At 37.8% G+C, this 115,343-nt stretch carries 87 protein-coding genes, 3 tRNA genes and 1 pseudogene (1 of these 91 running past the window's edge); 64 read left to right on the top strand and 27 right to left on the bottom strand.

The features are described from left to right. The first annotated feature begins 210 nt into the window (after nucleotides 1-210). The 10 genes from P4L16_06105 to P4L16_06150 all read left to right on the top strand — a co-directional run bounded on the left by P4L16_06105 (nucleotide 211) and on the right by P4L16_06150 (nucleotide 12,583). Nucleotides 211-3,333 carry a hypothetical protein gene (locus P4L16_06105; protein MDR3624695.1) on the top strand — a complete coding sequence of 1,041 codons (3,123 nt, stop codon included), beginning with the start codon at nucleotides 211-213 and terminating at the stop codon, nucleotides 3,331-3,333. A gap of 11 nt (nucleotides 3,334-3,344) precedes the next feature. Next, nucleotides 3,345-3,701 carry a hypothetical protein gene (locus P4L16_06110; protein ID MDR3624696.1) on the top strand — a complete coding sequence of 119 codons (357 nt, stop codon included), beginning with the start codon at nucleotides 3,345-3,347 and terminating at the stop codon, nucleotides 3,699-3,701. 132 nt (nucleotides 3,702-3,833) lie between these two features. Next, entirely contained in the window at nucleotides 3,834-5,561 is a 1,728-nt protein-coding gene (locus P4L16_06115) for a hypothetical protein (GenBank protein MDR3624697.1), read from the top strand. Between the two features lie 135 nt (nucleotides 5,562-5,696). Further along, nucleotides 5,697-6,389: an HAD-IB family hydrolase gene (locus P4L16_06120; GenBank protein MDR3624698.1), complete on the top strand. Its 693-nt coding sequence runs from the start codon at nucleotides 5,697-5,699 to the stop codon at nucleotides 6,387-6,389. After that, complete coding sequence (locus P4L16_06125) at nucleotides 6,376-8,481, top strand: glutamine synthetase III (GenBank protein ID MDR3624699.1); 2,106 nt, start codon at nucleotides 6,376-6,378, stop codon at nucleotides 8,479-8,481. The genes P4L16_06120 and P4L16_06125 overlap by 14 nt, the downstream gene beginning before the upstream one ends. Then, complete coding sequence (gene nadD / locus P4L16_06130; GenBank protein ID MDR3624700.1) at nucleotides 8,478-9,086, top strand: nicotinate (nicotinamide) nucleotide adenylyltransferase; 609 nt, start codon at nucleotides 8,478-8,480, stop codon at nucleotides 9,084-9,086. The genes P4L16_06125 and nadD overlap by 4 nt, the downstream gene beginning before the upstream one ends. Next, nucleotides 9,076-9,447, top strand: a complete 372-nt coding sequence (rsfS, locus tag P4L16_06135) for a ribosome silencing factor (protein MDR3624701.1) — start codon at nucleotides 9,076-9,078, stop codon at nucleotides 9,445-9,447. Before nadD ends, rsfS begins: the two co-directional genes overlap by 11 nt. A 12-nt stretch (nucleotides 9,448-9,459) precedes the next feature. Continuing rightward, nucleotides 9,460-10,722 carry a beta-ketoacyl-ACP synthase II gene (gene fabF / locus P4L16_06140; protein ID MDR3624702.1) on the top strand — a complete coding sequence of 421 codons (1,263 nt, stop codon included), beginning with the start codon at nucleotides 9,460-9,462 and terminating at the stop codon, nucleotides 10,720-10,722. Nucleotides 10,723-10,776: 54 nt separating this feature from the next. Then, a complete protein-coding gene (locus P4L16_06145) occupies nucleotides 10,777-11,430 on the top strand; it encodes an inorganic pyrophosphatase (GenBank protein MDR3624703.1) in 654 nt (217 codons plus the stop codon). A 70-nt stretch (nucleotides 11,431-11,500) separates the two neighbouring features. Then, complete coding sequence (locus P4L16_06150) at nucleotides 11,501-12,583, top strand: Glu/Leu/Phe/Val dehydrogenase dimerization domain-containing protein (protein ID MDR3624704.1); 1,083 nt, start codon at nucleotides 11,501-11,503, stop codon at nucleotides 12,581-12,583. A 167-nt stretch (nucleotides 12,584-12,750) separates the two neighbouring features. On the opposite strand, the gene P4L16_06155 is transcribed toward P4L16_06150, so the two are convergent. The 3 genes from P4L16_06155 to P4L16_06165 all read right to left on the bottom strand — a co-directional run bounded on the left by P4L16_06155 (nucleotide 12,751) and on the right by P4L16_06165 (nucleotide 21,419). Beyond that, complete coding sequence (locus P4L16_06155; protein ID MDR3624705.1) at nucleotides 12,751-13,836, bottom strand: hypothetical protein; 1,086 nt, start codon at nucleotides 13,834-13,836, stop codon at nucleotides 12,751-12,753. A gap of 11 nt (nucleotides 13,837-13,847) precedes the next feature. Then, complete coding sequence (locus tag P4L16_06160) at nucleotides 13,848-18,485, bottom strand: glycogen/starch synthase (protein ID MDR3624706.1); 4,638 nt, start codon at nucleotides 18,483-18,485, stop codon at nucleotides 13,848-13,850. 177 nt (nucleotides 18,486-18,662) lie between these two features. Further along, entirely contained in the window at nucleotides 18,663-21,419 is a 2,757-nt protein-coding gene (locus P4L16_06165) for a hypothetical protein (GenBank protein MDR3624707.1), read from the bottom strand. Between the two features lie 289 nt (nucleotides 21,420-21,708). Here P4L16_06165 and P4L16_06170 point away from each other — a divergent pair, with 289 nt between their 5' ends. The 3 genes from P4L16_06170 to yidD are packed head-to-tail and all read left to right on the top strand — an operon-like array spanning nucleotide 21,709 to nucleotide 24,348. Continuing rightward, nucleotides 21,709-23,217, top strand: coding sequence for a hypothetical protein (locus tag P4L16_06170; GenBank protein ID MDR3624708.1), 1,509 nt, complete (start codon nucleotides 21,709-21,711; stop codon nucleotides 23,215-23,217). A 57-nt stretch (nucleotides 23,218-23,274) separates the two neighbouring features. Further along, nucleotides 23,275-24,132, top strand: coding sequence for an RMD1 family protein (locus P4L16_06175; protein ID MDR3624709.1), 858 nt, complete (start codon nucleotides 23,275-23,277; stop codon nucleotides 24,130-24,132). A 6-nt stretch (nucleotides 24,133-24,138) separates the two neighbouring features. Beyond that, nucleotides 24,139-24,348 (top strand): membrane protein insertion efficiency factor YidD, encoded by a 210-nt coding sequence (yidD, locus tag P4L16_06180; GenBank protein ID MDR3624710.1) that lies wholly within the window; start codon nucleotides 24,139-24,141, stop codon nucleotides 24,346-24,348. On the opposite strand, the gene P4L16_06185 is transcribed toward yidD, so the two are convergent. After that, entirely contained in the window at nucleotides 24,345-25,598 is a 1,254-nt protein-coding gene (locus tag P4L16_06185; protein MDR3624711.1) for a LysM peptidoglycan-binding domain-containing protein, read from the bottom strand. The genes yidD and P4L16_06185 overlap by 4 nt on opposite strands. A gap of 339 nt (nucleotides 25,599-25,937) precedes the next feature. Between P4L16_06185 and pheT the strand changes: the two genes are divergently transcribed. The 5 genes from pheT (at nucleotide 25,938) to P4L16_06210 (ending at nucleotide 30,294) form a co-directional block, all read left to right on the top strand. Continuing rightward, nucleotides 25,938-27,971 (top strand): phenylalanine--tRNA ligase subunit beta, encoded by a 2,034-nt coding sequence (gene pheT / locus P4L16_06190; protein ID MDR3624712.1) that lies wholly within the window; start codon nucleotides 25,938-25,940, stop codon nucleotides 27,969-27,971. Further along, nucleotides 27,968-28,939: a hypothetical protein gene (locus tag P4L16_06195; GenBank protein ID MDR3624713.1), complete on the top strand. Its 972-nt coding sequence runs from the start codon at nucleotides 27,968-27,970 to the stop codon at nucleotides 28,937-28,939. The genes pheT and P4L16_06195 overlap by 4 nt, the downstream gene beginning before the upstream one ends. Next, nucleotides 28,936-29,451, top strand: a complete 516-nt coding sequence (locus P4L16_06200) for an MGMT family protein (GenBank protein ID MDR3624714.1) — start codon at nucleotides 28,936-28,938, stop codon at nucleotides 29,449-29,451. Before P4L16_06195 ends, P4L16_06200 begins: the two co-directional genes overlap by 4 nt. A 52-nt stretch (nucleotides 29,452-29,503) precedes the next feature. Further along, nucleotides 29,504-29,674: a hypothetical protein gene (locus P4L16_06205; GenBank protein MDR3624715.1), complete on the top strand. Its 171-nt coding sequence runs from the start codon at nucleotides 29,504-29,506 to the stop codon at nucleotides 29,672-29,674. Nucleotides 29,675-30,093: 419 nt separating this feature from the next. After that, the gene (locus tag P4L16_06210) at nucleotides 30,094-30,294 is read left to right on the top strand and encodes a hypothetical protein (GenBank protein MDR3624716.1); all 201 of its coding nucleotides are present in this window, start codon (nucleotides 30,094-30,096) and stop codon (nucleotides 30,292-30,294) included. Here P4L16_06210 and P4L16_06215 read toward each other — a convergent pair. After that, the gene (locus P4L16_06215; protein ID MDR3624717.1) at nucleotides 30,284-32,950 is read right to left on the bottom strand and encodes a DEAD/DEAH box helicase; all 2,667 of its coding nucleotides are present in this window, start codon (nucleotides 32,948-32,950) and stop codon (nucleotides 30,284-30,286) included. The two genes, P4L16_06210 and P4L16_06215, sit on opposite strands and share 11 nt — an antisense overlap. A 444-nt stretch (nucleotides 32,951-33,394) precedes the next feature. Between P4L16_06215 and P4L16_06220 the strand changes: the two genes are divergently transcribed. Beyond that, nucleotides 33,395-35,230: an OmcB family cysteine-rich outer membrane protein gene (locus P4L16_06220; GenBank protein ID MDR3624718.1), complete on the top strand. Its 1,836-nt coding sequence runs from the start codon at nucleotides 33,395-33,397 to the stop codon at nucleotides 35,228-35,230. A gap of 132 nt (nucleotides 35,231-35,362) precedes the next feature. After that, complete coding sequence (locus tag P4L16_06225; GenBank protein MDR3624719.1) at nucleotides 35,363-36,169, top strand: hypothetical protein; 807 nt, start codon at nucleotides 35,363-35,365, stop codon at nucleotides 36,167-36,169. Here P4L16_06225 and P4L16_06230 read toward each other — a convergent pair. From P4L16_06230 to P4L16_06240, 3 genes are read right to left on the bottom strand one after another with little or no spacing between them, the layout of a single operon-like run. After that, on the bottom strand, nucleotides 36,152-37,351 hold the full coding sequence (locus P4L16_06230; protein ID MDR3624720.1) for a protein kinase: 1,200 nt from the start codon (nucleotides 37,349-37,351) through the stop codon (nucleotides 36,152-36,154). The two genes, P4L16_06225 and P4L16_06230, sit on opposite strands and share 18 nt — an antisense overlap. Continuing rightward, the gene (locus tag P4L16_06235; protein MDR3624721.1) at nucleotides 37,329-38,876 is read right to left on the bottom strand and encodes a protein kinase; all 1,548 of its coding nucleotides are present in this window, start codon (nucleotides 38,874-38,876) and stop codon (nucleotides 37,329-37,331) included. The genes P4L16_06230 and P4L16_06235 overlap by 23 nt, the downstream gene beginning before the upstream one ends. A 15-nt stretch (nucleotides 38,877-38,891) precedes the next feature. After that, nucleotides 38,892-39,851, bottom strand: a complete 960-nt coding sequence (locus P4L16_06240) for a rhodanese-related sulfurtransferase (protein ID MDR3624722.1) — start codon at nucleotides 39,849-39,851, stop codon at nucleotides 38,892-38,894. A gap of 149 nt (nucleotides 39,852-40,000) precedes the next feature. On the opposite strand from P4L16_06240, the gene rpsD reads away from it, so the two are divergent. Together rpsD and P4L16_06250 are read left to right on the top strand one after the other, a co-directional pair. Then, nucleotides 40,001-40,615 (top strand): 30S ribosomal protein S4, encoded by a 615-nt coding sequence (gene rpsD, locus P4L16_06245; GenBank protein MDR3624723.1) that lies wholly within the window; start codon nucleotides 40,001-40,003, stop codon nucleotides 40,613-40,615. A 94-nt stretch (nucleotides 40,616-40,709) separates the two neighbouring features. After that, the gene (locus tag P4L16_06250) at nucleotides 40,710-41,426 is read left to right on the top strand and encodes a hypothetical protein (GenBank protein MDR3624724.1); all 717 of its coding nucleotides are present in this window, start codon (nucleotides 40,710-40,712) and stop codon (nucleotides 41,424-41,426) included. 147 nt (nucleotides 41,427-41,573) lie between these two features. On the opposite strand, the gene murJ is transcribed toward P4L16_06250, so the two are convergent. Continuing rightward, nucleotides 41,574-43,181, bottom strand: a complete 1,608-nt coding sequence (gene murJ, locus P4L16_06255; protein MDR3624725.1) for a murein biosynthesis integral membrane protein MurJ — start codon at nucleotides 43,179-43,181, stop codon at nucleotides 41,574-41,576. A gap of 141 nt (nucleotides 43,182-43,322) precedes the next feature. On the opposite strand from murJ, the gene P4L16_06260 reads away from it, so the two are divergent. The 3 genes from P4L16_06260 (at nucleotide 43,323) to asnS (ending at nucleotide 46,212) form a co-directional block, all read left to right on the top strand. Then, complete coding sequence (locus P4L16_06260) at nucleotides 43,323-43,556, top strand: hypothetical protein (GenBank protein ID MDR3624726.1); 234 nt, start codon at nucleotides 43,323-43,325, stop codon at nucleotides 43,554-43,556. 4 nt (nucleotides 43,557-43,560) lie between these two features. Next, nucleotides 43,561-44,430: a deoxyribonuclease IV gene (locus P4L16_06265; protein MDR3624727.1), complete on the top strand. Its 870-nt coding sequence runs from the start codon at nucleotides 43,561-43,563 to the stop codon at nucleotides 44,428-44,430. Nucleotides 44,431-44,814: 384 nt separating this feature from the next. Beyond that, a complete protein-coding gene (gene asnS / locus P4L16_06270; GenBank protein ID MDR3624728.1) occupies nucleotides 44,815-46,212 on the top strand; it encodes an asparagine--tRNA ligase in 1,398 nt (465 codons plus the stop codon). Here asnS and P4L16_06275 read toward each other — a convergent pair. Further along, nucleotides 46,209-47,243: a hypothetical protein gene (locus P4L16_06275; protein MDR3624729.1), complete on the bottom strand. Its 1,035-nt coding sequence runs from the start codon at nucleotides 47,241-47,243 to the stop codon at nucleotides 46,209-46,211. The two genes, asnS and P4L16_06275, sit on opposite strands and share 4 nt — an antisense overlap. A gap of 87 nt (nucleotides 47,244-47,330) precedes the next feature. Here P4L16_06275 and P4L16_06280 point away from each other — a divergent pair. After that, nucleotides 47,331-49,127: pseudogene (locus tag P4L16_06280) on the top strand (DNA topoisomerase IV subunit B). Nucleotides 49,128-49,203: 76 nt separating this feature from the next. Next, nucleotides 49,204-51,126: a DNA topoisomerase IV subunit A gene (locus P4L16_06285; GenBank protein ID MDR3624730.1), complete on the top strand. Its 1,923-nt coding sequence runs from the start codon at nucleotides 49,204-49,206 to the stop codon at nucleotides 51,124-51,126. Here the strand turns inward: P4L16_06285 and P4L16_06290 are convergent. Further along, nucleotides 51,121-52,920, bottom strand: coding sequence for a hypothetical protein (locus tag P4L16_06290; protein MDR3624731.1), 1,800 nt, complete (start codon nucleotides 52,918-52,920; stop codon nucleotides 51,121-51,123). The two genes, P4L16_06285 and P4L16_06290, sit on opposite strands and share 6 nt — an antisense overlap. A 173-nt stretch (nucleotides 52,921-53,093) precedes the next feature. Here P4L16_06290 and P4L16_06295 point away from each other — a divergent pair, with 173 nt between their 5' ends. The 3 genes from P4L16_06295 to P4L16_06305 all read left to right on the top strand — a co-directional run bounded on the left by P4L16_06295 (nucleotide 53,094) and on the right by P4L16_06305 (nucleotide 54,817). Next, nucleotides 53,094-53,423, top strand: coding sequence for a hypothetical protein (locus P4L16_06295; protein ID MDR3624732.1), 330 nt, complete (start codon nucleotides 53,094-53,096; stop codon nucleotides 53,421-53,423). Nucleotides 53,424-53,438: 15 nt separating this feature from the next. Next, complete coding sequence (locus P4L16_06300; protein MDR3624733.1) at nucleotides 53,439-54,407, top strand: RluA family pseudouridine synthase; 969 nt, start codon at nucleotides 53,439-53,441, stop codon at nucleotides 54,405-54,407. A gap of 137 nt (nucleotides 54,408-54,544) precedes the next feature. Continuing rightward, complete coding sequence (locus P4L16_06305) at nucleotides 54,545-54,817, top strand: KH domain-containing protein (protein ID MDR3624734.1); 273 nt, start codon at nucleotides 54,545-54,547, stop codon at nucleotides 54,815-54,817. A 42-nt stretch (nucleotides 54,818-54,859) separates the two neighbouring features. Here the strand turns inward: P4L16_06305 and P4L16_06310 are convergent. After that, a tRNA-Arg gene (locus P4L16_06310) sits at nucleotides 54,860-54,932 on the bottom strand. Nucleotides 54,933-55,681: 749 nt separating this feature from the next. Here P4L16_06310 and P4L16_06315 point away from each other — a divergent pair. Both P4L16_06315 and P4L16_06320 read left to right on the top strand, forming a co-directional pair. Then, on the top strand, nucleotides 55,682-56,170 hold the full coding sequence (locus P4L16_06315; GenBank protein ID MDR3624735.1) for a hypothetical protein: 489 nt from the start codon (nucleotides 55,682-55,684) through the stop codon (nucleotides 56,168-56,170). Nucleotides 56,171-56,284: 114 nt separating this feature from the next. Beyond that, nucleotides 56,285-56,770, top strand: a complete 486-nt coding sequence (locus P4L16_06320) for a hypothetical protein (protein ID MDR3624736.1) — start codon at nucleotides 56,285-56,287, stop codon at nucleotides 56,768-56,770. On the opposite strand, the gene P4L16_06325 is transcribed toward P4L16_06320, so the two are convergent. Beyond that, on the bottom strand, nucleotides 56,753-59,494 hold the full coding sequence (locus tag P4L16_06325) for a hypothetical protein (protein MDR3624737.1): 2,742 nt from the start codon (nucleotides 59,492-59,494) through the stop codon (nucleotides 56,753-56,755). The two genes, P4L16_06320 and P4L16_06325, sit on opposite strands and share 18 nt — an antisense overlap. 60 nt (nucleotides 59,495-59,554) lie before the next feature. Then, nucleotides 59,555-60,280, bottom strand: a complete 726-nt coding sequence (locus P4L16_06330; GenBank protein ID MDR3624738.1) for a hypothetical protein — start codon at nucleotides 60,278-60,280, stop codon at nucleotides 59,555-59,557. A gap of 106 nt (nucleotides 60,281-60,386) precedes the next feature. On the opposite strand from P4L16_06330, the gene P4L16_06335 reads away from it, so the two are divergent. From P4L16_06335 to P4L16_06360, 6 genes are all read left to right on the top strand, one after another. Beyond that, nucleotides 60,387-60,884, top strand: a complete 498-nt coding sequence (locus P4L16_06335; protein MDR3624739.1) for a hypothetical protein — start codon at nucleotides 60,387-60,389, stop codon at nucleotides 60,882-60,884. A gap of 70 nt (nucleotides 60,885-60,954) precedes the next feature. After that, nucleotides 60,955-61,791, top strand: a complete 837-nt coding sequence (gene kdsA, locus P4L16_06340; GenBank protein MDR3624740.1) for a 3-deoxy-8-phosphooctulonate synthase — start codon at nucleotides 60,955-60,957, stop codon at nucleotides 61,789-61,791. Beyond that, the gene (locus P4L16_06345; GenBank protein ID MDR3624741.1) at nucleotides 61,788-62,474 is read left to right on the top strand and encodes a hypothetical protein; all 687 of its coding nucleotides are present in this window, start codon (nucleotides 61,788-61,790) and stop codon (nucleotides 62,472-62,474) included. The genes kdsA and P4L16_06345 overlap by 4 nt, the downstream gene beginning before the upstream one ends. After that, complete coding sequence (locus P4L16_06350) at nucleotides 62,471-63,841, top strand: hypothetical protein (GenBank protein ID MDR3624742.1); 1,371 nt, start codon at nucleotides 62,471-62,473, stop codon at nucleotides 63,839-63,841. Before P4L16_06345 ends, P4L16_06350 begins: the two co-directional genes overlap by 4 nt. After that, the gene (gene lptB / locus P4L16_06355; protein ID MDR3624743.1) at nucleotides 63,841-64,566 is read left to right on the top strand and encodes an LPS export ABC transporter ATP-binding protein; all 726 of its coding nucleotides are present in this window, start codon (nucleotides 63,841-63,843) and stop codon (nucleotides 64,564-64,566) included. Before P4L16_06350 ends, lptB begins: the two co-directional genes overlap by 1 nt. A gap of 61 nt (nucleotides 64,567-64,627) precedes the next feature. Further along, complete coding sequence (locus P4L16_06360) at nucleotides 64,628-65,617, top strand: macro domain-containing protein (GenBank protein ID MDR3624744.1); 990 nt, start codon at nucleotides 64,628-64,630, stop codon at nucleotides 65,615-65,617. 70 nt (nucleotides 65,618-65,687) lie between these two features. Here the strand turns inward: P4L16_06360 and ndk are convergent, their stop codons facing one another. The 5 genes from ndk to P4L16_06385 all read right to left on the bottom strand — a co-directional run bounded on the left by ndk (nucleotide 65,688) and on the right by P4L16_06385 (nucleotide 77,731). Continuing rightward, on the bottom strand, nucleotides 65,688-66,113 hold the full coding sequence (gene ndk / locus P4L16_06365; GenBank protein ID MDR3624745.1) for a nucleoside-diphosphate kinase: 426 nt from the start codon (nucleotides 66,111-66,113) through the stop codon (nucleotides 65,688-65,690). An 83-nt stretch (nucleotides 66,114-66,196) separates the two neighbouring features. Further along, nucleotides 66,197-69,466: a hypothetical protein gene (locus P4L16_06370; GenBank protein MDR3624746.1), complete on the bottom strand. Its 3,270-nt coding sequence runs from the start codon at nucleotides 69,464-69,466 to the stop codon at nucleotides 66,197-66,199. Between the two features lie 3 nt (nucleotides 69,467-69,469). Next, nucleotides 69,470-70,114, bottom strand: coding sequence for a hypothetical protein (locus P4L16_06375; protein ID MDR3624747.1), 645 nt, complete (start codon nucleotides 70,112-70,114; stop codon nucleotides 69,470-69,472). 10 nt (nucleotides 70,115-70,124) lie between these two features. After that, entirely contained in the window at nucleotides 70,125-70,847 is a 723-nt protein-coding gene (locus tag P4L16_06380) for a hypothetical protein (protein MDR3624748.1), read from the bottom strand. Further along, nucleotides 70,844-77,731, bottom strand: a complete 6,888-nt coding sequence (locus tag P4L16_06385; GenBank protein ID MDR3624749.1) for an ankyrin repeat domain-containing protein — start codon at nucleotides 77,729-77,731, stop codon at nucleotides 70,844-70,846. Before P4L16_06385 ends, P4L16_06380 begins: the two co-directional genes overlap by 4 nt. A gap of 73 nt (nucleotides 77,732-77,804) precedes the next feature. Between P4L16_06385 and P4L16_06390 the strand changes: the two genes are divergently transcribed. After that, nucleotides 77,805-78,317 carry a hypothetical protein gene (locus P4L16_06390; protein MDR3624750.1) on the top strand — a complete coding sequence of 171 codons (513 nt, stop codon included), beginning with the start codon at nucleotides 77,805-77,807 and terminating at the stop codon, nucleotides 78,315-78,317. Here the strand turns inward: P4L16_06390 and P4L16_06395 are convergent. Genes P4L16_06395 through P4L16_06405 form a run of 3 tightly spaced genes read right to left on the bottom strand, consistent with a single transcriptional unit; the run spans nucleotide 78,310 to nucleotide 84,683 of the window. Beyond that, nucleotides 78,310-80,100 carry a phosphoenolpyruvate carboxykinase (GTP) gene (locus P4L16_06395; protein MDR3624751.1) on the bottom strand — a complete coding sequence of 597 codons (1,791 nt, stop codon included), beginning with the start codon at nucleotides 80,098-80,100 and terminating at the stop codon, nucleotides 78,310-78,312. The two genes, P4L16_06390 and P4L16_06395, sit on opposite strands and share 8 nt — an antisense overlap. A gap of 2 nt (nucleotides 80,101-80,102) precedes the next feature. Next, nucleotides 80,103-81,191, bottom strand: a complete 1,089-nt coding sequence (locus P4L16_06400; protein MDR3624752.1) for a rod shape-determining protein — start codon at nucleotides 81,189-81,191, stop codon at nucleotides 80,103-80,105. A 21-nt stretch (nucleotides 81,192-81,212) separates the two neighbouring features. Beyond that, on the bottom strand, nucleotides 81,213-84,683 hold the full coding sequence (locus tag P4L16_06405; GenBank protein ID MDR3624753.1) for a DEAD/DEAH box helicase: 3,471 nt from the start codon (nucleotides 84,681-84,683) through the stop codon (nucleotides 81,213-81,215). 299 nt (nucleotides 84,684-84,982) lie between these two features. Here P4L16_06405 and P4L16_06410 point away from each other — a divergent pair. From P4L16_06410 to P4L16_06440, 7 genes are all read left to right on the top strand, one after another. Then, nucleotides 84,983-85,054: transfer RNA gene (locus tag P4L16_06410), tRNA-Gly, on the top strand. An 87-nt stretch (nucleotides 85,055-85,141) separates the two neighbouring features. Continuing rightward, nucleotides 85,142-85,213 (top strand) — tRNA-Gly (locus P4L16_06415). 23 nt (nucleotides 85,214-85,236) lie between these two features. Next, nucleotides 85,237-86,571, top strand: a complete 1,335-nt coding sequence (gene tig / locus P4L16_06420) for a trigger factor (protein ID MDR3624754.1) — start codon at nucleotides 85,237-85,239, stop codon at nucleotides 86,569-86,571. Nucleotides 86,572-86,653: 82 nt separating this feature from the next. Then, nucleotides 86,654-87,244: an ATP-dependent Clp protease proteolytic subunit gene (locus tag P4L16_06425; GenBank protein ID MDR3624755.1), complete on the top strand. Its 591-nt coding sequence runs from the start codon at nucleotides 86,654-86,656 to the stop codon at nucleotides 87,242-87,244. Nucleotides 87,245-87,262: 18 nt separating this feature from the next. Then, complete coding sequence (gene clpX / locus P4L16_06430) at nucleotides 87,263-88,504, top strand: ATP-dependent Clp protease ATP-binding subunit ClpX (GenBank protein MDR3624756.1); 1,242 nt, start codon at nucleotides 87,263-87,265, stop codon at nucleotides 88,502-88,504. A 12-nt stretch (nucleotides 88,505-88,516) separates the two neighbouring features. Beyond that, nucleotides 88,517-89,368 carry a hypothetical protein gene (locus tag P4L16_06435; protein MDR3624757.1) on the top strand — a complete coding sequence of 284 codons (852 nt, stop codon included), beginning with the start codon at nucleotides 88,517-88,519 and terminating at the stop codon, nucleotides 89,366-89,368. Nucleotides 89,369-89,630: 262 nt separating this feature from the next. Further along, nucleotides 89,631-91,391: a BTB/POZ domain-containing protein gene (locus P4L16_06440; protein ID MDR3624758.1), complete on the top strand. Its 1,761-nt coding sequence runs from the start codon at nucleotides 89,631-89,633 to the stop codon at nucleotides 91,389-91,391. A 62-nt stretch (nucleotides 91,392-91,453) separates the two neighbouring features. Here the strand turns inward: P4L16_06440 and P4L16_06445 are convergent, their stop codons facing one another. From P4L16_06445 to P4L16_06455, 3 genes are all read right to left on the bottom strand, one after another. Continuing rightward, nucleotides 91,454-91,903, bottom strand: coding sequence for a hypothetical protein (locus tag P4L16_06445; protein ID MDR3624759.1), 450 nt, complete (start codon nucleotides 91,901-91,903; stop codon nucleotides 91,454-91,456). Between the two features lie 438 nt (nucleotides 91,904-92,341). Then, nucleotides 92,342-93,631: a hypothetical protein gene (locus P4L16_06450; GenBank protein ID MDR3624760.1), complete on the bottom strand. Its 1,290-nt coding sequence runs from the start codon at nucleotides 93,629-93,631 to the stop codon at nucleotides 92,342-92,344. Continuing rightward, entirely contained in the window at nucleotides 93,628-94,929 is a 1,302-nt protein-coding gene (locus P4L16_06455; protein MDR3624761.1) for a hypothetical protein, read from the bottom strand. Before P4L16_06455 ends, P4L16_06450 begins: the two co-directional genes overlap by 4 nt. 115 nt (nucleotides 94,930-95,044) lie before the next feature. Here P4L16_06455 and P4L16_06460 point away from each other — a divergent pair, with 115 nt between their 5' ends. The 11 genes from P4L16_06460 (at nucleotide 95,045) to P4L16_06510 (ending at nucleotide 103,795) form a co-directional block, all read left to right on the top strand. Beyond that, a complete protein-coding gene (locus P4L16_06460) occupies nucleotides 95,045-96,262 on the top strand; it encodes a hypothetical protein (GenBank protein ID MDR3624762.1) in 1,218 nt (405 codons plus the stop codon). A gap of 1 nt (nucleotide 96,263) precedes the next feature. Further along, nucleotides 96,264-96,800, top strand: a complete 537-nt coding sequence (locus P4L16_06465) for a hypothetical protein (protein ID MDR3624763.1) — start codon at nucleotides 96,264-96,266, stop codon at nucleotides 96,798-96,800. 20 nt (nucleotides 96,801-96,820) lie between these two features. Continuing rightward, nucleotides 96,821-97,345: a SycD/LcrH family type III secretion system chaperone gene (locus P4L16_06470; GenBank protein ID MDR3624764.1), complete on the top strand. Its 525-nt coding sequence runs from the start codon at nucleotides 96,821-96,823 to the stop codon at nucleotides 97,343-97,345. A gap of 13 nt (nucleotides 97,346-97,358) precedes the next feature. After that, a complete protein-coding gene (locus P4L16_06475; GenBank protein ID MDR3624765.1) occupies nucleotides 97,359-98,657 on the top strand; it encodes a hypothetical protein in 1,299 nt (432 codons plus the stop codon). A 55-nt stretch (nucleotides 98,658-98,712) separates the two neighbouring features. Next, the gene (locus tag P4L16_06480) at nucleotides 98,713-99,120 is read left to right on the top strand and encodes a type III secretion system chaperone (protein ID MDR3624766.1); all 408 of its coding nucleotides are present in this window, start codon (nucleotides 98,713-98,715) and stop codon (nucleotides 99,118-99,120) included. A gap of 11 nt (nucleotides 99,121-99,131) precedes the next feature. Further along, nucleotides 99,132-100,985 (top strand): type III secretion system inner membrane ring subunit SctD, encoded by a 1,854-nt coding sequence (gene sctD, locus P4L16_06485; protein MDR3624767.1) that lies wholly within the window; start codon nucleotides 99,132-99,134, stop codon nucleotides 100,983-100,985. 36 nt (nucleotides 100,986-101,021) lie between these two features. Next, on the top strand, nucleotides 101,022-101,258 hold the full coding sequence (locus tag P4L16_06490) for a DUF5398 family protein (GenBank protein ID MDR3624768.1): 237 nt from the start codon (nucleotides 101,022-101,024) through the stop codon (nucleotides 101,256-101,258). A gap of 13 nt (nucleotides 101,259-101,271) precedes the next feature. Continuing rightward, the gene (locus P4L16_06495) at nucleotides 101,272-101,520 is read left to right on the top strand and encodes a hypothetical protein (GenBank protein MDR3624769.1); all 249 of its coding nucleotides are present in this window, start codon (nucleotides 101,272-101,274) and stop codon (nucleotides 101,518-101,520) included. A 29-nt stretch (nucleotides 101,521-101,549) separates the two neighbouring features. Beyond that, on the top strand, nucleotides 101,550-102,038 hold the full coding sequence (locus tag P4L16_06500) for a hypothetical protein (GenBank protein ID MDR3624770.1): 489 nt from the start codon (nucleotides 101,550-101,552) through the stop codon (nucleotides 102,036-102,038). A gap of 7 nt (nucleotides 102,039-102,045) precedes the next feature. After that, on the top strand, nucleotides 102,046-102,783 hold the full coding sequence (locus P4L16_06505; GenBank protein MDR3624771.1) for a hypothetical protein: 738 nt from the start codon (nucleotides 102,046-102,048) through the stop codon (nucleotides 102,781-102,783). A gap of 400 nt (nucleotides 102,784-103,183) precedes the next feature. Further along, nucleotides 103,184-103,795 (top strand): hypothetical protein, encoded by a 612-nt coding sequence (locus P4L16_06510; GenBank protein ID MDR3624772.1) that lies wholly within the window; start codon nucleotides 103,184-103,186, stop codon nucleotides 103,793-103,795. 369 nt (nucleotides 103,796-104,164) lie between these two features. Here P4L16_06510 and pgtP read toward each other — a convergent pair whose 3' ends face one another. Both pgtP and P4L16_06520 read right to left on the bottom strand, forming a co-directional pair. Further along, a complete protein-coding gene (pgtP, locus tag P4L16_06515) occupies nucleotides 104,165-105,508 on the bottom strand; it encodes a phosphoglycerate transporter protein PgtP (GenBank protein MDR3624773.1) in 1,344 nt (447 codons plus the stop codon). Between the two features lie 163 nt (nucleotides 105,509-105,671). Then, the gene (locus P4L16_06520) at nucleotides 105,672-105,821 is read right to left on the bottom strand and encodes a hypothetical protein (protein MDR3624774.1); all 150 of its coding nucleotides are present in this window, start codon (nucleotides 105,819-105,821) and stop codon (nucleotides 105,672-105,674) included. 199 nt (nucleotides 105,822-106,020) lie between these two features. On the opposite strand from P4L16_06520, the gene sctN reads away from it, so the two are divergent. From sctN to P4L16_06555, 7 genes are all read left to right on the top strand, one after another. Then, nucleotides 106,021-107,343, top strand: a complete 1,323-nt coding sequence (gene sctN, locus P4L16_06525; GenBank protein ID MDR3624775.1) for a type III secretion system ATPase SctN — start codon at nucleotides 106,021-106,023, stop codon at nucleotides 107,341-107,343. Beyond that, nucleotides 107,340-107,834 carry a YscO family type III secretion system apparatus protein gene (locus P4L16_06530; GenBank protein ID MDR3624776.1) on the top strand — a complete coding sequence of 165 codons (495 nt, stop codon included), beginning with the start codon at nucleotides 107,340-107,342 and terminating at the stop codon, nucleotides 107,832-107,834. Before sctN ends, P4L16_06530 begins: the two co-directional genes overlap by 4 nt. 8 nt (nucleotides 107,835-107,842) lie before the next feature. Then, entirely contained in the window at nucleotides 107,843-108,805 is a 963-nt protein-coding gene (locus P4L16_06535; protein MDR3624777.1) for a hypothetical protein, read from the top strand. Beyond that, nucleotides 108,806-110,122 carry a type III secretion system cytoplasmic ring protein SctQ gene (gene sctQ, locus P4L16_06540; protein MDR3624778.1) on the top strand — a complete coding sequence of 439 codons (1,317 nt, stop codon included), beginning with the start codon at nucleotides 108,806-108,808 and terminating at the stop codon, nucleotides 110,120-110,122. It abuts the gene before it with no gap. A gap of 5 nt (nucleotides 110,123-110,127) precedes the next feature. Then, on the top strand, nucleotides 110,128-111,735 hold the full coding sequence (locus P4L16_06545; GenBank protein MDR3624779.1) for a protein kinase: 1,608 nt from the start codon (nucleotides 110,128-110,130) through the stop codon (nucleotides 111,733-111,735). A gap of 13 nt (nucleotides 111,736-111,748) precedes the next feature. Continuing rightward, entirely contained in the window at nucleotides 111,749-113,464 is a 1,716-nt protein-coding gene (locus P4L16_06550) for a hypothetical protein (GenBank protein MDR3624780.1), read from the top strand. A gap of 93 nt (nucleotides 113,465-113,557) precedes the next feature. Beyond that, nucleotides 113,558-115,343, top strand: the 5' portion of a protein-coding gene (locus tag P4L16_06555) for a secretin N-terminal domain-containing protein (GenBank protein ID MDR3624781.1). It continues 635 nt past the right edge of the window; only the first 1,786 of its 2,421 coding nucleotides appear in the window; its start codon is at nucleotides 113,558-113,560; its stop codon lies beyond the right edge, outside the window.

The raw sequence follows: 115,343 nt of genomic DNA on the forward strand, positions 1-115,343 counted from the left end.
AACGTACTCGTTGAAAACGCTATCACAAAATATACATAATAATTTTTTGCATTTTACGTTAACATGTCATTTCTATGAGAAGAATTTTCTTATAATTTCCTATTTTCTTTCGTAAAACATCCCGCTCCTAATTGCTGTGTGCTGGCTTTGTGTATTGACCCATTAACAAATATTATATATAATTAGGCGACATGATATTTGTGGTGAATTATGAAAATTTCTAGCGAACAGATTATACACTTTTTTGACAATTATTTTTTTACTCCTTTTAATTGGCCACAAACTCATCAAAAAATCTTATCTCTTACAGCCACCATCTTTATAAGCATTGCTACAGTGGGAATAGCTCCATTAGTTGTTGGTGCTATTAAACTAATACAACGGTTTACAAAAATTTCGCTACACATCCCAACTTCTCATTTTTTCAAGACCCATGAAAAAATTATGAGTATTGTAAAGAATTTATTTCAATTCTCTCCTGCCGAAGTTGAAATTGGAGATTTAAGAAGATCAAATTTTTCTAAAACAATACAAACAAAAATATTAGTACCATTTTATAGAAAGCCTCTACCTCCAAAAGAGGAAGTTTTTGTTCCTGTTATTCCAGAACTCCATCTCACAGAAATACAAAAAAGCAAGCTTAGTAAGAAAGGAATGCTAGATGTCATTAAGCTTTTAGATTTAACTAAAGAACAAAAAATTATACTTAACAATCATTTTGGTCGTGCGCACAACCAAATCCATGAATCTGTAAACTCCATCTCTGATAAAAAATTAGAAGAGTATTTTTTTACACAACACGGCCAAAGTGTGTTTCTACCCAATGATCCTCGAGGTGGACATGGCTGTGACCATGCTGTAAGAACTACTCTTTGGGCTGCAGTATTTGGCTATCTTTATCAAAAATATCATCCCCAGGTTTTTTTGAGCGAAAAAACCCTCTTGGTTGCTGAAGTTGTTACAACTTGTCACGACTCTGGTAGATCTAGTGAAGGAACAGATGTCTACGATGATATTTCAGCAGAAAATACTGTCAATGTTTTAAGAGAATTGAACATACATGATGAGACAATTATAAATGACGCTAAAAATGCTATCGCGGAAAAAGATAATGATCCTTTAAACAAAGCGCATCCCAAATCCCTTATAGCAAGAATTGTTCAAAATGCAGATAGTGCTGATTTTACAAGAATAATGCTCACAACGCCCTCTCAAAATATGTTTGCCTTTGAAAGATCTTTAGAGTTTTTAGATATTTTTAAAGAGCTAAAACAAATATCTCAAGGTGATGAGAACTTTGTGTTAAAAGATGGATTAAAATATGGAGATTTTCTTGAAGAATTAAGAATTTTACTCAAAGAAAAGAATCAAATTGTCTTTGAGACACACCAAAAAAGTTTTAGAGAAATGGCTTCGGATCCATCTAGGAATTATTATCAAGAAATTCTTAAAAAAATCACTTTTGATGCTTATCCTAATTTAAATTATGTTTTGTCATGCCTTCATGTAAATTATAACAGCTCTAAATTAATGGAATATGCAGACCGAATACGATTTCATGGAAGAACTATAGCCACACAATGTTTACAAAAAAGCATAGAAGAACTAGAGTGCTTCCCTCATTCTTTGCTGAGAGATGAGATTATAAAAAAGTACAAGAAACAAATTCAGAAAAACCAATCTGAAAAACCTCAAGGATCAATAGCTTTTTTTACAAATCCATTAATAAGTGATATAATCCACAATGATAGCATACAATTTGACTACACAACTTTGTCTCTTGATAAAATTCATAAAATAAGAAAACAAACTGCTTTATTAGATACCTCTACGCTAGATGAATTAGAATTCACAGACTTAGCTTGTGTTTATGAAAAAATCATAAACTACTGCGCTTTTAATAAACTAGACCAAGAGCTTTCTGAAATTTTACTTGAATGCTCTCAAATGGTGTTACTTTCCAAAGAATCAAGAATTTATAAAACCTTAAAATCAACAATGCTTAATACAACTGTTTTCTTACATACAAGTAGTGACATAATTAGAAGGCGACAAATTCGCTTACAAAGAATGGATTATAATAACAATCAAAGTTTTATAGAAACTTCATTTGAATTTCGAAATCACTCAAGAGGACAATTTGAATCAGTCATCCAAAGACTAAAATATTGTTCTATTAGCGGTCTGACTATAAGAGAATCCAACATGAAATTTCATAAAATGAAAAATGATGGTGTATTCTTAATTGACACTTTGATGGAAGCTTCTCCATCTATCATAATTGAAAAGAATGGCTTTTCTCTAGAAATTGGTACGGATCAGAATAACTGGAACTGTTACAATCTTGCTATTCTCAAGTCTCCCGTAGGCAGTAGCCCCGATCTCATCCAAGAGTTCTTGTGTCAAATAGGCATGCCTCTTATTTTGTGTTCTTCGAGACCACGTGATATTGAAAAAGAGTTTTTTTATAAGGCCCTAAAGTTTAGATTCCCCAATAAAATTTTTGTCGAACAGCCTAATAAATCCTTAGAAGATATTTATGAATCTTTATCAGATGCAGAAAAGGCTATAATAGACAATGATTTAACACAGAAATCTTTAAAACAAGTCGGAAATAGTTATTTTGAATATGTTCAACCAGAATGCGCCAAAGAGCTATGGGAGGCTGGAGGAAGAGGCTTTCTTTCCAATATTATTGCACCTAATGCGCAAACAGCTGCCGAAATCATTATAAATATCTTAAAAATGGGCCTACTTTCCACTATAGAACGATCTCAACAAGGAATTATAGGACTAGGAACTTGTCCTACTTTTAATATGCATCATGGCTCTGCTAATCAAGCTTTTACAAGACTTTTAACTAAAAAACACCTAAATACTTTAAATCTTAGACAGTTTTCATATTCCACTTCGGCTATTTTCCTATTATTCGATGTTCAAGCCGCCGAAAGAATGCCTTATGCATACCCCTTTGACTGTGGAGGCATGCGAAACCCAAATTTTCAAGAGAAAAAATTTATAATTCATGGCTTTAAGACTTTAACAAATGTAAAAGGTTTAGATTTAATCATGCACAGAATACCATTACCACAACTTGCTCAAAAAATTGAGTCTACAGATATGTTTAGCCAGGGAAATGAAGTTATGTTCGAAAAAAGCTTATCTTCTAAATACCTTAAATCGATTCTGGTACCCGAACGAATGAGAGATGGCATGATAACTTTACTCAAAATACATGGAATTAAACAAATCAACGACAAGCCATTGGAAGATTTTATTTTAAATACAGATCGAGTAGATTTAAAAATTTTTGATAGAAAAAGCCCAGAATAAAAGGTAAATCCATGATGACCCCCATTTTTACTTCCGATAAAGCTTATTGCGTTATCGATAGCACTGATGATTCTTTTATAACTTTTTCACAAGGTATTCAACTTCTTAAAAGTGAAAATAGCTCTTTTGCTAGATGGTTTGATAAAGTTAGCTTTCAAGATAGATTTATCGAAGTTGATTCTTTTCAACAAAAAGAAGAAAATATATATCTAACTTATGGGGAACAAACACTAGTTTTTTATTTAATCACTAAATCCATAAACAAAAAAATTAAAGTAAAAAATTGGCTTAGAAAGGACCTAATCAGAGAATTTGATTCAGATCAAGATGCTCAAGATTATTTTACGGCACTAAATGCTTATTCCTAGCCTTATGATGCTGATAATTTTTAAGATCTCATTCATTCTTCAAGCCATTTGTGCACATATTGTCTTGATCTAGTTTGCGATCTTCTGTATGATCTGTCACATTAATGTTTTTTTGGACGATATGTAAAGACTATGAACGAAGATCTAATAGAAAATACACACAATGACTCTGAATTTCTAAGCACTCAAACTCTTTCTCATGATTCTTTTGAATCCTCTTTTCAGCAGGATACAGAAGATGAGCAAGCGTTAGAAAAACATCCAATAATCACAGCAAATCAACAAGAAGAATTGGATAAGCCCTCTGGTGATCCTCTATCCGTTGCAAACTTTCTAAAGCAACTTAGTACATTAACGAGTGCCGAAGAAAAGATTCAAGCCTGTATTGCCTACATGAAAAAAACTCTAGCCCAGGAAGGTGCTCCCTATTTCAAGGGGTTTTGGGAGGCTCGCAGTCAATGTACTGCCCTTTTTAAAGAGGGTCTAAATCCTCAATTGCGCTCAGAGCTTTGGAAAGAATATAGGGAGCTCTGCCAAGAGTTTCAAAAGCTTAAAGAGGTATTAGACGAGCAAGCGTTATTTGCTGCTGAACAGATTGAAATTGCCATTCAAGCAATGGAAAACGATTTGGATCATTTTTCAGAACTTCTTGCAAAGCTTGCAGAACCTACATTTTCCTTTAAGCCCAAATCCCTTCATAGAAACTTCAAGCTATATGTTGATCTTCAAAAAGAGCTCAATTTTCTAAATACCTATGCATCAAAAATCAACTCTTTACGAAAAGAACTGATCAAAACGGAGATGCGCATCCGTCAAAAAAATAAGTTTTTTCAAGCGCTCTCATCCCTTGGGGACAAGATCTTTCCAAAAAGAAAGGACCTCATCAAAAAACTTAGCGACCTCTTCTTACACGATACACATGCCTTCGTTGCCAATTACTTTGGAGAAGATAGCATTCAGGGCCCTCTTTTCTTTATAAGAGATGAAATTAAGGCTCTACAAGCAATTGCTAAAATACTTACCTTAAATACATACTCTTTTACTACTACGCGCAATGAGTTAAGTAAATGTTGGGACTCAATTAAACTTCTTGAAAAGGAAAAAAAGAAAGAGCAAGTAGAAAAACGTGCCATCTTTCAAAGCAATAAAGAACTTGTTTTGGCACAAATACAGCTCTTCCAAGAAAAGATCCAAAATGGCGAGATAACGGCCTCCGATTTACATGCAAAAAGCGATGAAATTTATGAGTTCATGCACACATTAGAACTAGGAAGAGAGGAAAAACAAGCTCTTCATGAGGCTATAAACCTTGCGAGCAAGCCCATACTAGACGAGCTTAAGCAACAAGAGCAAGAGCGTATCAACAAAGAGCGCGCACTCATCGAAGAAAAAGCTCAAAAAGTCATCTCCTTAAAAAGTCGAGTACAAGAACTCATCGATTCTGCAGCACACCACGATGCCGCCTTCCTTACTTCATCAAGAGATGCTCTTTTAGAAGAAATACACGTTCTATCCTGTTTAAAGAGTGAAAAGCAGCTTCTAGAAAAAGCTTTGAAGCATTTAAAGGATATCATCCATGATAAGATGGAAAAAGCTTTGCTTGCGCTCTCATCAGATGATCTTCATGCCCTGGACCAGCTAAAATCCGCCTTAAATGAGAGAAAAGAACAAAGAAAAGAGCTAAAAAGCCAACTTGAAGCCAATAGAAAAGCAAGTGGCAGCTCTTCTCTAAGCTTTGAAAAAGCTCTTTTGTTTCATGAAGCAATTCAAGAGGAGAGAGTGCAACTCGAGAAGATCGATGCCATCATTAAAGAAATAGAACTTAAAATTAAGGCATTTTCTCAAAAAGCTAAATCTTGAGCTAGCTGTGTATATACCAAAACGCATTGAAAATTTGATTTTTGGCAGATGTAAAAGCCCTAATCTTCAACAATCATAAGCAGCTTCATAATTATATGGAGTTGCTTATGATCGTTGAACAGTAAGGGCTTTCACATGGCCAAAAATCAAATTTTCAATGCGTTTCAGCATAACTACATTAGTGCATTTGACTTAGATAAAACTCTGTTAAACTGTAACAGCAGCTTATCATTTAGCCGTTTTCTTTATAAACAAGGTTTGTTTTCTCTAATCGACCAAATTTATGCTCTCTACATCTGCCTCAGCTATAAAATATTACATACCCCTTTGGACAGCCTTCATACTAAAGCCTTTAATCACCTCTTTAAAGGACGCAAGGAGACTATTTTTGAAGAAATGGCAATGCAATTTGTCACTAAAAGTATCTCTTCAATGATCTATGAGCCTGCTATGAGGCGCTTGCTCCAAGCAAAAAATCGAGGTCACTACATCCTTCTACTCTCTTCTTCTCCAGAATTTTTAGTAAAACCCATTGCAGAAGCACTGAGTATTACAAACTGGAAAGGAACATATTATGAAACGGATAAAACAGGCAACTTTCAATCTATTTCCCTTTTGATGAATGGACAAGAGAAGGCAAAACAGCTATCTTGTACCATGCAAACATTAAATATTTCTCAGGCTAATACTACAGCCTACTCTGATAGCGAAGACGACCTGCCCTTTTTACAAACGGCCGGAATTAGGGTAGGCGTTAACCCAACTAAAGAGCTGCGCCTACTGTGCAGTACACACAACTGGGAGATTCTTGAAAATGAACCCTATTAAAAAAACACCCTCTACACAATTTGCAAACCATGTTTTTTCCCATGCTGTCATGAAACAAATGCTTCCAAAACATATCTATGACAACATAGTAAGTGCCGCAAATGGCAGCGAAAACATAAATAGTACTTATCTTGATACAATTGCACATGCCATGAAAGAGTGGGCCATTAGCTTTGGCGCAACCCACTTTACACATTGGTTTCAGCCACTAACAGGCATGTCAGCAGAAAAACATGATGCCTTTATTAACTTAGAAACAAGCGATACGATTATTGAAAATTTTTCTGGAAAAGAACTCATCCAAGGAGAGCCTGATGCTTCTTCATTTCCATCTGGGGGGCTAAGAAATACTCATGAGGCAAGAGGTTATACTGCATGGTCTCCATCATCTCCTGTATTTTTGTGGAAACTTGGCAATAGCCTAACACTTACCATACCCTCTATCTTCTATTCTTGGACAGAACATGCTCTAGATAGTAAAATTCCTCTTCTTCGCTCCGACAAAAAACTCTCTTGTGCAGTTTTACGCCTGCTAAATCTTATAAACGTAAAAGCCTCCTCTGTATTTTCCACTCTTGGCATCGAACAAGAATACTTTATCATTGATAAATCTTTAAGGGACCTGCGCGCTGACCTTGTACTTCTTGGACGCACAGTATTTGGAGCATCCCCTGCAAAGGCACAAGAACTACAAGATCACTATTTTGGAGCCATCAAAGAGCGCGTTATGCTCTACATGCAAGAGTTCGAAGAGCGCGCATTAGAACTTGGTATTCCAGTAAGAACAAGGCACAATGAAGTAGCTCCAGCACAACATGAGATAGCACCCATTTTTGAAAAAACATCTCTTGCAATCGATCACAACCTGCTTCTTATGGAGCTCATGCGCCAAGTTGCAGAAAAGCACGATCTTTCTGTCTTACTGCATGAAAAGCCTTTTGCAAAAATTAATGGCTCTGGAAAACATTGCAATTGGTCATTATCTACCGATACAGGAATTAATCTCCTTGATCCAACAGAAACTCCTGAAAACAATTTAACATTTCTTATTCTAGTTACAGCCGTACTTCATGCTGTAGACAAACATGCAGAGCTTTTAAGAGCATCCATTGGCTCTCTTGGAAATGATTCTCGTTTAGGAGGGCATGAAGCGCCACCTGCTATTATCTCTGTTTATCTAGGATCTGCTATGGAAGCTTTTCTTGATAATATAGAAAAAGAGGGCACTCATACATCCAGTAAAAAAGCTCAATTCAACATAGACATCTCTGGAATACCAACGCTTTCAAAAGACCATGCAGATAGGAATAGGACATCTCCTTTCGCTTTTACTGGCAATAAATTTGAATTTCGAGCCGTTGGTGCATCTGCAAATCCTTCACTTGCAATTACAACCTTAAATGCTATCGTAGCTGAGAGTCTAAATGAAATTCTGGATAAAATAACCTGTTCATTGACGCAGGAAAAACAAGCCCACAATGAGCTTTCAAAATATGTCATACCCATTATTCAATCTTATCTAAAAAATTCCAAACGAGTGCGTTTCTCCGGTGACAATTACTCTTTACTCTGGCAAGAAGAGGCCAAAAGGCGAGGACTTGCTTGTCACAAAAATGCCCTTTCAGCCTTTGAAATTTTCCATCATCAAAAAACCCACCTCCTTTTTAAAGATATTTTCAGCAAGAACGAGCTTCTAAGTAGATACTCTATCTTAAAAGATACCTATATAAATGCTCTCAATATTCAAACGCGCCTAATGTTAGAACTTTTTAATACACAAATCCTTCCAGCTTGCTTAAACTATCAAAAAATGTTTGCAAAATCTTTGCTCTCATTAAAAGATTTGGGTCTATCCTCTTCTTTGCAAACCCAAAGACTTAAGGAGCTACTTCTTGCTATCGATGATGCCATAGAAAATGCAAATCTACTTATCTCTTACTTTCATAACAAAGAAAATGATTTGAATTTCATTATCAGTAAACTTATACCAAGCAGTGAACTCTTGCGAAAAAAAGTAGATTTACTAGAGCAAATTGTTGATGATAAAAAATGGCCGCTTCCCAAATATAGAGAGATGTTATTTATAATATGAATATTGGTATTTATGGAGGATCTTTTGATCCTATTCACTTTGGTCACATCAACTTAGCTATTCAACTAAAAGAATACCATCATCTTGACGAAGTGTGGTTTTGTCCTGCTTACTCTTCTCCTTTTAAACTATCCCACACTACTGAAAGTGCAACACATCGCTTAAACATGGTAGCTCTTGCAATTGAAACTATTCCTGGATTTTCTGTGACTGATATCGAAATTCTAAGAGAAGGACCATCTTACACCATCGATACAGTTCGCTCTTTCCATAAACATTATTTGGGATCCAACAAAAAATTCTTCTTAATGATTGGAAATGACGCTCTCTCTTCACTCCATCTTTGGAAAGAAATTGATGAGCTTATAGAGCTTGCACCTCTTCTTATTGGCAATCGAATCCTCTCTGCGCCTAGCTTCTCTGGAACACCCGCCCTACAAAGAGCCATTAAAAAAGGCATTACTCCCTCTTCAATCATGGAAATTAGCGCAAGCTTCATTCGTAAAAGACTTAAAAACTTTCAATATTGTGCTCACTTAGTTCCAGCAAAAGTGCTGGACTACATTTATAAAAACCAATTATACTCAATCGAACATGAATCTTGATCCTCAATTTATTCTTAATTCAGTAGCTCAAACTATTTTTGACAAAAAAGGATTTAATATTCTTGTTATAGATGTTAGAGACGTATCAACTCTTACAGATTATTTTGTCATTGCAGAAGGCTCTGCTGATCGGCATGTTCAAGCTATTGCCTCTTCAGTAGTTGACACGCTAAAAAATCTGGGAGCTGCCCCCACTCACGTAGAGGGAAAAAATTCAGGGGACTGGATTGTAATTGATGATTTCAATATTATAGTTCATCTATTTATGCCAGGAATAAGAGATCTCTATGGTCTTGAAGAGTTGTGGCGTGATGGAAAAATTGTGGACGTAGCAATACAAACTGGCAACACAAGCAAATAAAAGGAAATGAGCATGAATAGTAACAAAAAACGAGTTGTCGTAACAGGAATGGGCCTAGTTTCTTGTTTTGGTTCGGACGTTGACGTTTTCTATGATAAGCTACTTGCAGGTACTAGTGGAATCGTTCCTATAGAAGAATTCCCTTGCGCCGAATATCCTACCCGGTTTGCAGGAAGCGTTAAAAACTTTGATACAGAAAATTACCTCGATAAGAAACAAGCTCGAAGGGTAGACCCCTTTATTCGCTACGCTATTGTTGCAGGAAAAAGAGCCCTAGAACACGCAGGCTTTGCAAAAGAGTCCTTAGACAAGCTCAATAAAGAGCGCTGCGGTGTAATTATTGGATCGGGAATGGGAGGAATGAGCACATTTGCAGATGGTGTAAAAACGATCGAAGAAAAGGGGTGCAGACGCCTAACACCTTTTTTTGTTCCTTATATCATTACAAATATGGGAGGCGCACTCCTTGGAATTGAGCTCGGCTTTATGGGGCCAAACTATTCTATTTCAACAGCTTGTGCAACATCAAACTATTCTATTATTGCTGCTGCAAACCATATCATGCAAGGAGATGCCGATTTAATGATTTGTGGCGGCTCTGAAGCCCCCCTTTGCCCCATCGGTGTTTCTGGCTTTGTCGCCTGCAAAGCACTATCAGAGCGAAATGATGAGCCAACAAAAGCTTCAAGGCCTTGGGATAAGGACCGCGATGGATTTGTTATCGGAGAGGGCTCTGGCGTTCTTATTCTTGAAAGCTTAGAACACGCACTAGCAAGAAACGCAACCATTTATGCAGAATACCTCGGAGGAAACACCACGTGTGATGCCTACCACATGACGGATCCAAGACCAGATGGCCTAGGTGTAAGTCTGTGTATCGAGCAAGCTCTTCGAAAAGCAAATATCTCAAAAGAAGCTGTAAACTATATCAATGCTCATGCAACATCTACCATTGTAGGTGATATCACAGAAGTTACAGCAATAAAAAAAGTTTTTGGATCACACACTTCAAAAATTAAAATGAATGCAACAAAATCGATGATTGGTCACTGCCTAGGATCTGCAAGTAGCATAGAAGCCATCGCAACCATTAAAGCTATCAATACCAACATGTTACACCCAACAATTAATCTAGACAATCCAGATCCAGCCCTGGGTGATCTTGACCCTGTTGCAAACTGCGCCAAACCTCATAAAATAGAAGTTGCCCTTTCCAACTCTTTTGGCTTTGGTGGACATAACTCATGTATTTTACTTGCTCCTTTCAAATCTTAAAACTCGCAAACAATAAGGAACACTTAACCCGTGCAAAAAGAACAACCTCACATCATGAATTCTCTTTACAAAGCACACCCCTGGCATGGCATTGATATCGGAGAAGAAGCCCCTAAGGTAGTCTCTTGTTATATTGAAATCGTACCCTCTGACACTGTAAAATATGAACTTGATAAAGTTAGTGGTTTGTTAAAGGTGGATAGACCTCAAAAATATTCCAACTACTGCCCTGCGCTCTATGGTCTTATCCCTCAAACTTTTTGCGGTAAACTTTCTGGAGAGTACTGTGCAAAAAAAGCTGGCATCACAACCATTGTTGGAGATGATGATCCTCTCGATGTCTGTGTTCTTTCAGAAAAACCGATATTAAGGGGTGACATCCTTCTTCAAGCAATACCCATTGGCGGTTTTCGCACTATAGACAAGGGAGATGCTGATGACAAGATCATTGCTGTCCTTAAAGGCGATCTTGTGTATGGAAATATACAAGATATCTCCGAATGTCCAACGCATCTCATTGACCGCCTACACCATTACTTCTTAACCTATAAAGAACACCCAGGCTCCACAGCTCCATCCACATTAGAAGTTATAAAAATTTATGGAAAAGAAGAAGCTCACGAAGTGATTGAACTTGCAAGACGGGATTATCAAAATAGTTTTCCTCAAATTTACAAAAATTTCAAGACAATGCAAGAAAAATCTTAATAGATTTATAATATTGATTAGTTTATAATCAGTTTCAACCTTATAAAATTTAATACAAAAGGCTTGTTATATGGTACTAGAATTAAACGAAATTCCTTTAGCTGATTTTGAAAAAGTTATCGAAGTAATTAATAGACCAGCAGGCCTACACGCTTTCATTGCATTACATAATACGTCCATGGGGCCAACTCTTGGAGGTACCCGCATTTATCCTTACGCCAATAGAAACGACGCTCTTACGGATGTACTTCGCCTATCTGAGGGTATGACCTATAAATCAGCGCTTGCAGGAACAGGATTTGGCGGTGGAAAAAGCGTCATTATCGCAAACCCTTCCAAAGATAAAAATGCAGACCTATTGATGGCATTTGGCGAAGCAGTGCACGCCCTTGGAGGACAGTACATCTGTGCAGAAGATGTTGGCTCTACAAAAGAAGATATGCTCGAAATTCGCAAAAAAACGCCTTATGTTGTGGGACTTCCATTAAGCACAAGCAGCGGCGATCCAAGTCCATTTACTGCATGGGGTGTATTCATAGGAATACAAGCTACTGCAAAAAAATTATGGGGATCTATCAACCTACAAGGTCGCACAATTGTCATCCAAGGTCTTGGAAGTGTCGGAGCAAAAGTTGCAGACCTTCTCTTTTGGCAAGGAGCAAACCTCATTCTAAGCGATATTGATTTAGTAAAAGCAGAAGCTCTTGGTCGCCTCTATAATGCTGAAGTCGTCTCACCAGACGCCATTACCCAGGTTAAATGCGATATTTTTTGCCCTTGCGCACTTGGCGGCATTCTAAATGCAAAAAGCATACCTCTTCTACAATGTGAAGCCATAGCAGGAGCTGCCAATAATCAGCTTTTAACTCATGAAGATGGTGTACTCTTACACCAAAGAGGAATACTTTATGCACCCGACTTTATTATCAACTCAGGTGGTCTTATCAATGTTTCTTGCGAGCTAGAAAGGCTTTACAATCCTCGTAAATCCCTTCAAAGTACTAATGCCATTTATGATACTCTTCTGAGTATCTATAATACGTCAGAAAAAGAAAACCTCTCAACGAACGAAACTGCTATTGAGCTTGCAAAATACAAAATTCAGCATGGCATAGGCAGAAGAACAGAAGCTCCTTGTTTTAAAGCCTATTAACCTGAGTTTTGAGTTTAAATTAATCAAAATTAGAGGAGATTCTGGATGAATTTTCAATCATTTTCGCAAGGTTTATATTCAAAAACTATAAACGAGAGAAAATGATTGAAAAGTTGCCAGAAGATCCCTAAGATTGAGCGACTTAAACCCAAAACACAGGTTATTAATTAGGCTCTATAAGAATTAATGACTGCAGGGATTTTTGAGCGCACATCATGTCCTAGAAAATGCACCATGCTTCCTGGTATATGGGTGTGTATGCTAAACGTATCTGCATACGCCGAAGGAATAGAGTAGCGCTTTCCAAAATTTCCGGGGGTCTTAAATCCTAAAATCGTATTTACAAAATAGTCAACTGGCGCTAGTGCACGATTATCACTAACATAATCATTCTCTGCAGATATGTGTATAACATGATCAGTATCTTCAAGAGCACGCTCTCCCAAATCCCACTGTAAACCAGCACCAAGAGGTATAGAGTTAAAACAGACTGCCTGTACACGGCTCTTTAACCCAACATATTGCGCAAGAATTCCTCCAAAAGATTGGCCTACTAAAACAACCTTTTTCCCCTTACCTTCTAATTTACCTTTTAACTGTTCAACAACTTGGTAAGCCTTCTTAAAAATCTCTGGAGTGATCCCCACATAATTACCTGCAATAGCCAGGCTCTGTGCATTAATAGCCTCTTTTCGAGCTTTTTTATCCTCTAGTAATGCAGCACATGCATCATAAGCTCCAAATGCTATAAAAACTTCATTATTTTCTGACTCTAAAAGAACCAACTTAAGACCTAATTTTCTATCAAATAAAAAGTTATCTTTAATTTCTAAATCACAAGAAAAATTACTTACATCTACAACCGATAAAATGCCTTCAATCCACTCGTTTTTTCCCATATAACTATAACATGCACAAGCTAGATGTTTAAGGTATTCACGCCCCTCTAGCTGCATCAATGACTGAAGCTTAACTTTATAATTAGAATCAAAACAGGCATTAAACCATGACTTTTGACTTCTCAACACCTGGCCACTTATAAGTCGCCAGGTTAAGCCTAGTACAGACCAATTTTTCCCACCAAAATAACGAATAGGAAATAATAGACTATTTCCTAAAATGGATAACACGCCTTTTATAATTTCTCTAATCCTATTACAAAGACCATCCGTTGTACTATGAACATGCTTTGGCTGAAAGTTCTGAGGACATACTTTGCTATAATCTATCTTTTGATTTGAAATGTCATGCATTTATATATTTTCTACTTATGTTCTTGAATTACGACAGATGAAAAAGCTGGTATAGTAACAAGATATTTTAATCTTCCGCTCGACACTTCCCCAAGCTGAATATTAGTATTAAGCTTACCAGTACCACCAAACTTCTCATCATCTGTATTTGCAACTTCGATAAGACCAGCAGGACTTTCTATTTCAACTTCATATTGTACATCTGTATCTAAAAAGTTATGTAAACAGGCAAATGAAGAACCATCCGAAGATGTACGCCTATAAGCACACACTTGCTTATTTGGGTCGTTTTTTTCTATCCACTCTAAATTGAACGCATTGTCATCACTTTCATAAAATGCAGGGTTATTCTTATACAAAGCATTAAAATGAGCAACCATAGCCATAATCTTTTGACCATCGACTATATCCTTACCATCTAATAATCCTTTAGGCTGTCCAATCAAGGTATCCCAATCAACAGATGTTCCAAATTCAGACCCTGCAAACATAAGCTTTCTTCCAGGTAGGCACATCATGAAGCTAAGCATAGCTCTCACATTCGCGTATTTATTTTGTATACTCAGTCCATCTACCTTATTCAATAAGGAGTACTTACCTTTCCGCACTTCATCATGAGAGATTGCCAAAACCATTTTATGAGTGTTATCACCCATAATTGAATGAATTAATGTGTTATATATAGACTTGCGCTTATCTGGAGCAGTTGAAAAATATTTTAACATATTATTTACCCAGCACATATTCCATTCTCTATCAAAACCTAGGCCCTCCAAATGAGAAGCCTGCGTTGTTTTATCACTCCCAGATGTATCTTCAGCAATTGTCAAAACCCCCGGAAACTCTCTATGAATTACAGCATTGAGATCTTGTAAAAATAATCTACCCTTTCCACTCTCTAAAAATAATCTACCTATTCTATTATCACTTGTAAGAATGCAACGAATAGCATCAACTCTTAACGCGTCGACGTGTAGTTCTTCTATTAAATACGCTGCACTAGAAATCAGAAAATTTCTTACATGTTTTTTGGAATAGTTAAAAAAGTGTGTTCCCCAACGAAATGCTATATGACGAAGAAAAGACCAATAAGACTTATAATCATGCGTATTATTCAAGCTCAGAGCCCAAGAATCCTTTGCAAAGTGCGCAGGAATCCAATCTACAATAACACCTATATTATTCTGATGAAGGATGTCTATCAAATATTTTAAATCCTCTAATGATCCGAGTCTATTGTCCGGAGCAAAAAAACTTGATACTTGATATCCCCAAGAGTCCTCACAAGGATAATCTAATAGCCCCATAAACTCTATATGTGTAAATCCATTCTTTTGACAATGCCCTACAAGCTCACCTGTAAGTTTTCTTAAACTAGGAAGCTTACCGTCTTCTTCTCTTTTCCAAGTTGGAAGATAACACTCATAAGTACTCATAGGCTTATTATCAAAATTCTTTACTCGAACATCCATCCAAGCTTGATCTTGCCACTGATAAGCATTCCTATCTACTACAACAGAATAAGGAATACTTTCCCCCTCTACCACACTTGTAGATAAACCAACAGGATCTATACATGCTCTACCATCAACATGAAATTGATAATTCATTCCAACATATACTCCCGTTTCTACGTGACAAGACCAGATATTTTGAGAATCCTTTGTCATAGGCACAACGACCCTACTGCCATCTTCCTTACGAAGGTGTACATGGATAGATCTTGCACTAGGAGAATAAATAGAAAATGTGGCCTTCCCACTTTTGTCAACAATAACTCCCTGATGTTCATATAATTTATAATCTACACCCTTTCCATAAGGAGCTGGAACTTGAGTACGCATTCCAACTGGAAGTGACAAATAATAATATTCTAACGCCTCGCTATCTAATGTATTGCTGTAATAGAGTGTTAAATATTCTTCTTCATTTTGCACAGCTCTACTTGCCTTCTTTTTTCCCTCAAGCCACAATTCATTATAAAGTCTAAAATAAGAATCTAACGAGAAATGTTCTTCTACTGAACTTGTCCTATTTTCAGCATTTATTCTTGCAGATTCATAAAGCAACAAGTACTTGTCAACTGGAGAAAGACCATGAGGAGATTCTGTCCAACTAGATTTCCTTCCCTCATTCATAACTCGAGAAATAATTTTTTGTTTTTCCTCATCAGAAATACTCGTCCATAAATCAAGTGCTCTTCCAACGACATTTGAAACAGAGTGTTTTCGATCTTCTTTTCCAAGAAAATGAAAACCATTAAACTCATCTAAATTTCCATCGTAAGGAATGACAGTATCTGCAAGTCCACCTGTTTTTGATGCGATGGCTAACGAGCCAAATAACCATCCCTCAAATTGAACAAGGCCACAAGGCTCAAAACGAGAAGGTATTAAAATAAAATCAGAAGAAGCTCTAACAACAGAGCCAATACCCGCTACTGCATTCTCACTATTTGCATCTAAGCTACCTTGTTGATAATGATAGCGTCCATTTGGATCTTTATAATCACGTATAAAAAGCACACCCTTCTTATACTTAAGTTGAAGCCGATCTAATTCTTTTGTAGCATCTGGGTCTTCTAATGAGCCCATACAAATAAACTGCCCACCCTTTTTAAGAGTTGCCTCGATTGACTCATCTAATCGATCAATGCCTTTTTGGTAGGAATCAAAACGACCTACAAAAGTTACAATCGGCTTTGAAAAGTCCATAACAACTTCTGGAAAATATTTATTTACCCACCTACCTAAGCAAGACTTTGCTTGCCAGCGTTTTTCTAAAATATTCTCTGTCTTTGGCCCATAAGTAAGATCAACATTCTCTTGTGTTACTGAATCTATCCAATTTTTTAGTTGGTCATCTGTTTCTGGATTCCAGCGCTCTGGTATACTTCCATTAACAATGCCTACGAGCTTTCCTATCTTCGCACAATCCCTTGCAGCAAAGGCAACTCCCTCACCAAGCGCTAATGTCTGCGCTTCTAAAGCAAAAGATGGGGATACAGTCGATACAGCATCTGCCAGCCTTGTACTCTCCACAAATAAATTAATTGACTCATTTGCAATACCTGCTTCTTGCAGTCCACGAATTACAGGATCATAATTATAAGGACTTCCAGAACCTATTCTACCCTGTGCGCATCTACTATTATTATGAAAAGTATAAATTATACGCGGTGTTTCTCCTTTTTCCCACGCCTCTCTATTATCCTTTACCATCTTTAAAAGAACACCAACTACATGACTATCGTGCAAATGAATGATGCTATCTTTATTAATCTCTCCAGATTCTTGCATATCTCCTAACAAATCAGCTGCAAAAGATGTAAAAATTGTAAAACGCACTCTGTCGGTATCATTTGTTGCACTGTAGATGCTTGGCCTTTCACCTGTTAAAACAAATGAAGGATGATCGATAAATAAAAATTCTATACCAGCGTCCTTAATTCGATAAACCTCATACTTTTCTCCCAAACCATTCATATGTACTTCTGGCGTTGTTCTTTTGAATAGTTGCTGAAATTTTTCTGGAAGCGTACTATATTTGGGAAAGATCAAACGACAAGTGCTTTCTGGGTTTTTCTTTTTAACTGCTTTAATCAGTCCTTCAACTGCCTCAGCAAGACCGCCTTCTTTTAAAAGGCCTGAAAATTCAACACTAATCATTGTAACATCAACGGGCTTTGTTAAAACATCTACAGAAATGCCGTCTACAAGCTGTTCTGCAGGAGTGCTATCTGAAAGCTGTCTTGTAGAAGTACTATAGATGGCATGAGTTAAATTTTCACTCTGAATAATCTTTCTAAAAACACGGTCAACAGATCCGATGCGCTCTTCTCTAATTACTCGAATAACTGCATTTATACGCTCTTGCAATTCATTTAATGGCAAATTCTTACCCAACTGCAAAAGCTCAACCGTATTAACATGAAGCTTTGCTGCCTCTGCTAATACAGCCTCTTGTGTACTCAACCCTTTCATACCTTGAAGAGCTACTAGATCTCGATATAAATTATGTTTTTGCGCAAAAACAATTGCAAACTGTTCTAGTATGTTTTTGCCCGAACAATCTATTATTTTCTTTAAAGCCTCAACTTTTCTACTGCACGAACTCTTTGCTTGCTCTAACGCCCTTTCTAAAAGCATTCGAGTCTTTTTTGAAAACAGAGATACAAGTTCACTATCTATATTTGTAGAACTCTTATTTAAATTTAAGAGATTTTCACTGGTATTTTTATACTTTAAAGACTTTAAATTATGATAACTTGCAACAAGATCGATTTTACCATCTTGTAACAAATATATTTTCTCATCGTGTCCAACATTCCATTTTTTAGCCTTATAATGAACGGCCATCACCCTACAGCTACGTTCATTAGCTTGCAAAAGTTTTGTGATTGCATCTGTAAAAATAAATATGATGTAATTCAAGACCTGAAGAACTATACGAGAATAATGAGAAAGTATTACTTGCTTTAAATGCTCTATATTTTTTTGTACAGCAGGCGCACTGTCACAATGCAGCACAAAATTATCCTCTAGCTTTTCTAAATGCTCCTTTTTTTTAGTAAAACTCCAAAAATAGGGAACATTTTCTAGACATTTTGGAATACTTATGTCTTTTAGGGGAGTAACTCCTAAGCCCATGATTTCTCCATTATTTACATACTATTTTTAGTAATGCTGATTATAAGTGTTATATATTTTTATTTTATTAATCCAGCATAAATACATAAATTTAGTATATTACATAAATTAACTACTTTACCAAATTCACTTTCAAAAGCTCCGAAACATTACAGTTATTATACCAAACTCTTTACCCTAAAAGTCACTCCCCAAAAAATTATTAAGTGTTTTTTGAAGGCTCTGCCTAATTGCTTTATCTGTGCCTGTAATGTCCGTTTGATGTCTAATAATTCTTATAAGACCTTCAATTTCATGATGCTCGTCTTGAAGTATACTTTTAATTTCTTCTACCAATGCCTCTCTTGAAACGAGTGTTAATCCTGTATTTGTCATCTTATTAATTTCATAAAGAGGAACATCTTTACCAAAAGAAGCTTTTACATGTAACTTACAAGCAACACCCATAAGTCGCATATAGCGATCATAATCAATATCTTTTGTAAATTGCACAACACTCTCATGTTCAAGTGGTTCATAATGAAACTTTGATGGCTTATTAACTTTTGACCCAGGAATCATTGTTGGCAGTCCGCGAGAAAAACAAAAAATGCCTGCAATTGCTTCTGGATTTGTTGAAGCAAGAACTTCATTGTAATGAATAAACTCATTTCCAAAAAGCTGAAATTGACTATTTAGCTCATCCAAAGATATTTGATGAGCCATCGTCCGATTAAATCTTACTGCCTCTCTTGAATCCCTTGCAAGCCTTTCATTAAAATCTGGCGCCTGAACCTCTGCTATTGAATATTCTCGCTTCCACTTTGCCTCAATATCTACATTAGCATCCATGCTAAATACTTTATCAAGCTTATGTTGTATTTCATTACCATTAAACAAAAGACCTATCCTATTAAGGTGAGGCCAGTCAAAAGGCACATAAGGGACAATCTTTCCAGTTGGAGGAACAATTGAAACAGACACTTTCTTAGAACCCCTATAAAAAATCTCATAAGGCCTCTTATAGCGCTCATACATCTCTGTTTTAGGATTTAGCTTGTACAAAATTTTCTCTGTTTTTGGCTCTACCACTGTTCTTCGTCTTATCCTATTTGCAATAGCCTGATCTGTATACTTTAAATAATCTAACTCTCTTTTCCAACTTGCTTTTCCAAATAAATCAGTAAGCGAATACATGTGCCGATAAGCACGCAGTCCCTGCAAAATTAATTTACTACTAGACAATAAACCTTGAATATTTTCATTTAATTCTGCCTCTCTTGCATTTTTTTTTGCCTCCCACACTGCTTTTGCATGTTCATTTGATAGGTAATAATCAGGAAGTTTGTATCCACGACGGTCCTGAGCTATTTCAATCAACGCAGTAAGCCCTTGACATTTTGGATAAATTTGCCTGTAATAGTCTGCTGAAGGAGTATATTCAAGACCAAATGTTACTGTAGCCATCAAAATTTCATGTACTGTATGATCATTATGCCCTCCCATCCAAGGAATAAATATTGTTCTTAATGCCATTAATTCCTCTTTAGACTGCAAACCCACAATACCCGCTATTGTAAAAATCTGGTCTGTAGAACCTGAAATCCCTGCATATTGAGAAAGTCCAAGGGCATCAATTGCTGCAAAATAAGATGAATTACGGATAGCGCTGGAATGTACTTGAAAGGTATGTTCACCCGAAAACCAATCACAGCGTCTGCTTCTTTTTTGGTAATCCAAGAAAGAGTCCAAAAATGATGTATCGCAATTTGTCCTTAATAATGCTCTCGAATCACCTCGTATTTCAAACATCGCTCTCTTTCTTTGCATTTCTTGCTTTTCAATAGAGGAATTACTTCCTAAAAAAGCCATTTCTTCTGCCTCATGCAAAGAAATCCGAAATCTCTTCCTTAAATCTTCAGAAGAACAATCCTTACTCGCTGCAATCCTTTCCGCTTTGGCATATGTGTGATTAAGATCTCGCAAGCGAGCTTGCTGCATTTCCTCATGAGAACGCCAAGACCTTAGTTTCTCTGTATCATTAAGTTCTGCATACACACCCAATTTAAAAATAGGCTCAGCAGAAGAATGCGACTGCAATACAGAAATCAATGCTGCATTCAACTGCCAATTCTTTTGACTTTCTCTTAATTTAGTATTAATCTTATGTATCATTCGAGAATCTTTAGTAATCTCGTTAAAAAATCTTTTCGATCCGTAAGCCAAAAATAACTTAAAACGATAAAGCTGATCTTTCGACACATGGTCATACTTTCCACGACAAATGTTTAAAAATCTAAGAGGCGATCCTACAAATCCAGGTTCCTTTGACATTCCCTCAAAATTCTTTTCTAATTCTTGAAGTAATCTGAAGAGAGGATCTTTGGTTAGCCAAGTAGTGACTTTTGAAGATTCATCAAGCTTCAGATGAACATAGGCTTCATAAACATCCAAAATTCTCTCTGTAAATTTCTGAACCGTTTCTAGAACTTCAGGGCACGCATTGCTTCTTATTGCTTCATTAATCCCATCAACAATGGAAGATTCTAACACCTTCATCGAATCTTTCATCTCTAAAAGACAATGTTCCGTTAATTCTTGCTTCTCTCTTGCACCAAGCATCAACCCTGTTACATCCACTTCTGGCTTTCTATATGAGAGATCCACATCTGAAAACTTACTTGCGAATATTTTCCAATACTTTGGTGTACGTACGTGTAATGTTTTACCATCTTTTTCTATCAAATGAAAACACATTGATTTTTTACGATGTAGTATACAAAAATGCACAATTCCTAAAGTAAAAATTCCAATAGCAATACTTGTAATTAAATTAACAACCCGGTCATAAGTCCATTTTTCTAAAGTCCAAGGAGTAATAAGGCGCTTTTCTGTAAACAACACACCCACATTCTCAAGTATCCCTGTCATTTTAGCTAAGTTTACAACCGCCATTTTCTCTTCCCTTCTATTAACAAAAATTATTATATTGACTCAAATTCTATACACCACATATTTTTCTTTTATTAAGATTAACAATAATTTAAATAACAAAGGATACTAATGGTAAACCTCCTCTAGGAATAAATCAACTAAAAGCAATTGCCCTATGCGCTGTACAGCATGACAGGCCTTATTGCATAAATCATCTACAAGATGGTTTATGCAATAAGGCCTGTCTTAACACTATTTAAATAATTACCATCTATCATTCTGCCATATCTCAATAGTTTTAAGGAGCAAAATGACACAAGCAATTCACAATAGTGCAGAAAATTTTCAATGGGATGTTGTTAAGCTAAAATTACAAGGTCTCAAAGAAGCACGTAAAGATAACTGCTGGATTACCCATGATCTAACAACACGTTCTAATTCCTTGATGAGCAGGTTGTGTTGGCTACTTATAAAGCACTTTGATTTCTTACGGCGCTATTTTTATAACATTAATTTAGAAACATCTAGATATACTTTATTGGATATTGGAGCACATGTCCTAACACAAGATGCTGAAATAATTCAATTATTTTGTTCCGCGGTAAATAATTTTAATAGTATTGCACCAAAACATACAGTGTCATTAGCTCCTCTTTGCACAGCTATTTTAAATGATGATAAGAAATCTTTAAATCTTCCACATTTTTTTCAATCCAATAGAAAAATGGCTCAGATAATATACCCATTGTTACCTGATATAAGTAAAATTAGTTTTCAAAATTTGGAATGGCTTGCTGAATCATTCATAAAGTTAAAAGATGCCGAATCATTACAATCAATTTTTAAAGCAATAACTTTAAAGCAGGCATCGGAACTAGCTATATACATTTTAAACAAAAGAAAAAAAGAATTATGTAGACCATCACCATTAAGAGAACATTATGTATTTGCTCTTAAAAATTTAAAACAATGTCACCCCTTTTTAAAAAACTATTTTCTACTTAACCATTCCATGTTACTTCAAGGTGACGATGGTCTTGGATACGCAGCATTATCAACAGAAGGAATCCAACTAATTTTTTCAAAATTAAGAAACAAAGCATCTTTAGGAAATATGAACATACTACTTTCTAGCCACTTTGCAGAATTTCAAGAGCAATTAAGACTTATTTTCGAAGACTTTAAGAAAAATAATGACTTACAAAAATGCTGCTTTGTTATTAGAAATCGCTTAAGCACTGAACAAGAACGTCACATGACACCCATTTATCTGGAGAAGCGAGAAGGCATACTTAACATACTTATTCTCGATTGTCGGGGAGGTTTTAGTATTAGTAAATGGGACTTGAAAATAATAGAGATTATAAAAAAAGCATACATAGAAAGTGATTCTACTTCAAAATTAGAAATTTATACGCACACAGGAAGCGCTCGACAATCAGATTACTCAACTTGTAGCATATTTTCTATTCGTGATGTTGTGCACTTGGCACAAGAATCTGATGCGATTATGGCTCAGATAACTCAAAATAAAAGAGTACGAGTTAATGAACAAAATGTTTATGAAGTAGAATTTCTACCCCCAAGAATGATGGAAACTACCCAAAGCATAAAGACTATAAATCAATATACAAAACAAACTGGCACAGAAAACATGTTAATTTTTTCTAGATCAAAACCATTAGGAAAAACTCTTTCTCAGGTTCTGCAGAAACACACAGTTATGTTTAACAATGGTTTAAAAAATATGAAAATTGCTAATTTATTTCTTAAATATGAGACAATGGTTATTTCAGCAGCAATCTTACAAGGCCATTAAACCAATCCGAAGCGCTGACTTAAACGATCTAATTATACAAATTGTTTTTACAAAAGGTTGGCAAGAAATCAAGAAGATGGTAGGCTTTCTTTAGGAATAAATCAACTAAAAGTCATCTTTATGCGCTGCACGGCGTACTGTACTGCTAGTGCCTACTCTATCCAGTTTCTTTTTTCTGCTCTAAAGGCAAAAAGCAACCCAAGCATCTACAAGGATGTAGTTCATGTTCCCGTTGAGCGAAAAGATGGGATTTGTGGTGATGCTTTCTACTTTTCTTTCGGTGCTACTGTGTTTTGGGGCTTAAACGAGGAAGAAGAGCATGCTGTTTTAGAAGAGCTTAAGCCATTTGAAGAGGGAGCTCTTACTTTAAGAGAGTTTGATGAACTAACTTATGGCTACGGCCCTACTTTCAAAATACATCAAGATGAAATTACCCTTGCTGATTCATCTTCCCTTGCAAAGCTTGCTGTATCTTATGGAATTGCACAATCTGTCAAACTTGCTATCTTTGAACACTCGATTCGAGAAACGATTGAAAAAACACGCCCCCTGACTCAAAATCTGGTAAAAAAAGGCGCTATTGCGCTTTCTAGAAAAGATATCGCTAAAAAAATTGGAGAGCTTTTTATTGAGAGGAATTCCATTAATCTACATTGGGATGTTTTAGACACTCCCGAGTTCTTTTGGGAATATCCAGAGCTAGATCTGCTTTACCGTACCACTGCAAATTACCTTGACGTTATAACGAGAGTAGATGTTCTTAACAAACGACTAGATATTGTAAGAGAACTTCTTGAAATGCTTGGCAGTCAGCTCAATCATCAACACTCTTCCGCATTAGAGTGGATTATTATTATTTTAATTATCATGGAAGTGATACTTGCTCTTTCCAGAGACTTTTTACACATCTTCTAGCTTTTTATGAAATCACTTTTTATTGCACTCATTCGCTTATACCAGATTACTCTCTCACCATTTATTGGATGCAGCTGTAGATTCTTTCCAAGTTGCTCAGAATATGCTATCGAAGCCTTTCAAAAACATGGGATCTTAAAAGCTTTCTGGCTTACTCTTAAACGCCTTGCAAAATGCTTTCCTTGGAACAAAGGCGGCTGTGATTTTGTCCCCTAAGGGATTGTAAGAACCTTGCCTGTTCGAATGGAATCAGCTTTAAGTTGGTTTGCATTTTTAAGTGCCTCGACACTCACTTTATACTTCTTAGCAATGGTCCAAAGGCTTTCACCCTCTTTTATTGTGTGCGTACGAAGTTTTTTTTCAATAGTAGATGACTTTGCAGCCAAAGGCTTTGCTGGAAGCGATGATTTATTCACAACCGCTTTTGCAACCTTTGTCTTTTCTTGAATTACTTCTGCAGGAATAAAACGAGTGAGTGCTTTCATATGATCATAGGGCTCAATTAAAGCCTCTCCCATATATATGCAAAGCCTATCTGCTGCAACCTTCCAAACAGCTGTGCTTCTAGGGCTCAAGAGCAATGCCTTTGCAAAGGCTTCAGAGCGCACCGTTTTATTATCTAAAAGATTCAACATCGCAATTACGTGAGCATCGTCTAATTTTTTTACAGCAAAAGCGCCATGGGCTTGCAGCATAAATTCTGTAGCTTTTTTAGAACCCCTGCTAACATAGTCCAAGAGAAAACGCTGTTGATGCGCTACAGTTAAGTCCTGCGCTTCTTTTTGCTTTTTTGCAAAACTCTCTAGCATCTGCCAATCACCTTCTTGCAAGATCGCTAAAATTTGATGTTTGTCTATTTTAGCGTCTGCTGCCCTAAAAAGCGCCTCTGCAGAACAAAATTCGGATGATAAAAAAAATGCATCTGCAAGTGACTCAGGGAGCTCCTTAGTTTGTTTAATACGCAAAAACAATCCCTTACTTGTAAGGGGCCACTGCTCTGTTCTTGCGTAGTGCAAAATGGCTTTAAAATCTTCATCTAAAAGACCTGGGAACAAAACGATTTCAACAGAACTACCCTCTTGTTTTAAAACAGAAAAAGTACGCTGATCTACTGGCATTTTAGAAAGGGCTTTTGTAAGATTAAAATGAAAACAGGAAACAAGACAGCCAAGAGCTAAATCTCTTTCCGTAAACCCATCTTCAATTAATGTTTTACTATCAAGTTTTGCAATTAACTGCTCAAAAGAGAGCTTTTCAAACGAATGTATCACATCCGCATGAGAGCGGAAATCGGCTATAAGAGTTGCCTGCTCTACTGCGGGCTTACGCTCAAATGAATCTTCTGTATCCTTAACAAACAAGCAAAATATAGTCAGCGCTAAACCCACATTCAAGGCGACACTGAAAATCAATCCCTGTAAAAAAAAACGAGCCTGTCTAACTATACGCTTGTTACTATCGTGCATTACAATTCTCAATCGAAAAAACAGTTAGATAATAACGTTCTTATTAAGCACTTGTCAATAACATATTTGTAACATATTTATTTTAGGATACATAAAAAAAATGAATGGGATGAGACATATTTTTTCCTGTCGCCACGTTGTGGCTCTAATAGTTTTAGAATGGTTGTCCATGGGTTTCACCCGTGGCTAGCAACATGCCGCCACTTCGTGGCAAAGCTTCGCAGTTTAAAAATTATCGGCCATTTGATTAAATCACATGATCTTTTTTGCTGATTGATAACAAACTTATCTTGTTATACAATCCCTGTAATTTCACCCTCACTAACATTGAAAATAATTATGAGAATTCCCCTATCTTGGCTTAAAGAATTTATTAAAATCACACACTCTCCAGAAGACTTGAGCGAGCTTTTAACAATGGCAGGCCTGGAAGTTGATGCAATTGAGCGCACACCTGATGATGTTATCTTCGAAATTTCTTTAACACCCAACCTCATCCATACAGCAAGCATTTTAGGAGTTGCAAGAGAGCTTTCAGCGCTTACTAAAACCCCTTACCATGTTTCAAAAACAAAATTAGCTGAAAATAGTTCTATTTCAACTAATGACTTTGTTAGCGTATCTATTGACAATCAAGAAACATGCCCACGCTATGCTTGTAGATTAATTCAAAATGTCAAAGTAGGCCCATCTCCAGATTGGCTCAAGAAAAAATTAGAAGCATGCTCCATACGCCCTATCAACAATGTAGTAGACATTACAAACTATGTACTTCTCGAATATGGCCATCCTCTACATGCCTTTGACTACGATAAAATCAGTGGTCAACAAATTCATGTAAAGACCGCTATAAATGGCACTGAAATAACAACATTAGATGGTACTACAAGAACACTGTCTAACACTATGCTATGCATCTATGATAACAAAGAGCCCATTGCTCTAGCAGGTATCATGGGCTGCAAAAATAGCGAAGTCTCTGATAGCACTCAAAACATCCTTCTAGAGTCTGCTTTTTTTCAAGCCTCTTGCATCAGAAAAACGAGCAAACAACTCTTTTTAAGCACAGAAGCATCAAGACATTTTGAAAGAGGTGCAGATCCAGGGCAAGTTTTAGATTCTTTAGATAAAGCAGCTATGCTCATTCACGAAATTGCCGGAGGATCCGTTGCACAAAACCCCATCGACATTAAAAAGCAAAATTTCTTACCAAAAACAGTAACTTGCAGATTAAGCCGCATCAATGCTCTTCTTGGATCTTCTTTTAACTTAGGCGAAGTTGAAACCATTCTCAAGCGGCTAGAATGCATTCTCACATATGAAAGCCAAGATCTATTCCATGTTAAAGTGCCCACGTATAGAGGTGACATTCACTCTGAAATTGATATCGTAGAGGAAGTTGCGCGAATTTATGGTTATAACAACCTTCCAAAGCCCTCTGTCAAATATCAAAACTCAACACTTCCTCATACCCCCATCTTCCTATTCGAAAATAAAATACGTGAAAAGCTTCTCTCACATGGCTTACAAGAGTTTTTAACATGCGATCTTATCAGCCCAAAAGATATAGCTCTTATCCAAGCAGATGCGCTTTCTGTTGCAGTTCTCAACCCCACTTCCATGCAACAATCCGTGCTACGTACATCCTTGCTTCCTGGCTTATTACATGTTGTAAAGCACAATATAGACCATCAAGTGCACGACATTTTTGGCTTTGAAATAGGACGCACTCATTTCAAAGAAGAAGAGAGCTTTAAAGAAGTGTCTTCTGCAGGAATTATTTTGAGCGGGCATGTTGCACCTTTTCACTTTGATGCAAGCCCTCAAAATGTCGATTTTTTTGACTTAAAAGGTATTGTAGAAAACTTATTAGAAAGTCTTTATTTTGCAAAACCTACTTTTAAGCCTTCTCAAATAAGTAGTTTCCATCCAAAACGACAAGCTTCTTTATGGATAGAAAATTCTTGTGTTGGAATACTTGGTGAAGCTCATCCATCTCTACTAAGAACATTTGATATTGCCTCCAAAGTCCTGTTTGCAGAAATTAATTTACATGAACTACTCCTCTCTAAAAGACATGATCCCTTTATGCGTCCTCTACCGCAATTTCCTGCCTCTGAAAGGGATTGGACAGTAACACTTCATGAAAACATCCCCATTCAACATGTAATAAATCTTATCGAAAAGTACTCTTGCACTATTTTAGAAAAATTCGAATTAATAGGCCTTTATCAAAGTGAAAAACTTGGGGCTCATATAAAAAATGCAACTTTTCGCTTTTCCTACAGAAATCCTAAAAAAACCCTTTCTTTTGAAGAAGTAGAAAAAGGACATAACAATATTGTGCAATCTGCCCTCAAGGAGCTTTCATGAAAAATATTTTTTTCTTTTTATTTGCATCCACAGCAACCCTCACAAGCCCTCTTTTTTCAGCTGCACCTCCTAGTAGGGATGTAATCAAAGAGACTTATATTGCCAAATACCTGGGGCCTACATCCGAACAGGAGTGGGAAAAACGTGGCGGAAATGGACAGGTCATCAAAATACTCAGTGATGGCGTAACAGTGACATCTAGCTATACAAACCACCACCTGCAAGGTAAAACCACCTACACTTATCCACACACAAACATACCTCAATTTAGCGAAAATTATGAACAGGGAAGGCTCATAGGTAAAACGACATATTTTACTTCAGGATTACCTGAAAGCGAAGAAAATATTCTTTCAAATGGCCTTCTTAAAATCTCATCCTGGTATACAGATGGCGTACCATCCAGCGTAGAAGAATGGAAAGGCACACAGCTAGTTACAGGAAGCTATTTTGACAAATCTTCAGAAAAAGAGTCGTCTGTACAGGAAGGAAGGGGTATTCGCATTGCAAGAGATGCATACGGAACACTTATTTCAAGAGACACTTTTGCAAACGGACAAATTGTCAGAAAAGAAACATTTTATTCATCTGGAGAGCCAAAATCTTCTACTCCCTACATCAATGGCAAAATCCATGGATTAGTGCGCACCTATTTAATGGGAGGAGAGCCTCTATCTGTTGAAGAATGGTCTCAAGGCCAAAAGCAAGGTGCCTGTACTCAATTTGAAAATGGAGAGCCCCATATAACAGCTTATTTTGCTAACGATCAAAAGCATGGACTGGAACAACATTTTAAAAATGGCACACAAGTTGTAGAAGAAATTCACTGGAAGGAAGGCAAAAAACATGGGCTATCATGTGTATACATCAACGGAGAAGCGCATGAACAGTGGTACTACGAAGATAAGCGCGTAAATGCCTTTACTTACCAATTTTTAACGCCCGGTCAAGGCAATAGAAAAACGTGAATCGTCTTACAGAAAGCACTTTTATTGCGAAAAAACCCGCAATTACTGTTCTTGTAAAAACAGATGAAAACAATCTTATTATTCGAAGTGATTTATCTATTAATATTAATAATCAATTCGAATTAATATTCGAGTCATCCTATCTATCAAAAGAGTTGCTCGATGAATTGCTTAGTTCACTTTTTGTTTACGCAACACAAAAGAAAAGCCATTTTTCACAACACCTCTTTTTTCCGGCAAAGTTTGCCCCCTTCACAACAACTGTATATTCTCTGATGAAATCCCTTCCCTTTGGACAATCTCTCTCATACCAAGAGCTTGCAGAAATGGCCGGTAGCAAGCAAGCTCAGCGCGCCGTTGGATCTATATGCAAAAATAATCCCTTTCCCCTCTTTGTTCCTTGTCATAGAATCCTTGCGAATAAGCAACTACTAGGTGGCTTTTCTGCAGGAGGCTTAGATGTAAAAAAAGAGCTCCTTGCTTTTGAAAGTATACCCTTTATTGGCATGTAATTTGCTTAATACTCTATGAAGCCTTGAAATTCAAAGGGCAGGAGGTAAATGTATGCGCAAAACACGATTATTAAAAAAACTTGCTTACTTAGAATTTGTAAACGACCAATTGCTTACTGAAATTAAATATGTAGATCGTCTTTTAAAACTAGTTGGATTTCCAAATGGCTTAGAAACTGTAAAACAAGCATCCAAAGAGATTTTGAGCGATCGAAAGAAATAAATATGCTAAAAAAAACAAAACACAATAATCACCTAGAAAACCACGGTAAAAACACTTCCATAATATGTTTTAAAGGCAAAACTTTCAGAAAGCTCATAGGCTCTAAGAATAACGTTTTCAACTTTTTTTTAGAATTTTGAAAAAAAATGATAGCTCTTTATATAGAGGTTGTACTATAGATAAAAATATCGTTACATAGCAGACACTTGTGTGGTCGCAGTAGCGTTTGTGTCTACAATCCTATAGTGGGATGAACATTTGACACTTTAACGTTTAAAAAATCAACTTCCTACAAGGAGTTTTTCTAATGAAAAAGACTGCAAAACTATTTTCAGCTCTAGCTCTATTAACAGTAGCAACTCTTGCTCTAACTGGCTGCAACAGATGTTGCCAACCAAACAATTGCTACCCATCAAATTGTGATTGGAGCTGCAACCCATGTCCAGCACCTTGCGACACATATTGTGCGCCTGTTTGCAATCCTTGCCCAGCACCATGCCCAGCACCTTGCAATCCATGCCCACAACCATGCAATCCTTGCTGCTATTAATCAGCAGACTTGCTGGATAAGCATACAAGAACTGCCCTTTGAGGGTAGTTCTTGTAACGTTATAAACTAGTTAGTAAATCTAACCATTCTTCTTCAGTGAGCTTATCCTTTTCTGACCCATCTTCCAAGATTTCTTGGATAAGGCTTTTCTTATGAGCCTTTAGCTTCATTATTTTTTCTTCAACGCTCTCTACCGTAACGTATCGCTTAGCAATCACCTTTTCTTTTCTGCCAATGCGATGAGCTCTGTCGATTGCTTGATTTTCTACCGATTCATTCCACCAAGGATCATAAAGAAATACATAGTCCGCAGCAGTGAGGTTTAAGCCAACACCTCCTGCCTTCAAACTAATTAAGAACACCTGCATTTCAGGATCCTCTTGAAATCTTGTAACTAGCTCTTCACGGTTTTTTGTTGCACCGTCTAAGTAGAGTACACCTCTTTTCTGAACCTGCATCTCTTTTAAAAGGATTTTTAAAAAGGCTGTAAACTGGCTATACACCAATACTTTAGCTCCCTCATCGCATACAGTGGCAATATCTTCAAGTAATGCACTCCACTTACCTCCACCTACAATACCCCCTTCGTATTCATGCGATACAACAAGTGATGGATGAGAGCAAATTTGGCGAAGGCGCAAAATCGCTTCAAAAACTTCCATTCTATGCTCTTTTATCCCATCCACCGCGATCTTCTTTAAGAGGCCAGAGCGAATGTTTGCAAGAAATGTTTCGTACATCTCTTTTTGTAAAGGTTCCATCTCCACCCATACAACCTGTTCCTGTCTCTCTGGAAGATCTTTTGCAACTTCCATTTTTTTACGCCTCAAAAAAAATGGCTTTATCATCTGTTTTATGTGCTTGAGATGAGAAGGATCTAAAATTTCAAACTCTTTTCTATCTGGCAAAAGACCTGGCATCAAAAAATAAAACTGCGACCATAAATCTCGAAGGTGGTTTTCTACAGGCGTACCCGTAAGTGAAAGCTTACAATGAGCCTGCAAGGAAAATGCAGCTTTTGCAGTTTGCGTATCAGGATTTTTGATATTTTGAGCTTCATCCAAAATGACAATGTGAAAAAACACCTTAGAAAGTAGTAATTGATCGATCCTCAAAATAGCATACGTTGTAATGACAATAGAGCATGCATTAAAAGACTCTATGTCTGTAAAACGAGCATCTCCTTGGTGCAAGTAGATGGGAGTATTTTCTAAAAACCTCTCAATCTCACGCTTCCAATGGAACACAAGAGTTGTTGGCAAAACAATTAAAACAGGTCCTTTTATTCTAGATAAAAAAGCAAGCACTTGAACTGTCTTTCCAAGGCCCATATCATCTGCCAAAAGTCCACTGAAGCCAAACTCTTCTAAAAAACAAAGCCACTGAAAACCTAAACTTTGGTAGTGGCGCAATTCTGCTTTAAAATGCCCAGCTGGTAAAAGATCTGGTAATGGCTTGCCATCTTTAAGGCTCTCCTGACAGCTTCTTATTTTTTCAAGCAGAGGAGATTTCTTACATTCCTTCCAAAAATCCTCTAATAGACCAAAGTGCGCGCGCTTTATACGAACACTCATCGCAACCACTTCCATGCTCTCAAAAGCTTTACTATCACTCGCACTAAATTCAAGCAATCCCGTATAGCCCGGATTATTTAACTGTACAAAGTGCTCTCTTCGGTTGAATGCGCCTATAACATCTTGTACATCTGCATCAAATGCTTCATAAACGTATTTACCTTTCACTAAAATTTGTTGATTTTGAAGATCAAAGTCTAATGTTTTATCTGTTTGTCGTATAATTTTACGTCCCTTAACATCTAAAACTGTCCAGCCACATTCGAGCAAAAAAAGAATACTTTTAGATACTTTATCAAGCGGACAATAATAAGTAGATGTCCCTCTTGGACTATATATAAAGTCCGTTTCTAACAGATCTTTCTCATAGCCTTTCTCGCAAGTAGTATTGCGATATGCCAGAGGTTCTTCTAAAACGTCAATGACTCGTTGATCACCATAATCCATCCATAATGTTGCAAAAGAGCCCAAACGATCTGTTAGCTTAAGGACTGGAAGAGAATCTTGTGCTTGTAAAGAGCCCTGTGTGTGCAAGGAAAGTGCAAGCCTTGGAACTACAGAAAAATCCCCTTCATTACATTCATCCAAAAGTGTTTCTTGCTTTCTTGCATCGAGGGTGCATGGTCCTTTTATTACCTGTGAAATCCAACGAGGCGCCATCTCTCCTTTGATAAAACGCAATGTATTCTTAAAAATAAACCAGTGGGGAGGGCCTAAAAAAATAAGATCACATGCTATGATAGGCATAACCTCATTCTCTAAAGATAGGTGTCCAGAGATTTCAAATTGAGCATGAACGTTATTTTTTCCCTCATAAAAAAACTCAACCGGAGAAAAAAAATTACAATAGAGTTTTTTTTCCTCAAAATAGAGTTTGCCACTTGCTGCAAGTTCTTTGAGAAGAGATACTACTTTTGATCGCTCTATTCTTATCGTATTTAATACAATCGTTTCACTAGATTCCACTCTACCGCAGGATCTTGCGTACCTCATTTCTTCCTTAGCAAGAGCTTTGATCAGCTCTTTTTCATTTGCATCTACCATCTCTATCAATGCAGGAAAATAGAGGTTTTTCTTTTTTCCAGGCAGTATAATTTGAATTGTGAGGTATTCAAACGAAAGCGGTTGTTGTTTACCTATACAGTACATCATTTTTAACCTGAGTTTTGGACTTAAATTGGATATGCTACACTCTTTTTTCTATTTTTTGAATTTTTTTCTCAAAATGAAAATACTGAATTTCAAATAGATGCGTAGCAAAAACCCATCTAGAGGCCTATCTGAATAAAATTTTAGTGAGGAAAAATCATTTCTTTAAAAATGTGTAGCTTCTAAATGCAACTTGTAATATAGAAATGTTAACTACTACTGGTATACGCCTCTTTGGCACCATTAGTTGAGAAAAAGCTTCAGCTCTTCTTAACCTTCTTAGCAAAAACTAAGAAAAATTAAGAGTCCACTCCTTGCACAACATAGAGTGAACAAAAACAAAGAGGTGAATAAGAGAAAAAAGCTGCGATTATTACAAATGAGGTTTTTTTTACTTACTAAATCAGTAAATCAAATGACCAAAAAATTCCAATAAGGAGTTCATACATGCAAAGACCCCGAAAATTGTTATCATCCCTAGCCTTGTTTACTGTAACAGCAGTAGCTGGGCTTATTATCTCTGGATGCTGCCGCAATAGCTGTTATGACAGCTGTTACCCAGCACCTTGTGCACCAACATGTGCTCCTGTGTGCGCACCTAATTGTGCACCACAGAACGGCTGGGCCCCATCAGGGTATCAGAACAATAGCTATCGCTTAGATTACAATTCTAAGTTACAATTTGGCCAACAACAGTATTATAATAATAGCAACCAAGGTGGCTATTATCAAAATAACAACGCACCAGCGTATGCTCCAAGCACACCTGTAGGAAACTGTGGAGCAGGAAGCTGTTCTGTACCTACTCCAGTATGTGCACCAGCACCTGTTTGCGCCCCTGTTTGTGCACCAGCACCTGTATGCGCACCTGTTTGTGCACCAGCACCTGTTTGTGCACCTGTTTGCGCACCAACACCAGATTGTCCTAATACAGTAACAATCAACACAGACCTTATTCGCATTACAAAAAAATTCCCTCCAAAAGTTGACCTCAACCAAGAATTTATGGTTGAAATGACAGCAACTGCTTTGGATAATGCGTCTAATGTTGTGATCACAGAAACAGTTCCAGCAAGCTTGTCATTTGTTCGCAGTGAACCTGGAGCAACTGCAGGTGCTGATCACCTAGTATGGAACATTGATGCAATTAAAAAAGGCCAAACACAAACAATTAAAATTTTCTTCAAGCCAACAGCTTGCGGTGAAGTTTGTGGATGCACAACTGTTACAGCAGTGCCTTTCATTTGCGCACCTGTTTTTGTTGGATGCCCATGCATCACATGTAAAAAAACAGGACCTACAAGAGTTAATTGCAATGAGCCAATTGATTTCATGATCACTGTTACAAACACAGGTACAGCTGTTGCTAAGAATGTTCTTGTAACAGAAAACCTTCCACCAGAAGTAGAGCATGCAAGCGGACAGAGAGTTCTCAAGTTCCCACTTGGCGATCTTTGCCCAGGCGAAACAAAGCAAATTTGTGTACGTGTAAAAGCTTTAACACGCTGCATTCGCGTATGCAACCAAATCACAACAACATCTTCTAACTGCGAAGGCAGTGGTTGTGAGTGCTGCTTAGACATTTGTCAAAACATCGTTTCTATCAGAAAAACTGGTCCTTGCGAACAGTATATCTGCAAAAATGCTGATTACCAAATCGTCATTAAAAACGAGGGTGACAACGTTCTACATAACGTAGTTGTAACAGACTATGCACCTGCTGGAACATCTATTGTGATGGCTCCTGGTGCTAATGTTTCTTGCAACAACGCAACATGGTGTGTACCTTGCTTAGGTCCAAATGAAGAAAAAGTATTCAACCTAAAACTTACTTCTACTGTATGTGGAACTTATTGCAACAAAGCATCTGTTCGTGCATCTGATGGATGCGGTGCAGACACACAAATTTGCACTATATGGAAAGGTTGCGGCGGTATCTGCACAAATGTATGTGGCTGCGAAGGATCTATTTGCCTTGGCAACTTTGACACATACAAAATTACTGTAAGAAACCAAAGCGTTGTAGCTGACAAAAACGTTGCAATCGTTGCAACATTCAGCCCAGAACTTCAACCAGTTAGCGCAAATGGCTCTACTGCTTGCACAGTTTCTGGACAAACAGTTACATTCAAACCAATTCCTTCTCTTGGACCAAAACAAGTAGCTGAATATACAGTTAAAGTTAAAGGTGTAGCAGCTGGAGATGGACGTGTAAAAGTTTCTACAATGTCAGACTTCTTGACAAGACCACTTGTTGATGAAGAAAGCACACAAGTGTACTAGTAGAAAACAGCTCAATAAACCCTAAAGTTTACTTGAGATAAAAAGGGGCGGATTTACAAAATCCGCCCCTTTGCTTTTTTAAAGCTTATGTTATATCATAGCTCCTGTTATCAAAAACTTCGAAATATATTTATGAAAAAATTACCTTTATGGAAAGAAGCTTCTTCCTTTGGTGAAGCAGAAAAAAACTGGGATGAAGGAGCAAAAGCTGCAAGAAAGATCTGTCCCTTAAAAATTCCTAAATCTCTACCCTCCATGGTAGGCATCACTCCTGAGACTCAAAAAGGTCTCAAGTGGAAAAGCCTAAAATGGATGATAAAAGAAGATAAAAACAGAGCCATCCTTAAAAATATTTTACAGCACCCTTTCAAATACCCTTTATCTTTCTTAAAATCAGTTTTCAAAAAAAGCTCTTATATTAGAGATGATGATTTTTTTCTTTATGGGATCAAAAATGTAGATGAATTCAAAATTCTTTTAAAAAAACCCAATGTCCTTTTAGTTGCAGGCTTTTCTTATTGTCATAAGCCTCACGAATGCCCCTCTGGTCGTTTTACAACTAGTTGTATTCATGATAGCGAAAATCCCGTCTGCAGACAATGCTACATTGGTAAGTGCGTCAATGCCCTTCCAGAAAACAATGTAAAACCCCTCTTTATTACCACGATCCACTACATTGGTGAAGAAATTTTTAAACTTGTGCACGCAAATCCAAACAAACAGGTCATCTTTATCATCACAGCTTGTGAAATGACCCTTCAGATGTTTGGAGATTTTGGAAATATGGTAGGGATCAAAGGAATTGGTGTAAGACTCGACGGGCGCATCTGCAATACCATGAAAGCTTTTGAATTATCAGAGCAAGGCATCAAGCCAGGACTTACTGTTGTTCTTGACCATACACAAAAGCGTATTCTCGACTTACTCCGCTTGCTCTAAATCCTGAATTCTTTGAAGGATAAACTCCTCATATTTTGCAATAGCTACTTCTGGATCGCTAAGGCGCTCCTCTTTTGAAACCATCAACATCTCCTGAATCAGACATTGTAAAGGACTCTTTTTCATATGCTCTGGAGTAATCGTAACAATCTCTCCTTGTTGCAAATTTATTATTGCTCGCATCTGCTTTCTAATAGCCTTTTTCTCATCTCCAGATTCATTCCGCAAAATCCAATGGGGATGTTTTGCATAATACATCTCAAATAGTGCACAACCAAGAGCCCACATATCCTCAGAAACGCTTCTTAAAAAAGGACTTGATCCTCTTTCAAAGCTCTTAGCATATTCTGGAGAAAAGTATATAGGTGTTCCACTAGCTACTTGTAGACGCTCATGATTGCTACTTCTGCAAGATAGGCCAAAATCACCAAGATATCCAGAGCATTCTTCTTTGCCTGTATTTGCATCACGGGTAATGTCAACAAAAATATTATCTCGCTTAACATCTAAATGAAGGATCTCTCTTGCTTTACATCCTTTGAGCCCATAAAGCACGTCTAGCGTAATTCTTAACTGATCTTTTTCCAAATAGTCATATTCTAATCCCTCTTCGTTTTTTTCATCTAAAGCGCCAAGCCTATAATAAGGTTGCTCTAAAAAAGCTTTTTCGCATCCTTTTTTGCCTCCTATAAAGTTTAAGCTTAAAGCACTTGCAACCCCCCTTACGCCTTCTAGCTCCTTTAAAACCCCATACTCTCTTTCAATATCCGCTCTCAATTTGAGCGTATCTGCTTTAGAAATACCTACAACAATCATTTCCTCTAAATTACAACTTACGGCGGTGCGAACCTTGTATTTAAAAGTCCCTGGGCAAAACGTATAATCTCCAAGCCTCTTCTTATTAAAATGTACCCGAACATCGCCATCTCTCAATACTTCAATAGCCCTTGGAAGCTTATTTGCAGAGGCCCCTTTATAGACAAATCCATCAAGACTCTCATATGCCTCAGCTAGCAGTGCCTCATAGTTTGTTTTGATGTAATGATAAATATCTGCAACATCAAATAGGGAAAGACTTGGGTAGCATATCTTTGCAGCCCTCTGAAAACCTTTTGCTTTTTCAAGACTTGGAGAGTATTCCAAATCTAATGTTACAAAACTATGAGATGTGACAGTACTCACGATGGCTCCTATTTTTTTCTAAAAATTCAATTCTTTCAAGGAAAAGCCTTTCATATTTTGCAATAATGACTCCTGGATCTGTAAGACGCTTATCCTTAAACACTGCTAATAAATCACAAATCATATACACCAAAGGACATTCTTCCACTGGAACATCTGGGGGTATAAGTTGTAACATATTCTTCACCATTGTTCTTACCTGCTTCCATGAAGTCACTCGTGTTTGTGGAAACCAAGGAGGACTATAATTAAAACACAGTTTATATAAAGTGCAACCCAAGGCCCACATATCATCAGAAAATTCTCTTAAAGGCATCTCTAAATTCCTTCTACGGCATCTGGAAACTTCCTCAATGTATTCAGGAGAGAAAAACGCAGGTGTTCCAACCAACACTTCTTTTAAACGATCTATTTCATCTTTTCTACAATAAGAACCAAAATCACTTAAGTGAGCTGAATATTCTCTTTCACCTGTAATTGCATCTTCATTAGAAATACCAATAAGCACATTACCCGGCTTAATATCTCTGTGGATAATTCCATTTGCTTTACACTTTTTAAGCCCATAAAGCAAATCAAGCGTTATCTTCAATCGATCTACTTCTGAATATGCTTCAGGATTATTTAAAGAACCCATTTCATAACAAGGTTGCTTTAGAAAGGCCTTTTCTTGATTTTCTTTACCACAAATAAAATTCAAGCTCAATGCACTTGCAATACCCCTTGTTCCTTCTAATTCTTTTAAGATCACATATTCTCTTCCAATGCTCTCTCTTAAATCGGGATTATCCGCTTTAGCTACAGCTATACTAACTACTTTTCCTAAATCACAGCTTATGGCTGTACGAACTGTTTTATATGTTCCCTCACCAAGTAAACGGTCACCTAGCCTCAGCTTATTGAAGTGCACAAGCACATCACCTTCCTTTGAAACTTCAACAGCCCTTGGAAGGGACTCAGAAGCCCTCTGATAACCAGGTTTTCCATCTTCTTTGCTGGCCGCCACATGCAATTCCTCGAAATTTGTCTCAATGCAAGCAGAAATTGCTTTAATTTCATCAGGGAAAAAGGGATAACTATTAGGAGCTGCTTTTACAATGCTCTCAAAAGTTTTTGCTTTTTTTGAGCCAACAGAGCGCATCTGAACATCCTGCTCTTTAAATTGCATTAAATTGCCTTCTATACAAGCCTTATAAGCGTCGCTTTGCTCAATATTAAAGCATTTTGCTATATCTTTAATTTTTGCAAGAACAATATGTAATTCACCACTCTCCTCAGTAACCACACGCAAGGGTACTTCACGCATCTGAGGATTATAGGAAACTCCTTCATACAGCTCTAAAGTATCAGATGCTTCTTCTGAAGTAATAAATCTTACAGAAATCTTGTTTTCTACGGATTGGAAACAAGATAGAGTCAAATGCGAAGCGATAGGGCTTTCTTCATTTGGATCTTTAGTAAATGAACCCCTTACGCAAGCAAGAGAAGAGAGTGGTTCTAAAAAATTACATACAACAGCGCTCATAATCTATTTACTCTTCTATTTATAAAGGTGTTTTTTTCTAAATGGCTTATGCGTATCTTCTGCATGATAGGGTCTAAGTCTTTCCGAATGAACGCAACTTTCCTGGCAACACCCCTTGTGAGTATGTAAGCAGGTAAGACAACATAAGAAAAGCTCATTACAGTCCATATTAGCACAGTTATAATAGGTATCAGAAAGCGATTTACAATGACGACAAGAGCCAATAATCTCAGATCCATCCTCATTGCCAACACTAATTGCAAGACGATCATCAAAAACAAATAATTTCCCAACCCAGTGCTTATGCCCAACTTCTAAGCCATATTTAATGACGCCCCCTTGCAACTGATAAACGGACTCAAAGCCTTCTTCCATCATAAGAGCAGAGTAAAGCTCGCAGCGAATGCCACCCGTGCAATACATCAAAACTTTTGTTTTTTTGGGATCTCTTGTTTTTTTTAATTCTTTTGCAAATTGTGGAAATTCACGAAATGTTTCAAGAGGAGGTAGTAGTGCGCCCTCAAAATAACCAATCCTTGTTTCATAGTTGTTGCGCGTATCAATAAGGACGAGATCTTCATCTCGATTATCTAGCATACTTTCCCACTCCTTTGCAGAAAGGGGCTGACCTCTTTTTGAAAGATCAACATCTTTATCCATTGCAACGAGCTGTTTTCGCACCTTTACTGTCATCTTAGGAAATGCATTCTCATGATGTTTATGAACTTTAAACTCCATGTCTTTAAAGCGAGCATCATCATGCATCCAATGCATATATGCATAGGCATCTTCTTTGAGCGCGCTCATTTGACCATTAATCCCTTGGTGGGAAATGTAGATTCTTCCGCTGACATCTCTCTCTTCAAAAAATGTCTTATGCTTTCTAACTTCATCTTCTGGATTTTCGATGGGCGTAAAATAATAATAGGCAAGAACCCAGTACTCTTTAGATAAGGATGTCATATTTTCAGTCATGATCTTAAAAGCTTTAAAATAAATTATAAACGCTGCCAGTGTATCAGCAATTTCTTATTAAATCAAGAAATTTACCTTGCGAAAAATAAGAAACTCTAACTAATATACTGGATCTATAAATGCAACTTTCTAAAGATTCAGGAGAAATAATGGCTCGATATACAGGTCCTAAAAACCGTATTGCACGTCGTTTTGGCGTCAACATCTTCGGACGCGACCGCAATCCACTTATCCACAAACAAAATCCTCCAGGCGTACATGGCGCTCGCCGTAAAAAGAAGTCCGATTTCGGCCTTCAACTTGAGGAAAAACAAAAGCTCAGGGCTGTCTATGGCATGATTAGTCAAAAACAACTGGTAACTTATTATCACAAAGCTATCAAAAAGCAAGAAAATACAGCTGAGTGTCTTCTTGCTATGCTTGAATGCAGATTAGACAATATCGTTTACAGACTCAAGTTTGCCGGAACTATTTTTGCAGCTCACCAACTAGTTGCGCATGGACATGTGCTCGTCAATGGAAAAAAAGTAGATATTCGCTCTTTCCAAGTACGTCCTGGCATGGTTGTTTCATTAAAAGAGAAATCAAAAGAGATCGGAGCTGTAAAAAAAGCTCAAGAAAGTGTACGAGAAATTCCTGAATATTTGTCCTTAGAGGCAAACGGCGCCGGAAAGCTCCTTTCGCTTCCAAGCCCAGAGCAAATCTCTCATCCGCTTCCTTTAAATATACCTCTTATTTGCGAGTTTTTAGCTCACACTAACTAAGTTTTGCTGCCTTAAGCATGTTAGAGATTAACTTAATTGAGCCTTTTATATAAAGGCTCAATTTTTATATATACACAAAGTTCGGAGTGCCACCTTGAAAAACAAAATCCTACCAACACTTTGCCTATTTTCATCTTGCCTACTAAACCCTTTTACTTGCACTGCAACACCTGCACCGCAAGCTTCTGATCACTATAGTGATATCTACCCTTCCATTATACAAACTATCGCATCCACCTCCGTCTTTAGTGGGGATCGACATGGACAGTTTGAAGGGGATCTTTTAACAACACTATCCGATGGGTCCACTTGGAAAATACACCCTGACTCACGATCAACCTATGAGTCTTGGCAGGTAGGAGATCATGTGCGCGTCAAACTACGCACAGAGTTTTACTGGTTTAAACGAGAACACAAATTTGAACTATTTAATCACGACCGTGGGCAAACAGTTAAAGTCATGCTTATCAAGCATAAAACAATACCAGGGCCTTTAAAAATCATCTCTACAGAAACATATGCAAAGTCTACTCGTACTATTCAAGAAACAAAAGAGGTTCTTAAAGTAAAAGAAGATGGGACAACAAAAAAAGAATATGTAATTGAAACAAAAGAAGAGCCTTGTGATTTTCGTAAAATACTATCTCTCAATGATGGCAGCACTTGGGTAATCAAAGAAAATCTCAACCAAGTTCAGCTAGGATCCAGAGTATACATAGGCGCTCAAGGCGTGCCTGGACAATTTTATGATTACGTTATCATTACAGGCGACCAAAGAGAAGCTCTTTCTACCAGAGCAAGACACCAATAACTATAAATTGTCGTCGTAGATGAAAAATTAGTCGCGACTAATTTTTCATCTACAGACTTCTTTCGAAACCACAATTCCTCGCCTCTGCCCCATATACACACATCATTAATGATGTGTATAACTCAGGTTATGCAAAAAGTCTAATTCTCAAACCAGCTCTTTTTTCTTTCTTAGGGTGAGCATTGCGACAATATCTTCTGCAGATATAAAGAAGGAGATGATTACAAAAACAACAAAAAAAGATACCCCCTGTATAACAAGAGAGGCTAGTTGCCAAGAAAAATGCCGCTCAAAATTAGGTGTTATAGAAGAAATAATTATTGACAGTGTCCTATCTTTCAGCAATATACCAACAAACAATGTTACAATAGATGCGATCATACTAGCAATACCTACTTTGCCAATGCATCTACCAAGCTCTGTAAGCCAACCATTTCCCTTTTCGATGACTGAAGACATAAAAAAACAGTTAAAGTAGGCTGCAAGACTCGTAGCAACAGCTACGCTTACTGATGAAAAGCCAAAACCAAAAATAAAAAGGGCGTTTAGACTTGCATTGATTACCATGGAAAAGAAAGAGGCTTTTGCAGATTTTTTAAAGTTACTCTGTGCAAAAAAAGCTGTTGCAAAAAGTAAAACAATGGTCATCGGAACAAGACCTATACAATAGCCCCACAAACAATAAGTAGTCTCTTGGATGGCTTTATCAGAAAAATCTCCCCTTCCAAATAAAAGGGTCACACTTGCACTTCCGAGCACTAAAAATGCAAATGTAATAGGAACCATAAGGCTTACAATACGTTTTAGACCTAAAAGTAGAAGCATATTATACTTTTCCTTATCTAGAGCTTTTAATGCCCTAGAAAGAGAAGGCAAAAGAGCTCCTGAAAATGCAACACCCAAAAGTGCAAGAGGAAGCTGTTGAATACGAATGGCATACCAAAGATATGCAGGTCCTTCTAAGTCTGCACTTCTTGCAAATATAGGATCTAAGCTGCTGTTCACCTGCGTTGCACTCACACCTATAACACCCAAAAGAAGTGGTCCTAAAAGCCTGCGAACATCCACTGAAAGCAACTTTATAGATGTAAAAATCTGTTTTCCAAGCGCTTCTCGAATAAACTTCCAGCTATAGGGCAAGGTAAGTGCCCATTGAAAAAAATAAGCAATCACTAAGCAGAGTGAAAGCGTACTCATTGCCACTATGTAGTCTTGATCTTTAAGTAGAAAGGCCGACCCCATCCAAATTACATTAAAGGCAACGGGTGCAACACTTGGAAGAAAAAATCGATTTTCACACTGAAGAAGAGAGGTATTCAGCCCATAAAGACAGATAAAGACAATTCCTGGAAACATGAGGGCTGTGAACTTCAAAATCTCTGCATTGTCTTGCTTTAGATCACCATATTCCAAAGTAAGCCATAAAATAGATTCTACTACTAATGTAATCAAAAATAAAAGAGCTGTTAGAGAAGCGCTCAAATCTCTAAAGAAAGTAGCTGCGCGCTTTGTGCTTTCAGCACGCAAAGATTCAAACTCAGGAACAAATGCCGACTGCATTGCACCTTCTCCAAGAACGCGTCTTAAGAGGTTAGAAAAACGAAATGACATCAAAAATGCAGCAAGCGCTGGATGACTTCCAAACACAAATGCCATCATCATATCTCTTCCCATACCAGAACATCTACTTAGCATCGTACCAGAAAAGAAATACTTAACAGCCCTTAGAACTGACTCAGAAGAGTCTTCCTTCATGAACATCTCATTTTTTTTTGCAACACCCAAGGTTACATTCTAAGAGGAAATATTATCCATCAAAACATTCGATTGACAAATTTAAAAATTTAACAGAATATCAGGAAAGAATTTGATTCAGAAAAAAGGATGTCTAGAAAGATGTTAAAGATCATATTAATTGTCTTAGGTTTAATTATTTCTTGTATCGGTATAGCAGGATTTATCTTCCCTGAAATCAGCTACGATGCTCAAAAATCTCTATTTGAAATAGGGCCATGGAATGCAAAACTCGATGTGACTCACATCGTTCACATTCCTAGAATGTTCAGTGGAGCATCTCTTGGTCTTGGACTTTTAATTCTTATTTTTGCATCTCTCAAGAAATCAAAATAAGAAAATGCAAAAAAGCGCAGAAAAGCTTCTTATTGGAGCGCATACCTCCGCCGCAGGTGGTGCGTACCGCGCACTCTTGGAAGGAAAAAGCATTGGTGCAACCACCATTCAATTTTTTACAGCAAATCAACGTCGCTGGGCGTCCAAGCCTTTAGATCAAGAATCCATTGACTTATGGTACAAGACGCTAGAAGAGACAAAGATTCGGTCTGTAATGAGCCATGCAAGCTATCTTTTAAACTTAGGGGCTCCAAATCCCGATAACTTGCAAAAAAGCAGACATTCTTTCAAAGAAGAATTAATGCGCTGTATCTCTCTTGGAGTTACATTTTTAAACTTTCATCCAGGAGCATCTCTTGATGAGAGCAAAGAAGCATGCCTTGACAAGATCATTGAAAGCATCCTAAGTGTTCAAGATCTTGCAAATAACGGACCTACTACCCTGCTCTTAGAAACTACAGCTGGTCAAGGATCCTGTGTAGGTGCTTCTTTTGAAGAGCTTGCCTATATCATAGCTGGGGTAAAAAAATATATACCCATCGGTGTTTGTGTGGATACTTGTCACATCTTTGCAGCCGGCTATGACATTCGCACAAAACAAAGTTTAGACAACACTCTCAAACAATTTGATGAAATCATAGGCCTTTCTCATTTAAAAGCCTTTCATCTAAATGACTCTCTTGGAAAGCTTGGATCACGTAAAGATCGACACAAACCACTAGGAGCTGGTGAAATTGGCATTGAGTGCTTTAAATGCCTCATGCAAGATCCAAGAACTTGCATAACTCCTAAATATCTTGAAACACCAGATGGCCCTCCTCTTTGGAAAGAAGAAATCAAGATGCTACGCGAATTTTACACTCATCATTCTTAGGTTTCAAAAATCAGCTACTTAATAATTTTGTTTGCCAGAATCCTTAAAAAAGGGATTTGCGGCATTTTAAATGCCGCCGAGGCTTGCTAGAACAAAGAGGATTCGCAGCGCAAGAGCGCACACAGTGCTTTGCACGGGAAGCGATGAGCACGCGAAAGTAGAGCGCAAGCGATACGCTCCTCACAGTTATAGTCAAGTCCCCTTCGTGGATCATGAGCTTTCTTATCGTTAACAGCTATTTTTTCAGAAATCGACATTGTAATGATTTTTTAAATTTTTCTGAGCAATTCCCGCAGCGGGAATTGCTCAGAAAAATTTATGTATATATAAACTATCTAGTTAAGTTATGCTGCTCCTTTTGTTTTTACTAAAAAGAGATGAGCTATGCGAACAAAAATCAAACAAATCTTTCAAAGAGACCCTGCAGAGATCATAGACACCCCTACCCTGGTTAAGGGATGGATAAGAACGGTGCGCTCTCAAAAAACTTTTACATTTATCGAAATCAATGATGGATCTACTTTTTCTAACTTACAAGTTATATTTGAATCTTCCCACCCAAACTATGATACACTTGTTGCAACGCTCTCAACAGGATCAGCAATTAGTGTAAATGGTATCATTGCAAAAAGCCCTGGAGCAGGGCAAAAAGTAGAACTTGTTGCAAAAGAATTAGAAGTTATTGGCACATGTGATCCTGCAACGTATCCTCTTCAAAAAAAGCGACACTCTTTTGAATTTTTAAGAACTATTGCCCACCTTCGTCCAAGAACAAATACTCAAGGAGCTATTGCAAGAGTTCGTAACGCTCTTTCCTTTGCAACACACAAATTTTTCCAAGAGATGGGCTTTCTCTACGTGCACACCCCCATCATAACAACTTCTGACTGTGAGGGCGCTGGTAAGCTCTTTCAAGTAACAACTCTGGAAGCTGAAAAACCACCTCGCACACCAGATGGGAAGATAGATTATTCCAAAGATTTTTTTGGAAAGCCTGCCTATCTAACTTGCTCTGGGCAGCTCAACGCCGAAATCTATGCTTGTGCACTCTCTGACATCTACACCTTTGGCCCTACATTTAGAGCGGAAAATTCCAATACCTCTCGGCATTTGGCAGAATTTTGGATGATTGAGCCTGAAATGGCATTTGCTAACTTAAATGACAACATGGAATCTGCAGAAGCCTTTCTAAAATACGCTCTTACCTATCTTCTTAAAGAGTGTGCAGAGGACATCGCCTTCTTTGATGAGTTCATTGAAAAAGGACTTATCAAACGCCTAGAGAATGTCATCACATCTCCTTTTGAGCGTCTTTCTTACACAGAATCCATTAAACTTCTAAAAAATTCAGGGAAAACTTTTGAGTTTCCAGTAGAATGGGGATGCGATCTTCAATCGGAACATGAGCGCTACCTTGCAGAAGAAGTTTTTAAAAAACCTGTCATCCTCTTTAACTATCCCAAAGAAATTAAGGCTTTCTACATGCGCGGCAATGAAGATGGTAAAACAGTTGCTGCCATGGATGTCTTAGTTCCAAAAATTGGAGAGCTCATCGGCGGCAGTCAGCGCGAAGAGCGCCTTTCTGTATTAGAGCAAAAGCTTGAAGAGTTTAAGCTGGAAAAAGAAGCTTACTGGTGGTACTTACAGCTACGTGAGTATGGAAGCATTCCTCATGCAGGCTACGGCATTGGATTTGAAAGGCTTGTACTCTTTGCAACGGGCATGGAAAATATCCGCGATGTAATCCCCTTTCCCAGATACCCAGGAAATGCAGACTTTTAAACACCAAGTAAAACTAGAGGATTTTGATAAAAGCGCGCGCTTCTTAAATTTTCCTTATCTAAGAAAAATGCTATTTGATTTTCAACAGATTCTGTAATGTATCTGTCTATCACGCTAATCTCTGAAAGTTTAGATGAATTATTTTGTTCTACGATTTTATTCATCTGATCCACATTCAAAAGGGTAATGGAATCAAAAGCATCTAATTCTGGGTCTATGTTTCTTGGCACACTCAAATCGATTAAAAGCTGTTTTTTTGAAGAGAGCCTCTCATTTTTCAAGAGGAGATACTCTACTGATTTAGTACCAACAATTACAACATCGTAATTAATCCAACATCTTTTCTCTTGCCAGGCTATAGTTTTGATTGGGATTTGAAAAGCCAATCTATCTAAATGTTCTAAAGTACGATTACAGAAGGTAATATTTTTAATACCCTTGCTTAAAAGTGCTCTACATACTTTAATATTAATCTCTGATGCGCCCAAAAACAGTATTTTGCTCTCTTTAATATCTTGCATGTGGTTTTTAGTGACCTGTAAAATAGCTTCTTCTAAAGATGCAAGCCCCTTACCCATCGGAAAGCCTGTACGTACATCTTTTCCTATTTTCAGACTCTTTTGAAAGAGAAAATGTAATTCTCTTGGCAAATTATTGTATTGCTTTACGGACTCATAAGCAGACTTTACCTGTCCTTGAACTTCTGTTTCTGCGATGATTGCACTATCCATACCAGCAGTTACTTTTGCAAGATGCACAAAACAATCAAAACCAAAATAAGAATAAAGTTTATGCTCAAACTCCCCTTCTATATCATAGCGCAACACTCTTAATAAATAACTATGTGTTACTGCCAAGTCATCAGAGCTAAAATAAATTTCTGTTCGATTACAGGTAGATAAAAGTACAAAAAAATGATTAGAATGTGCCGATCTTCCAGGAGAAAACCTTCTTACACAGACTTTTGCAAGACTTTCTCTGAGAGATAACTCCGCTGATTTATGATTGACTCCTAAAACACCTATTAGCATGTAATACATCCTTTAAATACAAACCTGGTCTTATAGAAAAAAAAAGAATTCTTGCCAATGATTTTGCAGAGTCGTTACTATTCAGGTATGAAAAAAGAATACACAGAAAGTTCTATCCAAACAGTCGATGCACTAACGCACATCCGCATGCGCTCTGGCATGTACATTGGCAGGCTCGGCGATGGCTCGCATCATGATGATGGCATCTACATTCTCATTAAAGAAATTATCGACAACGGCATCGATGAATTCATTATGGGCAATGGCAAAAAGATCATTGTCACTATCGACTTTTCTTCTCACTTAGTGGAAGTGCGCGATTTTGGAAGAGGCATTCCTCTTGGAAAAGTTGTTGACTGCGTAAGTCAAATCAATACAGGTGCCAAATACAACGATGATGTCTTCCAATTTTCTGTTGGACTAAATGGAGTGGGAGCAAAGGCTGTCAATGCTCTCTCCTCTTCATTTATTGTAAAAAGCTACAGAGATGGGGAAAGTTTTGAAGCCCATTTTTCAAGAGGTGTTTTACAATCAGAAAAACGCTCTAAAAGTAAAGAGCCCCAAGGCACCTATGTCTCTTTTATTCCCGACTCTGAAATTTTTAAAAAATACCGCTTTCAAGAGCCTATCATCTTAAAACGCTTATGGCACTATGCTTACCTCAATACAGGACTCACCCTTGAGTTTAATGGCAATGCGATCTTCTCCGAAAATGGCCTACTCGACTTATTAAATAGCGAAATCAAAGAAGACCGTATTTATGAGCCTCTTTACTACAGAGGCAAAACTCTAGAATTTGCATTTCTTCACACACATAGCTATGGAGAGAGCTACTTCTCTTTTGTAAATGGACAGTACACTGCAGATGGAGGCACGCATCTTTCTGCCTTTAAAGAGGGCATTCTCAAAGGCGTTAACGAGTATGCAAAGAAATCTTTTCAAGGCCTCGATGTTCGAGAAGGTATCTTTGGAGCTATTGCTGTTAAAGTTAAAGACCCTATTTTTGAATCACAAACAAAAAATAAGCTCAGTAATACAGAACTTAGGTCCAGCGTTGTACAAGAAGTCAAAGATGCTATTGTTTCGCTTCTTTATCAAAACCAAGAAAGCGCAAAGCGCATTATTGAGCGCATTGCCTTCAATGAAAAACTTAGAAAAGAGCTTGCTGCTGTCAAAAAAGAAGCTTCAGAAAAGCAAAAGAAAATCTCTTTTAAAATACCTAAACTGCGCGATTGCAAATTTCATTTTACTGACCAAAATTTACTTGCTACAGATACGATGATCTTCTTAACTGAGGGAGAATCTGCAAGTGCATCCATTGTTGCCTCTAGAAACCCTCTGACACAGGCCGTATTTTCACTACGAGGTAAACCTATGAATGTTCATGGGATGAAGCTCGATCAGCTCTATAAAAACGAAGAGATGTACAATTTAATGAGTGCGCTTGATATTGAAGAAGATTTGGAAAGACTTCGTTATAATAAAGTAGTTCTTGCAACGGATGCAGATGTAGACGGTATGCACATTCGCAATCTTTTAATCACATTCTTCCTTACCTACTTTGAGGGGCTTGTAGTAGGAGGCCACCTCTATACCCTAGAGACTCCTCTTTTCAAAGTTCGCAATAAAGACAAAACAATTTACTGCTTTTCTGAAGAGGAAAGAGATCACGCCATTGCAAAATTAAAGTCAAATAGTCTAGAAATTACACGCTTTAAAGGGCTTGGAGAAATTTCTCCTCACGAATTTAAACAATTTATCTCAAAAGAAATTCGCTTAACACCCATTACGATCAATGCCATATCAGACATTAAACCGACTCTTGAATTCTATATGGGCAAGAATACACCGGATCGCAAATTATTTATAATGAACAACTTAATAAACGAACAGCTCCTTTTAAAGGAACTATCTGAGCTTACACCAAATTCCTTAAAAGCTGCAAAACAAGAGTCTTCCAATGGATGATCTAAAAGACCAGATGCAAGACAACTTCTTGAAGTATGCGTCCTACGTGATTTTAGATAGGGCCATACCCAATGTTGTTGATGGCTTAAAACCCGTACAGCGCCGCATTTTACACACGCTCTATGGCATGGATGATGGTAAATTGCACAAAGTTGCAAATGTTGCAGGCCAAACTATGGCTTATCACCCCCACGGAGATGCTCCTATTACAGAAGCCCTTGTCAACCTTGCAAATAAAGGCTTTTTATTAGACAGACAAGGAAATTTTGGTAACCTGTTTACAGGTGATCCAGCAGCAGCTTCTAGATACATTGAGACAAGACTCTCCCTTCTTGCGAAAGAGACACTTTTTAATAAAGATCTAACAGAGACGCTACCCTCTTATGATGGCAGACATCAAGAACCTGTAGCCTTCCCTGCAAAGATCCCTGTCCTGTTGATGCAAGGAGCTGAGGGTATTGCTGTTGGAATGGCAACACGCATTTTACCTCATAACTTTTCAGAATTGTTACAAGCAGAAATTGACCACCTAGAAGGCAAAGAATTTACGCTTCTTCCCGACTTTCCAACAGGCGGTATCATGGATGCATCCTCTTACGATAGAGGGCTTGGAAAAATTAAATTGAGAGCCCGCCTCCATTGTCCTGATGAAAAAACTATTGTCATCAAAGAGGTTTGCTACGGTACGACGACAGAATCTCTCATTCAATCCATCGATGAGTCTGCTAAAAAGGGCAAAATTAAGATCGACTCTATCTATGACTTTACAGCAGAAAATGTAGAGATAGAAATTAAGCTTCCAAGAGGACAATACGCACATCAAGTCATCGATGCACTTTACGCCTTCACAGAATGCGAAGTTTCTCTAAGCTCTCAAGTTCTTGTCATCAAAGACAACTTTCCTTGGCAAACAGATGTTCATGAGATTTTAAAGCTCCACGTGGAACTCTTACAAGAGTATCTAAAGCGCGAACTAGAATTTGAAAAAGCACGCCTTCTAGAAAAAATCTTCCATAAAAGCTTAGAGCGCATCTTTATCGAAAATAGAATCTATAAACGCATCGAAGAGATTGCAAACTATCAAGAGATCCATGCAACCATTGCCTCTCACTTACTCCCTTTCCACGAAGAACTCTCTCGCATACCTTCCCACGATGACAGGGAAAAGCTTTTGAATATTCCCATCAGACGCATTTCACGCTTTGATTTGAATCAAAATAAAGAAGAAATTGAGCGCTTTGAAAAAGAACTTGCCAAGGTTGAAAAAGATTTAAAACAAATTAAGCGAGTAACCATTTCCTACCTCAAAGGCCTTCTTACTAAATATGGCAAAGATTTTGAGAGAAAAACAGAAGTACAAACTCTTGAAGAGGTAGATAAGAAAGCAATTGCTAGCAAGAAGCTTAAAATTTTTATCGATCCAGAAACTGGTTTTGCGGGAACAAAAGTACAAGGCGGGCTATCTTTTGAATGCACCAATTTTGATAAACTCTTATTTATTTTTAAAGATGGCAGCTACGTTGTCATCAATATACCAGAAAAGCACTACCTCTATCATAACAACTCAGAGCTTGTCTTTGCAGGTGTTGCCGATAAAAAGACTGTTTTTACTGCTCTCTATCTAGATCCAAAAACTAAATACTTATATGGCAAGCGCTTTATCATTGAAAAATTCATACTAGACAAAGTCTACAGATTCATCGATGAAGATACTCTCTTTAAGGGCATCACTCAGGCAAATAACGCTAATCTCAAAATCAATTTCAAGCCAAAAGCAAACCAGAAAGTGCACCTCTTAAACTTTAAGATAGAAGATATTCTTGTTAAGGGGGTTTCTGCAAAAGGCATCCGTATTTCTGACAAAGAAATCAAAACCTTTTCTTTGGATACACCCATTAACCTGGAGTGCTTATAAATTCATGGGCCAATTTGAATTTAGCTCGCTAAGTTCATCCTGAACATACTCATACTCGTCTAAACTACACCCTCTTGCAGCCGCTTGAGAATAAAGCAGATCCGCTTTTTCTCTATCTTGCTCTACACCCACACCCCAATAATAGCAAAAACCAAGCAAATATTGGCTAACAGGATTAATATGTTCAGAATTGTTAAAACAATTAAAAGCACCTTCAGAATAAATTTCAGCTAGTTTTTTATCAATGCCACATCTGTTTCTATATAGACTATAGTATAAATCTATTTTTCCTTTTTCAAATGCGGCCAGATAGCATCCTCCCTCTACCGCTTTTTCAAAATAAGAATAATATTCCGAGCTAGAAACTTGCTTTTTACAAACCAACATTCCCATGCAATAATTAGCGTAAGCATACTTGTTAGCCATTGCTTTTTCATAATGCTCTATCCCTATCTTTTCATCCTTTTTTACGCCCAGGCCTTGTATATAACAGGTTCCAAGCATGCATATAGCAGGCGCATATCCCTGATCTGCTGCAGGCCGTAATCTCTCTACAGCCCTGACGGGGTCTTTAAAAGTATGTATCCCCTTTTGAAAGGAATAGGCAAGCAATGTTTGTAAAAATGATTTCTCTAATTTCTCTTCAGGCGTAATCGCTGAAGAATCAACTTTCATTCGAATATTTTCTTGTGAAAGAACTATTTTGATAAATTCTTTTACTAAACCATCAGAACTACAGGTAATTAAATACCACTGATCTGTAGTGAGTGGAAGGATGTCATCTTTTAGACTGCCTCTGGTAGTATATAAAGAGAGGATCGTATTAGTAAATAAATCAGCATTATAAGAAAAAATAAACTTTAATTCTTCCTTTATGTTATTTGCAAGTCCACCTAAACCAAACTCTTTTGCAAGCGCCAGTAATTCACAATACTGATCAATCGTTGCATGTACAATCATTTCTTTTGAATGGTACAAAGAAAGGTTAATCCAAGATTTTGAATCAATTAGTAAGGGCTCAAGTTCATTTTTCCGATCCACTCTAGTATTATGTAAAGCATGTAATGTACGAATAAGCACGTTCATATTATTAGAGCAAATAAGTTTTAAATGCTCTGTAACCTGAGTTTTTAGCTCATCCATATTGAATCTATCTGCAAGCTCTAATAAAGCAAAATGTTGGTCGATAGTCATTAATGATTCATCAAGCCTACCACAACAATAGTCAAAAAAAGGTTTTGCATCCTCAACTGAATAGGGAAATTGCATAGGTTCTTTGCGATCTGTGTTCAAATAATTTTCAAATAATGATCCTGGAGGCAATTTTGCTAAAATACTAGGATGAATTTCTAGCTCTTCTCCATTTTTACAACATACTTTTATATTTTCACCCTCTAAAACAGACTCTCTTTCAACTGAGGATGGCAACAAACTCTCTATAGCAAAAGTTTTGCATCTTACTATTTCAATACGTTTCATGATAGCATCCCATTCACCACTTACTTTGTAATGAGAATGAAAGTGCCGGTTAAGTTTTTCTATTGCAGGAAGCTTGTCAGGAGAATCTTCAAGTTGAGTCAGTTTATCGATAAGAAAGTCTGAAACGGTAGTAAGACGCGCTCCATCATTTTTACCAAATAGTCGTTCTATCAGCCAACGAATTCCTCTGGGCTTAGGTGCAAAAGCGGGATAATATTCTCCGTTTAAATTTTTCTTAAGTTCAACACGTTCACTCTTAAAATCAAACTTATCTTGAGCAACTTTAGCAAGAAAATCGTTAAGTTCAGCAGTCATTATGCACCTAAAAATATATATACTTTCATCAAGTCATACCATAAAACTCTATAATTACAAATAATTTTAATAGCTCATCTCATTCAATAAAGACATCCTTATTATTAAAATAATTATTTTATCTTAAGAAATTATGGATTTATGATAGGATAAAACTAAAAGGAGTAAATATCATGAGCGGTACTTCAAGCGTTGACAACTCACCTAATCTTGATCCTAATTTTAACCAACCCAAAGGCCCAACAGGTAGCCCCTCTCAAGCCTTTACACCGAAATCTTCCAAAGATACATCTACAAAACAATCACCTCTAGATCTTGCAAAAAGCCAAGCTGCAAAGAAAGGTGCCGATAAGGCTGATCCTACACTTGCAACTAAAGCAGGGCGAGAGGCTATTGTTAAAACTATCGAGCAGGGTGTAGTCTCTAATATGGTAAATCAAAACTTCGATACCATGCAAAAAGTGCAACAAAATGCCAAAAAGCAAGCAAGTCAAAATAGCTAGAATTTAATCCCTCCCATGCAGCAAGAAGAGAGCGAAACGATTACGGTATCAGAAGATGAAGTAGGCATGCGTGTCGATAAATTCTTAGCCTTGCGCTACCCAGAACAATCACGAACATACTTTCAATACCTCATAGAAGAAAAACTTGTTCTCATTAATGGCGAGCCAATAAAAAAACGAGAGAAGTTAAAACTTGATGATGAAATAGAGGTGGAGTTTGCACTCACACCTGAGCTATCTCTAGAACCAGAAAATATCCCCTTAGACATTGTATATGAAGATGAATACATCATTGTCATTAATAAGCCAGTAGGCCTTGTTGTGCATCCAGCTCCTGGAAATTGGTCTCATACCTTTGTCAACGCCCTTCTCTATCATTGTAAACACCTAAAAGATGTAGGAGAACCTCTCCGCCCTGGCATTGTACATAGGCTGGATAAAGAAACATCAGGGCTTCTAGTTGCAGCAAAAACAAAAGAGGCACATCAAAAGCTAGTTGCTCTATTTGCCTCTAGATCCATTTACAAAGAATACTTAGCTATCTGCATTGGCATACCAGAAGAATGTGTCATTACAACACATATTGCAAGGCACCCTATCCACAGAAAAAAAATGTGTAATGCACAAACTGGAGGCAAGCTTGCCATTACAAGATGCTATCCTATTGCAAAGCTCAACTGCTTTTCTTTAGTGCAATGCATACTAGAAAGTGGTCGTACACACCAAATACGCCTGCATATGCAGGCTAAGCATGCCCCTATTTTAGGAGATAGCTTATATGGCAATGAAGGGCTAAATAAAAAACATTCTACAACAAGACAATTGTTACATGCCTATCGCTTGGGCTTAAAACATCCCATTACAGAGAAACCCCTACTCTTCGAAGCACCGATCCCAAAAGATATGCTTACCATCATACAAAAAACCATGCCCTGTCCCCATATACCAATAAGATCTCATACTCCTTCTCATTCAGCGTGTTAAGATACATTTTCCTTATCTATAAATAAATCTATCACTTACTCGCAGAAAAAAAATTATAGCTGAATATCTCTTGGCTATTGTATGGTCGAACTTGCGAACGATTCAAGTTATAACCCACCTAATTTTGAGGTCTGACCATGAAAGATTTTGTTGCCTATATTATTAAGAACCTAGTTGACCACCCAGATAAAGTTAAGATCAATGAAATTGGGGGTACGCATACTCTCATCATTGAGCTTTCTGTTGAAAAATCTGATATTGGAAAAATCATTGGTAAAAAAGGAAAAACGATCAATGCAATCCGCACACTACTTATGTCCGTTGCTAGTCGAAATGGCCTTCGTGTAAACCTTGAAATTATTGAAGAGCCAGGAACAGAAGGCCACTTCGAGGCTCATCATCACGAATAATATAAGAAATTGATTTTTGAACTTGTTTGTGTATATTAAGATTGGACTGAGTAGGACTCGAACCTACGACCACCCGCTTAGAAGGCGGGTGCTCTATCCACTGAGCTATCAGTCCAAGAGCGCTTATTCTATCCTCCTAGCCTCTTATTTTACAAGAGAGAATTAAAGAGAGCAATTCCTGAAAGCAATTTAAAAAAACATTGCAATATTGATTTCTAAAAAAAATAGCCGTTAACGATAAGAAAGCTCCTTGAATCCAAATACAAGGGGCATTATACAAGGAGCTTTCGCCCTAGGTATACATAAACAATTCTTGAGCTTGTTTGTGTATATATCCAGAACATGATTTGTAGGCTGAAGATCTTAAATTTCTATGCCGTTTCTTTTCCTTGTTTCTTTTCCTGCTTCTTGGCTTTGCGCTCTTTTGGAGTAAGTGCAGGCTTCTTCTTCTCTTCTTTACGATGCTTTGTTACTTCTTTAGTCATATATAACCTCCTGTGAACATTTCGAAGCTACTTGTTAATAACTCCAACGATAAAAGATATTATGCAGTATTCGATTTTTCTAAAAACACTTTTTAGATTTTTTCTCATTCGAGCCTTCTAGAACGAAAATTCCTCTCTAATAGACTCCTGTTTTTTGAGGCTTTAGACCTCGGGTTTATATTGGAGATCGTAAAGATACTCCGTTTTTGGAGTAAGCCTTTTTTTGGCTTCATTTTTACGCTCCTTGGTTAAGGGCGCGCGATTACATTATGTCTAATGTTTTTTATTTACAAAGTACATAGGATCTGATACAAGCTGTTGCTTTAAACTACCCGTATTGGTAGGGCTTTCTTAAGCAACTTGTTTTGGAGTATATATCGTGAAAAAGTTATGTCTTCTCTTCCTATCTACTAGCTTAGCATTTTCTTTCTCTCATCTCTACGCATCTGCATCCACTACATCTGTAATCACAATGTCTGTGGCCCCCATCAATGAGCTTGCTATTTCAGGAGCCTCTACAACGCTTGCAATCACTAGCGCAACGGCAGGCACAGCTCCTGTTGATGCCGAGTCTAAAGGCCTAACCTATGCAATTACAACGAACCAAACTAACAAAAAAATCACAGGCTCTCTTGATTCTAACATGCCTTCTGGAACAACACTTCAATTAGTCCTAAATGCTCCAAGTGGAGCTACAAGCTCTGGCTCCCAAGCCCTTTCAACAACAGACATCTCTCTTGTAACGGGCATATCACACCTTGCGCAAGCAGGTCTTGGTATGACTCTAAACTTTGGCGCAACACCTGCAGCCGGAGTTATCTCTTCTTTTAACCGCACTGTTACTTTGACTCTTTTGGATGGTCCTTAGTACTTACGCTCAATAGAATTAAATTAAAAATTTAATTTACAATCATTTCCGATTTGTGATAAGAATAATTTTATACGCGCATTGGACTTCTTGCATAATTTAGGAAAGATTGTAATGAAAAATAAATTGTCTCTTACTTTGAGCACACTCTTATTTCTTACCTCTAACATCTATTCTTCAACTTCTACTACATCCGTAATCACAATGTCTGTAGCCCCCATCAATGAGCTCTCTATTTCAGGCTCCTCTGCATCACTTACAATTAACAGCGCAACAGCAGGAGCATCTCCAAACTCAACTGGCTCTACAGGTTTTACTTACGCTATTACTACAAACCAGGCCAACAAAAAAATTACAGGCTCAATTGACTCCAATATGCCATCTGGAACAACACTTAACATCATTCTCAATGCACCACATGGCGCTACAAGTGCAGGCGTTCAAGCTCTTTCTACAACAGCTACAACATTAGTTACTGGGATTTCAAAACTTGCACAAAGTGGACTTGCCATGACTCTTGGCTTTGCAACACAACCCTCTGCTGGAGTCATCAATTCTTTCAATCGTACAATCACTTTGACACTACTGGATGGCCCTTAAATTATACGACAGCGCACCCTCGTCAATGAATTGGATCTTTCTTGATTTTTGTATTGCCTCAAACGAACAAGATTTCTTTTCTCCGGGGCGTATGTCGATGATACATTCTCTTGCTTTTAATGAAACACCCTCTGGAAGTTCACATGAATGAATAATAACTTCCCATTGTCCTGGCCTTAAATGCTTAAAGACAAAAAGGCCTTGCTCGTTTGTTACCATCTGCATCTTCTCTTTTATTCTTATAGAACGAAGTACTATAAACGCCCTATGTACACCTTTTAATGCACCACTTTCACGGTCTATATAACAAACTCTACCAGAAATTTCGGCCTCTTTAACCATTTGAATATTACAATTAGTTACCCTACCCTCTTGTACAGCAATTACCATGGGAAGTGGCTGTAAAGAAACAAAACCATCTAATTGCGCCTCCAAATTCAAGTAATAGTATCCAGCACCTAGATGAGAAAAACAAAAAGTCCCCCTTGAATCTGTTAAAGAGCGCTCTTGATTACACATTACACTTTTTCTAGCAATAGGAAAGCTGCCAGCTGAAACAATACCTTGAACTGTTCCTCCACTTTTCTTGCGTCCAATAGGAATATTTAAGGGAACTGTATAAGTAAGCAACATTTCTACTTCCGTAGATTGTTTTGTAGGAAATGCGACATGCCCAAAAGATGAATGAAAATAACGAGTAAAATCTTCTCTATTCCAAAATCCTTTTAATTTAAGTGCATGCTCGTTTGGAAAAACGTATTTTACTTCGCCGCTTGCAAAATTTCTCTTAAAATCTTTGGTACGCCATGTATGCTCATAAAAGAGATTATAAAACCAATTCTTATAACCACAGAGAACCAAATTAACACCATAAACTTGTGCCCATTTAACACAATCCACAATCATTTGGTATCCCTGCCTAGAATAAATAGCATACATTTCATATGAAGATGGCCTATAATGGATGTAGAGTTGGTAATTTTGCCAATGATGATCTTTGTTAAACACGCGTCTATTAATATGCTTTCCCTGCTCACAAACACCTTGCAGCATCCATTCACAGATAGTTTTATTAAAAACCAAGCTTAAATAATTGGTTGTATAGCTAATATCCTTCAATGGGTCCTTTACAACAGCATTATTATAAGAAAGAGATGCATAGATATCATATGGAAGAGGTGATGAGAGTGTAACCCATCTATTTTTATCTCTGGTAGCTCGTTCTTTGTTGGGATCACGATCTAAATTATAACTGTAATAATTTTGAGAAATACTTGCTTGCACCCTTTTATAGATGGGAAAGCCAATACTTGCATTGGTCTGTCTTGTATCACTGTAAAAGCCTACAAAACGAGGAGGTGCATAAATATTTTGAAACGTATACCAACACGACTTTAAAGGCTCTCCTTTTACATAAACATAAGTTGCATAGCGTGTTTTTTCATAACTAGAAGTTCCCTTACTTACAGCACATTCAGTGTCTATTTGAGCTTGCTTACAAAAAAACAACTGACTTCTTGCTGAGTATGTATGCGCACTTCTTGGCTGATCTAATTGAAAGGCAGCCTGCTCACCTTGATCCGTCTTTAACTCACTCAAAGAGAACCTACACCATTTAGCAGGCTTATATGCAGCATAAAAAGCGCCATTCTTTTCTGCAAAATAAGAAGAATCTTTAACATACATAGTGCCTACTTCAACAGGCCCAAAATAACCTGCATAACCAGCTCCCCAACCATAGCGAAAACTCATTGTCAATGGAGTCATCGTATAAATTCCATTACCAAGATAAATATTTTGTGCATGATCACAGTAGCGAAAATAAGCATCTTCCTGCACGCATGTTAAGTCATAGGCAACATCTACTTGTTGAATAAATGGCGCTCGAAAATAGTAATCAATATGCCTATCCTTATTTTCATCCAAGTACCCACATCCTTGAGAGCCCACATAAACTTGTTTTTTTCCTCCATAAAATCCAGCTCCTAACTCAACTGAAGATGGATAATAATTATAAATGTCATTTTTAGAATACCCTAAAGGGAACATATCTACAAGTGTTGTATGTGCAAAAACAACCTCCTTAGAACATATATCTAATACGTGCAAAGTTACAGTATGCGCTATATGGCACTTCACATTACGATCTGTATTCACTAGCACTTTTACACATCTTGCCTCTCCTGGATGTAATGTAATGCGCGGTGTTGGGCTAATATAGAGAGGAAAATGAAAGTGCTCTTTTGCAGTAATGCAAAGGTCGGCAGAAATATTTCCCCTGTTTTTCAAATAGAGTGTGATAATATAACTCTCGCCAAGAAATCCATGTTTAGGAACATCTTCAACACACGCTTCTATTTCTGTTGTAGCCCCAATAATTATTTGAAACAAAGATTTTTCTATGAAATTATGCCCTTCATCTTCTTTTAAAAAATAATAAAGGTCGTATATCTCGCTACAAGCACTTTTTGGAGCCTTTACTGCAACAAGTTGTAAAAAAGACTCTCCTGGCTCTAAAACAATTGGAGCAAATTCTTCTGGTATAACTGTCCAATCAGTAGGCGCTTCTATACCCCCTTTTAAACATACTTTTTTTTGAGAATCATTCGTGATTAAAAAGCTTGCCGTTGCAACACCGCCACTTTCTATTTCTGTAACTTGTAAAGATTGTCTCTCTAAGCGAATGCCCTCATTTGAACCTGCAAAAATGTTCGTTAGAAACATGATACAAAATAAAAATAAACTGCTCACAAAGAAGCGTTGCAATTTCACTTCCGTTATTTTTTAACTTTCTGAGTCCTTGATATCTAACGTATATTGGGTGCCAAACAAAGCCTTATCTCCCTGATCAAAAACAATGAGCGTCATATATTTTCCGGGTTGTAGATCAGAAATGTCTGGAGCATATCTGACAGAACACGTAGGATAAATGCGCCGCTTACAAAGCTCTGCTTTCTTGATGCACTTGCCTTGTAAATCAAACACTTCCATATGCATCTTGGGCTCCATTACAAGTGTACCTGTATTGAGCACATCAATAACGAGCAAAGTCTTTGCATCTTGCCTTACAAGTTCCTTACTAACAACTTTTAAATCGTACGCTCCACTGCCTCGTATATTCGTGATGAGCTGGAAACCATATCTAACAACGGTTTGAACGTCAAGACTTTGTTCTTCTTTACTGCCTTGATTTACAACTTCATCTATTGGCTCTATTAAAATTAATCCCCAATAAGTCCCCTGCAACAGGCTATCACAGGGCACTACAATTTTGTAATAAAAGTTGACTTGGCTACATGGTGGTATTTTTAGCAATTCAGTGCTTAAATGCGTCCAAGGAGCATTAGAGCGCAGATGGCTCCCAGGATTTGAGTAAAACGTCTCGCCAGATGCATTATAAAGGTAATCAGCAAGAGATACTTTGACACTTGCAACTTCATTTCCTGCATTAAAAATAGGAATAGAGCCTTCAATTACATTTCCAGGCAGTACATCTCTTTCAAATGTCATTACCTCCGGGATTTTTATTTGAGAGGCAAATATAGGAACTTCTATCAAAAAAAGCAAAATCCCTATACAAAAGAGGCGGACAGGAATTTTACACACAAAATATAACATGTTTTCTCACAGGATATTTTTTCTCACCATCTTATCTGGATACTTCTTTTTTTCTAACCTTATTTTTTCAAATACTATCTTAGAACACCCAGATGAGCATGTCCTTAACAACACATCTTCATTGACAATACACACAACAAATCCCCAGCCCCTAATCATCACTAGTTGCTTTGCAGGAAATGAACCCCGTCCTCTTTCTTCAACTACAGCAAGCTACACAATTACAAGTGATGCTCATAAGACGTGTAAAATTTCAGCTTTTCTAAATAACAGGATGCCGCAAAATACATCTCTTGCAATTCAGCTAGCAGCGCCTTCTGGAGCTCAAAGTACAGGCATGATAATGCTTTCTACTATTCCTCAAAACTTAGTACTTCACATTCCACCCCATACAAATGCTACACTACCCATTACCTATCTATTTTCCACCAAGTGCCAAGCAGGTATTCTCCCACTTACCACCAAAATGGTTACGTTCACCCTCGATACAGAGTAAAATTGCAATAAAGTCTGTTTTGAATTATCATCTTTGCTGATTCATCTTAAGTTAAAAACAAGTCAAGTATATGAAAAGCGTGAAAATTAAAGATTTTTATATTGGATCCGCAACCCCTCTTGCCATTATGTCAGGTCCTTGCGTAATCGAAAGTGAAGAGCATTGCTTAAGAGCTGCGGAAACTTTAAAAAATATTTTCTCTAAGCGTGATATAAATCTTATTTTTAAATCAAGTTACGACAAAGCAAACAGGTCAGCAAACGATACCTTTCGAGGTCCCGGCCTTCAAGAGGGCCTACGTATACTAGAGCGCGTACAAAAAGAGCTCGATTTGCCAATAATTACAGATGTTCACTCACCAGAAGAAGCAAAAATTGCAGGGGCTGTTTGCGACATCATCCAAATTCCTGCTTTCCTATGCAGGCAAACAGACCTGATCCTTGCTGCAGGAGCCACCAAAGCTGCTATTAATGTAAAAAAAGGGCAATTTATGGCTCCTTGGGACATGGGAAATGTTGTAGACAAACTTTTATCCACTGGTAACGACCGCATTATCTTGACAGACAGAGGCACATCTTTTGGCTATAACAACTTGGTCTGTGATATGAAGGCAATTCCCATCATGCAAAAGTTTGGCTACCCAGTATGTTTTGATGCATCTCACGCTGTACAACTGCCAGGAGGCCTTGGTAAAAGCACTGGAGGCCAAAGAGAGTTCATTCCAACACTTGCAAAAGCTGCCATTGCTGCTGGCTGTAATTGCCTTTTTATTGAATCCCATCCAAGTCCAGCCAGTGCAAAAAGCGATGCCTCTAGCGTGCTTGACTTCAAAGACTTACCCTCGCTTCTTTGGCAATTAGAAATGCTTTATAAAACATGTCTACTTACTCCCCCGAAGGATCTGTGAAAAAAAAACCTCTATTAGACTTCTTGCGTAATTACATTTGCTTGTTAAAAATTTCAATTTTAACAAGCAAAGCTAATTATGCAAGAGGTCTATTTTTCTATTCTATCCTCTCTGTTTTTGTAATAAGTCTTTTTCTTTTAGCTACTCTATTTTATGTAACAAATGAGGATGCTCTTCTCTATCAAGATCTTATGAAAAAACATTACATGTCTTCCAACCGTTCATCCTTTTTAAATACAAAACAAAAACGATCCGTTGTACACAAAGAAATTTGGCTTACAAAAGAAAATTCAAGACATAAAATAGATATTGAAAGTCCTTATTCCGAAATTGTCATCGTAAACCAAGCACATACATCCACCATCCAAGAAAAATTAAAAAACGCCAATCTTGTCATACAAGAAAAGCTCTATTTTAACCTTGATAAACCGATGCAAGAAATTCGTCATCTCTCTGCAGAAGAAGCAACGTTCTCCTACCAAGACCGATTATTTATAGCAAGCAACGTTGCATTATCTTCTTTTTCTTGTCCAGGACACTCTCTACCAAAAAAATTAAATTCTGAATTTCTTACAATGAAAGGACAAGCTAGTAAGGTCTATTTTAACGTAGACCAAACAACTTTTGATCTCAATGCAAAGGATTTAAAAGCAAACTTCTTTCCAACTAAAGACGCATTATGATCTGCTTATTAACTTGCCTTTTACTTGCAGCTACAACACCTACTGTCATTGAATCGGATCTTGCAAGCTACGATGGGAATGAAATGACTCTAAAAGGCAATGTGCACCTAGAGCATGATTTTGGAGAACTTTCTGCTGGTATTGCACATATAACCAAAGACCCTTTTGCAAAAGAATTTCAAAAGCTTCATCTTGAAAAAAATGTGTTCTTTTCTTTTCCATCTGGCAGTATACTCACCTGTGAAGTACTCGATATCAACATAGCAAATGGAGATATAGAGCTTAAAAGTACAGCTTCGTCACCCTGGGTATGTTTTGATGGTGTTTTAGAAAACAAGGCTATCAACCTAAAAAGCCCTAAAATTGACATTTCGCTTCAAAAGCAACCAGGAACCGTAAAACTTCAAGACTATATAGAAAAGATAGAAGCATTTCCTTCCGTAACAGCCTCCTACCAAGACCTCTTTCAACTTACAGCAGGCATGGCCATCTATCACAAAAATTCTGGTCTTCTTACATTTCTTCCTCAAAGTGAGCAAGAGTTTTGTAAGGTACGCTTTCAAGAAACAAGCGAGATTCTCTCTTCTAAAATTACCATCAACCAACAAAAACATTGCATTACCTTTGAAGAGCCAAAAGGCACTCTTACATCCCTTTCAAAAGATGCCCCTCTCTCTTTTTCCTCAAAAACACTCGATTGGAATGAGCCTAAAAATCTTCTTACACTTCATAACGACGTTGAAATTCAATACCTTCAAAGCACCATAAAAAACGATGATAAGGTTTTGCTTTTATTAGAAAATGATGGGAAAAATAATAATTTAAAAAAAATCGAAAGCTCTGGAACAACTCATCTACTTCATGAACCAGACCAAAGTGTTGTTTGCATAGGAAAAGTCAGCATCGATCATGCAAATGCATCTATGTGCCTAGAAGGTGACTCTCTCAACCAAATTACTTATGAAGACCCAACAAGCACACTGCAAGCTGATCGCGTCACTATTGATTATGCTCAAACCGATGGGAAAACACGTCCTTCTAAAATCACCTTTTTTGGCAATGTCTCTTCAATAACAAAAGCTTCCGCAGAAGATCTGGAAAATGATGAGATTCTGCGTTATGCTATGGCGGACCTTGTTTACTACTTCCCTGATAAAAAAGAAATTGTTCTCAAAGCATTTCCAGGGAAAAAAGTTCTTTTTTTTGATAGCACAAAGAAAATAGAAATCAGTGCCGACGAAATCTCTGTAAATAAAAACTCTGCAAACCAAAAAGAGCATATTAAAACAAAAGGACGTGTACGCATGGTCTTTGATGAAAAAGAGACGCACCTCTTTAAACAAAAATTTGCATTGGAAACAAAATAATGTCTATCCTTTTAAATGTAAACAGTCTGGTTAAAAGCTATCAAGGAAGACGCGTTGTAGATGGTCTTTCTTTTGAAATTCAAAAAGGTGAAGTAGTAGGTCTTCTAGGGCCCAATGGCGCTGGAAAGACAACCGCCTTCTACATGACAATGGGTCTTATTCGCCCAGATGAGGGCAGTGTAGTTTTTAATGATACAGACGTAACACACTATCCCATGCATAAACGAGCCCTTATGGGAATGGGATACTTAGCACAAGAACCCTCTATTTTTCGTAACCTGACTGTGGAGGAGAATTTACTTTGTATCCTAGAGACACAAAACCTCTCTACCAAAGAACAAAAATTACGTTTACAACAGCTCTTAGAAGAGCTTCACCTGGAACACCTTGCAAAGAAAAATGCCAATGCTCTCTCTGGTGGGGAGCGAAGACGACTTGAAATCACAAGGTCTTTAATCACCAATCCTTCCTGTTTGCTACTTGATGAGCCCTTTGCTAACATCGACCCTATTTCTATCAATGATGTGCAAACACTCATCAGACACCTTGCAGCAAAACAAATTTCTGTACTCATCACTGATCACAATGCAAGAGAAATTTTTGCCATCGCTGATCGCTGTTACCTTGTACAGGCAGGAAAAGTCTCTCTTTCGGGAACAGTGAATACTCTCATTACAAGCGAAGAAGCAAAAAAAACTTATCTTGGCCAATCTTTTAAACTTTAATAAAAATATTTATTACCTGTATAATCAGATTTAACAGAAAGATTATATAAGGATAGTAACTATGGATATCAGAAGTTTATACAATAACCCCAACATTACTGGGGAAGCATGGCTTACACCTTTTAAAAAATGCTCGACTGAATTAAAACACAATCAAGAGGGTAACATTTTCAGCCGTGTAACCCACGCCGTGTTTTACTTTTTTGCTACCGCTGCAACTTTTTTATTGGTACCAGTTGGAATGCTTGTCAAGTGGTCTGCATCTTCTAGCAATCTTATAACAGCGCCGCCTTTACCAGAACAGATTATAGAAGAGAAGTTTATTATTCGCAATGTACATGAATATCCAAAAGAGTTATCTAATAGCGATAAACTCACTGTAGCTGCACTATTTCCAGAAGCAACAAAAACAGAAATTGAAACAGAACAATCTCTTGCAGCTCCCACACAAGCAACTCAAGACAAACAGCTTACAATTTCTTTACATCCTGAATTCTCTATTTCCATCCGTGGGCAAGATTTGTTTGCAAGTGGAGCAGAAGTCATTGTAAACGCTGCTAATACTCACCTTGGTGGCGGAGGCGGAATTGATGGATTAATACACAAAAAGGGTGCTGCAGAATATAGCACAGAACATAGAAAACTACAAACAACTTACAAAGCCTCCTATATCAGAGGTCATGCAGCTATCATTGACAGTGGGGAGCTCAAAGCAAAAGGTATTCACAAAGTAATTGTTGTGGCAGGCCCTGAAGGACCACAAACCGATAATGAAAAAGAGAACGCTCTCTACTCTTGTTACTACAATAGCTGCGTGCTTGCTCACCAGGAAGGCATAAAAAGCATTGCCTTTCCATCTATAAGCACAGGTATTTTTAGGTATCCACAAGATAAAGCTGCTCAAATTTCCTTGCGCGCATTACATGACTTTATACATGACTACCCAGATACTTCTCTAAAAACCATCTCTATCCATTTTTTAGACGATCCCAAACTAAAAGAAAATTTAAATCCTTACAAAGAGGCTGCTAAATTTTCAAAAGTAGAATAGACTTCTTGCGTAGTTATACACAAGAAGTCTATTAAAACTCCATCCCTTTTCAAGGAATGGAGTCTATCTTTTATCTTACGCGTGGGCAGATCTCATCTTTTTTAAAGAAAAAAGCAATTTCAACTGCAGCAGTATCTTTCGCATCTGAGCCGTGCACCGCATTTTCATCTATATTCTTAGCAAAATCTGCGCGAATTGTGCCAGCAGCAGCTTCTTTTGGGTTTGTTGCCCCCATGATGTCGCGATTCTTTTGCACTGCGTTAGATCCTTCTAGCACTTGAACTAATACAGGCCCAGAAATCATGAAATCAACAAGCGCTTTAAAAAAAGGGCGACTCTTATGGATAGCATAAAATTCTTCTGCTTGATGCTTTGTTAAATGAAGCATCTTTGCAGCGATAACTTTAAGTCCTGCTTGCTCAAAGCGATCGATAATTGCACCGATATGGTTTTTTGCAACAGCGTCTGGCTTAACAATAGATAATGTTTGTTCGATCATGATGATATACCCTCAAAAGTTATTTCTCAAAGGGCTGGCATTATACAACAACAGAGCCGATATGTGCAATTAAGAATTCCTCATAAAGGAGAGTGTCCTGCCTTAATTTCATACAAGTATCGAAGAACACCGTCTCCAGAAGGTGTTAAATAAACATCCCATTGATCCAACTTTGTTCTAAACTCCTCGTTAAACTCATTTTGCAATATGTTAACTACATGCTCCATAGCAGCTTCTAAATCCAATGCAACAGCGGGATTGATCTGCTTAAACAATTCTTGTATTACACTATATTGGGCAATCGCAGAATGTTCTATGAGATTTTCTGTGTGTTGATAAAAATTTACAGACCAATCATTAATCATTAAATTGTGTATACGCTGTACAATCTGCTGTAATAATGTACACCACGATACAGAAGTATCTGTATTAGTTGTTCTACTTGTAAGCAAATCAAAAGCATTCTGAGCAATGAGGGCATCTTTAACATTTAAAGCTGTAAAGTCTGGCTGAACAGCATTCAACAATCGCCTAGCAACTAAATCTCTTGATAATCTGGGTAAATTTGCTGTAAGACCCTCATGAAAAGTGGACATTTTTTGAAAAAATTGCCTTGCCAAAGAAAAACGAAAACGCTCGATTTTAGCATGATGTACATGCACATGTTTCATTAACTCTGCACTCTTCTTGCGCTTCTGATAAAGCTCTGCTAAAACTTTTTCAGCATCCCTAATATCTTCTTCTTTAATACCCAGACTACTAGCTGAAACAAACATCGCAGAAGAACCAGGATCCTCTTGACGCCCAGCTCTACCACGTGCCTGTTGCTCTACTCTTAAAGAAGCAGGAAAGCTTGTAAGCAAAACATATAATCCCCCGTTTTTGCGACTATCTTCATTCAATAGAATATCAGTTCCTCGTCCAGCCGTATTTGTAGCAACCGTCACGGCCCTAGGATAGCCTGCTTTTTCAAGAACTTCCTCTTCTGTTTTCTCTTGCATTTCATTCAAAATCTCATGAGAAATATGCAAAGACATCAACTTGTCTTGAATCGTTTTTGTTTCTTGAATCGTTTCACACAGGACTAAAATGGGGCGATTCATTGCCCGGCACATCCTAATTTCCTCTACAATCCTCTCAAGGTGTTCCTCATCATTACGACAAATAACTAGAGGCTTATCTTCACGTTTTGGAATATGATAGGTAGGAACATCAAACGATTGCACATTATAAATCTCACTTACCTCTTCCCTTTCAGATTGTGCTCCCATTGTACCTGTTAACCCAAAAACACCCTTATACATTGGATAATAAACGGGATGTGAAAGAGAAATGGGTATTAAAGACTCTTGCTGTACAGGCAGCCCATGTTTAAGTTCCACAAACTCATGAACACCGTTTGACCAGCGAGAACCAATCATGATTCTTCCCGTATTTGTAGCATCAACGATTAAAACTTTGTTATTCTTAATCACATAATCTTTATCTTCTGTTAGCTTAAAAAAGGCTTTATGTGCCGATACAAGCCATTCTCTAAAATTTTCATCCAATATTGAATTAGCTAACGAATTAAATTTAGGCCCCACATCATTAGACAAAAAAGCTTTTAATCTTTCAATATCGTCTTGCAAAAAACCGTCTTGTTCTTTTCTTCCATGATTTTTGATGAATTTAAAAATGGGTGCATAAATCCATTCATAAGTAACTTCTGCTGCATGAGCTAATCTGGCACTATTTGCTGCTGTATCAATTGTTAAATTATCAACTTCATCTACAATTACATGATCAAAACGTTTGAAAGATGAGGCTTGATAGGGCTGCAAGAACAAGGGTGTTCTGTATAACATTTCACGCATGATTGCAAACTCGAAATCAGAAGCAGTTCCATAAAGAATATGAGCCCAAAATCTCTTAGCATCTGGCTGATCACAAATAGAAGATGTTGTAATACCAAATGTCATAAAAAATTCTTCATATTTCTTTTGATCACGGATAACTAAACTTGGCGAAGATGAAATAATGTGATTACTATTCTCATACATATTCTTCTTTTGAAGGGCAAATACGAATCCAAGAGTAGTTACAATCATCGATTTTCCCTCTCCCGTTTTTACTTGAGCAATACACCCATCGGGAAATAATAATTGTCCTAATACCGTCAGTATCTGCGTATGGTGAAGATAAATACAAAATTTAATGCGCAAAGCAAGACGAGCGATAGCTATTAAATGTAGTACATCATTCTCGTTTAATTCGGGTTTCATACAAATAGCAGAAACTTGTAATACCAATGCTCCCATCCGAAGCCGATAATTTTCTTCACAAAAGCCTTGAATAATCTGATACTGGCGTGCAATTTGATCTAGCTGCTCAGGCTTCAGTGGAAAAGGCATCTCACTAAATCTTTCTAAAATAGGACCGATTTCCTTTTCCCTATTAATTGCATCAAAACATACATCAGGAATTGCATCTTCCAACCTTGTTATTAACCCTTGACGCGCATCTACATAGTTGTCATGTGCATATTCCTGCACAAAAGCTTCTAATATACCAAATATACCCGGTATATTGGCATTCACTAATTTAGCTATTCTAATAGCCTCATCTAAAGAGATAGGACTGTGCACATTAGTCATGCAAAAAGCATTAAAAAATTCATTGCCATACTCTCTTACAATTTTATTCGCTTCTATAATAAATTCTTGTAAATCTCCTTGAGAATATCCTTGCAGGGCAAACTCACCACTCGTACTTACGACAATCATTTTTATAAGCGTTAATTTTTCCTCCTCTCTAAAGGTAACATCATTTTCAAGAAATTGAAAAGCTGGCTCATAAGTAGATAGCGGTAAACGCTGAGAAACAGGTAGTGAAGATAAGTATTCTTTTACTAAACAAAGCATATCAATAAAAGAATAATGACAATCCAAGATATCTCTAAGAGACACAGGAAGCTCTCTCAAAATAGGCTCAGCTACATCAGGCCCTCTTAAAAAATCCTCAAAGCGTTCAATAGCCGTTTCTGCATTATCCCATACTCTTAAAGCAGCAAGTTGAAAAAAATGTGATATTTTTTCTTCATGATCTAAAGCTGTAAATTTTTCAAGAGAAAGCGCAATATTTGTTGTAGGCAATGTACAAAGAAAGAAATTAGTAATTTTTTCTTCCATATTCTTATTTTTTCTAATTACCTTGAAAATAAAACGTGCAAAATCAATATCCACTGACTCAGATGAACATAATAATCTTTGGATAACAAGACCCTGCAAACGCTCATCTAACTGCTTACATACGTTTTGTTCTTGCCCTGTTAAATAACATTGATAAAAAGAAACTGCATTTACACTCATTAGTTAACTCTCACAGGGCAACAATTGCTTTCGCAATTCTTTCGAATCTTCATGAGCATTCACATAAGCTTCCAACCAATCTGTTATCTCTTTATATCTTTTGACAAATAGGGTACGCTCATTAATACGATGCTCTAAATGAATACGCTGTAACCCCAATGAAGTTTCCATCGTTCCATCACCTGGCACTTCAATGATAGAAGCAATTGCAAAAGGCTGCTCTTTCATATATTTTTTAAATAAAGCGAGTAACTCAGGATGCGTTTGTACAAAGGAATCAAAGCTTTCAATGTTCTGTTTCAACACATTAATTGTAGCCTGAAGCTTTTCACAGCGCTGACGAGCACGCTCATTATCAGAGCGCGCCTTTACATCCTCTGTAACTACAACTCTTTTAAAAGTTAGACGTGGAGCAGAGTCATGAGCTGACTTTGCAGTACATATATTTCTTACCCATCCTTTAAGTTTATTTCCAACACAAGCAAATGGTTCAATGTTTCTTAAGCTAAAAAGTGCAAGAGCTACTATTTTTAAACCTAATAAATATATAACCCAATTATAAGACGTTGTTGCAGTTGGCGCTGAACTTACGGGAGCATGAGTCTCAGGCTGTGTTTGTATGTTATTTTGAGAATTAAAGGTTATCATAAAAGCCTCCTTAAAGCGCTAATCCTAAATCATTTATTTTTTCATTGATATATTCCCTTACATTTTGTCCATCTATTTCTAAACTTTCTCCAAATTCATTCTGATAAATTTTTTCTAATTGATCCAAACTAGAGAGCTTCTCTACATCTGTTTCATTTTTTTCTGCTAATTCATCTAACTCTTCGAGTAAAGGCTTGCAACTTTGAGTAATTACCAATTTCATGTTATCAATTCTACTTTGCTCAAGAGCGCCTATTTCAATTAAACAGGCAATTCTAAAACAAGAACCCTCTTGTATGACAAAATTAGCATGCCCAGAGCATAGCCTAAACACTATAATAGACCATTCAGCAACCTTTGTTCTAGCATCCCCCATAAAGCCCTCAAACACAGGCATTTTCTCTAAACGTCTAATTGTGCCTGCGTCGCTTTGAATTGCTGTAAGAAGCATTTGTTTGTAGCTTGTTAAATTAGTACGATATGCAGCGTCAAGACGAACAGCCACATTACACAAGCCTTGCTGTGGCAAGTTAACACTTGAAGAAGGCTCTCTAGAAGTATCTGTAAGAATCGAAAAAACACGCGACTTATTACGGATCGTAGAAAATTGCGTTTCAGTCCAAGCAACTGGATAAGCATTTGCATCAACAATCTCCCTATGTTCTTCAAATAAAGTCAGCTGCTGGCCCTCATATTGTGTTACAAGAGTTGGTTGGTAGGGCATAAGCGTCATAAATGTTTCTCCAAAATTTTTATTATTTCAAGCTTACAAGAGATATTGCTTTTTCTAACCTGCTCAAGAACATTGCGTTGTAATTCTCGATTTACTCCTGCTCCAACTAGTAATTGAGCCATATCGGGACTTGGAGAATGCAGGCAAACAAACCATAACGGTGTATGTCCTTCAGAATCTGTAATATCAATTAACGCTCCAGCAAACAGAAGTAATTTTACAATATCTTTTAAATTTGCCTTTACAGCCTCGTATAAGGCAGAACAGCCTCTCGCATCACGTGCATTAATGCTATCCACATCCAAAGTCTGAGTAAGGAATAATACAGCTAAAGAAGAATTACTTCGAACAGCCACATGAAGTAATGACTGACCATCAACTCTTTCTTCAAAAAGTGATTGAAACAGGGTTATGACCCCTAGAGTCTTATCATCTGAGGGCTTTATTAACTCAGCTGGAAATTTACCCATACTATCTCTTGAATAAAAATTTGCTCCACAAGCAAGTAACATGCGAACAACTTCTGCATGACCTGCTCTTGCAGCTTCATGAAGTGGCGATCTTCCTTGGTTATCAGGGATATCTAATTGAGCTTGACGTTTTATCAAAATCATAATATGGCCAAGATTACCAGCTCTTGCAGCGATATGTAATAAGGTCTGTCCTTGCTGATTAGTATGGTCTATATCCATTTGAGAATGTTCAACAACTAAGCGAAACTGCTCATAAGAGGAATTTGCAGCTGCTAACTCCAATGCAGTTTCTCTTGATTGACATAAAAGAGTGCTGTCAGCTTCATTAAGTAATAACCAGGCTGTGCTTTGCAAAGCTCCTACTTTGCAGGCAATATGAAGACCTGTATAACCCTCTGTTAACTCTGCATTAATAGGTATACCCTTCTTATAAAGGGCTTTAACAGATTCTAAATTATCAGAATAAATAGCCTTCAGAATGGCATTTAAAAGATGTTCAGGTTTTCTTGATACATTAAATTGACTTAAAGTAGATAATAAAGCACTTGATGCATTACTTACTGCCGCATAAGCAAGCGCGCTATAGCCATTGCTAGACTGAATTTCTGGACTGGCCCCTTGATCAAGTAGCCAAGCAGCTGTTTCTGAATGGCCAGCCTCACAAGCCAAATGAAGCAGTGTAGCTTCATTTAGTATATCAGAGGAAGATTCAGAATCCTTCTGTGGAATTGCAATGGGTTCATCAATTAAGCTACTATGTAAAGGCGAGCGTCTTTGCATTGATAAAATCATTTTAAGCGTATTGGTATGGCCATTTACAGCTGCTAAATATTTAGAATCTATACCTGCATGATTTTTTATACCCACAGGAATTCCTTGAGCACAAAACAGACGCATAATCGTATCTAAACCTGCTCCTGCAGCTAAATGCATTAGATAGTTTCCATTGACATCCATAACTTTAGAATTAGCCCCATGAGAGAGCAGATACCAGACTGTAAGATAATTCTTTGTAGCTAAAGCAATGTGCAAAGGTGAAATACGCTTAATCGTTACCAGTTGATTAGGATCTGCTCCATAAGTTAATAATTTCTGTATTATTCTTAATGCTTGTTTAGTACAAGCCATAGCAAGAGGAGTGATAAGATGGCGACTCAGATGCCTTAAGTTAACCCCTCGCCTCAATAATCCATCCACATTGTCTTCTTGAAAGCCATTGATAGCATAAAAAATAGGTGTTCTTCCTTCAACATCTACCTCTTCAATTACGTATAATTGCTCATGAGCTGCTAAGTAAGTAAGAACTTCATCGAAAAGAGTCTTACTTGCACTTATTGCGGCCATATGTACTGGTGTTTGCCCTTCATGATTCTTTATAGTCAAATCAACACCCCTTAACGTAAGGGGAGATAAATTATTTTCTAAGAGAATATGAGCAAGAGTATTACCTTTATCGTCTTGAAGATTAACATCCAAACTAGGCTCGTTTAAAAACATAGGAATCAAACGACTCACATCTAAATCCCTACCTAAGCGAATAAGAAGCTGCAAAGGAGTTCCCAACATCCTGTGAGCATTCATATCTACAGTTATCATTCTATTGATAGAAACACTTCTTATAACTCTTTCCATTTGGACTAGATCATCATTGTTTAAGGCCTCTAAAAAATTACGACTGACAGCTGCTTGCTCATTTTCAAGTGTTGCATGCGTGCCTGCAGGCATATTAAGAACATTTCTGTGACCTGCTTGAAGTAAAAGAATCACACAGTGCGTATGTTTTTTTTCTGCAGCCCACTGTAAAGGGCTCTTTTCTAAAACAGAGCGCTCATCTTGCAACTGATAACGCAGAATAATCTGCAAAATTTTATCCTGCCCTGTCATGCTTGCAAGCAATGTGGGTGTCCATCCGTCCGTTGTAACATATGATAAGGAAGCATTGTTTAAAAGAAGGCGATTAAAAGCAGTAAAATGATGAGCTCTGATAGCTTGTATCATAGCTTCATCTAAAGTTGCAGATGACTTATTATAACCCATAAGAAGTTTTAAATTACTATCCTCTACCTGCTTTGCAGCTTGGAATAAAGACATAACAGTGACTGGAACTTTTCTTTCTAAAAGAAAAGCAACTGCATCGTTTGCTTCAGCAAAAACGGCATAGTCTAGCGCAGTCCATCCATCATCATCTACCCCTGATAAATTAGCCTCATGCATAGCTAAGTACTGCAGCACTTTCACAGAACCAATACGAGCTGCCACATGAGCAGGTAGTGAGTTTTTATTATCTAGAGTCGTATGAACTAAGCTATCTGGATCAAAAATTTCTAACAAAACCTCAGTTAGATGGTTTTCAATAGCAAGATAAAAAAGGTGCTTATCTTGAAAAGCTCTTTCCAAAGAAACAGACCTCTCTTTCATAGCCGTTAATATAGCCCTTAGCACTCGCTCACTGCCATATTCTATTGCAATAGCTGCTAACGTTTTATGACCATCTTGTTCCAATGGCTGCTGCAAATCCATTGCACGAGCAAGATATTTTCTAAATAAAAAAATACCATCGCTCTTGGCCAGATAATGAAGTAATCCCCAACCTCCATCACCTCTGATGGCATTAAGATCAACTCCCTTCGGCTCAAATATAAAAGTTAATGCCTGAAAATTACCCACTTGTGCAGCAATAAGAGCAGATTCTTGCAACTCGTCAGAAGAAAATTGCACAGCATCAAATATTTGCTTAAGAATAACATTGTACTCCATTGCCAAAAGAAGCCTTGGATCGATCTCAACACCCTTACTACGTAAAGCTTCAATAACCTTCCACAAGCCTAAAGCGATAGCTATTTTAACGGGTGTATCTTCCTCTATATTTATCCCATTTAAAAATGAGACATCAACGCACTCCTCAATCATTTTTAAAGCAACTTGAATATTTCCAGAGCGAAGAGCTATATGAAGGGCATTATCGCCAGATGCATTTCTATAAGGATACAAATATCTAAGTAACTTTTCGACAATAGCGACACTACCATTTTTAGCTACGGCCTCTAAAGCTATACCAGAAGGAGTCGTTCTTGCTAACAAGCTATCAAGAACTGGTAAACACTCTCTATGTATAGCTATTTCAATAGCTGTACACCCATTTTGCACTTCAACACCAGAATCTGCTCCTAAGGCTATTAATCGATCCACTACATCTTTTCTATCAAGTTCGCAAGCAAGCATCAGTGGGGTTCCGCCTTCTTTGCTACATGTATTGATAACATCTGTCACTTGTGGGGATGACAATATGGCGTTAATAATCTGTAAATTACCCTCATGCAGGGCATTGTGCAGTGTTGTATAACCTCCAACAAGAAATGTCAACAGAGCACCCTTATCAAGTAATAAAAGAACTGCATCTACTTGTTGATGTTGAACTGCAACGATAAGAGGAGTTGCGCCACTATCACTTGCCGCATTTATCGTGTTTTGTTCTAATAAAAGAGCCATAGATGAACTACTAACCATCGCTGCATAATGAATGGGAAGGTATCCTTGAGCATCTTTTTGTTCTATTGAAAAACCTTGTGCAAGCAGTTTTTCCACATAAAATAGGTCTTGATAACCAGCTGCCAGATGCAATAGACTCCTTCCTTGCCTATCTTTTAATTCTTCAAGTCTAGGAACACTCTCTAATAATCTTAAAAAACCTTCTTTATCACCCTCTCTCATTGCATCTTGGATGCTGAGCCGCGCATCAAACCTTGCCGCCTCTTCTCCTGGGCGCGTTAGAAAAACCTCTTCCATCCACTGATAATCATCTGCAAGATAATAGGGTAGATTTTCATTAAATAGACGAAACAAGACTCGAGAATTTCTCGCATTATCTTGGACCACTGTTAATGTTTCAGCAGGAGTTGAAAGAAATAGACCCATATTACAATTTATAAAAGTTTCGCCCACCAATGAAGGCTCCACATGTTGTTTGTGTAAATACAAACCGCATCCGCCTACAACCCTTTCTACTTTTTTTAATATAGAAGAGGGTATTTCATGCGGTAAATGTATGAAGGGGGCAGAAAATGTCCCAATAACTTTGACTTCATTACGGAATGCTATCCCTTTAAAAAAATTTTTCACTTCCTTTTGAAGGTTTTTATCATTTTTTCTAATTGAACGAATGACAAAAGCTATTACCCTTCCCTTTAATGCAACAACATGATCTTTAAAAGCATCTATGAGCTCATCTAATAGCTGAGCCGTCAACTCGTTCAATTGAAGCCTCTCAGCGTGAGATTGAAAAAAACGGCGCACTGGAGCAGAACAAGATGCTAACACATGCTGCTCTAATTGATTTTTTAACAACTGAGTAAGATGACTTTTCCCTAAAGGATTAAAATCCTCTTCCTTCTCATCTACAATATGCCCAAATAATCCCTTAAAGTACCCAAACAACGCCTCTTCATGTATTCTTAGCACATCTTTTAATACCACATGCATATTACATTTAAGGTCTTCTGGTCTCTTCAATATTACAGGCAAATGAGGGAATAGTGGTGGTGATCCTTTAGGTAAAACAGATTGTATCATCGATAAAGAAGGAACCCTGCGATGCGCTTTAAGGGTAGAAAAATAGCTTGCAAAAAAATTAATTACAGAGAGGAGAGCAAAATATTGGCGACATAGTGGCATCTTTACCATATGATCATGTATACGCATAGCCTCTAACTTATATAACTCCTCCATTTGCACATAAGATGAGGGCTGACAGCCATATTTGCGCACATGTTCTTCGAGAGCCACTTTATATTCTGGGGGTGGATTAATATCATAAAACACATCAAAATCACCATCAATAACAAAAAGATTACCCTCTTTTTGAATACTATTTTGTTTAGCAATGATGCGAAAAGCATTTTTAAATCCTCCAAAGGATCGCAAAACTTCAGGAATAAAAGGATCTTCTTCAATAATCTGATTAAGACTTGACAAAGAGATATACGATTGATCTGCACCGTTCATATACTCCTGACAATAGGCTCTAAAATCAATTAGACTTTCATCCGCAAAACCTTCTCTAGTTTCCCAATCAGGATTAAGATGCCAATTATCGATAAATTCTTCTTTATACACACCACCATTGAGGTATCCCTTCATGATATAGTCAAGCATACTAATAACACGACCAACAAGCGTACGCTCATATGCAGGATGGATAACGGGGAAAAGATCGGAGCCATCTTCTCTGAAATGCAAACTAAAGAAAGGAATTGTACTATGCACATAAATACCAACTGCCAATTCGCGCAAAACCTCGCGTAATTGAGCATTTGTAAAGGGCATGTTTCCATTTGGCAGTGTTGGAAAGACAAAGAAATGATCTTCTTCGAAAAGAGCTTCAGGCCCCTCAAATAACCCCTTAATATAAGATGTGCTACAAGCAACACCTCCAATATCCCCAGAAGCCATGCCTTTTTCTGGCATCGAATTATGAGGATGCACCGCATTGTAAGATCTAACAAGACCTGTTTGCTGTAATAACTGTCTAAACTGCCCCAAAGTGGGACCAGAAGGTCTTCTTCCTACTCCCTTAAAAAAAGCAAACCCATCAATAAATTTTCTTACTCGCTCTGAGTTTTCAGATTCTATTGTGTCGCGACCACTGGTCCCACCAGAAGATGATCCCCCATTCTTTTCTTGCTGAGCTGTTTTTTTGAGGGTAGTAGGGCTTTTATTATTTAAAGAAGCATCTTGTTTACGCGCTGCCATTGCAGCCAAGTCTTTGGCTGTAGGAGGATAGTGAGGTCTAACAATGTCTCTTCCATGCAACCCTTTAGGATGAATGCGATTAACCTTGCCTGAATGATCGTAGCATTCTCTCCAAGTACGCACTATTCCTTTTTTAACATCATATTCCGTTACATGACAAGATCCTCGTGTAAGCCCAGGAGTCCTTGCAGGCTTTTCTTCTCCATAATATCTAATTCTTCCATCTGGCAGCCCTTCAACTTTTACAGCATCTCGCTGTCCAGCTTCCAACATGCTCAGCTTCTCACTAACTTGAAAAAGATAGTGTTTTTTCCCTTCCGCCTGCAAATGAGGCCAAATAGTAAGAGCCAACGCATGGGTATCATAAATGATATCCCAGCGATGAATTGGCAAACTTTCTAAGCATTCTACTAATTCGCTTGGAATTTGTTTCCTGTTTAAAGGATTACGAATTCTTTCCCCTGGAATTATACTCAGATGGCCTTGTTTATCAAAAATAGCTCCGATTAAACTACATTGTCCAGTTTTCCATAACTGAATGGATCGTCCTTCAGCATCTTTATATGCAGTTGTAAGCGGTTTTAGCTCTTTGTATATTTTTAAAAACGTATCAATATTGACGTTTGAACTGTCGGTAACTGAGGAGGAAATGCTAGAACTCATGATGCCCCTTAGAGATAATCGCCGAATAACGACGCAACCATTAGAAAATTTTCTAAAATAAAAAACAAGAAAAATGTTAAGAAAAGATCAAGGCAATTTTAAATGGAAAACAATTTGTGAACCTGTAAGACTTGGGCGGGCATTGCAAAAAATAGGTGTTGTAAAAATGGAATCTTTGAAAAAGGAACTTGGCAAAGAACTAAAAGCAAATTTATCTGATCCATACGATCCTGATCGAATTGCCAGATGGGCAGATCATGTGCGCTATACTTACCGCCGAGAATTATCTAATGAATTGTACGATATGATTGACACACTAACAACCATGTCATGTGGACCTGAGTTTGTTCTTCCACAAGAGGAGGTACGCAGCTTTGCAGAGCAATTAATTACTGAAGGAGAAAGAGAAGAGCTTGGAGAGGCCCTTCCCGAAATAGAAGAAATAGCTCAAGATTTGTTAGAAGATAATTGGTTAATGTGCCCCTTATGCCAAGAAGCGTGGCAAGATTATTCTAAATACGCAATGGTGTACTGTCCAAAATGTAACAACAAATTGCATAATCCCAAGTTCAAACCTTCTATATAAGTCTCTTTTTTAAAGAGTCGAGCTCTTCTTGTAGGCCTTGGGGTAACTTATTGCCAAACAGTTTGAAATAATCGCTAATCTCTTCTGCTTCTAAAAGCCACTCTTTTTTATCAATATGCAGAAGATCCTGCAATGAGTTTGCACTTATCTGTAACCCTTCCAAATCAAGAGCTTCCTTGCTTGGTAAGTAACCAATAGGGGTTTTTTCTGCGACACCCTTGTTGTCAACGCGCTCAAAGATCCACTTTAACACTCTGCTGTTTTCTCCATATCCTGGCCATAAGAATTTACCATCCTTATCTTTCCTAAACCAATTTACATAGAATATACGTGGCAATAAGTTTGCTTGTGTCTTTGTTTGCATACTAAGCCAGTGACTAAAATAATCACCCATATGATAGCCACAAAAGGGTAACATAGCAAAAGGATCATGGCGCAATTTTCCAACAGTTCCAACTGCTGCAGCTGTTGTTTCCGATGAAACAATCGACCCCAAAAAGACGCCGTGCTGCCAACTAAATGACTCATAGACAAGTGGGACTACAGAAGATCTTCTTCCGCCAAAAATGATTGCTGAGATAGGAACACCCTTTGGATCTTCAAAAGCCTTGTCAACGACAGGACACTGCGACAGTGCTGCTGCAAAGCGAGAATTGGGATGCGCTGCTTTCTCACCGCTTTCTGCAGACCATTTCTTTCCAAGCCAATCTGTAAGCTCGCTTGGAGGTGTATCTGTCATCTGCTCCCACCATACATCACCCTCCTTTGTAAGGGCTACATTAGTAAAGAGAGTATTTTTAGAAATGGTTTTCATCGCATTCGGGTTAGACTTCCAAGAAGTTCCACTTGCAACACCAAACATACCAGCTTCTGGATTAATTGCATAAAGCCTACCATCTTCTCCAAACTTCATCCAGGCTATATCATCACCTATACATTCAATCTTCCAACCAGGAAGTGTGGGCGTGAGCATGGCTAAATTTGTCTTTCCACAGGCACTTGGAAAAGCTGCTGCTATATATTTTTTTTCACCCTGCGGATTTGTTATGCCCAGAATTAACATATGTTCTGCAAGGAAACCATCTTCTCTTGCCATCACCGACGCAATACGCAAAGCAAAGCATTTTTTTCCAAGTAGAGCATTACCACCATAGCCACTACCATAAGACCAAACTTCTTTAGTTTCTGGAAAATGTACAATGTATTTATTTGCTGCATTACAAGGCCATGGAATATCCTTAACGCCCACTTCTAAAGGCATTCCAACAGAATGCAAGCAAGGAACAAACTCTTTATCGCCAAGAGCCTCTAAAACAGCCTTTCCCATACGAGTCATGACTTTCATATGACATACAACATAAGGAGAATCGGTAATTTCTACGCCGATATGCGATATAGGTGATCCAATGGGACCCATACTGTAGGGGACAACATAAAGGGTTCTGCCTTTCATGCACCCACTAAAAAGCCTTTTTAATAAAGACCTCATCTCTTTTGGATCTTTCCAGTTGTTAGTAGGGCCTGCATCACTCTCTTTTTCTGAACAAATAAATGTGCGATCCTCTACTCTTGCAACATCATCCTGAGACGATCTGCTTAAAAAACTTGATGGACGAAACTTTTCATTTAACTTTATAAAAGTACCACTCTTTACAAGTAAGTCCGCCAGCTTAAAAAATTCTTCATCTGATCCATCGCAAATATGAACATTGTCTGGTGTACATAGCTCTGCAATATCTTTAATCCACTTTACCAACTTTTGATTCACTAAATTCTTCATCATTCCTAAATTAATGCTTTTCGTCGTTTAAATTTATCCAAATATTCAAGAGCTTTACCTGTTCCAAGACACACCGCAAGAAGGGGACTTGGAGCAATAATAACAGGAAGACCTGTCTCTTTCATAAGAGCTCTATCTAAGCCCTTCATAAGGGCGCCGCCACCTGCAAGAACCATGCCTCTCTCAACAAGGTCTGCAGCAAGTTCTGGAGGACATTTTTCCAGAGTCAGCTTAACAGCTTCAATAATTTGCTGAATAGGTTCTGAAAGGCATTCTCTGATTTCGACAGAGTTAATCCTCTTAGTAACAGGAAGACCTGCTACCTGGTCTCTTCCTCTTACTTCCATCTCAAGTTCATTGTCACCCAAAGGATAAGCTGAACCAATTGTTATCTTGATTTCCTCAGCAGTTCTAGGACCTATCATTAAATTATAGGTACGCCTCATATAATTGATGATACACTCATCAAACTCATCACCTGCTATTCTAAGGGATCTTGACTCGACGATACCCCCAAGAGAGATAATTGCAATTTCTGTAGTTCCACCACCAATATCAATGATCATGTTTGCTGCAGGTTCGTGAACTGGTAAATCCACACCAATAGCTGCTGCCATTGGCTCTTCTATCAAAATAACCTCTTGAGCGCCAGCGTGAAGTGCAGAATCTTCAACAGCTCGCTTTTCCACCCCTGTGATACCAGAAGGCACGGCAATCAAAATTTTAGGCCTAAAAAGGCTTCTTGAGGGAGTTACACGCTTAATTAACGCTTTTAACATCCCTTCTGCTATTTCAAAGTCAGCAATAACGCCGTCTTTCATAGGGCGTACTGCATGAATTTTTTGAGGAGTCTTACCAAGCATAGCTTTTGCTTTATGACCCACTGCGAGCACTTCGTTTGTTCTAGAATCAACTGCCACAACAGATGGCTCTGTTAACACAATACCCTTTCCTCTTACAAAGACAAGCGTATTTGCCGTACCAAGATCGATACCAATATCACTAGAAAAGACACCCCAAAATCTATTGTATGCAGCCTCTTGAAATTTCTCTACCAGAGAAGACCACCCCAACTGTTTCTTTTTTGACGCCATTACCTTTAAATCCTTGATTGTTTACGTTTGAAGTAACTCTAACACCTCTTCCCATGTAAGTTTTGCCATTGCTTCATCATCACAACTTACAATTTTTTTCACGAGTCCCTTCTTACGGTTTTGCATATTCATGATCTTTTCTTCGATGGTTCCCAAAGTAATCAGCTTGTAAGAAGAAACAGAGCGTTTTTGCCCAAGTCTATATACCCTATCTGTTGCCTGATTTTCAACTGCAGGATTCCACCACATGTCATAATGAATTACAGTATCAGCTCCTACGATATTTAATCCAGAACCACCCGCTTTTAATGAAACTAAAAATACAGGTATTGATTCATCATCATTAAATTGTTTAACAATTTCCAAGCGATTTTTACTAGACCCATCTAAATAAGAAAATGCAATACCTCTTCGTAAAAGTTCTTCTTTCATAATACCAAGCATCTTTGTGTACTGACTAAAGACAACGGTTTTATGATTACCCTCTATTAAACTTTGCAATAACTCCAGCATCATCTCATATTTTGCAGAATCCGCTTCTTCAACGTTTTCCTTTGCAAATATGGCAGGATGACAACAAATTTGCTTAAGTCTTGTAAGTGTTGCAAGCACATGGATATGTACTTTTTCAAAACCTTCCTTACCAACAAGTCTTGACAACTCCTCTCTTGCCGATGCAGCGTAGGAATTATAAAGTTCTTTTTGTACGTCCGTAAGGTGACAGTAGTAAATAATTTCAGAAACTGGTGGTAAATCCTGAAGTACATCACTTTTCATACGTCGTAATATAAAGGGAGTAAGCTTTCTTTTTAGACCTTCTAAATGGTCTTGAACTCCTGCAATATTGCGAACATATTTTTCCACAAAACGATCGAAAGAGCTTAATAGACCTGGCATTAAAAAATCAAACAAACTCCACAATTCCTCTAAAGAATTTTCAACAGGTGTACCTGTAAGTACAAGTCTATGAACTGCTTGTATAGCTTTTACCGATTTTGCATTCCTTGTGCCACGATTTTTAATATGTTGAGCTTCATCTAGTATCGCATAGGAAAATTCTACCGTTTTATATGTATCAATATCTTTTTGTAAAAGCGTATATGTTGTGATAACCACATCATTTTCTTGCATTTGGGAGAGCAATTTTTTACGGCTAGAAGGAACACCATCTATTAAAAGGATCTTTAATTTAGGATTAAATTTAGTAAACTCTTCCTTCCAGTTATACAATAAAGACGTAGGACATACAATAAGAGACAAAGCTTTTGGATTCTCACTTTTGTTCTGAGTAATGGCAACAATTGCTTGAAGTGTCTTACCAAGCCCCATATCATCCGCTAAAATACCACTTAAGTACATTTTTCTCAGCTTTTCTAGCCACTGGACTCCTTCTAGTTGGTATTTACGAAGATCTGCCTTAATTTCTTTTGGAACAGGTGATGTTATAAAAGTCTTAATTCCAAGCATTTGATCTTGAATTTCCTTGAGCGCTGAAGACATAGAAACCTTTATAGGCAAGTTTTCAAACTCTGACAAACTAATGCCAGCTAAACTCCAAAGAGGTCTCTCCTCTTTATGATCATCTAACTTAGAAATACCTATTTCATCAAAAAGCTGTATCAGCGGTACTAAAGTCTCTAAATTAAGCACCAATATCTTGCGCTTACCATTTTTTTCCAAAGCTTGCTTTCCACGCCCTTTGGAAACTTCTATTTCTATAAAGCTCTTTTTAAGAGAGATACACTCCCACAGAAGCTCTAATTTGACACCCCTTAAATGCCCATTAATTTTTACATCAACCTCATAAACATAACGCTTTGAAGACTCTCTAAAATGAAGTTCAAAGTGAGTTTGATCATAAATAAATTGATCTAGTAAATTATCTGGAAATTCAAAAGACACTCTAGATTTATTTCTAGGAGCAATATCCGTCATAAATTCGACTATTTTCTTTTCCGTCTTTGCAACGTAAATGCCTTGTTTTGCATCAAAAGCAAAATCCAAAAATAGATCGTCAATGATCTTCTTTTCTTCATCGAGATTGCGAGCCAAAATACCTTGTTCTGTTACAAAAGCAACTGCATGCTCATACGTCCAAAGGCTTGAAGCTGCTGGTATCTCAATTTTATCGTACTGGAAATATAGACTTGCCTCCAACTCACCATCTATGTACTGCAGCTCTACTCTTGCTTTTAAATCAAGCGCAAAAGGTAGCGTAACAAACCTTTCTACCACCTTCTTATTGAGAATTTCTGCATACTTCTGAATTTCTGGAAGAGCGTTCTCGATAAACGTACCAAATAAAGGCTCTGGTACTGTCATATTGCGAATTAACCCTAAGTGACGTAAATGCGAGCGCTTAATGTTTGGCAAGAAGCGATAATAAGTTGTGTTGTGAATAAATCCAGGCTTTGCACATTCAAAAAGCACACCCTCTTCTGGGGAAGGAGTTTGCTTTTCTACAATGACAAGGGGCTTTAGTAAAATTTTGGGATTAGGGGCTTCCAAATATTCTAAATCAAAACGCAGCCTTGCTAAAGCCGTTGAAAAGCTCAAGGGAGATTCTAAGCTACCTTGATATAAACAAGGCATATGCTGATCCGAAAGATTTTTTGCACTTTGTGCTTTCTCAACTGCAAGGTCATAAGACTTTGCAAGGAGTGTGCCAAATGCTTCTAATTCAAGCTGCGCTGTGCGTACATAACGCTCATTGCCATTTTCTGGGTATCTTGCATGATCAAGTAACAAATTTAATATCTCAGAACTGATCCCATCAAAAGATTGTGAAGTAAAAAAATAACGCTTTCCAGATATATGCAAAGGCTCATGATAGCGAATAGCCTCCAAAAAGTCTTTGATATTAACTACATTTAAAGGCTTTGAGCGAAAGGGCAAACGCAATGCAAGCTGCACTTCAGGCACCACTCTTGAGCCTTCTGCATCTGGCGTATAATTAAAAATAACAGCAAGTTCTGCCCTATCCTCTGTAATACGCTCTTCTGGCAAAAAGAATGGAGACTCCGCAAGTACTTGAGCTGCAAAAGCATATTCTTCTAAAACTTCATTTTGATACTTTTCATCTTTACGATGGACTTCTTTATTTTTAGCCTCTGTAAACGTCTGGCGCAACTCTTCCTTTTCTTCCTCATCGATATGCTCATCCGTATCAAGGTCTGTAACTTTTGAAAAGTCCACAAGAATCTCATCGAGGTGATCTTCTAGATGGAAAAGAAGAGCTGCAATATGTTGACAATCATAGGAATAAGCACAATCACAGTTTGAATCTACTGTTTTAGATTCAAAACGATCTATTTCAATTTCACTTTCATAAACATTGTCAAAGTGCCCCTTGACCTTACTATTCAAGCGTATCCTATCGCTATCTAGTTGTGAAATTTTGGCAATTACAATACTGCCCTTATCGTAGAGATCTTTTCCCTCTTTTACAACATTGGGAGAAAAATCTTGTTTTAGTTTACGAAAATTCAACATGAGAGACTCTCAACTTTTCAAAATATAAACTCACCCTTTTACCCATTTAGCAACAGATGTGCAATAAAAAACATACCTTGCTAGAAAGAAAAAAACTTCTAGCTCAAATCAACTAGATTCTGTAAAATGAGGAAAAGTTAAAATCATAACTATCAACTTCCCCACCGTTGGTTCTAGGTCAAAGTGACCTCCATTCTTTGCTCTAGAACCGACACTTTTTCCCACAATTTTTAGTTGCTCAAAAAAAACAGAAGACATATGCTGTCCGTCAAAAAGAACGCTATCCGTTTCTTTAATACGCGGGCGTAGCTCAGTGGTAGAGCATCACGTTGCCAACGTGAGGGTCGTGAGTTCGAGCCTCATCGCCCGCTTTCTGTCTCAATAATTTCTGTTGCTGAAAAAAAACAGAAGACATATGCTACCCGATTCAAAAAAGAACATTATCTGTTCTTTAATATGCGGGCGTAGCTCAGTGGTAGAGCATCACGTTGCCAACGTGAGGGTCGTGAGTTCGAGCCTCATCGCCCGCTATTTTAAAATGAGGAGTCCTAACTTGAATTCACAAGCACCAGAAACCAAACAATTTGAAAATTCTAATGTCAAAATTGAGGCAATCATCGAACCTGGCTGCCAAGTCAAGCTCTCTGTCCATGTTAACAAGGAATTTGTATCAAAAAGCTACCAAGAGGCTCTGCATCGCGTAAAAAAAGAAATCTCTCTTCCTGGCTTTAGAAAAGGCAAAGCACCAGACACTCTTATCATCACACACTATTCCAAAGCTGTCGACAATGAATGGCGTGATGTACTTCTCAATAATACATTCCACGAATCTCTTCAAATTACATCTTATGCTCCACTCAAAGCTTCTGCAAAATCGATCAAATCGCACATTAAAGAACTCAAATCTTCCAAGGACGAAGCATCTATCTCTTACGAATTTGAAAGCGTCCCCGTAGCCCCATCCATCGATCATGCAAGCCTATCACTACAAGATATGCCTCTTGAAAAAATTGAAAAAGACGCTGTTCATGAGCGCATTGAAGAAGCAAGACTTTCTCTTGCAACTTGGGAAGACGTGCAAGATAGATGTGTCCAAGAAGAAGATTTTGTACGCCTAGACTTGTCTGAAATAAAAGATGGACAAGAACACCCCGACTTTACTGATCAGCGCTTCCAAGTAACAGAAAAGAAAATGGCGCCTTGGCTTCAAGCCCTTGTCATTGGCATGAATAGTGGAGATTCAAAAGAAGGCATGAGTTCTCCTGAAGAAGCATTCATCGATGAAGAGGCAAAAGCCGCTTTTAAATCCTCTCTTTTTAAAGTAACTGTTAACAAAATCGAAAAGCCTGTTCTTGCAGACCTCGATGATGCATTTGCAAAAAGACTTGGCGTGCAAACAATGGATGATGTGCACCATGCCATCAAACAGCAACTAGAACATTCTGCAAAAACAGAACAAAGACATAAACAGCAAAAAGCCTTAGAAGAAACTCTCGTAAGCACATATTCTTTTGACCTTCCAAAATCCCTACTTGAACATGACAGCAATATGCTTGCACAGCAAGAGATGAATCGTCTAAAACAAGAGGGCTTATCCAGTGATGAATTATCCCAAAAAAGTACAGAAATAAAAGAAAAAGCTCTACAAGACACAAAAAACCGACTGATGCTTTATTATCTTCTTCGTAAATACAATGCAGAACATCATGTCAATGTAACCAATGAAGATCTTAACTTTGAACTTAACAAGATCTTACAGCAATTTCCAAAAGAGATGCTGCCTCAGATTGCAAAGTCATTGAATGAAGAGATTTATACAGCTATTCTTGCAGAAGTTGTTGTAAAAAAAGGCTTGGAACACCTGCTTACACACCTACAGCAGAAATAGTCAAAAAAACCAATTCTTGAGTTTATTTGCGCATATATGCAAGTATGGAAACTTGAACCATTAAATTAATTTTAGGATCGATATGTCTCTAGTACCCTATGTTATCGAAGATACAGGACGCGGTGAGCGTTCTATGGACATCTACTCTCGTCTTTTAAAGGACAGAATCGTGCTTATTGGAACTGAAATTAGTGATCAAGTAGCCAACGTAATTGTAGCTCAATTACTTTTCCTTCAAACTGAAGACCCCAAAAAAGATGTAAGCATCTACATCAACTCCCCTGGGGGTTATATTACAGCAGGGCTTGCTATCTATGACACCATGCAATTCATGAGTTATCGTATTAAAACTTATTGCATAGGACAAGCAGCTTCAATGGGAGCTCTTCTTTTAGCCGCAGGAACAAAAGGTGAGCGTTACTTACTACCACACAGTAGAGTCATGATCCACCAGCCCTCTGGAGGTATTACTGGACCTGCAGAAGACATTGCGCGTCAAGCTAAAGAAATTAGTGAATTAAAAGGGCAGTTGGCAGCTATCATGGCAAAATGCACGGGACAAAGCCCTGCAAAAATTTATGAAGATTCAGAACGTGACTATTATATGGGAACTCAAGAAGCTATTGCATATGGTATGGCTGACAAAGTCGTTGCAAGCTCAAAAGATCAATAAACTACCTTGGAATTTTAAGTGTCTAGAAAAACATTCGTATCTAAAGAACTTGCTAGTTGCTCCTTTTGTGGTAGAACAGAAGATGCTGTTGAAAAACTTATCTCCGGTCCTAACGTATACATCTGTGATAAATGCGTCCACCTTTGCATGGATATTCTTGAAAAGAAGAGTGCACCACCTGAATTTGTCCTTCTTAAACCACATGAAATCAAAAAACGCTTAGATGATTACATTATTGGACAAGAAAAAGCCAAAAGGGCCGTTTCTGTTGCCGTATACAACCACTACAAACGTATACGCTCTTTAGCAAAAGAATCCGATATAGAATATGGCAAATCTAATGTACTTCTCTTAGGACCTACTGGCTCTGGAAAAACTCTCATTGCTAAAACACTTGCAAAAATCCTGGATGTCCCCTTTGCCATAGCTGATGCAACAACATTGACAGAGGCAGGCTATGTTGGCGAGGATGTAGAAAACATTATCCTTAGACTCCTACAAAACGCAGACTATGATGTTGCAAGAGCTGAACAAGGCATTATCTACGTCGATGAAATTGACAAAATAGGAAGAACTACTGCCAATGTTTCCATTACAAGAGATGTATCTGGAGAGGGCGTACAACAAGCACTTCTTAAAATTGTAGAAGGAACTATCGCAAACGTGCCTCCAAAAGGCGGAAGAAAGCATCCTAATCAAGAGTACATCAAAGTTAATACGGAAAACATTTTGTTCATCGTAGGTGGCGCTTTTGTACACCTTGATAAGATCGTTTCAAAACGCCTTGGAAGAAGTACTATGGGCTTTGAACTTTCAAAGGAAGAAGTACAAAAATCAAAAGACAAAAGCTTCTTCTTATCAAAAGTTGAGCCGGAAGATTTAGTGCAATTTGGAATGATTCCTGAGTTTGTGGGCCGCTTTAATAGTATTGCCAACTGTAATGAGCTCGTAGTGGATGACCTTGTCAAGATATTGACAGAACCGAAAAATGCTGTCATCAAGCAATTCACGCGTATGTTCGAAGAAGAAGGCGTAAAATTACACTTCTCTGAAGCTTCTCTCAAAGCAATTGCCCAAAAAGCAATCGATGCAGGAACAGGAGCAAGAGCTCTTCGCATGATCCTAGAGGACTTACTTCGCGATCTTATGTTCGAAGTTCCCTCTTCCGATTCCATCTGTGAAATTCATGTTGAAGAAGAGACTATTTTGAAGAAAATACCTCCCGTCATCAAACGCAAGTCCGACGAAAAAATCGCCTGAACAAGGACACGTATGCATACGCCATTAAGTGAAGTAGCTGGTAGTGAGTGCTCAAAACTATCCTGTTTAGCTTCTTTCGCTGTAAAATGCTCTGAGTACCTCCAATTTTGGGAGGGTAATGAGTATGATTCCTGGAATTATGGCCGTCTAAATGGTCGAGTGTTTCAGGTCTTGGATTACGACAAAGATACAGGGGTATTATATGTAAGTCATCTTCCTGTTGTTATTAAAAGATCAGGATGGAAAGCGGCTGCAAAAGTTGCTACCTGGGTGCTATCTGGGGGCATTTTTCCTCTATTAGCAGTAAGTGTTGTTTTAATTAGTGATTGCAGCTTTTCAGTAGTTAGCCATGATCAACTATATATGAAGGCTATTAGAGAGGGTAATCTAACTCTCTTTAATGAGTGTCATGAAAGAGATTGTTTACAGACATCTAGAAGACGGGTTGCTGGTGGGGTATGGGCGGCTTTTTGGCATGTAAAAAATTTGTGTGCCGCAGGCTCAAATGTTCCTATGGAGATGTTAACGATTTTAGAAATACTTATGCATGAATCTAGTATAGATGAAGTGCGCCGGATTTTAATTCAAGCAGTCAATACTCGTATTCTATCTTTGATCGAAATAGTATTGAAATATAAGGATCTTGCCGGTTGTACTTGTCAAAGGGAAATAAAGCAGCTGTTTCTGCAGGCTGAACTACAACTTGTTGATCAAGCGTTTTCAGGAATGGAAAAAGAGATCTGCAAAGCCAATCCTTCCATACCAGAGGGAGACTTTCCTCTTTTGTTTGCGCTCAAGCTCATTATTCATAATAACACAGAACGCTTGTACAATGAGACCCAAAAACTCAAGATAATCGTATAAAAAAATTAAGCAAGCCACAAACAAATGCAAAGGATCAGTAAAGAGATCTTGCTACAGACTAGTCTGATGATCTATTTTTGAGCCTATCTAGATACTCTTTTACAGAAAGCCTCATATTTTTTCAGGCAATGCACCAAGATAGAGACACCGAGCATTAATAATATAATGATTTTTTAAATTTTTCTAGGACCCCTAATCAAAAAAATTATTTTATAATTATATTCGCCCGTGTTACATATACATTATAAACACGGATATTTGTATGAGTGCAAATTTAAATGGCTTCAGTAGCTTTATCCACAACGTTGCAGAAGGTGGGTTTAACCCTGAAAATCAACGTATTGAGCTGAAATGCGATGATCATGGCATGCTTCAACCTGTTATTACAGATAAGCCCAAAAAAATGCGCTGGTTTCGAGAACTATTCTTTAAAGATGAAAATACTCGTCTTACAAATGTTTCAAAATTCCTTATTAATGCATTTAATGAACTTGAAAGCTCATCTGATAGTTGTATTGCTTTAGAAAAACTAGGAAACTATTTTCATTCTAAGAAAAAAGTTAGCGAAGAATGGTTTCAACTAGCATTCTCTAACATATCGCCCATTGCTCAATTAAAAGATGAACAAATCCAACTTGCCGAACAAATTGGTAAGCTCTTCGAAGCTACTCGAAACGAAGCTGATAAAACAATACAATCTGCCTACAGAGATGCTGATCGGGTTAAGGTTGAAGCTAAGGTTGAAGCTCAAGTCCTGTACGCAAAAGCTGTTAAAAACCAACCACTTACGATTCAACATCCCATTCATCCTTCTTTAACTGATTTGCGCTCCATTGAAGATGGAAAAGAGATTTTTATTCTTTGCAAAGATGGAAAAGAGATAGGAATACATCCCTTTATTCTAAAGCTATTTCCAAACTCTTTTTTTGAAAGCTACTTAAATACAAGAGAGTCTCTTCAAGACGAACCTATTGATCTATCAAGCTATTCTAATGAGGTTGTAGAAATTCTTATCGATTATCTTTATGGTGGTTCAAAATATACCTCAATGCTCACAGAGCAATATCTTGAACTACAAGAACTGGCAGATTTTCTAAACTTAAACACATTAAAAGGCCACATTCAAGCAAATTTGAAAAGTATGTTTATTAATAAGCCAGATATTCTTATTACTGCAATAACCATAATATATACTACAAGACCGGATTTGAAGAGAAATCTGCTGCCTCTAATTGGCGAATGCCTCTATTGCCTTCACTATGCTCACACCCATCTAAAAAATCATTTAATTACAACAATTTTTGCACAAGAAGCTGTTCAAAAAATACTCCAAGACACTACAGAATCACCTGAAATAGCCCTAGAAAAATCTTTTCTACAAACACTCTTGGCCTACAATCTTGCAAATGGAATTACTGAGCGTAAAGAAAATCGGGATGAAGCAGAAAAACTTTTGAGGCAAGTTGCTCTACGAGGGTATCCTCCAGCTATGACTGAATTAGGAAAGCTGCTTGAACTTAAACACGGAAAGCCCTCTGAAGAGGCTATACAATGGTATGCCCAAGCAGCAGCGCAAAATGATTCCTATGCTCAAAACCGTCTAGGGTACATATATTATCATTCTTTCAAGGATAATAAAAAAGCTGTAGAACTCTTTCAAAAATCAGCAGACCAAAACAATCCTTTTGCAAAAGTTAATCTAGCTCGCATGTTTTTAAATGCAGAAGGAATCATTATGGATTCAAAGAACGCTGAAATATATGCAAAGAAAATTGTTGATCTCTGTACCGATCTGCCTCTTTATCATAACACTCAAGGCCGCTATATTCTTAGCTACTGTTATTATCATGGAATAGGAGTAGAAAAAAATATTATAAAAGCAAACGAAATGCATGCCCTTGCTAGTCTCAAGGGTTTAAAAAACGAAACTCCTTATCACAGCAGATTCCCCATTTTAAACGCACTTGAGAATACCACCCATTTCAGCACTACAGTGTTAAGTAATTCAATAGGCTTTTACTAACCATCCATATTAGGGATTTTACTTAAAAGAAAAAAATGGCCTTATTTGACGCCCACCTTTATTCACCAGAATGGATCTACTAAGTCAGGAATATTTTCCCAATAAATTTTTTCTGCTTCGATTTTGAGGACAGAAAAATCTTTAGTCTGATGCACAGCAGGAATATTTGTCCAAATTACCTGTAATTCTATTTGATTAATCCCAAGAATAAAATCATAAATTTCAGGACAATTAGATTTCATTATATACTCACCTTTATAGAGTTGTTCATCTTCTTCAAGATTTTTTATTCCATCAATATGTAAAATCCCTCTTATTGTATTACGATTAGATAAAAGAAAAGATTCTAATAAATCTTCTTTATCCATTTCAGCACTTTCCATAGCTATTTCCATTTTATTATTTGTATGCTTAATTGATAAAATAGAGCCATCATGAAAATAACTTGTATATTTTTCTATACCCATAATAATTCCTTCTAGATCTTGCAGAGAAGCTTCTTGCGCACCCAAAATGACCTTAAAGCATAAGAGCAGTAGAAGAAACAGATATCTCATGAAACACCTTGAGCAATTTTTGCACTCAAAACACACTACATCATTTCTTTAAATTATCCAAATAAAATCTTAATTTTCTCTCAGAATAAAAATTTAGGAACAAAAAGCAACCCCCAAGAATTCCGCGCTCCCAGAGCTTTTTCCACAAATTCGTTTAAAAATACTATAACGCAGGGTCTTCGCCCTGCAAATCGTGTTCTGGCACCACCTAATGGCGTTGCCATAAGCTTTTATAACGCAGGGTCTTCGCCCTGCAAATTATACATGCAATCATTTGGGTGATAAAATCAAAACCTCATAAGAAATACAAGGTTTTGGAAGCTAGCATGGCTTGCGACAGTTTGCTAATAATATACACAAACAAGTTCAAGAATTGGTTTGTGTATACATGAGTTAATAAAGGGCTCTTGCTGTGGACTGTAGGTCTGATGATCTGTTCTTGAGCCTGTCTAGGTGCTCTTTTACAGAAAGCTTCATGATTTTTGCAGGCAATGCACCAAGACGAGCGCCTTCTTGCAAAAGAGCGATTCTCTCTTTCATGCGCTCTAGCTCACGATAATCAAAAAAGCAATGCCTTTTAAGATAACAAGCAAGGGATTCAACATCGATCGTTAGAATTTTTTCTTTTAAACTTGAGAAAAAAGGAACTTGCAACTGAGGAAGTTCTATCAAAGGACTATGCACATTTTCAGGGTGCTCTGAGGGAAATGACAATGCATGATCAATAGCTACTAATGCACGTCCATTAGTAAGAAGATTGCCCTGATTTCTATCCATATTTCCAATAATACAATCCAAAATCATTAGACGATGAAGCTGATCTACGGGTATTCCCTCTAATCCCCTCTTACTAATCTCTAAAACATGCTTATAACCTGCTTGATACTCTTGAAAAGATCCCATCTTTGTCTTTGGTTTTTTAAGATATCTGCCTTCACCACTTTCAAAAAAGCATTTATGAGAAAATTCTGCATAGCATGTTTTTGGTACTAAATGAAGAAAAAGCATGTTATCGACAAGAGAAGCAGCAACCTCTCTGTGTATGCCACAGCCTACTATTGTGTGATAACAAGACGTTCTTTTACCAAGAGATCCTCTATAAGATACTTTCAACGGATTATTTGGCCCCGAAATCTCTTCATCAAAAGGCTTAAAAATCCCCGCTATGGCCCTTTTGATGCCATACATAATATAAGATCCTGAAACACCCATAGACGGCTTTTTAGGAATTTTCCCAGAAAGAAGCGCCTCTTTTGCATCCAAAACAAGAAAGGTGTCTTCTTGTTTTGCAACAGCTATTGTCATCGACCGAATGACTTCTTCTTGCATTAGAGATGCTTTGTAATACTCTTTAATCATAGCCTCTATTTCACTCTCTACAACAAAATAGATGGGATGCCTTTTGATAGCACTAAGCGCATCATTTGCATGCATGATCGTTCTCTTATAGATATTACAAAGAGTGTTCAAATTCAGCGAATTTTTCATCTCATGACAAAAAACTTGAAAGCTATAGCAAATGCATTCTTGCACTTTTTTTCTTTGCAAATAAGAAAGACAAGACTCTTTTAAAGAAGTGCTTTTCTTAAGTTGCCCGCCTTTCAGAACAATTAATTTATCCCCTGCTTGCAAGCTCTTTAAAAGCCTTATATTCTGCTTTACATAAAAAAAACTATAACTCATTCTTTTCCTAACGCCATAGATGTTGCTATTTGAAAAGGATTTTCTTGCTTTGAAATACACTCTTGCAAAAATAAAACCCTCTTTCTCATCTGATTGATTGAACCTATTGAAAGAAAACACTTCTTATGCAGGTCTATCGATAACAATTCCAATGGAATCCTTTTAATGCACTGGATACTAGGCTCAAGAAGAGGCTCTCTGCACTGCGATAATGTCTTCCAATGCCATGCATCTGATCCTTCTTCTCTATCACTAAATGAGAGGCCATTATCGATAGCGACTATTTTTTTACCATCAAAAAGAATATTTGAAAAATGACGATCTAAGTGGCCAATGACGACATCTAATATAAATAGCTTTTGAACTTCAAGAAGAGGAATCGATGCATACTCTTCTTTTTTCCATTTACTCAACATGGAAAAGCCCTCTTTAAACTCCTGAAAAGAGCCTCTTTTTTCTTGCAATACCATATGTTTCTTATGTATCAATGCCTGCATTCTTCCAAAAAAACTATGCGCAATACATGCATACTCTGTTTTTGGGACAATACCTAGCTGTAAATACCTATCCACATAAAAAGCTGCAACTTCTCGATGCAAACACTCTCCTACACGAATTCCAAGGCGCACACCTCTAATACCAAGCTGGCCTCGATACGTATTTCCTGATGGATTATTAGGCCCTAAAATTTCCTCATCAAAAGGCTTGAAAATACCCATTTTTTGATACTTACTATTTCTCATGATGTACATGCCAGAAAGTCCCTTTATTCTCAGCTGCGGCAGCACCCCTTTTTTCCTGGCAAGCTCTAACTCCTCGTGTGCTAAAAACGACTTAGCTGTACGTGTTGCAAGCTCTACTTTCTTAATAATGTCTAAGCGCACATTAGATTGAATAATGAAAGATCTCAAAAGTGCATAAATAGGACCCATATCCCAATTTCTCGTACTTAAAAGCTCTAAGTTCGACAAAATCTTTTGTACAAGCGCACTTTTTTTTTCTAAAATCACTTTAATTTTACATCTATCTAAGGGAGATCGAATCTCATATAGAAACGACATAAGCGTATATTCTATTGTTCTTTTTACCCTAATGGATGATCTTTTCAATAAGATATTATCTATAATTTTGTATCCTCGCTTGGAAGCTACAACTTTAAGCTTCCCACTTGCATCCGCAACTAATAAATCATCCCTTTGAAGAGCTCTTAACACATGCAAATTAGGCATGACCCAGATAAATTGAAAGTCACAAGGAAGCAGTCCATTCCACCATTTCCTTATTTTTTGCATTCGCATGATACAGTCCCGATTATTTTGATTTTGTATAAATAAAATTTATGATAGAAGCAAGATAAAGCGAACAAAAAAATATTTAGACCAGAAATATGGTCTCACAAAAGTTGAGATATTTATGACAGATCCCATTGGCGCAAGGGAAAGAGAGCGTGAACTTGCAGAACTTAGAAAAATTAGCGAACAACCCTCTATAAAAGCACCAGGTGCTCCTGCTCAAAATATCTATCGCGATGCTGTATCCTCTACTGGTCCTTCACTGAATCTCAACATTCCAGAAGCAAGCGTTCCTGTACTTCCAACTCTGCCAAAACCTGCAAGTAATGTTGCAACAAAGTCTGTAAAAGAACAGCTCAATACAATTGAATCTTCTCTAAACATTAAACTAAAAGACTCCGTTCCAACACCCTCTTCTAGTGGACTTGAAAGTTACGTTGGTATCATGGCTAAAATTGATGTCTTTCAAAAGACAGAAATGAGCGCCGTTGAGCGCGTTGATGCTACCTTAGATGCATTAGAACTTGGGGTACTTGCTTCTTGGCTAAATAAGGGGACGGATGTTGCAACTCTTGCACAAAATAAGGCGCCTACTGAAAGCGAAACGGCTCAACTTCAAGCTGCAAGTGCAGCACTTGGAAATTGTTTGATGGCAAATCTAGATGGTTATAGCCCCGATTTTATTGCATCTGTTGCATCTTCTCTTGCTCAAACAAAAAAAGATATTGCAACGATTTTAGAGGCAATCAGTGGCTCAGAGGGAGGAAACGCCTTAGTTGTTTATACAGCTACAAAAAATCAAATCGATATTGCATCTAATAAGCTAGAACAAGCACTTGGAAACCTCGATACTGCAGGAGGTGCTTATAACCTAGCACAAGCCAACTTAATGGAAGCAAGTGCCATGGCAATGCAAAAATTCACAGAAGATATTGCAAGCTTACAAGGCAAAATTGAATCAACGAATAAATTGATTAGTGGACTTAAATGGGCAATCGTCGGGCTTTCTATCTTGGGAGTACTAGCTTCATTTGGTTCATTCAATCCAGCAGTTGGTGCAAGTATTGGAATAGGACTTGCTCTTGCAACCGTAACCCTTGGGGCTGCACAAATTCAAGTGGGCCTTTATATGAAACAAATGGCTGGTGATCAAAAAGCTCTCGCAAAAGATACACTCCAATATCAAACAGCAAAAATCAACTCTCAACAAGCACAAACATTTGTAGACTTTATGACACAGACAATTGGCGGCACCTTTCAGAGTGTAAAACAGATAGAGGAAGCCTTTCAGCAGGCTTTGCAAGCAGTTCAATCTTCCACTCACGATTTAACGGGTTAACATGACTGACAACACAGAATCTTCTCACATCACAAACCCTGCAACCCCCGGGTATAACAATTATACTCCGCCACAAGCAGCTACCAAAATAACTGTAGCTAAATCTGCCGAAGTACAAGCAGCAAATCCTCCACTAAAAGAGAGCGGTAGCGCTATTATCTTTTCAGCAATTGCAACTATGATTAATGCACTTACATCCCTTAACCAATATTTAAGCTATTTTTCTAATAGCATACTAACAAGTGATTTGGCGAAAGATAACCTCTATGCAGATCAAATTTCAGCGCTTGTCTTACAATCGATGAACCCCAATGACCCCAAATCTGTACAAGATAAAATTTCCCTTGAAAATAAGAATGCTTTGCTTGAACAGCAAGTAGTTCAAGCAAGACTAAAAGCGCACCAAAACTCAGAACAAATGGACATACAAGATGCATCTTCAACAACAACTAACTCTCAACAGCTAACAAGCGTTATTTCGGCAATTTTTCAGATGAGTTCACAAATTTTGCAATCCGTCCTTGGTATGAGCCACTAACTATAATGTAGGAGTATGTTATGACATTTATGCAAAGCGTTTTTGACACTTTTAACGGGTATGATTTAAATAAAGAAGAAGACCTCGAAAGACTTGGAAAACATATTGGAGAATGTATAATTGAAAAAAATATGGTTTTTAAAGATATCTTTCATGTCCCAGAAGAATTTATGCTTAAACTGCATACACTTGCCTATTCCTTATATGAGGCTGGAAAATACAAAATAGCTTGCGGGGTTTTTAACAAACTCATGATGCTAGATCCCAAATCCTTTACCTATGCACTGGGCGCGGCTGTTTGCTTAGATGAATTAAAAGAATATCCTGTTGCTATCAACTTTTATGGTTATGCATTCCTCAATAATGTAGAAGATCCAACACCTCTTTATCGCGCTGGTGAGTGCTGTCTAAAGATGAATGATCCTACAAAAGCAAAACAGTTTTTCGAGCAAGCAATCACTGTAGCAGGTGAGTTAGAGCCCTATAAGCTTCTTAAAGTGCGCTCCGAAATTATTTTAAAAACCTTGTCAGAAATCAAAAAGTAATTAGGAGATAGCTATGAGCGGTATAGACGATGATTTAGTCCAAAGAGAAGGTGCGCACTCCTCAATTTCTGGAACTAGACACACGGAAAAAGTTGTTGCAGCAGGTGAGCATACACCTGCAACTAAAAAACCCAAGAAAAGCCCCTACGTAGATTCCATTCAAAAATCTTTGCAAACAGCAACTGATGGTCTCTTCGAAAAAGAGTATTTAACTTCTCAGCTAAGACCTCCATCTCCTGGATCTACTCCTCAAAAGCCACCTTCTCTATTTGGAAACCCTGCTATGCAGTCTCAATTTGCCCAACAAATGGTTGCATCAAAATATGGCATATCTCTGGGTACAAGTGAGGCTACCTTCGGAGCTATGCAAGCAGGACAAGTAGGACAAACTTCTCAGACAGCATTGAAAGATGATCCAAACCAACCAGATGGCCCAGGAAAATATCAGAGCCTACTCTCTATTATCCTTTCCATTCTGGATCAAATTTTATCCAGTCAATCTAAAACACAATCAACAGCTACAATTGCCTCAGCAACGCTTGCAACGCAGGAATACTCTTATAGCAATGAATCTGCAACAGCGCAGTATCAAAGTGATATGCAAAACGCCAATATTGAATTTAACACTGCTCTCTCAGAAATTTTTACAGGGTCTGTCAACGTCGTTTTTGGCACACTGTCGGGGGTTTTTGCGGGATTGTCCATGGCTTCTAGTATCAGTGCAGCAAATATAAGTGAAGAGTCTATAGAAGAGTTACCAGCAGAATCTGATGCCGATAACTTAAATAAAGGCGAAGGCGAAGGCGAAGGCGATGCAGAACCTAGCATTGCACCTAAGGGCAGTGCTGAAGCAGGCGCTACTGACGCACCAGCTGCCACAGGTGGTAAAGCAACAACAGAAGCGGATAAGGTAGGAACAGAAGAAGCTGCTAAGCTAAAAAAAGCAGAGGCTAAAGCAAAGGCTGAGAAAGATGCTGCAACAAAAAAAGCAGAAAACGCCTCAACCAAAACAAAGCTTCAAGAAAAAGCTAAACTTTTTGACAAATTAGGTAATACTTGCAGTGCACTTGGTCAAGGCATTGGTGGTGTTCAAAAGGGTATCACAGATTTAAGTAACTCTCTACAAAGGCAAACTCAAGCAAAGCAAGCTGCTCTTTCCGCTCTTTTTCGCGCACTTTCCACGCTCGTTCAAACAGCGCAACAAGCAACGGGAGAAGTTTCTAGAAAATCAGGTGATATCACAGGGTCTGTACTAGATGCAATTAAGCAAGCATTTCACTCTGTTGTAGACGCCTCTTCAATGAGAGGATAAAATAGATGCACTCTCTGCTTGCAAACTGGATAACTTAAGGTGTATAAGATTTGCCATGAATGAAGCTTTATTAATTTCTTTTGTAGGACAACTAGCAAAAGACATCGAACTTACTGATATACCAGTAGTTGATGCAAACAAGACATATAAATTTTCTTTTGGAAAAGATTTAGCTATTGGTATACGCGCTATGGAAACAGGTTTTTATCTTACATCCTATCTTGGACCTTGCTCTGAACAGAATTGCGAAGATTTTTTTTCTACGCTCATGCATGCTAATTTGTTTGGAAAAGGAACGGGCGGCGGTATAATTGGCTTAAATGAAGAGGGTAAACAGTTTACTTTTACAAAAAAATACCCATTCCAAATGAATTATGCTGAGTTTAAATCGCATATCGAGGATTTTATAAACTATGTTGATTTGTGGCAGAAGAAAGTGAACGACCAGCTGGTGAAGGTTTAGGATAAATATCCATGACATCAAAACTTATTGCAGAAGATGGCTTGTTAAAAGGACATATTTTCGCTCTTGAAAATGGGACTGAATGGTTTTTGGGCAGAGACCCAGACCTTTGCACTCTTGTTATTGAAGATCCTAAAGTGTCAAGGCAACATGCTCTCTTAAAAAAACAGGAAGATACCTTTTTCATCGAGAACCTTAGCCAAACTAACCCCATACTCGTAAATAATGCACATCTTGAGGAAGCACTTCCCCTCAAAGAAGGCGATCGCCTAAAAATTGGAGCTACTTTATTTTATTTTACTGAAAAAGATGTCGATGAAAAGACTCTCGAAAAAAATAAAAGCTCAAGCCCCGAACAAGACTATGTAGATAGTGCCACAGAAATTTCTACAGAAGAGCCCACAGATGCATCTTCAGAGCCCGCCTTTCCAACAATTTATGAAGAAATTTCAGCAGAAGAAGTTCCCGTTGACGCCCCCCCATTAGACCTCTCTTTAAGAGAGCGTTTTCTTCTAAAGATCATTTCAGGCCCTCAAACAGGTGCTGAATTTTCCATGAGTCCAGATAAGTCCTATGTCATCGGAAGCGATCCTGCAACATGCGATGTAATCTTGTATGACTTAAGTGTATCCAGAAGGCATGCACGCATCACTGTTACAGCAGAAGAAAAATGCTACATTGCAGATCTTGAAAGTAGAAATGGTGTTGTAATCAACGATAAAAAGATTGAAGAGGAAACAGAACTTTCGGCCCAAGATGTCATCTTTCTTGGAACGACCTCTTTTGTCATTGTCGATAGAGAGAGTGAAAGTCATACAATTTTTTCTTCAGCGCCTTCTCTTGCACCTCTTGAAGAGTTAAAGCCAGAAGAGACAGAAACTGAAATAGTAGAAGAAGTTGAAGAATCTGTTCCTACTACCCCTAAAACAAAACTTAAAACAAATGCTCTCGATGCTTTTTTTGCATCCAAGGTAAATTTATCTATATGCGCCATCATCATTATCATTATTTTGCTTATTATCTTTGGAATTTCATCTCTATTTACAAGTAAAGAAGAGATCATCCCTGTAAAAAACCCCGATGCTGAAATTACAACTTCACTACAAGATTTTCCAGAAGTTACATCCTCCTTCAATAAAGCAACAGGTACACTATTCCTTGTAGGGCACGTTTTAACACCTATCGATAAAAGCCAGCTAGAATACAATCTCAAAGGCCTTACCTTCATCTCCCACCTCGATGACACCAATGTCATCGTCGACCAAAATATCTGGCAAGAGCAAAACAATCTAATCGCTAAAAACCCTCTATGGACAGGCGTAAGTATTCATGCTGCAAAACCCGGTGTCTTTGTAGTCACTGGTTACTTAAGAACGAGACAAGAATTTGCTCAACTTACAGACTATCTCAATTTGAATTTTCCCTACCTTGACAAACTACAAAACCGCGTGGCTGTCGAAGAAGATATTTTAGCCAGAGTAAATAGTGATCTGTTTGCGCAAGGATTAAATGGTGTTACCACTCAAATTGCAAACGGAGAGATGGTTCTTGCAGGGTTCATTGCATCCAACAAGGAAGAAGACCTACAAACATTGATCAAGTCTTGGAAGACTTTAAATGGGCTTCGCTCCGTCAAAAATTTTGTTGTTCCCTTGTCTCCTGCAGAAGCTGTGATCAATATCTCTGAGCGCTATCAAGTAACTGGCTTTTCTACTCACGATCACACCAATATCAATGTTATGATCAATGGATTAATTTTGACCCGTGGAGATGTTTTGGATGGTATGACAATTACAAGTATCCAATCAAATGTTATATTCTTGGAAAAAGATGGACTCAAATTCAAAATTAAATATAATCAATAAATATCTAAAAAATGACTTAGGGAGAACCTCTTAAAGATGTTTGGTTTAGAACAAAAAAAAGCGGGACCTGCTTTTGACTTAGAGAGCAAGTTAAAAGGTCCAAATGCAGCTGTAGAACTTGCAGAACTAAAAAAAGTGATTTCGTCTCGTATAGAGGAACTTAAAAGCCTTCTCAGAAAAGGAGAAGATAAAAAAGTCTTTGATGAGACAGAGGCCTTGCTTCTTGGCTATACGGCTGTTGAACAAGTAATAGCAAAAATCTCCAAGAAATAATTAGAGGTATAAAATGTCATCATCACCTGGCGATATCGATTATAAATCGTTAATAAATAGTTACCAAACAATGTCTAGCGATGTTAACGCACAGACAATAGCCATCGGAAAAATGTCGGCATCATCAGTACAGATGTCTGCATTGTTTCAGCTTCAGATGAAGATGAATACGCTTGCTATGTTTGGTCAAACACTGACTAACGTAATACAGGGCGTTCAAGATATTGCTATGGCAGTTGCTCGTAATACAAAAGGTGGATAATCCCAAGTTAAGCTTATCAAGGTTAAAATATGAGTCACAATCAATTCCATTCAGAAGATTTTCCTATGCTTGTAGAAACTGGTTTCATCGCCGTCAAGCAAGGTAATCAACAGGCTGCAGAAAAAATTTTTAGAGCAGCTCAATTACTCAAGCCGGAGCACAGCGCTCCTGTCCTTGGCTTTGGCTACATTGCTCTCAATGCAATGCGCTTAGAGACAGCAAGACATCTTTTCTCTTCTGTTCTCAAAAAAGAACCTGAAAATGCTCTTGCCAAAGTTTTGCTAGGTTTTTCTTATCTTGTAGACAAGTTTACCTCAATAAAAAAAGATGCAAAAACAATTGAAAAAGGCCCTACCCTAAAACCTCAAGAGATCAGCGCTCTTGCAGAAACAGGAGAAAAACTTGTAAAAGAAGCTCTCAAAGAGTCTTCTGATCCAGGTGTACATTCCCTTGGAAAGTCTGCTCTAGCCTTATTAGAAAAAGTTACTGAATATGAAGCATCCCCACTAAAGACGTGAATAAAATATGACCAATGAACCCTCCCCTCTAGATCACCTAAACTCTACTGCATCAACTGAAGCTACAAAACCAATCACACCAGGAGCGCCAGGAGAAGGTCCTAGCACAACCCTTGGTAGCCCTACACAAGAAGGAGGTCCTGCCCCCTTCTCTATAAAGCAACAGGAGAGATCTGCAGCGCAAAATCCATCTCCTATGGACCTTAGTGCACAAGCTGCAGGAAGCACAACATCCCTAAAACAGCCCACAATTCCTAGCTTTTTAAAGACACTTGAAACAAGTTCTACACTGCTAAACAAAAACAATGATAATGTAACTACCACTTTAACAAACCTGAAAAAAGAGCTAGAAACAAAACATGTTCCTGCAAATCTCATAAATAATGCTGTAAATACTGCTTATTTTAAAAACCCCTCTACTGCGCCTGGCCTTTTTGCTTATCTATCCAAACTCAATGACAATGCTTCTTTTATTGGAAATAAGCTAAATACCCCGCTAACACCCTCTTCTTTGCCATCAAAGCCAACTAATGTTGTCTCTCACTATCTTGACTACATAGCAGGCAGTCATACAAGACTGGCTCAACTTACAGAAGCTCTTGGTCATACAAAAAACCTATCTCCTGGAGACCTCATGGCCGTTCAAGTCAAAATGAATGGTATTCAACAGCAAGTCGAGTTTTTTACAACCCTGCTCGGAAAGGCTCTTAGCGATATTTCCACCATCATGGGCATCCAAAACTAGCCCCTTAAGCCTTTCAATAGACTTCTTGCATAATTAGCTTTGCTTAGAAAACTTGAAATTTTTTGAGTAGATTTATTGATAAATTTTTCAAGCATATGTGAACATATGGTTGAAAAATTTAACGATAAAGATGTCAAAAAAGACAATTTTAACAAGCAAATGTAATTACGCAAGAAGTCTAATAGACTTCTTGATGGATATCGCAATCTTTGGGCAAGTTAAAATCAACAAGCATACGTTGGCCATGAGACTTATTTACCATTATTTTCTGGAATAAATCTACTTTTCCCTGTATGCTTTGGCGATGTTTAGCGATTTAAGGTTAATCCCATTGGTCGCTTGTGCAAATCAAGCATCCGAAGACGCTTTAAGCCATAAGTATACTTAAAAAGGAAAATAAATGAGTGCTATTAGTAAAGCAGGTTTAGAACATTCACTTCGTTACGTTAAAAATCAAATCGAAGAGGCAGAAAAAAAACTGGGTAATAATCCAACCATTGATGTTGCCAGCATTCATAGAGAAATTCGTGATGCTGACGATACCTACTCCAGAGAGCGTGATGCAATAACCCGTACATACGAAGCCCGTACATACGATTCGTCCGAACGCGATCGACGGTTCAAAGATATATATTCCATATTTCGTTCTAGATTAGAAGCCATAGCCAACTCACTAGAAATTCGCACCTGGAATTTACAACGTCCTCTAACCCCTAGAACTTTATGCAGGCAGGTAGAGTCATTGGCTACTACACATAAACAGGAAGGTATACGCCTTGCTGGCAGGCTAACAAAGCTTCGAGATGAATACTCTGATCTTCAACGCAGGATACGAGATGCTACAAATCGAGCAACAACAAGTTCAAGTAGCACAACGTCGACTGCTTCTTCTTCCTCTTCTTCGAGTGGTTCGACATATACGCAACAAATTACTCAAGCACTACAAGATCTTTATACTACAAATCCAGATAAAGCCGAAAGATTATCTAGAAACTTTCTTGACCTCTTATAACTGGTTCAACTCGGTGTAGAACGCATCATAAATGATAAATTATAAGTCTCCGCGCCTCCCGTGTTTTAACTATTCAAGTTATTGATTAACAGATAATTGAAAATCGAGCTGACATTACCTTAGGCCTGATTCTTTTAACCGGCCATCTAACTGGGATTTAGTTGGTATTGTAAAATATTTTATGCTTTTAGTGTTTTCAACAATTTTAGGAAGCTCATCTTTTTCTAAATCAATGTCATGATCATCCAAAATCTTTTTTGGATCTTTTAATAAGAGCTCTTTAAAGCATTATCCTGAAGTGCTTCTTCAGCAACTCTAACCCATTTTTTCCAGTTTTCTTTTGCTTTTGTACTCATAACTTTATTTTCTTTAGTCATGCTTGGGATTGAACTTGATCGACCAAAGAGGAATCAATACAAGTGTTGCAATTGCACCACAAATACCTAAGATAATGAAATAATCCTCCCAACCATAGTCACGAATAACTATGCCTAGAGGAAAACCTGCTGCAGCGGCCCCAAGATAGGCAAAACACCCAACAAATCCAGTGGACGTTGCTGCTGCCTTTTTATGAGAAAGCTCCGCTGCTGCAACCCCTATAAGCATCTGAGGGCCAAATATACAAAAACCTATAATGAAAAGCATCGTAGCATCCCAATATGTATACCCTAGTAAACTATAACCTATTGGGATTTTGAAAAATAAATAAACCGCAACAAGTGATCCCAGAGTAAACAGTACGTTAATAGGCCCCCTTTTACCAGAGCATATTTTATCAGATGACCAACCAGCAGCAAGGCCTCCTAAAAAACCTCCTAAATCAAAAAGAGACACCGCAGCTGCGGCGCCAATTTTTGAGTAAGCCTTTTCTTTTACTAAATACAAGACAGTCCAATCATTAACTGCCATTCTAACTCCGTAAACAAAAAAATAGGCAACGGCCAGCACCCAAATATACTTATTTTTTAATACATACTTAACAAGAATCTCTTTTACTGAAAGCTCTTTTTCCACCTCTTTATGATTACCAGAAAAATCATTACAATATTTCTCAATAGGAGGTAGTCCCAATGATTGTGGTGTATCTCTCAAGCGATTAATCACAAAAAACCCAAGTAAAATACATAAGCAACCAGGGATATACATCGCAGCGCGCCATCCCCAATGCTCCGCTGCATAAGCGGCTATAAAGGGTATAAGAAAACCACCCACATTATGGCTCGAATTCCATAGCCCCCACCAAGTACCTCTCTCTTTTTGTGAATACCAATGTGTTAAAAGCCTTGCACAAGGAGGCCAACCCCATCCCTGAAACCAGCCATTTAATCCCCAAAAAATAGAAAAGAAGAGCAAAGAAGAAGACATCCCAAAAAACAGGTTCATAACACCTGTAAGAATAAGCCCTATACCCATAAAATAACGAGGATTTGACCGGTCGGAAAGTATACCACTTGTAAATTTACTTATCCCATAAGTTATTGCGAGCACAGTGCCTAAAAAGCCCAATTGACTCTCATCAAAACCCAAATTTTCCATCAAAGCGGGCATGGCAAAAGTATAGCTTTTTCTTGTAAAATAGTAAAAAGCATAACCCACATACATCGTATAAAAAATACGCAGACGCCAATACTTGTACTGCTTTTTTACAACTTCCGCATCTTGGATCTCATTTAAGTGCGGTGTAGGTTTAAATATGTTCCATACAGTACTCATATTCTTACTCCTGACAATACAACATGTTCACCACTCTATTCTAAATTAATTTTAGTATTGTTAAAAAATCATAAAAATCACGAAGGCCACACTACACTAAAATGGAATGATTTTGCAAGCATATTAATGCTGTACACGAACGTATTGAAAATTTAGTTTTTATTTAATCATCAAGAATTGTTTCTCCACCTTTTGGCAATAATTCTAAATGTGAAATTTGAATCAAGCTTTGTATACAACTACCCTCTTGACCAACTAAAATCCCAATAAAAAAGAAAATTGAAGAAAAAACAATCCCTAAATGGTGGTACATAATCGCCTCCAAAAAATAATATAAACCTGAGTTTTGAGTTTAAATGACTTAAAACTCAGGTTATAAGCACTCTTGTACGCAAACACAGCCTCCCATTTCCTCCATTTTTTGTAAAAGCAAAAATTTAGCTGGAAAAAGTAATTGACAAACTGTAGTGAAAACAGTACCACTGTGAGTGAGGTACTAGAGGATTTCACTTATGGGAATGGATGGAAAGTTAGATAAATTGATGGGAAGCTTGGAAGACATCCAGCTTGCAACCGTCCATGGACGTATCACTGAAGTTGTTGGCATGCTCATCAAAGCTGTCATACCTCAGGTGAAAATTGGAGAAATTTGTCTTGTTAAAAGAGAGGGAGAACCTCTCATTACACAAGTAATTGGCTTTACACAAGAAGAAGTTCTTCTCTCTCCTCTTGGAGAAATGAGTGGTGTTGGTCCCTCTTCTGAAGTTATTCCAACCTACCAACCCCTGCATATCAAAGTAGGTCCAGAACTTTTAGGAAGAACACTCAATGCAATTGGTGAGCCTATTGACATTGAAACTAAAGGCCCTCTTAATTTAACAGAAACATATCCTGTCATTCAATCTCCTCCAAATCCATTAAAACGTAGCATCATCAGCAAACCGCTCTCTGTCGGTGTAAGAGCAATCGATGGTGTTTTAACCTGTGGAGAGGGACAAAGAGTCGGTATTTTCGCAGCTGCTGGTGGTGGTAAATCTACCCTTCTAGGAATGATTGCAAGAAACGCTGTAGCAGATGTCAATGTCATTGCACTCATCGGTGAGCGTGGAAGAGAACTTAGAGAATTCATCGAAAAAGATCTTGGAGAAGAGGGCATGAAGCGCTCTGTTCTTATCGTCTCTACTTCTGATCAGCCCTCTCAGCTACGTCTTAATGCAGCATATGTAGGAACTGCAATTGCCGAATACTTCAGGGATCAAGGCAAATCCGTCATTCTCATGATGGATTCCATCACAAGATTTGCAAGGGCCCTAAGAGAAGTGGGCCTTGCCGCTGGAGAGCCTCCAGCAAGAGCTGGTTATACACCTTCCGTCTTTTCTACATTGCCAAAGCTTCTTGAGCGCTCGGGTACTTCTGAAAAAGGCTCCATTACAGCCTTTTATACGGTTCTAGTTGCAGGCGACGATATGAATGAGCCTGTTGCTGACGAGACGCGCTCCATACTAGATGGGCACATCATCTTGTCTTCTGCACTCGCACAAAGTTATCACTACCCAGCAATTGACATCTTATCTTCTGCAAGTAGATTGCTCAATTCTCTTGTGGACAAGGAACAGCTCCAACTCATTGGAAAAATAAGAGAGGTTCTTGCAAACTATAAAAAAAATGAACTTCTTATTCGTATTGGAGAGTACAAAAAAGGTACAGACAAGCTTGCAGACTTTTCAATAGACCATATCGACAAAGTCAATAGATTTTTAAAACAGGCAGTCGATGAAAAATCAAGCTTTAAAGAAACAATACAGCAATTAAAAGGACTCTTTAGAACATCGTGAGTATAGATAAAAATTACCCCTTAAAACAGATTGTTGAAGTTAAAAAGAAGCGCGAAGAAGACGCTGAAAAAGTCGTCAAGGAAAAAAAAGCTATCGTCGAAAAAGAAGAGGAAAAACTTGCAGAGGTAAAAAAGGCAAGAGATCTGGTACAAAACCACTATCAAGAAAAACTAACGCAGCTAAGACAAGTGTTAGATGAGGGCACTACTTCAGAAACTATCAAACAGATGAAAGATTATTTAAAAGTTGTAAAAGAAAAGCTTGCAAAAGAAGAAGTGAGGGTCAAAGAACAACAAAAGAAAGTGGATGCAGCAATGAAAGAATTAGAAGCTGCACAAAAAATATTGAAAGAAAAGCGTAAAGAGGTAGAAAAGCTTGAAATTCATCATCAAGCCTGGCAAAAAGAAGCACGTACAAATTTAGAGCGAAAAGAAGAACTAGAGCTCGATGAAATTGGAACAACCATCTATTATGGAAAAAAACGGAGCTAATATTTTTTATGGTTAATAGTCACGACCCCTCTTCCATACAGGCATCAACACCATCTACACCATCTTCTGGAGCAAACAATCAGGGACGATCGCTCGATGAAAATCTGCGAAGACAATCTAATGATTCAGCCAAGCAATTTCCTCCTCCAAAAAAATCTCCAGATAAACATATACAAAAACAAGCTGACAATCCTTACGCACCCTCATCTCAAAAAACTTCATCGGCAACTACACCCTCTCATCATAAAACAACAGCAGACACAAAAGAAAAAGATGTGGCCAATGCTAACGTAAAACAAAAGAATACAGAGGAAGAAAGTGAGCAAGAAGTTCCACTTACATCTTATCTTTCAGGCGAAAATGTTGTAAAAAAAGAGCCAACATTACCCACAGGCCACCCTACTACTCCAGAAAATAAAACTTCTAAAAATGAAACAAAGACAACAAGCCCTTTTGACTTGGCATCTCAAAGCTATTCTTATAAGCCCGTAAAAGAAAAATCTCAATCTGACTTTAAAGAAAATAATAATTCACCAAGTCCACAAGCAGTTCCTGGCCAACAAAACGTCTTAAACCAGCCTACAATGCAAACAGGACAAGTAGAAGCAACCTCAAGGGTAGAACCCTCAGCACGCGTTGCAGACCTTGTTAACACTTACGTAAGCTCTATTGTAACTTTTGTAAATAGTGGAAACACTGATACGACAGTTAACCTCAATAATGGATCAACGATTACAATTCAGCAAAATCAAGCAAAAGAATTAACCATCAGCATAACAATTACTAATCAAAAAACCGCAACAGCACTTACAGCCGAAGTTGTGGGCCAAATTAAATCTCAACTCGATCAAAAGAAAATCAAAGTCAACGGCGATATCAAAGTTGAAGAACAAATAGATTATTCAAGCCAGTATGCACGAGTAGAAAAAACAGGAAGCAGTACGGACGATCAAGGCGGAGGACCTAAATAGATGAAAGGCTCTCTTAAAGCTAATTGGCTTCCCCTTGTTGATTCTGCTATTTTACAAATTGATGAAATTCCTCTTCTTGGAAATACGCCCTCTTTCGACTGGAGCCTCTTTGCAGAAAACTTGAAAAAAACGTTTCAATGCAAGGAACTCGTAATCACTCCCAAACAATGGTTATGGAGGGAGTCAAGAGAGCTCTTTGAAGGACTTGGCAGCGGTCTAAAAACCATACAAATTGCCGTATCTCCACTAGAGGGAACGCTGCATTGGGTGATGCCAGAAGAGGATATAAAAACCCTGATGAGTTTAGTTCTTGGATCTCCTATTGATATTCTATCTGATGAAATGCAAGAGGGTTTTTGTTCCTATATCGCAGCTGAAGTCTTACATACACTTGAGGATCTTGGTGTAACTGAAAAACTTCCCTTGAGACTTCTTAAAGGAGCAAAAGCTCCCAATGAGCTTTCTCTTTGTCTAGATATCATCTTTGAAATGGATAATAAATCCATCAACGGAAGACTCTTCCTCTCTTCCTTTTTTAGAAAAGCGTGGAAGCGCAATCGAGAAGAATTTGAAAGATCTCATTTCAATCCTAGTGTATCTCTCAACGTTTCTCTTTGCATGGGGCATGTTTTATTATCCTTACAAGAACTCTTGCACATCCAAACTGGAGACCTCCTTATCCTTCAACATTCTACCTTTAATATGGATAAAAAACAGGGACCTTGTTTTTTATCTTTCAATCACTCCCTCCTTTTTAATGGTACACTCCAAGGCAATAAAATTAAAATTACAGAATATTTAGCTAAGCTCGAGGAACCCCCTATGACAACAGAATCATCTAAAGAAAAAGAACCACCCAAAACCCACGCGCCTGCAGATGAGACACACGACGCACAACCTCCTGCTGAAGATGCAGAAGATACAAGCCTTTTCTTAGGAGAAGATGAAGAATTTTTCATGGAAGATGAAGAGCTCTCAAAAGTTCTTAAAGAAGAACTTGTTGAGCAAAAAGCACCTGTAAAAGAGTCTCTTCCAAAGCAAACAGAGCAAAAAACAGCTCCTTCCAAAATTGAGGTCGTAAATGAAGCAGAAAGCGTACCTCTAAAACCAGAAGACATTCCACTTATCATCAAAATAGAAATCGCCTCTCTCTCTCTTCCTGCAAAAAAAGTTTTGGAATTACATCCTGGTAATGAACTCTCTCTTGATAAAGAAGTTGATAATAGCGTAAGACTCATTGTCAACGGAAAATGCATCGGAAAAGGAGAGCTCATTCAAATTGGCGAAGTACTTGGAGTGCGCATTCTTGCGATATAGAGCCTATGACAACACCTGATTTTTTTAAACAAGATACAATCGTTGAGGGCCTTACCAAAAATAGTAAAAAAGAGGAGTCCTCTTCATCCTCTATACCTGAAAAAATTGGCCCCTACCAGGTAGAAAGTTTATTAAATAAAGGTGGTATGAGCGTCTTATACCTTGGCATCAATCCTGACACCCATGAACCACTCACCATCAAGGTACTACCCTCTCAATACCTCTCACATCCAGAACTTGTCAGCAGGTTTTTGCAAGAATCTGAAATTATCGAAATGACCAACCATCCAAATATTGTAAAACTCTATGGTCAAGGTAAGTGGGAAGGTGGTCTGTACATCGCCATGGAATTTATCCAAGGCATATCTCTTAGGCAAATGATCCTACAAAATTCTCTTACTCTAAAACGCTCTCTTGAAATCGTCTTGCAAATCGGCTATGCCCTTTTCCATCTTCATGCTCATGGTGTCATCCACAGAGACTTAAAGCCAGAAAATATACTTCTTACAGAATCTGGAGGAGTAAAAGTCATTGATTTTGGCATTGCACAACTCCATGAAGATGTCAACCATCAAGAACATTCTGAAAAAAAACGCATGATGGGCACACCTATTTATATGAGTCCAGAGCAAAAACTAGACCCCTCAAAAGTGTCTTATTCCTCCGATATTTATTCTCTTGGAATTATTACTTATGAACTTGTTCTTGGCAAATTAAGCCACGGCGTCATTCACCTCTCTCTATTACCCATTAACATCCAAAAAATATTAAGCAAAGCTCTACAACCAAATCCGGAGGCTCGCTATCAAGATATTGTCGACTTCATCACAGACCTTTCTAACTATATGGAGTCTGAATCTTTTGAAAAAGATGTTGGAAAAAGTGATTACACAAGTGAGCTTTTTGAAGAGTTAAAAGCGGCGCAATCCCTCTTTCTTCCTCCAGCTCCTCCCAGCTGGTCAAAAGTCGATATTGGCCTTGTAAATAGTAATACACTCTCTCTTCTTCCGGTGTACTACGATTTTATAGAACTTGAAGAGGGTAATTTAGCTGTTTTACTTGCAGAGCCCTCCTCAAAGGGTGCATCTGCCCTCTTATATACAGCTCTTCTAAAAGGAATGGTCTTGTCATTAAAACATCTACTCTCTGAACCTGCAAAACTTATTGAGCGTCTAAACAGCATGCTGGTACAACAATTTACAGATCATCTCTTTGTAATGAGCATTCTCATTCTTAAACCAGCCAAGCATCAACTGCGCTTTATTTCATGCGGGTTTGGTGCTCTTTGGCACTTACCATCTGGTCTAAACAAAGCAAGGCGTCTTGGCACAGACAATATTGCTCTTGGAATCACACAAGATGCTACATTTGTGGAAGTAAACAGTAATTGGAATGTGGGTGATCGCTTGCTTCTTCACACCTTCAAAGCTCTTTCTAATAAAAGCGCACAAGCAGGTCTCAACGAAGAAGACTTTCAACAAGCCCTCATGGATACTCTTTATCTATCTCCTCAAAAACAAGTAGAAGCAATTCTTCGCAAAATGACCCCCGCCTCTAAAAAATCCATTGATGAGGTTCCCCTTACCCTTATCAGCCTATCTCGTAAACTATAAAAAGGAATATATCATGAGTTTTGGAGAAATCTTTAGACAAGAACAAACTCAAGATTATTGGAACCGCCACTTAATAGACTTGGAGGCAGGACTTGTTTATGAAAAACGCTGGTCTTCTGAAGCTTTACATAAATTCATTTCTACTATCAATGAAACCATCCAAACAATTTCCCTAGAAGGACAAGGAGCTAGTTATTCTTACACCTCTCCAGAAAGCTCTTCTCTAACTATTCGTAATCTAGAAATGATCAATGCAATTGCAGCGCAGCGTTTGGAAACTGACGAACATATTAACACCGACGCTTTACAAGACCCACAAGTTTTACAGGCATTAGAAAAGGCTTTAATGCCTAAACAAGTAAAAGTTACTTTTAATAAACTAAATACCGAAACAGGAAAAAAAGAAATTGTTGAGTGCGAATTTAACGAAATCGTAGTGGAAGAATACTTTCCTGAGTTTTTAGAACTTAGTACAAAAAATACATCGCAAACACTCCACCTAGATTCTACAAGGGGCCCAGAAGAGCAAGAAGAATTTTATTCAGAAGAAGATTTTAGACAATTCTTTAAAGCCTTAGAAACAGAACGCTTTCCTGTTTGTTCAAACATAACAACAGCTATGCATGTAGCCGAACTTCTCAACCGTTACAATATTAAAGGAAAACACATAGAACCAATTCTCAAGGTATTTAGAGCCTTTTTTATTTTCCATCCAGAGCTAACAGAAGAAGAACTTGCTCTTTCACCAGAAGAACAAGTTAAGTGCATCCAAGCAAAACATGGGAAATTTCTTGCTGACCAAGAAGAGATAACACAACATCTCTTTAATACAGATACAGCAAACTTGGATAAATGGCTAAATAGACAACCACTTTCCGTTAAGATAATTTTCTTTGAATTTATTGATGAAAAGAACATGCACGACACTACATGGGATATTAAAAGAGCAGTCCATAGTTTTTCAAATAATTCACAATCAATTAAAGATTTTGTTGACCATATCTTAACAGACAGTCTTACAAAAGAAGATGAGATTCTCTTAAACTTTGCTTACTGCGTGTCAAACAATAAGGACATAATGGAAACGTCCCAAGTGTATTTGCGTCAAAAAATTCATGAAGAAATGCAAAATAGACAAGTTGAATTAACAGCTTTTTTAAATACAATCCCAACAGGTGCCACCTCTATTTCACTTATAGGCTATTTACAACTTGATAAAGAATCCATCGATCTAATTAACACACGCTTTCCTCATTTAAAAGATCTTTTATTAATTGGATGTTCAACAAAGCCTCAGGAAGACAAACTAGAGCTTCAACATGTAGAAAACCTCTCTATTAAAGAATGTAATCAATGGGTAGCATTTCCTTTTATTGGTAAGCATTTAAAATCGATTTATATCGAGCGCTGCCAACTACTTACTAGCGTATTACTTCCTGATAACCCCTATATAAAAGACTTATTCATCCATGAGTGCCCAGTTATTACAGAGCTATCCAAGCTTACCATTTCAGGACACCTAGATATACGAAACTGCTTTAAACTTACTGATTTATCGATCATAAACCCCAGTGATATATCAATGGTACACATTATTAATTGTCCACTCCTTACAGCATTACCACCACTTACTGTTACTCATGACTGCGACATGTATGGCTGTCCAATGGTTCAAGACTGGTCTGTTATAAAATTTAAACAGGGGTGTCATTATCACATTGGCTACTGAGGGAATTGCTCTGTTAAAAAAAGCCTGGACTTTTAATAGAATACTTGCCAAAAAGGAAGTTTCACAAATTTTGATTTGCTGGTAACAAACTTCATGCGCCTAAACAAGACTTTCGTATCTACTTATTTTGGCATTACAATGCTAACTCTCACCAGCCTTTTTGGACAAGCAGCCCAAAATCCTGCAGCTAAGACCTTTACGCCATACGATAGCTCGACAGATGTGAATGCAAAACCTGTTGAAGTCACTCAAGCTTCCGTTACCAGCACAAGTAATGGCCCAAATGCTAATGGCCCAAATGCTAATGGCCCAAATGCTAAAGGTTACGTTATTAATTTTACTAACGTCGGCATTATCGAATACATTCGCTTTATCAGCAGGATTTCTAACACAAATTTTTTATTTCAAGATAGTGACCTACAGTTTACTGTAACCATTGTTTCAGAAGAGCCTACAAGTGTTGATGACATCATGGCAGCCCTCATACAAATTTTGCGCATCCATGGCTTATCCCTTCTTGAGCAGGGTAACAACCTATTAATTTACAAAAATGCCGATGTTGCAAAACTTGCAACTGTCGTCTCTGACCAGGGAGAAACATCCTCTTCTCCCATGATCACAAGGGTGATTCGAACAACTTATGTATCTCCAGAAAAAATCAAAGCGATTATTCTTCCCATGCTCTCTTCTCAGGCAGTTGTAGAAGTGTCTCCTGAAACAAGACACCTAATCATCACAGATCTTTCAGCTAATGTGGAAAAAGTGCTACAGCTTTTAAAAAGCCTAGACACTCCCAACACATCTATGGATGTTGTTACCTACTTTCCTCAAAGCGGCTCTTCTGCAGGGCTTTTAAGTATTGCTGAGAAAATTTTAACACCCATAGCGCTCTCTGAAAATACCACTATCACACTCGTACAGCAGCCCTCTACAAATACAATCTTTGTTGTGGGCAGCAATGACATGACGCACAGAGCTCTTAGCATATTACAATCTCTTGATCAACCAGGCACGGGTCTAGACATGCCCAATACTTCTGTGTCTGTTGCTACATATAACGCTATAAATATGCCAGCATCCTCCCTTGTCTCTCTTGCAGAAAGAATCTTATCTCCTATAGCATCTGCAGAGGGCATACCTTTTCATTTAGTTCTACAGCCCTCTACAAATGCTATTTTCGTCACATCTACCCCGGGCTTTAACAAGAGGACCATAGAGGTACTTACCATACTAGACCAGCCAGGAGCCTCCCCTGAAAGTATTGTATCAGATCTACCCCCAGACGATATTCAAAGGAAAAATTTCTTTCTCTACAAGTTACAATATCAAAATGGAGAAAAGATTCAAGATGCCCTGAATACAATTGGCCAATCTATGCGAGAAGATGACCAAACCAATTCAGATCTTGCAAATACAATCAACGATGTCACTTGGCTCTCAGAGACTAACTCATTAATTTTTGTAGGTACTGAACTCTCTTTACAAAAAATTAGAGATGTCATTCGTGAAATCGATGTACCCTCTCGGCAAGTTTATGTCGAAGTCCTTGTGATCCGTACAAGTTTACAAAATTCTTTAAACTTTGGCGTACAACTAGGCGCTATTGTGCAAACTAAGAAAGGCTTTTCTATTGGAATAGGTGATTTTAATCCAGCAACAACTCCGAGCGGCTTTTCCAATGCCTTCCAAGTACCTCCAACGATAGGAACAGCTGCAGTTCCTACTATCCCTATGATAGGCGGATTTAATTTAGGCTCTATCGGTAACTTCATTACGCATAATGGTAACGTTTTTGGCACTCTTGGTGCACTTGTCACCGCATTACAGCTTGAAAGTGACACTAAAATTATCTTGAATCCAAAAATCATTGTAGAAGATA

The organism is Chlamydiales bacterium (assembly GCA_031292375.1).
Lineage (GTDB): Bacteria > Chlamydiota > Chlamydiia > Chlamydiales > VFKH01 > JARLHF01.

Bases quoted from the DNA above. Each gene is read 5' to 3' on its own strand.
- P4L16_06475 (MDR3624765.1), top strand. From the start codon at position 97,359: ATGAGCGGTATAGACGATGATTTAGTCCAAAGAGAAGGTGCGCACTCC.
- P4L16_06295 (MDR3624732.1), top strand. From the start codon at position 53,094: ATGAGCGGTACTTCAAGCGTTGACAACTCACCTAATCTTGATCCTAAT.
- P4L16_06220 (MDR3624718.1), top strand. From the start codon at position 33,395: ATGCAAAGACCCCGAAAATTGTTATCATCCCTAGCCTTGTTTACTGTA.
- P4L16_06405 (MDR3624753.1), bottom strand. From the start codon at position 84,683: ATGTTGAATTTTCGTAAACTAAAACAAGATTTTTCTCCCAATGTTGTA.
- P4L16_06305 (MDR3624734.1), top strand. From the start codon at position 54,545: ATGAAAGATTTTGTTGCCTATATTATTAAGAACCTAGTTGACCACCCA.
- P4L16_06385 (MDR3624749.1), bottom strand. From the start codon at position 77,731: ATGAGTTCTAGCATTTCCTCCTCAGTTACCGACAGTTCAAACGTCAAT.
- P4L16_06120 (MDR3624698.1), top strand. From the start codon at position 5,697: ATGGCCAAAAATCAAATTTTCAATGCGTTTCAGCATAACTACATTAGT.
- P4L16_06330 (MDR3624738.1), bottom strand. From the start codon at position 60,280: ATGACATTTGAAAGAGATGTACTGCCTGGAAATGTAATTGAAGGCTCT.
- P4L16_06520 (MDR3624774.1), bottom strand. From the start codon at position 105,821: ATGTACCACCATTTAGGGATTGTTTTTTCTTCAATTTTCTTTTTTATT.
- P4L16_06170 (MDR3624708.1), top strand. From the start codon at position 21,709: ATGACACAAGCAATTCACAATAGTGCAGAAAATTTTCAATGGGATGTT.
- P4L16_06240 (MDR3624722.1), bottom strand. From the start codon at position 39,851: ATGACTGAAAATATGACATCCTTATCTAAAGAGTACTGGGTTCTTGCC.
- P4L16_06505 (MDR3624771.1), top strand. From the start codon at position 102,046: ATGACCAATGAACCCTCCCCTCTAGATCACCTAAACTCTACTGCATCA.
- P4L16_06375 (MDR3624747.1), bottom strand. From the start codon at position 70,114: ATGATAACCTTTAATTCTCAAAATAACATACAAACACAGCCTGAGACT.
- P4L16_06115 (MDR3624697.1), top strand. From the start codon at position 3,834: ATGAACGAAGATCTAATAGAAAATACACACAATGACTCTGAATTTCTA.
- P4L16_06160 (MDR3624706.1), bottom strand. From the start codon at position 18,485: ATGGGCTTAGGAGTTACTCCCCTAAAAGACATAAGTATTCCAAAATGT.
- rpsD (MDR3624723.1), top strand. From the start codon at position 40,001: ATGGCTCGATATACAGGTCCTAAAAACCGTATTGCACGTCGTTTTGGC.
- P4L16_06110 (MDR3624696.1), top strand. From the start codon at position 3,345: ATGATGACCCCCATTTTTACTTCCGATAAAGCTTATTGCGTTATCGAT.
- P4L16_06185 (MDR3624711.1), bottom strand. From the start codon at position 25,598: ATGCACGATAGTAACAAGCGTATAGTTAGACAGGCTCGTTTTTTTTTA.
- rsfS (MDR3624701.1), top strand. From the start codon at position 9,076: ATGAATCTTGATCCTCAATTTATTCTTAATTCAGTAGCTCAAACTATT.
- yidD (MDR3624710.1), top strand. From the start codon at position 24,139: ATGAAATCACTTTTTATTGCACTCATTCGCTTATACCAGATTACTCTC.
- P4L16_06490 (MDR3624768.1), top strand. From the start codon at position 101,022: ATGTTTGGTTTAGAACAAAAAAAAGCGGGACCTGCTTTTGACTTAGAG.
- asnS (MDR3624728.1), top strand. From the start codon at position 44,815: ATGCGAACAAAAATCAAACAAATCTTTCAAAGAGACCCTGCAGAGATC.
- P4L16_06460 (MDR3624762.1), top strand. From the start codon at position 95,045: ATGACAGATCCCATTGGCGCAAGGGAAAGAGAGCGTGAACTTGCAGAA.
- P4L16_06300 (MDR3624733.1), top strand. From the start codon at position 53,439: ATGCAGCAAGAAGAGAGCGAAACGATTACGGTATCAGAAGATGAAGTA.
- P4L16_06335 (MDR3624739.1), top strand. From the start codon at position 60,387: ATGTTTTCTCACAGGATATTTTTTCTCACCATCTTATCTGGATACTTC.
- P4L16_06350 (MDR3624742.1), top strand. From the start codon at position 62,471: ATGATCTGCTTATTAACTTGCCTTTTACTTGCAGCTACAACACCTACT.
- P4L16_06205 (MDR3624715.1), top strand. From the start codon at position 29,504: ATGCGCAAAACACGATTATTAAAAAAACTTGCTTACTTAGAATTTGTA.
- P4L16_06225 (MDR3624719.1), top strand. From the start codon at position 35,363: ATGAAAAAATTACCTTTATGGAAAGAAGCTTCTTCCTTTGGTGAAGCA.
- P4L16_06545 (MDR3624779.1), top strand. From the start codon at position 110,128: ATGACAACACCTGATTTTTTTAAACAAGATACAATCGTTGAGGGCCTT.
- P4L16_06480 (MDR3624766.1), top strand. From the start codon at position 98,713: ATGAATGAAGCTTTATTAATTTCTTTTGTAGGACAACTAGCAAAAGAC.
- P4L16_06440 (MDR3624758.1), top strand. From the start codon at position 89,631: ATGAGTGCAAATTTAAATGGCTTCAGTAGCTTTATCCACAACGTTGCA.
- sctD (MDR3624767.1), top strand. From the start codon at position 99,132: ATGACATCAAAACTTATTGCAGAAGATGGCTTGTTAAAAGGACATATT.
- kdsA (MDR3624740.1), top strand. From the start codon at position 60,955: ATGAAAAGCGTGAAAATTAAAGATTTTTATATTGGATCCGCAACCCCT.
- pheT (MDR3624712.1), top strand. From the start codon at position 25,938: ATGAGAATTCCCCTATCTTGGCTTAAAGAATTTATTAAAATCACACAC.
- P4L16_06290 (MDR3624731.1), bottom strand. From the start codon at position 52,920: ATGACTGCTGAACTTAACGATTTTCTTGCTAAAGTTGCTCAAGATAAG.
- P4L16_06395 (MDR3624751.1), bottom strand. From the start codon at position 80,100: ATGATGAAGAATTTAGTGAATCAAAAGTTGGTAAAGTGGATTAAAGAT.
- P4L16_06495 (MDR3624769.1), top strand. From the start codon at position 101,272: ATGTCATCATCACCTGGCGATATCGATTATAAATCGTTAATAAATAGT.
- P4L16_06450 (MDR3624760.1), bottom strand. From the start codon at position 93,631: ATGAGTTATAGTTTTTTTTATGTAAAGCAGAATATAAGGCTTTTAAAG.
- P4L16_06260 (MDR3624726.1), top strand. From the start codon at position 43,323: ATGTTAAAGATCATATTAATTGTCTTAGGTTTAATTATTTCTTGTATC.
- fabF (MDR3624702.1), top strand. From the start codon at position 9,460: ATGAATAGTAACAAAAAACGAGTTGTCGTAACAGGAATGGGCCTAGTT.
- P4L16_06105 (MDR3624695.1), top strand. From the start codon at position 211: ATGAAAATTTCTAGCGAACAGATTATACACTTTTTTGACAATTATTTT.
- P4L16_06510 (MDR3624772.1), top strand. From the start codon at position 103,184: ATGAGTGCTATTAGTAAAGCAGGTTTAGAACATTCACTTCGTTACGTT.
- pgtP (MDR3624773.1), bottom strand. From the start codon at position 105,508: ATGAGTACTGTATGGAACATATTTAAACCTACACCGCACTTAAATGAG.
- P4L16_06425 (MDR3624755.1), top strand. From the start codon at position 86,654: ATGTCTCTAGTACCCTATGTTATCGAAGATACAGGACGCGGTGAGCGT.
- P4L16_06400 (MDR3624752.1), bottom strand. From the start codon at position 81,191: ATGGCGTCAAAAAAGAAACAGTTGGGGTGGTCTTCTCTGGTAGAGAAA.
- murJ (MDR3624725.1), bottom strand. From the start codon at position 43,181: ATGAAGGAAGACTCTTCTGAGTCAGTTCTAAGGGCTGTTAAGTATTTC.
- P4L16_06215 (MDR3624717.1), bottom strand. From the start codon at position 32,950: ATGATGTACTGTATAGGTAAACAACAACCGCTTTCGTTTGAATACCTC.
- P4L16_06465 (MDR3624763.1), top strand. From the start codon at position 96,264: ATGACTGACAACACAGAATCTTCTCACATCACAAACCCTGCAACCCCC.
- P4L16_06145 (MDR3624703.1), top strand. From the start codon at position 10,777: ATGAATTCTCTTTACAAAGCACACCCCTGGCATGGCATTGATATCGGA.
- P4L16_06235 (MDR3624721.1), bottom strand. From the start codon at position 38,876: ATGAGCGCTGTTGTATGTAATTTTTTAGAACCACTCTCTTCTCTTGCT.
- P4L16_06155 (MDR3624705.1), bottom strand. From the start codon at position 13,836: ATGCATGACATTTCAAATCAAAAGATAGATTATAGCAAAGTATGTCCT.
- P4L16_06265 (MDR3624727.1), top strand. From the start codon at position 43,561: ATGCAAAAAAGCGCAGAAAAGCTTCTTATTGGAGCGCATACCTCCGCC.
- P4L16_06360 (MDR3624744.1), top strand. From the start codon at position 64,628: ATGGATATCAGAAGTTTATACAATAACCCCAACATTACTGGGGAAGCA.
- P4L16_06165 (MDR3624707.1), bottom strand. From the start codon at position 21,419: ATGGCGGTTGTAAACTTAGCTAAAATGACAGGGATACTTGAGAATGTG.
- P4L16_06275 (MDR3624729.1), bottom strand. From the start codon at position 47,243: ATGCTAATAGGTGTTTTAGGAGTCAATCATAAATCAGCGGAGTTATCT.
- lptB (MDR3624743.1), top strand. From the start codon at position 63,841: ATGTCTATCCTTTTAAATGTAAACAGTCTGGTTAAAAGCTATCAAGGA.
- P4L16_06435 (MDR3624757.1), top strand. From the start codon at position 88,517: ATGCATACGCCATTAAGTGAAGTAGCTGGTAGTGAGTGCTCAAAACTA.
- P4L16_06470 (MDR3624764.1), top strand. From the start codon at position 96,821: ATGACATTTATGCAAAGCGTTTTTGACACTTTTAACGGGTATGATTTA.
- P4L16_06325 (MDR3624737.1), bottom strand. From the start codon at position 59,494: ATGTTTCTAACGAACATTTTTGCAGGTTCAAATGAGGGCATTCGCTTA.
- P4L16_06320 (MDR3624736.1), top strand. From the start codon at position 56,285: ATGAAAAATAAATTGTCTCTTACTTTGAGCACACTCTTATTTCTTACC.
- sctN (MDR3624775.1), top strand. From the start codon at position 106,021: ATGGGAATGGATGGAAAGTTAGATAAATTGATGGGAAGCTTGGAAGAC.
- P4L16_06380 (MDR3624748.1), bottom strand. From the start codon at position 70,847: ATGACGCTTATGCCCTACCAACCAACTCTTGTAACACAATATGAGGGC.
- P4L16_06150 (MDR3624704.1), top strand. From the start codon at position 11,501: ATGGTACTAGAATTAAACGAAATTCCTTTAGCTGATTTTGAAAAAGTT.
- sctQ (MDR3624778.1), top strand. From the start codon at position 108,806: ATGAAAGGCTCTCTTAAAGCTAATTGGCTTCCCCTTGTTGATTCTGCT.
- P4L16_06455 (MDR3624761.1), bottom strand. From the start codon at position 94,929: ATGCGAATGCAAAAAATAAGGAAATGGTGGAATGGACTGCTTCCTTGT.
- P4L16_06390 (MDR3624750.1), top strand. From the start codon at position 77,805: ATGTTAAGAAAAGATCAAGGCAATTTTAAATGGAAAACAATTTGTGAA.
- P4L16_06370 (MDR3624746.1), bottom strand. From the start codon at position 69,466: ATGAGTGTAAATGCAGTTTCTTTTTATCAATGTTATTTAACAGGGCAA.
- P4L16_06285 (MDR3624730.1), top strand. From the start codon at position 49,204: ATGGATGATCTAAAAGACCAGATGCAAGACAACTTCTTGAAGTATGCG.
- P4L16_06550 (MDR3624780.1), top strand. From the start codon at position 111,749: ATGAGTTTTGGAGAAATCTTTAGACAAGAACAAACTCAAGATTATTGG.
- P4L16_06195 (MDR3624713.1), top strand. From the start codon at position 27,968: ATGAAAAATATTTTTTTCTTTTTATTTGCATCCACAGCAACCCTCACA.
- nadD (MDR3624700.1), top strand. From the start codon at position 8,478: ATGAATATTGGTATTTATGGAGGATCTTTTGATCCTATTCACTTTGGT.
- P4L16_06500 (MDR3624770.1), top strand. From the start codon at position 101,550: ATGAGTCACAATCAATTCCATTCAGAAGATTTTCCTATGCTTGTAGAA.
- P4L16_06535 (MDR3624777.1), top strand. From the start codon at position 107,843: ATGGTTAATAGTCACGACCCCTCTTCCATACAGGCATCAACACCATCT.
- P4L16_06125 (MDR3624699.1), top strand. From the start codon at position 6,376: ATGAACCCTATTAAAAAAACACCCTCTACACAATTTGCAAACCATGTT.